Genomic DNA, 96,098 nt, shown 5'->3' on the forward strand with positions numbered 1-96,098 from the left:
CCAATCCAGCTGCCGGCAACCGTTGTCATACCACGCCAAACAGCATCTGGGCCGTGGCCGCCTACTAAATCAGGGCTAAATACGCTAACCACTAAAATAGATAAAGGTCCACCAATCACAATACCCAGCGTACCCACTAAAAACATAATTAGCGCTTTGGGACCTAAATTAATAATCGCTTTTAAATCAATACTAATAGTAAGTAAGATTAAACATGCTGGCAGCAAATAGCGCGAAGCAACATAGTAAACATTTGAACTATGTCCATCTACAATGCCAAACGTATTGAGTAAAGATGGTAAAAAGTAACACAGCAATAATGCTGGTACATATTTATAAAATGCTTTTAGTTTGGGGTTTTCGCTGCTAGAGGTTTTAAAAATGAACCCTAAAATTACAGCAAGCAAACCCAGTACAACAGCATCATTAGTAATTAATGCAGTGTGAGTATCAGCCATATTTGTTCCTATTCTTAATGGTGTGTTTTATTATTATCTTCAAGTTCTTCTAGTTGATGCTGAATAATTTCGATTGCCGGATCGTCCGGGCACTCATCAATAAAAAACTGTAAATCATCGCGTGCCATTTTAGGACAATCTAACTGATTGAGTAAGTAACCTCTGTCGCGTCTCTCGTACGGGTCATCGCCTAATAGCTCCATTAGCAACTCAACACATACCAGCGCGTGGCCAAATTTATTTTCGCTAATAAACGACCATTTTTGCTGCGCTAAAAACAATTTATAAACTTCATCGTTATAAATAAGTTCAAGTGGCTCTTGCTCTTGGCCATTTTCTTCATCCGCATTTTCAGGAATGATGTACCAGCTTTGTTGCCCACTGCTAGGCTCAATAATGTAGCCTTCTTCATCACTTATTGCGACATGCACGCTAATATCGCCCTGATTAATACACACACTGGCATCTAATTGCGCTTGCTCAAGCAAATGACTCAATAAAATACCTAATGTGGTTATAGAGCCGCTGCGCATAGTGAGTGTATAGCTTAAGCTATTTATTTTATGCTCTGGCACCTTTAGCCCAGAGGCGCTAAATAGCCATTTGCTATAAAAAATATCAAGAAGGGCTTCTAATCTATCGTGTGGGTCTTTTTGCTTTGCGCACATAGCAGTGATCTGCTGCTCAAAGTCAGTTAATACAGAAAAAGTTGGCGCTAAATCTATTTGAGGGTCCCATTTCGACTCTGCATTAATACACCGATAAAGTGGCGGTGGAGTAAATTCATCATATGCATCATCTAAATAAGATTCGTCGTGTTCGTCATACCCGAGGGTGGTCATCAATACTACAACATTTATTAAAAAACGAAGGCGTAGTTTACCTAATTTTACGGATAGTTACCAATACAGCGAAGCTCCCACCCATAATTATACCCCAGAGGTGTGCTTTATTGTAAAAGGAGTAGGCCAGCATGGCTGAAAAATGGTGAAGGCTATGAGACGTGCAGAGGTGTATTAACTTTTACTCAAGTTCCTTGGGGGTTTAAGTTTCTGACGTATTAGTTCCTTGCGTTTAAGCTCCTTACGTATAAGTCCCTTGCCTTTAAGTATCGTGCGTGTTTAAAAAGTATATACACGCACCGACACTTAACTTGCAACAGAGTAGGTATTATAAAAGTAGCGGCGATTTTGCCGTTGCCAAATACCCTATCGCTAAAATCACAAGCGTGTTAACTACCACATACATAATTTTTGGCAGCGTATTAGTTTGTTTAGCACTAATAATACCTATCGCAATATAAATCACTACAAGCACTATTTTTTCTAATAACCATAGTTGCTCAAAGGGGTTTATTTTTGCCATGAACACCAATGTTATTGCAGAAATAAGTAATAAAGTGTCAATGCTGTGACTGCCAATAAAAACCAGCTTATTTTTGGCAAGCTTGCCACTGCCCATACGCGAAAAAGAGCGGATGTAAAATAAGATAACGCTTAGCATAGCAATTGCCATGTGTGAGTGTTTTACTGCTAAATAATCCATAAGCCTCAGTACTTTTTGTTTTGTTAAATTTAGTTAAGTGCGTTTAATACCAATCCGCTTAATTAAGTGATCTATTTTGAGGATGGAAAAACGTGTTGATAGCTAGGCAAAAAATTTGCTATTTAGTTGTTCTAAATGAGAATTTTTTAACGCTGATAGCAACACGTTTAGCCCCCTCAAAATGATTAAGTATGATTGCTACTTGGTATAATACCAAGCCCTACGCACTGCTTTGGCTATTATGCCTCACAAACTAAAAAGCACATAGTCGCAAGGCTATGTGCTTTTTAAATTTATAGTAACGATTAACGTTGTTGTCGTTGCACGTTCTCAAATGCTAGTTGTACATTTTGCGAAAAAATCTCAATTAAATTACGTTGCGTATCGGTTATATTTTTAGGGATCCCCGATATAAATAACATCGAATTGTGATTGTACTCGCTACTACAATAAGCAAATAAGTAGTTATCTTTATAAATTATGCTTTTATCTTTAAGTGCTTGATGACACGCTTCTAGTTGCTCGTTTTGCAGCACCGCATCTAATTCTTTACCCTCGCTTTGCTCAAACTCACCGGTACCAGAGCGCACAATTAGCTTATCGTTACTATTTTCTTGCGTATTTTGCGCCACTAACGTAGTGGCATACACCGCTTGATCGGCAATGCCTAATAACGAGGTAAGTTGCTGCATCACCCCTTCAATAAACTGCTCTATTGAACGTGTGGCAAATATATCGCGCGAGGCAACAATAATTTTTTCAAGCCCTTCGCGAGATTGCTCTATAGAAATAATATCGCGATACGAGCGTAAGCTCGACATAATCACAGTAAACAGCTTTTGCGCTGTCAGCTCTGTTTTCGATTTATAGTCGTTAATATCGTAATTAATAATAACTTGGCGTTCAGGCGCCTGCCCAGGCTGACCGGTTCTTAAAATAATGCGAATATGATTATTATTAGCTTCTTCGCGAATAAATTTAGCAACCTGTAACCCGGCGTCATCTGTTTCCATTACCACATCTAGCAGTACAATAGCGGCATCTGGGTGCGCATTTATTAATTCTTTTGCTTCAGCGCCCGAGTATGCGCTTAAAAATTCTAAACGTTTGTTCTGAAATTCAAAATCACTCAACGCAAGCTTTGTAACAGCATGAACTTCAGGTTCGTCATCAACGATTAATACTTTCCAAGTGCCAAGCTCTACTTCACTTTCTAACTCATCTGGCTCATCTGAAAATAAAAAATCACCCATCATATTAAAGGTTCCTTAATGCATTTATAGAACACACAATCATGGCTGTTTATTATCAAATTAAGGCCACTGTGCGAGCGTTACACGATCGTTATTTCCCAAGTCTTTTACTGTTTTAATATTTATATACGCCATTTGCTTAAACAAATGCCGAACAGCTTCACCCTGTTCAAAACCATGTTCTATTAAAAGATAGCCACTAGGGAGCAAATAGTCACGTGATTGTGTAATTATTTGTTTTATATCAGCCATTCCTGCATCATCAGCCACTAACGCAGAAAGAGGCTCAAAGCGCACATCCCCTTCTTTTAAATGTTTATCGTCGTGTTCAATGTACGGTGGGTTGGTCACAATTAAATTAAACTGCTCATTTTTCAGCGCGCTAAACCAGTTACTTTGCTTAACTTGCACATTATTAATGGCTAAACGCTGCTGATTCCGAGTCGCTAAGGCCACCGCATCTGCTACTTTATCGACTGCTGTAATTTGCCATGTTGGCATTTCACTGCCAAGTGCAAGTGCAATAGCGCCGGTGCCAGTGCCTAAATCAAGCACTTTTGCTTGCTCAGGCACGGTAAGTGCTAAAGCTTGCTCAACGAGTGTTTCGGTATCAGGCCTAGGAATAAGCGTCGTGGCATTCACCTCGAGCGCTAAGCTCCAAAATTCGCGCTGGCCAATAATATGCGCTACGGGTTCACCATTTAAACGCCGTTCACAAAATTCATCATATTGGCGCTGTTCGTCGCTGCTAAGTAGGTTATCTGGCCAGGTAAATAAGTAACTGCGGGGTTTTTGAAGAATATGTAACAGCAGTACTTGTGCGTCTAATTTAGCGCTGTCGCTAGTTGGTGCAAGTTTAGTTGCACCAACCGCTATTGCCTGCTCAAGCGTGTGGCTCACAATTACTCATCGCCCATGGCGGCAAGTAAATCAGCCTGATGCTCTTGCATTAATGGATCGATAATTGCGCCTAAATCACCAGTTACCACTTCGTTTAAGCGATAAAGCGTTAAATTAATACGGTGATCGGTAATACGCCCTTGCGGGTAGTTGTAAGTACGAATACGCTCAGAGCGATCGCCGCTGCCCACTAAGTTACGACGCTCAGAGGCCTCAGCCGCATGACGTTTTTCATCTTCGGCTTGCTGTAAACGCGCGGCAAGTACCGACATCGCTTTAGCACGGTTTTTATGTTGCGAACGCTCATCCTGACACTCAACCACAACACCCGTTGGAATATGAGTAATACGAATTGCAGAGTCGGTTTTATTTACGTGCTGACCACCGGCGCCCGAGGCTCTAAAGGTATCTACTTTTATATCGGCGGTGTTTATTTCAATGGCTTCAGCTTCTGGAATTTCGGCCATTACTGCGACCGTACACGCAGAGGTATGTACACGCCCTTGCGATTCAGTCTCTGGTACACGTTGTACACGGTGAGCGCCCGATTCAAACTTAAGCTTACCGTACACACCTTCACCGCTAATGTTTGCGATAACTTCTTTGTAGCCGCCGTGTTCACCTTCGTTGGTGCTCACTACTTCAACTTTCCATTTTTGTGTTTCGGCGTAACGGCTGTACATTCTAAATAAATCGCCTGCAAAAATAGCCGCTTCGTCACCACCGGTACCCGCACGTACTTCTAAAAATACATTGTTGTTATCTTTAGGATCTTTAGGAAGCATAAGCACTTGCAGCTCATCTTCTAATGATAAAATTTGCGCTTTAGCTTCTTTGTATTCTTCTTGCGCCATTTCACGCATATCTGGGTCTGAATCTTTTAACATTTCTTCAGCAGTCGCTACATCGTCTTGCGCTTGTTGGTATGCTAAAAATGTTTTTACAATTTCTTCAAGCTCAGAGTATTCTTTTGAAAGAGCACGAAAGCGGTTTTGATCACTAATGACCGACGGATCGCTCAGTAGCGCTTGTACTTCTTCGTAGCGCTCTACTAAGGTTTCTAATTTACGATATACAGACTCTTTCATTTAACTGTTATTCCTGATCAATACCTAACATTTTTTTCAACTGAGTTAGTTGTGCCACTTCACCTTTTTTAGCCGCATCTTGAATTGCACGGGTAGGCGCGTGCATTAAGCGGTTGGTTAATTTATTGGCCAACTCTAATATAATTTTTTCTGCGTCTTTACCTGTATTTAGCTGACTAACCGCCCGCTCAACAAGTTCTGACTTAATGGTTTGTACGTCGTTTCGGTAGTGGCGAATTAAATCAACCGAATCGAGAGAGCGAACCCACATTTCAAATTCTTTTACGCGCTCGCTTATTATTAATTGTGCTTGTTCTGCCGCCTGTTCACGCGCGGCCATATTCTCGCTTACAATGGCTTGTAAGTCATCAACGGAATATAAATAGGCTGCGTCAAGCTCGCCTACTTGGCTTTCTATATCGCGCGGTACGGCAATATCAATAAACAGCATAGGTTTATGGCGGCGCTGTTTTAATGCTTGCTCCACCACCCCTTTACCTATTATTGGTAACGTACTGGCGGTTGAGCTAATAACAATATCGGCTTTGTGTAAACGCTCAGGTAGTTGTGCCAGCGCTATCACATCGGCCGACACTTCCTGCGCTAAACCGCGTGCACGCTCAATGGTTCTGTTGGCAACCGTAATTTGTTGCGGCTCATTTTGATATAAATGTTTAGCTACAAGCTCTATTGTTTCGCCGGCACCAATTAATAACACATTGGTTTTATCAAGCTTGCCATAAATATGTTTTGCTAAATTAACCGCAGCAAACGCCACCGACACAGCACTGGCACCAATATCGGTGTCGGTACGGACCTGCTTGGCTACCGAAAAGGTTTTTTGAAACAACCTGTCAAACTTAACGCCTACAGCATCGTGTGTTTTGGCGCTATGATAAGCTTGCTTAATTTGCCCTAAAATTTGCGGCTCGCCCAATACCAATGAATCTAAGCCGCACGCAACACGCATTAAATGATTAATGGCTGCATCACCTTGGTGGCAATATATATTTTTGCTCAGTTCGTGTTCATCCAAACCATGGAAACTGGCAAGCCAGGCTAGCAGTGCTTGGGAATTTGACTGCTCAAGGCTACAATAGATTTCGGTACGGTTACAGGTAGATACAATAACGGCTTCGTTAAAGTCGGCATGACCGCTTAATTGCTGGAGCGCCTCAGACATTTGCTCAGGCGAAAAAGCCACTTTTTCACGTAATTCTACGGATGCGGTTTTGTGATTTATACCAAGTGCTATGATGGTCATATTTGCCAAATATTGCTGCGCCCTACTTTAAAGGCGGCAATTTTACCAAAAATCAGCGGAATATGGAAAGTAAGGAACAACATTTGATTAGACATTATTTAATTTTATTCACTCTTTTTTTGTTTTTAGCGGGCTGCGCCCACCAAATTGATACAAAAACAACGCTTTACGATGATTGGAAACCACGCTTAGCAGCGCAAAAAACCTGGCAAGCACAAGGTAAATTAGCGTTTATAAGCCCTGATGAGCGCCAATCTGCAAACTTAAATTGGCAACAAGACGAAAAACAAAACAACTTAGTGCTCACTACGTTTATTGGTACTCGTATATTGTCGCTTAAACAAACCCGCACAGGTGCGGTACTTGATTACGACGATAAAACATACACAGATACTAACGCCGCGTTATTATTAAAACGCTTAACCGGTTTTGACCTGCCAGTTGATAACGCCGATAACTGGTTAAAAGGCACATTAACGTCGCAAACATTAAAAGTAGACGAACTTGGCCGTGCACAACAAGTTATTTGGTACGATAACAGCAATAAAAAGTGGCAAATAACGTATTCAAACTATAAACAACAAGGTGGCTTTTGGGTTCCTGGCAATGTCACGCTAAAACATCAGCAAATTAAAATCAAAATTCAACTCTACAATTGGCAATTTAATTAAGTATGAATACTAAAACAGCTTTTTCGGTCATTGCACCGGCAAAACTTAACTTATTTTTACACATCAATGCGCGCCGTGATGACGGTTATCACGAACTAGAAACCTTATTTACCTTTTTAAATTTTGGCGACACACTCGACTTTTCAGTTAACGAAGCGCCCACTATTTTAATAACGGGTGATACGAAAGGCATAGCAGATTGCGATAATCTCATCTATAAAGCCGCGTTATTGCTTAAAAATCACTGTGGCATTTCATCAGGTGTAAAAATAAATCTCACTAAACGTTTACCTATGGGTGGCGGCGTGGGAGGCGGTTCATCTGATGCAGCCACCACGTTACTTGCACTTAATAAAATGTGGAATACACAACTAAATATTGATGAATTAGCAAACTTAGGCTTGCAATTAGGCGCCGACGTGCCGGTATTTATTCGTGGTAAAAGCGCCATAGCACACGGTATTGGCGAACAATTGGTTAACGTAGAGCTTGAACAAAAATGGTATTGCGTTGTGCACCCTAATCAGCATGTCAGTACCGCTAAAATATTCACTCACCCAGATTTAAAACGCGATACACCAAAAATTTCAGGTGATTGGCGAACCCATAAATTAACCAACGATTGTGAGCCTTTAGTTAAAAAGCTCTGCCCCGAGGTTGAAAAAACCCTGCAGTGGTTGCTAAAATACGCCCCGTCGAAGATGACCGGAACAGGTTCATGTTGTTTTGTCGAATTTGCTAGCCAAGTTCAAGCACAAGATGTACTTGATAACCTCCCCCATACTTGGCAGGGTTTTGTTGCTTCTAGCGCAAATGTCTCACCTGCTCATACGGAGCTTGCCGCCATATTCGATCAATGAAGTAACGTACAAGTAATCATAAGTTAACGCGTAGTGGGTTTTACCTATTTACCCGTTAGTCCAAAAATTCAGTGCCTGAGGAACCCTACCGTGCCTGACATGAAGCTCTTCGCTGGTAACGCAACACCTGAGTTAGCTCAAAAAGTTGCAAAACGTTTGTATATTGAATTAGGCGATGCTGTTGTTGGCCGTTTTAGCGACGGTGAGATCAGTGTTCAAATAAATGAAAATGTTCGTGGCTCGGATGTTTTTATCTTGCAATCAACCTGTGCCCCTACTAACGATAACCTAATGGAACTTATCGTTATGGTTGATGCTCTACGTCGTGCATCAGCAGGTCGTATTACTGCCGTCATTCCTTATTTTGGTTATGCACGTCAAGACCGTCGAGTACGTTCTGCGCGCGTTCCAATTACCGCTAAAGTTGTTGCCGATTTCTTATCAAGTGTAGGTGTTGACCGCGTTCTTACGGTTGATTTACACGCTGAGCAAATACAAGGTTTCTTTGACGTACCAGTAGATAACGTATTTGGTAGCCCTGTATTACTTGAAGATATGGAAGAGCGTGAGTTTGAAGACGTTGTTGTAGTATCACCAGATATTGGTGGTGTAGTACGTGCCCGTGCTATTGCAAAACTACTTCACGACACAGACCTTGCTATTATTGATAAACGTCGCCCTCAAGCTAACGTTTCTCAAGTAATGCATATTATTGGTGATGTTGAAGGCCGCGACTGTATTATCGTAGATGATATGATTGATACCGGTGGTACTTTATGTAAAGCCGCAGAAGCACTTAAAGAACACGGTGCTAAACGCGTATTTGCCTATGCAACGCACCCTATTTTATCTGGCAAAGCTGCAGAGAACATTCGTAACTCAGTAATTGATGAAGTAATTGTAACTGACTCAATTCCGTTATCTGATGAATTAAAAGCGCTTGATAAAGTAAAAGTACTAACTCTTGCTGACATGTTAGCCGAAACAATTCGTCGCATCAGCAATGAAGAATCTATTTCAGCGATGTTTGAACACTAAAATCACACATTCGTTGGAACATATAAGCGCCTTTTGGCGCTTTTTTTGTATGTGTTGTTTATTTTATCGGGGGGCGGTGTTATGATAGCGCGCCTTTTGGGTAGGGACCTTGGTCGCAAAGGCCCTAACACTTTTAATTATTGGAGACATTATGTCTAACGAAACTTATACTTACAACGCTGAACTTCGCGTAGAAACTGGTACTGGTGCGAGCCGCCGCCTACGTCGCGAAGACAAAGTACCTGCTATCCTTTACGGTGCAGATAAAGAAGCGGTATCGCTTACTCTTGCTCATAAAGACATGATCAAAGCACAAGAAAGCGAAGGTTTTTACACGCACATTCTTACGCTAAATGTTGGCGGCGAGTCTGTTGAAGCTATCTTAAAAGATATTCAACGTCACCCATTCAAGCCAAAAATCACTCACCTTGATTTCCAACGTGTAGATGCAACTCACAAATTAGTAACTAAAGTTCCTCTTCACTTCATCGGTGAAGAAGCAGTTACTAAAGCTGGCGCAACTGTTGTTCACCAGTTAACTGAAGTTGAGATTTCTTGTCTTCCTAAAGCACTTCCAGAATTCGTTGAAGTTAACGTTTCTAATTTAGTAGTTGGTGATTCAGTTCACATTTCTGACCTTGAACTTCCTTCAGGTGTTCAGTCTGTTGAACTAGGTAAAGGCGAAGGCCACGACCTGTCAGTAGTTACAATCAAAGCTAACAAAGCAGCTCCTACTGAAGAAGAAGCTTCAGACGCTGCTGAATAATATTTAAGGTCTTGCACCTTGAATTCTATTCAAATGCTTGTGGGCCTGGCTAATCCAGGCCCCGAATACGCAAACACACGCCACAATGCAGGTGCTTGGTTCATTGAAGAACTCGCAGCACGCTACAACTGCACGCTCAAACACGATCCTAAATATCACGGCCTAACTGGCAAAGTGATCATCCAAGGCCAAGAATTCAAATTATTGATCCCCACCACCTACATGAACTTAAGTGGTAAAGCGGTCGGTAGTTTAGCCAATTTTTTCAAAATCCCCGTGGAAAACATACTTGTTGCCCATGACGAAATGGATTTAGACCCAGGCGTTGCCAAACTTAAAAAAGGTGGCGGTCATGGCGGTCATAATGGCTTAAAAGACATTATTGCAAAAATGGCAAACCAAAAAGATTTTATGCGTTTACGCATAGGTATCGGTCATCCAGGGCATCGTGAAATGGTTACCGGTTGGGTGCTTGGAAAAGCAGCCAAAGAAGACCAAGAAAAAATGGATGCAGCGGTTGATGAAGCAGTTCGTTGTATGGAAATACTTGCAAAAGATGGTGTGTTAAAAGCACAAAACAGACTACATTCTTTTAAACCATAATCGTTTAAACGAATCTTAACAAGGTATCTTACTATGGGTTTTAAATGTGGCATCGTTGGCTTGCCTAATGTTGGTAAATCAACGCTTTTTAATGCACTAACTAAAGCGGGTATTGAAGCCGCTAACTTTCCTTTTTGTACCATCGAACCTAACACAGGTGTAGTACCGGTACCCGATCCTCGCTTAGACGAGCTAGCAAAAATTGTAAATCCTCAACGTATTCTACCTACCAGTATGGAATTTGTTGATATTGCTGGTTTAGTAAAAGGCGCATCAAAAGGTGAAGGTTTAGGAAACCAATTTTTAGCAAACATTCGTGAAACGGATGCAATTGGCCATGTAGTTCGCTGTTTTGAAGACGAAAACGTAATTCACGTTGCAGGTACTATTGACCCTGCTGACGATATTGACGTTATCAATACCGAATTAGTACTTGCCGATATGGACAGCGCTGATAAAGCAATTTTCCGTAACGCTAAAAAAGCGAAAGGCGGCGATAAAGACGCTAAAGAGCAAAATGCAGTACTTGAAAAAGTTAAAGTACACTTAGACGAAGGGTTAACACTTCGCTCTTTAGAGCTTACTAAAGAAGAAAAAGCAGCAATTAGCTCAATTAACTTCTTAACTATTAAGCCTACTATGTACATTGCTAACGTAGCTGAAGATGGCTTTGAAAATAACCCACACCTTGACCGTGTACGTGCTATTGCAGAGTCTGAAGATGCTGTAGTAATCCCGGTGTGTGCTGCAATCGAATCTGAGCTTTCTGAACTAGATGAAGAAGACAAGCTTGAATTTATGGCAGACCTAGGTTTAGAAGAACCAGGCCTAAACCGTGTTATTCGCGGTGGTTACGAGCTATTGCATTTACAAACCTACTTCACAGCAGGTGTAAAAGAAGTACGCGCGTGGACTATTCCAGTAGGTGCAACTGCGCCGCAAGCGGCTGGTAAAATTCACACCGACTTTGAACGTGGCTTTATTCGCGCACAAACCATTGCTTATGACGACTACATTGCCTTTAATGGCGAAGGTGGCGCTAAAGAAGCCGGTAAAATGCGTCAAGAAGGTAAAGAGTACATTGTTAAAGATGGCGATGTAATGAACTTCTTGTTCAACGTATAATTACGCCTAAACAATCTGTTTATAAAAGCCCGCTTAATGCGGGTTTTTTTATGCCTTTATCTAAATAAGTTTTATCCCAAAAGACAAATGGCCTTAATTACTTTTGGCTTTTTATAGCAATTAGCATAATTAAGCGATCTATTTTGGGGATAGAAAAACCTGTTGATAGCTAGGAAAATTCGCTATTTAGTTGTTCTGAATGAGAATTTTTTAACACAGATAGCGACACGTTTAGTCCCTAAAAATGATATAAGTATTATTACGGATTGGTTTGATACTCACGAGCTAAGCTAAATACTTTATTTAACGTGAGAAATACGCATCAGTAATAAGCAAATTACCCTACCAACTACCCCCACGCGGTGATTAATATGTAATTTTTAACGCAACTAGCGCAAGTTATGCCTACTTAAAATGATTGCATAACCTGGTTATTAAGTATCATAGCTTCATTCAATAGCTAAAATACTCAATAAACTCGGTTTTAATACAACTTGATCACAAAGCGACTGCATAAATACTCAGCAGTTTTTATATTAACGGTTTTAAGTTGTTATTACTTAGTGTACTTTGACAGTTGATTTACAGTTAAAAAAACAGCAAATTTATTAAAATTTAGCCTCTTAGCTTAATTTTCCTGCAAACAAACCCTGTTAAGTGTTTTTTTGCAAAAAAGGTGTTGACGGATTTGGGTCATATCAGCATAATACGCCCCGCACTCAGCGATGAAGTGATAACAAAAGAGATGGCTAAGTAGCTCAGCTGGTTAGAGCACATCACTCATAATGATGGGGTCACAGGTTCAAATCCCGTCTTAGCCACCATTTTTCTTTTGTTGCTCAATGAAGAGTTTAAAATAACTACCTTCCTTTGATTATTCAAAGTGAAAATGCGGGAGTGGCGGAATTGGTAGACGCGCTGGATTTAGGTTCCAGTATCTTAGGATGTGAGAGTTCAAGTCTCTCCTTCCGCACCATGTTCTTATCTAGAACTAAAACTATTCCAAATTTAGCGTTGGGATATCGCCAAGCGGTAAGGCACCAGGTTTTGATCCTGGCATTCCCAGGTTCAAATCCTGGTATCCCAGCCAATTTCTATATTATCCTGTACTCTTCCTCATTTGCATATTTGTGTATAAACTCATTAATGTTTACTGGCTTGCTAAAATAATACCCTTGCAAATAATCACAATCCATTAGCGTTAATGTTTGTTTAAGATCGTTATCTTCTATTCCCTCTGCCACCACTTTACAATTAAGTCGCGTCGCTAAAAACAATGTCGATTCAACAATCGCGTAATCTGCTATTTGAGTCAGCATGTCTTTTATAAATGACTGATCTATTTTTATTTGGCTTATTGGTAATTCTCGCAGTAATACCAAAGAAGAAAAACCAGTACCAAAATCATCTACACTAAATTCAAACCCTCTGCTATTTAGTTTTTGCATCATCGTGCGGGCGGCTTCTAGGTTTGTCATCATGGCGCATTCGGTTATTTCAAAAATAATTGCGTCGCTTAGCGTTGGGTCATGCTTTACTAGTTCTTCAACAAACTCATAAAACTCCGGGCTTTCTAAATCTTTAGTAGAAAGGTTTACATGCAACGAACCTATAAACCCAGCTGCTTTTAACTCCTTTAAGTGCTTTATTGTTTCTAGTAGCACCCATTTAGAAATATTTAATATCAACCCACTTTGCTCAGCAATGCCAATAAATACCTCTGGACTAATAAATGAGCCATCACTTTGCGGCCAGCGTATTAATGCCTCTGCACCATGTACTTCATCGGCTCTGGCATCAAAAATAGGCTGTAAATAAAGCTCAAATTCGTGGTTTTTAATGGCGTGCTTAATACGTGAGGTCATATTTGAAAGCTCATTTGCTCGGGTGCTCAGCGCCTCAAAGTAATGTACATACAGTTGCTGTGTGTCTTTAGCCTCATGCAGTGCTAAGTCTGCTTGCTTTAATAACTCGTTAGCGTGCGACGAGTGATTCGCAAAGGTTGTTATTCCCACAGTCACGTGTACACGTAAGCTATGCTCGTAAATATGAAATGGGTGTTTAGTTGATTTTTTTATTGCTTCAATACATAAATTAATTGCCTCATTGGCTGAGCTATCAACAATAAGTGCAAATTCATCGCCGCCTAAACGGTACAGCTTGGCTATTCCCACAATATTATGGCTGAGTGTTTTTGAAAAAATGCTTAACAGCATATCCCCTACTTTATTGCCGTATGAGTCATTAATCGATTTAAAGCGGTTTAAATCTATAAGCATTAAATAAAACGAAGGCTCGTACTTAACTTGTTTGTTAAGCACCTGAAAAAACTTTTTTCGATTAGGGAGGCCGGTTAAGCTGTCGTTTTCGGCAAGGGTTCGTTGACGTTTTGCAAAGCGGTCTATTTTTAAAATACTTTTATAACTAAGCTGAATAACTAAATAAACAAAAGCGCCCCCGCCAAATAAAATTAGCGATACGCTCATAGCAATAAATCCGGCAATATCGTTATTTACAAAATAATAAAGTACATACCAATAACCCACTATAAAGCTAAAAATAAGCGCCAGTAGCAAAATCCACGAAACACGGTTAGTTTTTTTACAAATTTTTATTGTTGGCACAATGCTCAGCGTTAGTAGCAAAGCGCCGACAATGAGTATAAAAATAAAAAAATTATCCACAAACACACAACTTTTAATTGGTTAGTAGTTTGAGTATGGCAAAAAAACGCAATAACGGAATAAATTAATAGTGACAACTATGCAGGTGCCCAAGTGGCATAAGAAAGGGAGTGATTGGCCGTGCATTCATTAAATTAGCCAATCACTTAAGCGGATTTAATTAAGCTCCCCACTAATGGCGTACTTTAATACCCAGTTTTTTAAAGGGCCGGTATTGTTAGCCATTTTTAAAAACTGGCTGCGTGCCCATTTTAGTGGCGTAATTTGGTTAGAAAAACCAAAGTAACACGCATCCATCATGCTCATCATTAATAGGTTGGCTTTACGGCGGCTTCGCTCGTATTCTTTTAGTTTTAGCGGGCAACCAATATCATCAGCGTCTTCAAGTGCCTGTGCGAGTGCTACCACATCTTGAAAGCCTAAATTAACGCCCTGCCCAGCCAGTGGGTTAATTGTATGAGCCGCATCGCCCACTAACACCAAACGCCCATTAGAGTAATTATTTGCATGCTGACGGGTGAGCGGAAATACCGCATGGCTTTGTACCTCAAAATCCCCTGCAAGAAGCGGAAACTTATTTAAAACATGCGCTTTAATTTGCTCAGCCGTTAATCCTTTAAAGTTTTGTAAGGTATTGGCGCTGTCGTACCAAATTAAATTAGCGTATGGCGCCTGCATAGGTAAAAAGGCTAACGGGCCTGTAGGGGTAAATTGTTGCCACGTTTTTACTTGCTGCGGCGCATCTAGCTTTATTAGCACGCCCATGCAGTGCTGCTGATACTGCCACCCTGTTACACCAATATTTGCCTTTGCACGTAGCTGCGATTGCCCGCCATCGGCTGCAATAACTAAATCAGCAGTGTAACGGGTATGGCTATAAATGAGGGTGATTGACGTTGTGTCTTGCTCAATAGCGCTTAAAGGTGCTGATTGTTCAATAACCTCAATATTATAATGCGCAAACTGCTGCCAAAGGCTTGCTTGTATTAAATTGTTTTCAATTAAATGACCTAAGTGCGAAGTATTAATATCGGCGCAATCAAATAATAGGTTGTCGCCACCGCGCTCAAATGCTTCTAACTGCGTGTAAGGTGCTAATCGATTTTGCCTTAAAATAGGCATAGCCCCTAGCTCGTCCAGCAGGTTTTCTGAAAAACGGTTAATAGCCGATACCCGTATATCTACCTGATCACTTGCTAAAATGGCGTCGGCGTTAATCAGTTTTTTTTCTATTATTTGTACTGATTTTCCTTGCTGTGCAAGCTTTATGGCCATGGCCGCACCGACCATCCCTGCGCCTACAACAATCACTTTGTTTTGAGTCATGTTTTTCATCATTTGGTTAATACGTGAAACTGTTTTGATTGTACCGTAACTCGCCGCATTAGTGCGAGAGTATATAACTATCACGCTATTAAACTGCCTGTGTATTGATTTGAGATCACAAACATGAAAACTATACTTGGATCTGGGCGGGTATCCAGCTAAAATACGCGTCCTTTAAGTGAGCAACCTTGCTCCTTAATCCCGTTTTAAGCACATTTTTGTGCCACTACCGAATTGAACACGAGGCTATATTTCAATGAGCAAAAAGCTGCATATCAAAACTTGGGGTTGTCAGATGAACGAGTACGACTCTCAGAAGATGGCTGATCTTTTAGATGCAACCAACGGCTACCAGCTAACGGAAGAAGCAGCAGACGCCGACGTTATTTTACTTAACACCTGTTCAATTCGTGAAAAAGCGCAAGAAAAAGTATTTCACCAATTAGGTCGCTGGAAGTTATTAAAAGACGACAAGCCAGATTTAATTATTGGTGTAGGTGGTTGTGTTGCCTCACAAGAAGGTGACTCTATTCGCCAGCGCGCACCGTTTGTTGATGTTATTTTTGGCCCACAAACATTGCACCGTTTACCAGAAATGATTAAACAAGTGCAAGGCGACAAAGGCTCATCGGTGGTTGATATTTCGTTCCCAGAAATTGAAAAGTTTGACCGTTTACCAGAGCCAAAAGCAGAAGGCCCGTCTGCATTTGTATCAATAATGGAAGGTTGTTCTAAGTACTGTACTTTTTGTGTTGTACCTTATACCCGTGGTGAAGAAGTTAGCCGCCCATTAGATGACGTATTATTAGAAGTTGCGCAACTTGCCGAGCAAGGCGTACGTGAAGTAAACCTGCTTGGTCAAAACGTAAATGCATACCGCGGTGAAACACACGATGGCGAAATTTGTTACTTCTCAGATTTAATCCGTTATGTAGCAGCGATTGATGGCATTGACCGTATTCGTTACACCACCTCGCACCCGGTAGAGTTTACGCCAGATATTATTGATGCGTACGCTGATGTACCAGAGCTTGTTGATCACTTACACCTACCTGTGCAAAGTGGTTCAGACCGTATTCTTAATTTAATGAAACGCGGCCATACAGCGCTTGAGTACAAATCAACAATACGTAAGCTGCGTAAAATTCGCCCTAACTTAAGCATGTCGTCAGACTTCATTATTGGTTTCCCAGGTGAAAGCAAAACAGACTTTGAAGCCACAATGAACCTAATTAACGACATTGGCTTTGATATGAGCTTTAGCTTTATTTACAGTGCGCGTCCAGGTACGCCTGCCGCCGACTTACCTGATGACGTATCAGAGCAAGAGAAAAAAGAGCGCTTATACCTACTACAAAACCGTATTACGCAAATGGCACAACAAATTAGCCGCCAAATGTTTGATACAGAGCAACGTATTTTAGTTGAGGGGCCTTCTAAAAAGAACCCAATGGAATTACGTGGCCGCACCGAAAACAATCGTGTAGTTAACTTTGTTGGCCCACACACAGTGATCGGCCAGTTTGTTGATGTACGTATTACCGAAGCGTTACCAAACTCTTTACGTGGCGATTTAATTCGTACAGAATCAGAAATGAACTTACGTCGTGATATTGCTCCTTCAGCTATTTTAACAAAAGCTGCAAGCGTTGAGCCAAAAATCGATACAACCAACGAAATTGGCGTAGCTACTTTCGTACCGTAGTTGTATAAATTCATTGCGCCAGTAACCCTTACTGGCGCACCCGAATAGGAAGTAATTTTGAGTAATCAGTTAAAAACATTAGAGATTTATTTAGAACCTGCCGACAACAAACGCCTTTCTTCTTTATGTGGCCCGTTTGACGAAAACATCAAACAAATTGAACGCCGCCTAGGTGTTGAAATAATCCACCGCGACAACTTTTTTAAAGTAACAGGTAAACTGCACTCAAGTGCCGCGGCCGTAGAAATTTTAAAAAACCTTTATGTTGATACTCAACCTGTTCGTGGCGAAATTGGTGAAATAGAGCCCGACAACGTACATTTAGCCATTACCGAATCAAAAGCCCTAGAACAAGAAGTGCCGCAAAGTGCGTACGGCAAAGAAATGTTTATTAAAACCCGCCGTGGCGTAATTAAACCGCGTAACGACAACCAAGGTTTGTATGTTGCTAATATTTTGCATCACGACATTACCTTTGGTATTGGCCCTGCCGGTACAGGTAAAACATACCTAGCAGTTGCAGCCGCAGTAGATGCCCTAGAGCGCCAAGAAATACGTCGTATATTACTTACCCGCCCAGCGGTAGAAGCCGGTGAAAAACTGGGCTTTTTACCAGGCGATTTAAGCCAAAAGGTAGACCCATACCTGCGCCCTCTTTACGATGCGCTATTTGAAATGCTTGGCTTTGAAAAAGTAGAAAAACTTATTGAAAAACACATTATTGAAATTGCCCCACTTGCTTACATGCGTGGCCGTACACTAAATGATGCGTTTATTATTTTAGATGAAAGCCAAAATACCACCGCCGAGCAAATGAAAATGTTTTTAACCCGTATAGGCTTTAACTCTAAAGCAGTAATAACGGGCGATATAACACAAGTTGATTTACCACGCGGTGCGCGCTCAGGCCTTCGCCATGCAATAGAAGTACTTAGCGATGTTGAAGAAATTAGCTTTAACTTTTTCCAATCGCACGACATTGTTCGCCACCCTGTTGTTGGACGTATTGTCGAAGCCTACGAGCGCAATGACGAAAGCGAGCGACTAAAGCGGATAGAAAAACAAAAAGCCAAAGAGCAACTTGCCGCTCAACAGCCGCCTTCTACTAAAGAGTAATACCGTGAGCACCGAATTAGATTTACAAATAGCGTGTGAGTTTGACAACCTCCCAAGCGAAGAACAATTTGCACTGTGGGCCGATAAAGCCCTGAGCAAGTTTCGTGATGAGTCGGAGCTGAGCATCGTTATAAGCGATGAAGCCCAATCACAACAATTAAACAACGACTACCGTGGTAAGAATAAACCAACCAACGTGTTGTCGTTCGAATTTGAAGCACCGCCAGGCATTGATTTGCCATTAGTAGGTGATTTAATAATTTGCCCAGCCATTGTATTAGCTGAGGCAATCGAGCAAGAAAAGTCATTTCATGACCACTTTGCCCATATGGTTATTCATGGATGCTTGCATTTACTTGGATTTGACCATATAAAGAGTGAAGACGCTTTTGAGATGGAAAGCATAGAAAAGCAATTACTTGCAGAGCTAAACATAGCTGACCCATACCGGGACGAAATTTAAATTAACGGAGCATTTAGACGCAATGAGCGACGATAACTCGCAATCTAGCCAGGGTTCTTCTGGCAAAACGTGGATGGGCCGCATAGCCCAAATGTTGCAAGGGGAACCCCAGAATAGAGAAGAGCTGGTTGAAGTAATTGCCGACGCGCAAGAGCGTGACGTAATCGACCCAGAAACCAAAGAAATGATTGAAGGTGTGCTTGGTGTATCCAAGCTTAAAGTGCGCGATATAATGATCCCGCGCTCACAAATGGTCACACTTGAGGTCGACAGCCCCCTTGAAGATTTGATCCCCATGATGGTCGACTCCACCCACTCGCGTTTTCCGGTGGTGTGTGAAGACAAAGACCACGTTGAAGGTATTTTGCTCGCAAAAGACTTGCTGCCGCTTATTTTAAATAAAGATGAGCACCTACCCTCACTGCGCGAATATTTACGCCCAGCCATGGTAGTGCCAGAAAGCAAGCGCGTAGACACCCTACTAAATGAATTTCGTCAGCAACGCTACCACATGGCTATTGTCATTGACGAATACGGCGGTGTATCGGGACTTGTAACCATTGAAGATATTCTTGAAATAATTGTCGGCGAAATCGAAGATGAACACGACGAAGAAGAAGATCAACAAGATATTCGCCAACTTGCTAAGCATGTATACGTAGTACAAGCGCTCACTCCTGTAGATGACTTTAACGAGTACTTTAAAACAGGTTACAGCACCGATGAAGCCGATACCATTGGCGGCACGGTACTACACGCATTTGGCCATATGCCAAGTCGCGGCGAAACAATTGAAATAGACGACTATCAGTTTAAAGTAACTAATTCTGATAACCGTCGTATTTTACAACTGCAAGTCACCGTTCCTAAGGTTGATGAAAACGACAGTGAAGAAACTACTAACTAAACTCACCCTGTTAGTAAAAGATAAAAAAGCATGGCTCGCACTGGTTGCGGGCCTTATTTTAACTTTTGGCTACGCCCCTTACCAAATTTGGCCCATCGCATTTTTTAGCATTGCCGCCATTATTTTTTGTATTAACCCAAACAACACAGGTAAAACGCACGCAAAAAGCGCTGCTAAATATGGCTTTATATTTGGCTTAGGTTGGTTTGGCGCGGGTATTAGCTGGGTGCATGTATCTATTGCCACCTTTGGCGGCATGCCGCTTATAGCATCGCTCTCGTTAATGGCTTTACTGTGCTCATATTTAGCCCTGTTTCCGGCGCTGGCGTTTTGGGCTGCAACTCGCTTTGCAAGTGGCCCTAAAAGCATGGGGGCACTTCTAATTGCCACCATAGCCATTAGTGAATACTTACGTGGGCACTTACTGACCGGCTTTCCGTGGCTAAGTTTTGGCTATACACAAACAGATGGCCCGCTTAGGCTGCTTGCCCCTTATATTGGCGAATTTGGCTTAACGCTTACCTGTATTGCCATTGGTTTTGCCCTTTACAGGCTCACCCAAAAAGATTTTAAAACCCCATTAATAAGCGCAGCCGCTTTAGCGTTACTTGTTATTGGCGCATTAAATACCGGTAATAATCACTACTCAGGTAAAGAAATGTCGACCTTATTGGTACAAGGTAATATTAAACAACACCTGCGCTTTGAACCCAGTGAGTTTTGGACCACCATGAGCAAGTACCAAGACCTAACACGCCCACATTGGGATGCCGACCTAGTGGTATGGCCCGAAGCCGCCGTGCCCGAAATAGAAGCCCTTGCCGACACGTACTTAGCCAATTTAGACAGCGCAGCCTCGTTTAATAAAACCGCATTAGTTACCGGTATTGTTGACTACCAGCTCGACACCAAAACCATTTACAACACCCTTATTGTGGTAGGTAATAAAGAGCACAACGACGAGCACGGCCATTATCGCTACCTAGACAAAAACCGCTACCGTAAGCACCAGTTGTTACCTATCGGCGAATTTGTACCATTTCAGGATATACTGCGCCCTATAGCGCCATTGTTTGATTTACCTATGTCATCATTTACCCGTGGCGATAGAGTGCAAAACAACCTACGCGCCAATGGATTTAATCTGCTACCTGCCATTTGCTACGAAATAGTATTTGCCGATTTAGTACGCGGTAATTACCAAAGCGACTCTGACTTACTGTTTACCGTAAGTAACGATGCCTGGTTTGGTGACTCCATTGGGCCATTACAACACATGCAAATAGCCCGCATGCGCGCATTAGAGTTACAACGCCCGCTGGTACGTGTTACCAACAATGGCGTAAGCGCCGTATACGACCCAATAAGCCACACTCAACAAACCATGCCACAGTTTGAAGCCGCGACCATGAAAGCCGATATAAAGCTTATACAAGGCGACAGCGTGTACAGCCAATACGCAAACATCTTTGTGTGGGGGGTTGTGTTGCTGCTGGGAGTTGGTGGATTTGGGGTTAGGTTTAGAAGTTAAGCTCGCTATTGAAGATGTAGAGCCAACGTATTTAGCTCTACATTTTTAAATGTGTTTGATTGGCTTCTAGAGCTATTTCTTCTAAAGACAACCTTAGTAAGTAGCTACACCATTCCCTTAAATTTAGCAGACTAACTTGGTTATACTCTCTAGCGTTACTCATTGTATTACTATCTAATAGTGGTGTAGCACTGCCTGAGTATGAATTATCGACAAACCTAATTCCTTGGTGAAGGTATCTTGACCTTAAACCGTAATATGAATTAATTATTTTAGCTAATGGCTCATTAGTGTTATCTTTTTCCACATAACTCCTCACTCTCTCTGAGATTGAATATGCTTGTTGACCACAACTATCACACTTTTTACTCTTCGGCACTCCAATCAACGAAACGGTCTCTAGTGAAGACATATAATGTATCATTGCATCTTCACTTGATGATGGATGAAGTCTAGCTGCATTAGAGAACCTTAAATCGCTCTGAAAGTCGATAAAAACCTCATCACTTGCCTTTCCTACTCTCTGAGTTGGGTAATATGTATCTAGAGTAAATGAATCTAAAGCTCTGCCTGATGAAAAATGTGCATACGAATTCAAGAGTAATTGAATTTCATAAGAGTAAATATCATTATTCAGTATGTAATCAATAAGAAAGCAGGTTTTTTCTGAGATTTGAACTAAGCCATCAGCTAATGGTTTAACATCAATCCAACTTACATCTCTAGAGTATTTATTAATTTCAACACTAGAAAATGATGGGAAGTCCACATTGTCATTTTGTGTATCTCGAATAATCAAACAGTTTGTACTAACAGTTAAAATTTCAATAACCGTTTTAATTTTTTCTGATGCTTTAGCTTCTGCATCTTTCGCATCATAACCATCAATATCGACTATCAATTCAATTGAACTATTACCTGTTGGTTGTAAAACAAAGCTTTTACCTGAGTATGCGGCAATAGACCCCCTAATAACTTCTAGAGAAATACTAAAGCTAAATTTAGAAATCAGTTTTTTATAATCTAAACTATTTTTAACTAGTTCTTTAATAATTTTTGGTCGCTTTTAATTTCATCATCTTCGATATAATCAGAAAACATGACCGCGACTAAGTTTCCTTTTTGTCTATACCTGACCGAAACCTCAAAAGAACCTTTAGCTTTATAGTTCATACGTCCTAAAATTATTTTTTTAGAACCTAGCTTTTTATACGGTGAGTAATGCCAATCACACTTACCAAAGTGCTCCCTGATACTTGCCCATAAAGATCTCAAAAAATGATTACTTTCATTTTCATTATTTAATCCTTCAAGTAAAACTTCCAAATAGATATACCTATAGTTTTATTAAGTTATGATAATCAGTACTAATATTTTACTGCTTCTACAACGGTTTCAACATTCACAGGTTGATCCAAGTTGCCCTGAATAACCACAGTCGCTGATATTTTATCTTGAATAGCTTGCCTGTTTGGGTCCCAGTACACTTGTAAAAAGCCTAATAAACCTGTTGCAAAACCTGCGCCGTACCCGCCGTATCTGCCAAAACAATCAAGCATACCTAGTGGCTCGCCATTTAGTGAAACCACCCGAATATTACATACTTTTTTACCAGGGGTTTGCCCGCCCCATAATAACGAGAACAACGTAAAGTATACGGCCGCCCAACCAAAACCAAGGCCTAGGTCTTGAATAATGCCTTTACCCCACTGCAAAATGCTGGTGACAGGTTTGGTTTGCTCGCTTTTAGTTTCAGGTTTTTCAGTGATATTGCTTTTATGAGTTACTTCGCCCGAAATGCTTTCTAGCTCTGTCTCATTATTTTTAAAATCATCTGCCGCAACGGGCTCATCATCAGATATGGCCATTAAGTGCAATAATGTGCGCGTAACTTCAATCCCTCCTACGTTTTGCATTTCAGCAAGCGCTGGTAATTGGCCAACTAAATTAGCTCGTGCAACGCTTTGGCAAGCATCATCGCAGTTTTTATCGCCGTCTGTTTGTGTTAAATAAGTGCGTATTATTGCTTTATCATGCTCGCTTAGCTCATCGTTTTGCTGTGTTTTTTCTATTTGAGGTGTTTGTATAACGGTATCGCCTTCAAAAAAATCAATTGCTAACGAGAGTACGGTTAATGAACTTACAAATAAAAAACTCGCGGCAAAAAGCTTTAAGGCTCTGCGCCAAAACGACGACATTTTTGGAAGATATTGCTGCGCAGTGCCTTTATAAAAAGCCATGGCAGCCACAAAGGCAATTAAAGTGGCGCTTAACTTAGCGGCCATAAATATTAAAGTGACATCAATAGTCATCGCCAATGCACGTTTAATTGGACTCGCTAATGGAATACCTAATAACGCTTGGTCAATTTTAAAGGCATACGGAGTGATCACGTCTTTGGTTTCAGAGTCTGATAACGCGAGTTGCTCTATCTCTTTGGTTTTCATTTTTATTTTTATGTTTTTAAAATGGGTAAGCTATTTAACTTACGCGCTTTTTATTGTTATATCAATCCGCTTAATTAAGTGATCTATTTTGCGAATTGGTATTAGCTCAAGTTAAAGCTATTGATTTACCAGCATAAAAAAGGGCTGCATACATGCAGCCCTTAAAATACTTTATTTATAAATAATTAAGCGGTTGGGTAATCGGTATAGCCTTGCTCTGCACCACCAAATAAGGTGTCGGGGTTGTGGCTATTTAGCGGTTTACCTTGCTTTAAACGTGCCGGTAAATCTGGGTTAGACACAAACGGGCGACCAAAGCCAATCATGTCGGCCCAGCCTTGTGCTAGGGCTTCATCGGCACGCTCTTTAGTGTACTTACCTGCATAAATTAATACGCCGCTGTACGCTTTACGAATAGCCTGTTTAAACTCAACACTCATTAAAGGGGCATCATCCCAGTCGGCTTCAGCAATGTGCATGTAGCCCACGCCAGCGTCGTTTAGTGCTTGAGCAACGGCTAAATATGTTTGCTCTGGGTTATCATCAACCGTGCCGTTAAGCGTGGTAAGTGGCGCAAGTCTTACACCTACTTTTTGACTACCAATTTCATCGCTTACTGCATTTACGACCTCTGTTAAAAAACGCAAACGATTTTGCACACTGCCGCCATATTCATCAGTACGGGCATTTGATTGCGAGTCTAAAAATTGGTTAATTAAATACCCGTTAGCGGCGTGTAGCTCTATGCCGTCAAAGCCTGCGTCTAGTGCATTTTTAGCCGCTTGGCGAAATTCGGCTAGTACATTTTCAATATCTTGCTTGCTCATTTCACGCGGTAACTGAGTCTCAACAAAGCCAGGTTCGCCGTTAGTATCTACAAATACTTTTACGTCTTTTGCAGCAATGGCCGATGCGGATATAGGCTGCACACCGCCTGTGTTATCGCTGTGAGTTACGCGCCCTACATGCCAAAGCTGCGCAAACATAACGCCACCAGCATCGTGCACTTTGTTGGTCACCGTGCGCCAACCTGCGACTTGCTCGTTTGTGTAAATACCTGGTGTCCAGGCATAGCCTTTACCCAGCTCACTTATTTGTGTGCCTTCGCTTACTATTAACCCAGCACTTGCTCGCTGCGCGTAATAAGTGGCCATTAAATCATTGGCAATGTCGCCAGGCTGCGTTGAGCGCGAGCGAGTCATTGGTGGCATAACAATACGGTTTTTTAAAGTTTTACCTGCAAGTTCTATGGGTGAGAAAAGTAACGTCATAATGCCTCCTAAGTTTGATGGCGCTCATAATAGCGCAGCTATATAAATTCAAAAAATAGCAAAAAACACAAAATAGCTTTGTTGTATTTGCAAAAGTGTCTGCTTATTCTTCTGCTGAGCATTACATACAAACCATTTAAAAAGTCATGCTAGTGCTAGAAAACTCAATTGATACAATATAACATACCAACAAATACCTATTAGTAAGTAAAATTAAATGATCAATAAACTGCCCGTCACAGTGTTATCAGGCTTTTTAGGCTCAGGTAAAACAACCGTACTTAGCCATATTCTTAATAACCGACAAGGAAAAAAAGTGGTTGTTATAGTCAACGATATGAGCGAGATAAACATAGATGCAGCCACAATTAAAAACGATGTGTCGCTCAATCACAGCAACGAAAAACTCGTCGAAATGAGCAACGGCTGTATTTGCTGCACACTACGAGAAGATTTACTTGTTGAAGTGGGTAAACTTGCCAAAGATGGCCGTTTTGATTATCTCGTCATTGAATCAACAGGCATTTCAGAACCTCTACCGGTTGCCGAAACATTTACCTTTGCCGACGAAAACGGGGTTTCTCTTGTTGATGTTGCCACCCTCGATACCATGGTAACCGTGGTTGATGCGGTTAACTTTTTAACCGACTACGAACAAGCAAACGATTTACAAGATACTGGCGAATCGTTAGGAGAAGACGACGAGCGAAGCGTGGCCGACCTACTTGTTGATCAAGTTGAATTTGCCGACGTTATTTTAATTAGCAAAACTGATTTAGTCACCAATGAACAGCTCAATAAGCTTATTGCCATTTTAAATACGCTTAATACTCAAGCTAACATTATTCCTATATCAAACGGCAATATTAATATTAACGAAGTGCTAAACACGGGCTTATTTAATTTTGCACGCGCCCAACAAGCGCCGGGTTGGCTTAAAGAAATGCGTGGTGAACACATTCCCGAAACCGAAGAGTATGGTATTAGCAGCTTTAATTATACGGCGCGCCGCCCATTTAACCCTGAAAAGTTTTATCACTTTTTGCACAACACCGAGCAATTTGGCAAGCTCATTCGCTCTAAAGGGTATTTTTGGCTCGCAACGCGCCCTTTATTTTGCGCGCAGTGGAGCCAAGCCGGCGGTATAGCTCATTACGGGTTTGCTGGCATGTTTTATAAAGCAATTCCTAAAAAAGACTGGCCCACAGATCCCGAGCTACTTGCTGATATAAACAGTAAATGGGTAGAGCCCTTTGGTGATATGCGTCAAGAACTTGTATTTATTGGTCAGTCGTTAAATAAACAAGCCATGATTGAGGCGCTTGATGACTGCCTACTGCCAGAAGAAGCCGTGCTTAAAGGTAAAGTTTTTTGGAAAACCTATAACGACCCGTTTCCTATTTGGGAGGAAGTGTAATGAATGCCCTAGCTCCAATAACGGCGCAAATAAAACCCACTGAGCAACTCCACCGAAGAGCAGCTAAAGAACGTAACGCCAATATATTGCCACACATTTATGACCAAAACACTAACATCGTTATTTGGCAAAGAGACCTTGAACAAGCATTAACAAATGCCGTTAAAGCACTCATTAGCACTAATGCCATAAAACCACTTGAGCTTGCGGTATCACCCGATGATGCGTTTGATAAGTTAGTTACTGCACTTAAACCAGATGATAATAACCGCGATGAAACTCATGCGCTGTGTAAAGACATAGCATTATTAGTTGAAATGTTTTGCTGCCTATTTGATTTAAAACGCGCCGGTTTAAGACTAAAAATATTAGATAAACCTATGTGCCCGCGTTTTCATGTAGACAAAATTCCGTGCCGATTAGTGACAACTTACCAAGGCGTTGCAACGCAGTGGTTAAATCACAGCGATGTAGACCGCTCAAAGCTTGGAACTGGTAATTTAGGTAAGCCTGATGAAGAGTCTGGCTTATTTAAAAGCCTAATTAATATTAATCAACTCCAGCAAGGCGATGTTGCGCTACTTAAAGGCGAGTACTGGGATGAAAACGAAGGCGCAGGGCTTGTACATCGCTCGCCACCGGTGGCTGCAAACGAGCAACGCTTGTTGCTCACCCTCGATTTTATTTAAAGTTTGTTATGGTGATAAACGCTGCACTAATGGGCGTTTATCACCCTCGCGATTACTTCGTACAACCCTTGTGTATTTACAGGTTTAGAAACAAAATCATCCATGCCTACACTCAAACAGCGCTGCTTATCATCTTCATAGGCGTTTGCGGTAATAGCAACAATGGGCACATGTGCCTTTGTGTTTACCTCGTTAGCCCGTATTGTTTGGGTGCACTCATAGCCATCCATATTAGGCATTTGGCAATCCATTAAAATTAAATCAAAGCGATTACCTTCAAGTACTTTTAGCGCTTCTATGCCATCGGTTGCCATCACTAAGTTTACCTTTGTAGGCTCTAGCATTTTTGCAATTACTTGGCGGTTAATGGGGTTATCTTCAACCAGTAAAAGTGTTTTATCGCTTAAATTAGGCAACGACTTCGGCTGTTTAACGGGCTCTGGTTTGTTGGACTGTGCTTTAGGTGCACTTACGTAAAATTTAAGTACGCTGCCTTTGCCTGGTTCACTGTTGAGGGTAATTTCACCCTGCATTTTTTTAATTAACCCTTGGCTAATTGCTAAACCTAACCCTGTGCCACCATACTTACGTGCCACACCTACATCTGCTTGCGTAAACTCACTAAATAACAACGACTGCTGATCTTTTTCGATACCAATGCCGCTATCGGCTACGCTTATTAAAAGTTGCTCGTTTTCGTAATCAAACGATAAGCGCACAAAACCACGCTCGGTAAACTTATACGCATTAGAGAGCAAGTTAATAATGACTTGGTTTAAACGTAGGTCGTCTACTTTTACGCAATCTGGCAGCCTGTCGCTTTGACTAACAATAAACTCGACGTGATCAGAACTTACAATGGGAGAAAACAACGACTTTATATTGGCAATAAACGGCGCAAGGTTAGTCGCCCTAGGGCTAATCTCCATGGCGTTAGCTTCTATTTTAGAAAAATCTAAAATATCGTTTAAAATTTTCAGTAAATTTTGTGCGCTTTTTTGCTGCGTGTTTAATAGCTCCCGCTGCTCATCGGTTAATGAATTATCGCGCAATAAAACCTCTCCCATGCCTAAAATACCGTTCATAGGGGTGCGTAGCTCGTGGCTCATATTGGCTAAAAATTGCGACTTAGCAACATTGGCTAAATTAGCCCTATTTACCGCTTTTTTAAGCTCTGTGGTTTGTTCTGCTACTTTGCCCTCTAGCTGCTGATTAAATTCGCTCAGCTGGGTATTTAACCCTTGGTTTCTGATATTAGAGGCTTGTAGGTTTTCTATTGAACGCTGCAGCGCATTAGCTAGTAATTCAAATTGCTGTTGTAGTTGCAATACCTCATGCCAGCTTGAGTCTGTATTAAACTTATGTGTTTTGGTTTTACCAAAGCTTTGCATTAGCGTAGTTAGGCTAGTAATTGGCTGCACTAATAAATTAGCAAGTTGGTGTATAAAAATAACCACCATAAGCATCAATAGCGCACTTAACAAAATAGTGGGTAGCCAAGCTTTTGCCACCGCCATACTTAAATGCTTACGATTATAAAAGGTAATAACTTGCCAGTGGTTTTGTGGATCAATGTACCTAGAGCTGTGGTACACCTCGTTTTTGGTTGAACGAAATAGGTTTTTATCACCTAAATTACTGGTATTAAAGCCCTCACCGTTAAAATGGCTCAGTATTTTAAATTCATCAAGGGAGCTAAATACCACTTTTTGCTGTGCATCTAGCACCACTAAATCGCCCGTGTACTCAAATAAGTTAGGTATAAAGCGCTCTAAGCGGTCTAACTTTAACGAGCCCTCTACCACACCATAAAACGTATTGTTACGGTATATAGGTGCCGACAGCGCCACTATGGCTTCGTTACCTAGGCCGCGACCTTGAAACACGCCACTGGTATAGCCCAGAGGGAACTGCTGAGCTTGAGTAAAATATGCTCGGTCTTTAACACTACGCTGCGCAAGGCTAAGCCCCTCTATTAAATCGCTGGGCGAGCTAAGCTCTACAAAGCCATCTGGGTTTGCATACAAGCTGGTGGTAAAGCCTGGAAATAACGACATTAATCGTTTGAGCTGCACATCGCTTGCAGTGCCCACACTTATTGCGTCGCTACTCATAACAATGGCGTTTTTATGAAATGCTAAATAATCATTTAATTGCGTGCTAATAGACTCGGCTTTTTCTTTTAGTTGAGCGTTTACTTCATACTCTAAGCGCGCATGATGATCGTTTACTAAAATTACACTGGTTAGCAATACCACTAAAATAATAATGACACTAACCACATAGCTTAAAATTTTTGCCAGTGGCCTCCCCTGATACGCACGGCTAGCGTAAGGTACAAATACACTAACTAAATCAACCACCGCCAAGCTTATTAGCGCGTTAATTAAGTACTTTGATATCGCTACTATTAGCGTTAACCAGGCCAAGCCAATAACAAATTGGCCTATAACCCATACAAAGGGTAAACCAATACATAGCCAAAATACGCTACCCAGAGGAAGAATAGGTTTAGAGCGGCGTAAGCAAAAAGCATAAAGCCAACAAAGCTCGAGTAAATACACAATACTCGGCCAACAATGGCCCCACCTATAAAATAAAAAACCAGAAACAATGGCAAGGCTTAGGCACGCGTAACGCAACCCAGTAAATACTAAGCTGCATAAAACAAACAATTGCCCAAACAAAAATTCGGAGCTGTCGAAAAAATACAATGGCGAGAGATTTACTAACCCGCCTAATAACCCTAATAAAACAGCGAGTGTCCACTTACTTCTTTGCGGCATTAATCAACCTTGGGGCACTTTGTTAACACTTTATATGTTAAAATTAATGTAATTTTTACATTATTACGTACAAGGCAAGGGTTGTCTAGCAGCAATAAAACAGGAACAGATAAACAATCCCCCCTGTCAAAAAGCGAATAGCCGCAGGTAACTAATTAATTTAAAAAGAAAGGTGTGCAAATAGCCATCCACTTAGAAGGCAGGTTATAGGGCGTGCTAAACATTTGGCAATTTACACTTGTGAACGCCCTCAAAAAGCGTGTTATGTGTTTTTACTCTTTTTATGATTGCCACTTAAATTTAACTTAATATCCTTAAGCATAGGCTTAGCATTTGCGATAACTAAATAGGCATTAGCCAACGCTTCTGGAGCTGCGCAATAGTCTACATCGAGTATTACTGTTGAAACATTGAGTGACTGCAATTTTTTCCCAAGCTCAGTAGATGTGAGTTTTGCTTTGAAGTTGCTAATTAAGTAATTTGATTCTTTTACATAAATAGTGATTGTTTCATCTGCTAGTGCAGTAAACGACAATAATAAAAACAGTGTGAATGTAAAAATGAGGTAGAGCGGTAATAGTGGAAAATCGATACGCGTAATATTAAATATTTAACGGTGTCACTAAGGAATAATTTAAAAGGAATGTATTTTCACCCAAATGAGGAATTTGGGTGGCAGTCTTACCAGCCACATCTCGGCACACACGTCACAAACTGTGGCTGCTCCCTTCCGGGCCTGACCAGGTTCGCCTGCTAGTGTTGCGAGAGGACCAATAAGACTACCATTGAGGGCCTTGGTTGGCGCGGGAAGGATTATCTCTACTTTTGGTGTGTTATTCAAGGGATAATCAAAAAAGAAAGTGCGATTGCATACTTCATATACAATCGCAGCTAAAAACAGCCTTTAATGCCTATTAATTACGCTCTAACTCGGCTTTAATTTTACGCAGTGCTGCTTTTACTTTTTTCATGTTTTCTGGGCCCATACGTAACAGCTGCTTTTGTGCAGCCGGTAATTGCTCCCATTCAGAAAACGCATACTGATAAGTAACCGAGTCTCGCAGTAGCGGTAATTCGCCTTCTGGCTCCGGTGTATCAAGTAATAACTCAATAGCATCTTCTAGCGTTTGATTAAATTCATCATCGCCGTAACCAATTTCACTGTACGCGTTGTTAATTAATGGCTTGTATTGCTCGTACATACGCACAGCTTGGGCGGCGCTCATGCTCGTAAATACTTTTACATACGGTGTATAGCGCTCGTAGCTGTTAGGGTCAATTGTTAAAATGTCTCCTTCGTTTACGCTAAATTCTTCTTCGGGTTTAACCACTGGCGTATGCTTTTTAGCAATTTTGCCTTTGGCTATATTGTCTATAAATACGACGCCACGGCGAATTACATCGTCGGTTACCATTAGGCTCATTACCGAGTCGCTTAGGTATTCATCCATTTTGGCAACCACTACGGTGTCGCTTTCATCAAGCGTTGGTAATGGCTCTACAACCGGCTCTGGCTCAGCTGGGCGCTGAGCAGGCACGCTTAGCTCTGCTGGCTTTTCAGGCTTAACTGATGGCGCATCTACCACAGGGTCGTTTTCTGGCTTTAACTCCATCACTGGCTGTTCTTTTGGTGTTTGCTCTACCTCTGTGCGAGTTTCTGGCTCGTCAGTGGGCGATAGCAGGACGAACGCAGCGGCACACACTAAAATAATTAAAATAATAACGGCGAATAAAAAATTGTTTTTAGGCGGACGTTTTTGAACATCTGACGCTTCTGGTTTATCTGACATACAAACTCCATAAATTTAAATGCATATTACTCAGAGTACGCTGAGTGGAAAAAATTCACTATCGGTAATCACTACTACTTTAAATATAGGCTTTACAACATAAACCTACACTTACTAATTAGAACAACGAGCCATAGTAACTCAGTTATTCTTTGATTCTTCTAGCTTAAAGACTTAAAGTTGATAAATAAAGAAAAGACGTTAAGCAGTTCAAAAACCACTATGAAAATCCAGCAAGTTGACCCACATAAACCTAAAATAGCCCTATTACTGACAGGTGGTGGCGCTCGCGCTGCTTATCAAGTGGGCGTGCTTAAAGCGCTTGCTCATAGTATGCCCCGCACCGCGCCTTTGCCATTTAGAATTATTAACGGCACTTCTGCAGGCGCGATTAATTCTGCAGCTTTGGCCTGTTATGCCTCGTGTGCACATTTGGCCGTGCGTAAACTTGAGTCTGTTTGGAAAAACTTTTCAACGTCTATGGTCTACAAAAGCGACTTTTTAAGTGTGTTTGGCCATATTGCGCGCAATATTTTAACCAGTTTTCAGTCTGAGCACATAAACCACCCGCCAGGCAGTTTGCTAAATAACCGCCCTTTGCGCGGTTTATTAAACGAAATTTTAGACCTGCACCGCATTGAACGTAATTTACACCGTAATTATTTAGAAGCGATCTCTATTACCGCTTCAAGCTATACAACTGGTGACTCTGTTGCGTTTTTTCAGTCAAACACACAAACACCTTGGCAACGTGCCAAGCGCGAAGGTCGCCCTATGCGCATTAACGTTGAGCATTTAATGGCATCAAGCGCCATTCCTATGGTGTTTCCAAGTGTTAATGTATTTAACCACTATTTTGGCGATGGCTCCATTCACCAGCTTTCACCGCTTAGCCCGTCTATTCATTTAGGGGCCGAAAAAATATTTATTATAGGGGTAGACCAACCAAAAGAGTCGCATCCGGCGGGTTACTCGCCCCACTACCCTGGGCTTTCTGCGGTTGCTGGGCATTTACTCGACAGTGTATTTAGCGACACCATGCAAGCCGACCTTGAGCGCCTTGAGCGTGTAAATCGCACCTTAGGGCTGCTTCCGGCGCGCGACAAACATCAAGAGCTGAAACAAATAGAAACCTGTATTATTAATCCATCAAAAAACTTTAACGATATTGCCGCGCAATACTACAGCGATATGCCGTGGGCAATTAAGTTGCTGCTGCGCACAATTGGGGTAAAAAAACATTCGCAATCGAGTTTAACCAGCTATTTGTTGTTTGAAAAACGCTACACTCAGCACCTAATTCAAATTGGCTATGAAGATGGCATGAAAAAACTACCCGAAATACGCCAATTTTTAGAGCTCGACTAGCTAGTGTTGGCCTTAAAACCTGTTCTTTGGACTATTTAATCGCAGAGTAAGCTTTGAAACTAACTGAGCTGGATAACTACCTCTGCGTTATTTTAATAACTTGCATATATGTCAGTAAAAAACATCAAATGCATTTTTTATTCAAGCCCATCGAGTAGGTAATGCTCTACTCGCTCAACCCGCCTAGGCTTACCTTGCAATACCAGTACATCGTTTGCGCACAATGTGGTGCTGGTTGATGGGTCGTCTATTTCTTGCCCCTCTCGGCGCAAAGCTTTTACAGTCACGCGGCGTTTAGATAAGTTAAGCTCATCTATTGTTTTATCCACCGCATAGGCTTGATCTGGCAACGCAACTACGTGCAAATATTCTAAGCGCTCAGAGGAGGTTTCTTCGTTGTCTTTAAAGTAACCGGCGTAAAAACTTTGCATAAGCGGGTAGCGATTACGGCGCTCTTTACTAATACGGCGTACAATGCGTGTCATCGGTACGCCCGACATCGACAACACATGCGAAACCAACATTAAGCTTGCCTCTAACGACTCAGGCACCACCTCAGTAACCCCCAACTCTTTTAAGTTGTTTAATTGGCTGTCGTCGCGGGTTCTTATTAGTATTTTAACGTTGGGTGCAAGTTGCTTTATGGCGTCTATTACCACGTGTGCATGCTCAAGCTCTGTAAAGGTAATAATCACTAGGCGTGCTCGCTCTACCCCTGCGCACTTTAAAATATCTTTTTGTTTTACATAGCCAAATATTACTGGCTCACCTGCGGCTTTGCCCTCTTGTACTAAAATAGGGTTACTTTCTATGGCAACGTAATCTATGGCTTCGGGTTTTAAAAATCGCGCTATTGTTTGTCCTACGCGTGAAAAGCCACAAATAACCACGTGATCGTTATATAAGGTGCTACTTTTAGGCTCGCTCTCCCTCGCCATACTGGGGTGATCTAAAATACCTAATTGCTTTAAAATTAGTGGGGTTTTATCAATTAAAAACGGGGTTAGCGCCATCGAAAGCACCCCTAAGGCAATTAAAAACGACGCTTGCTCTGAATTGAGCAACTCATGCTGACTTGCCAAAGCAATAAGCACAAACCCAAATTCTCCCATTTGCCACAGCATAACGCCGCAGGCTAGCGAGTCTTGATTGCGCTCATGCATTAATCTGGCACTTAATGCCAGCACGGTAATTTTTAATATTAACAAGCCAAATAAAGCACCAATAATCACAAAACCATGCGAAAGCACAAATAAAATATCGAGCTGCATCCCCACAGTTACAAAAAACAGCCCCATTAATATATCGCGAAATGGCCTAATATCAGCCTCGAGTTGATGGCGGTAATGGCTCTCTCCTAGCATCATGCCGGCTAAAAATGCCCCAAGGGCCATTGATAAACCAAACATGTAAGTTAAAAAGCCGGCAAATAACGCCACCAAAATTGTGGTAAGCACAAACAGCTCATCGGTTCGTACCTGCGCTATTTCTTTAAATACTTTAGGCAGCACCCATTTACCAATCGCCCACAGTAATAAGCACACAAACGCGCCTTTTGTAAGCGCAAATGCCAGCGCCCAACTAATACTTTGCGAATCGCTTGAGGCAAACAATGGCAAAATAATAAGTAGGGGCACAACGGCAATATCTTGAAACAGTAATACGCCCACCGCCAGCTGCCCACGGCGCTGGTTTAGTTCGCCAGTTTCTTTTAATAGCTTAACCACCACCGCGGTTGAAGAAAGCGCCATAATTGTGCCAATGGTAAAGCTAGTGAGTAAGCTAAAATTTAAGCAATATAAAATAATAATGAAGAGCAAGCTGGTAACACCAACTTGTAACGAGCCCAGTCCAAACACAATATTGCGCATGGCCATTAGCCGCGATATAGAAAACTCGAGCCCTAAACTAAACAATAAAAATACGATGCCCAGCTCAGCAATAAACTCAATTTCGTGAGATTGAGCAAGCCAACCAATGCCATGGCTGCCCGCTAAAACGCCTGTTGCTAAATACGCCAAAATAGGCGGCAAGCCAATGCGCTTAAAAAACCATACAAAAAGCACCGCCGCCACTAACAAGCCAAAAATTTGAGCGTTTATACTTTGCAAATTCGGCCTCCAGCGTCAATTAAACTACGGAATGAACTTTAAATATAGCAACCATATGTTTATCAAGCAATTTTAAAATATGGCATAAAAATAGCTTAGTTATTGCAAAGTAACACCCTGGGGGAAGATTTTAATGGAAAATGTCCATATTTTGACACAACGCGTGTCTGGGCGCGGCGATTTTTTGCCGTTTTCGGCAGAGCAAACACACACAAACGAAACAGCGGCAACGCACGATTTAGTTACCGAGCTACAAACAAGCCTAGTAATAGAAGATGTATTGGCTATTTATGCAAAATTTGCCAAACAGCTACTTAACTTTTCAGGGCTGCAGTTTCAATCAACGCTCGGCACTGCACAAACCTCAGATAGCAACACGAACACTAGCCCGTACTCTTACGATTTAGCTATTGGTCGCGAGCACTTAGGACAGCTAATTTACTTTAGCCAATACCCTATTAGTAAAGCGATTGAAAACAAATTACGTGCCCTACACAGCGCCCTTGTGTACCCACTGCGTAACGCAATGATGTACAGCCGAGTGTTAAAACTTGCCACAAAAGATGCGCTCACTGGGTTAAATAACCGTAGCCAATTTAATGACATGTTATCGCAAAAGCTCGAAAACTGCCGCCGTTACCAGCGCCCTTTTAGTTTAATGCTGCTTGATTTAGATAACTTTAAGCAAGTAAACGACAACTATGGCCATAAAGTAGGTGACGATGTTTTAAAAGAATTTTCGCAGGTACTTTGTAGCAGTATACGCGGCACCGACTCCGTGTTTAGATTTGGTGGCGATGAGTTTTCGCTGATTATTGAAGACCCCGAATTTACAACAAACAAAGTGGTTGCTGAACGCATTATGCGCTTAGTCAGAAACTCAAGTTTAATGTCTAAATACAAAGTAACCACCAGCATTGGCTTTACCCTAGCCAATAGCCAAGATTGCGAAACAGAAATATTTGCAAGAGCCGATAAAGGCTTATATAAGGCAAAAGCCTCTGGGCGCAACTGTGCAAAAGCATATTAGTATTTGCTTAACTGTATTATTTATAAAAGCTTAGCTTCCCCCGCTAAGCTTTTTTATTACAAATTAATTATTTATTAGCCAGTAATTTATAAACAAACAAGGCCGCACAAAAGCCAAAAAAGAAGCCGCTCACTAAATTAAGCAATGCTGTTATGCTTGCAAGCGGGGTAAATAACACTAAAACCAATGGTAAACTAACGCCTAAAATAAAAAATAACCCGCCTTTACCTAACCAGTAGGCAAGCAGTAATACCGCCGATATCACCCCGCCCACAACGGCATAACCTAACGTAATAATATTAAGCTCTAGTAATACATTGGCAATAACAGCAACCAACGCTGTTATTAACATACCCATTGGCGCTTTGCTAACTAGCGATAAGCCTACATGTGGCTGATCTTTCATTTATTTACACTCCCAAAAAATGCCGTTTTCGTCTTGGTGTTTTTCACTTACAAAATAACCAACAACTTGCACAAGCTCGTCGTTATAAAATATTAAAGGCACACGCTCCCTTAGCCACGGGGCTACTTTTGCATCTTTAAACCAGTGTTTAAGCGTATTGCTGCCTGGCTTTTTTAACGGCTTTATACGCGCACTATTACAATTAAAGCGCACGGTGACTTGCTCGTTTGGTAAAGGGGCACGTAGGCCTTTACCTGATTGCTTTATTAATACGCGCCCATCATTAAGCGCAAGCTCATTGCTCGTTAGCGCTTCATCGGCTAATAGCGTGTGTGGTGTAACAAAATACAAATACCCTTGATGGCGTCGTATTTGCCCTTCGCTTAAATCAACTTGCATTTGCGCATCAGCCTGCGCATTTATGGCTTGGTTAATTATTTGCAAAAGTTGCTTTTGTGAGGGCATTACTTGGGTAAATAAGCTAAGCCACGCACGAACCACATTGGTTATGCGCACGTTGCTGTAGGTGGTTAGTGGGCTAACGCTCAGTGCTTGATGGGCGTTTACGCTTTGTTTTAAATCAAGTTCAGTGTACTCATCAAGTAGCGCTTGTTGTTGCTGTAGTAACTCAATGCTGCGCCCAGCACAGTGCTCAAAACCTTTAAAACGTTTTGCCAGTTCAGGCACTACACGTGCACGTAAAAAGTTACGATCAAAACGCTCATCGGTATTTGAGTCATCAGTAATGTGCGTAATATTAAACTCTGTGGCAAATTGCTCTATATCACTGCGCGTTATGTTTAAAAGCGGCCTGTAGCATATTCGCCCGCTTTGTAGTTCACGCATTTTTTGCATTGCGCCTAATCCTTTTAAGCCAGAGCCGCGCTTTAACCGCAGTAAAAATGTTTCTATTTGATCGTTTAAATGCTGACCCAGCAAAATAACACTGCCCGCGGGGCTTAGCTCATCAAGTGCTTTGTAACGCGCCTCACGTGCCTGCGCTTCAAGGCTTGTTCGTGTTTGCGGGTTTATTGTTACCTGCGCGGCATTAAACGGTACATTTAGCTCAGCGCACAAGTTTTGGCAAAAGCGCTGCCAGTCATTCGCGTATTGGCTTAAACCATGATTAACATAAATCGCGTTTACGTTTAGCTTTGGTTGTGCTTGTTTTAATAAGTGCATTACATGAAGCAATACCACCGAATCCACGCCCCCCGAAAGCGCCACCGTAAAGTTATATTGCTGGTGCTTAAAAAAGTGCTCAAGGGCGTGTTTAACGTGCTGATAAATAGGTGATGCTTGCATGGATACGCTATAAATTTAATGTTTGCAGTATTTTAAAACAAAAAAGCCGCATAAGCGGCCTTTTTTAACAATAAATGCGTTGGTTAGCTAATTAGCAGTAACCAAACGACATTAAACGTTTGTAGCGTTGATCAAGCATATCTTCAAGCGATAGTGCTTGTAAGTCAGCAAGGTCACGTTTTAAACGTGTTTTTAAGTTACGTGCCATTGCATCGTAATTGCGGTGTGCACCGCCTAAAGGCTCTTCAACTAAGTTATTAATTAAATCAAGCTCTTTAACGCGCTCAGCAGTTACACCCATTGCCTCTGCGGCAAGTGGTGCTTTATCGGCGCTTTTCCATAAAATTGAAGCACAGCCTTCTGGCGAAATTACTGAGTACGTGCTGTATTGCAACATGTTAACTCTGTCGCCAACACCAATGGCTAATGCACCACCAGAGCCGCCTTCGCCAATAACCGTACAAATTGTGGGTACTTTAAGTGCCGCCATTACCTTTAGGTTACGTGCAATTGCCTCAGACTGACCGCGCTCTTCAGCGCCCACACCTGGGTATGCCCCTGGGGTGTCGATAAAGGTCATAATTGGCATTTTAAAACGCTCGGCCATTTCCATTAAACGTAGCGCTTTGCGGTAGCCTTCTGGTTTTGGCATACCAAAGTTACGTTTAATTTTTTCAGCTGTATCGCGCCCTTTTTGCTGGCCAATCACCATTACTGGTTCGCCATCTAAACGTGCAACACCGCCTAAAATAGCCGGATCGTTAGCAAAAGTACGATCGCCTGCAAACTCGTCAAATTCCGTGAAAATGCGCTCGATATAATCTCGAGTGTAAGGACGCAACGGATGACGCGCTAACTGCGATACTTGCCAAGCGCCTAAATTTGAGAATATTTCCTCTTTTTGCTTAGCGCTTTTTTCTTTTAATTTGCTGACTTCCTCTTCTAACTCAAGGTCTAATTCGCCAGCGCGGCTTATGCTTTGTAATTCTTCAATTTTTGCTTCTAATTCTGCAATCGGAAGCTCAAAATCAAGATAATTGAGGCTCATGCTCTAAACTACCTAATCAGTTAAATTCTAGTTCTACATCTTGTGCCGCCATGAGTGATAACTTATGAATTAAGTCGTCGCTCGGCGTAACACACCATTCGATCCCTAGGGTTAATTGAGCCAACGCATCGGGGCGCTGGTAATAAACCTTGATCGGACACGTTCCCATTTTATAAGGTTCGAGTACTTTTTGTAATTTATCGAAGAAACCTGCCTCGATTTGCACCATGTTCAGCGTCATTTTAATCGCTTTAATGCGTTTTTCACGCGCTTGAGCAATGGTGTTTATTTCTCTGGCGGTCATTGTAATGCCACCGGAGAAGTTATCAAAGCTGACCTGTCCAGATATTACCAAGATATTGTTTACTTGAAGCATTTCTTGGTACATTTCGAACTGTTCAGGAAACAAGCGTACATCAATACGGGCGCTCTTGTCATCTAAAGTTATTAAGCCCCAACGATTTCCTTTTTTATTAATTAAGGTCCGCGCTGAAATAACTAAACCCGCCGCCGTAGAGAGTACATCACGATTTGTTGGCTGTAAATCCACCAGCTTGCCGCTTGTGTAATGTCTAAGTTCACGGCGATACTGATTTATCGGATGCCCTGTTAAATAAAGGCCTAGCGTGTCTTTTTCGCCATCAAGCCATTGGTTATCAGTAAGCGGTGTGGCTTTAATAAAGGCTTGCTCAACTTCATCAGGCTCGGTGGCCAGTAAGCCAAATAAATCGCTTTGCCCAAGTTGCTCAGCTTTGTTGTGCTGATCGGCAGCGCGCATGGCATCTTTTAAACTTGCCAGTAATGTTGCACGCCCTGCTTGGGTTTTCTCTGGCCCGAGTTGATCAAGTGCACCGGCGTAAATTAATTTTTCGGTTACACGTTTATTTAAGCGTTTTAAATCTACACGGGCACAAAAATCAAATAAATCTTTAAACGGGCCGCCTTTTGCGCGCGCTTCTAAAATGGCCTCTACCGGCGCTTCACCTACGCCTTTAATAGCACCAATACCGTAAACAATTTCACCTTGCAGGTTTACTGTAAATTTAAATTCTCCGGCGTTTACATCAGGCGGTAATAAGGTGAGCTTCATGTTTTCACATTCATCCACCAAGATTACTATTTTGTCGGTGTTATCCATATCGGCCGACATTACCGCAGCCATAAACTCTGCCGGATGGTGCGTTTTCATCCACAGCGTTTGGTACGAAACCAGTGCATACGCTGCCGAGTGAGATTTATTAAAACCATAACCTGCGAATTTTTCTACCAGGTCGAAAATTTTAATTGCCAGTTCGCCGTCTATACCATTATTGCGTGCACCTTCTTCAAAGGTTGAACGCTGCTTGGCCATTTCTTCGGGTTTTTTCTTACCCATTGCACGACGTAGCATGTCGGCGCCACCCAGCGTATAGCCTGCTAGTACTTGGGCAATTTGCATTACTTGTTCTTGGTACAAAATAATGCCGTAAGTAGGCTCAAGTATGGGCTTTAAGCTTTCGTGTTGGTATTGGGCATCTGGGTATGAAATTTCTTCTCGGCCAAGCTTACGGTCGATGAAGTTATCTACCATGCCTGATTGCAGTGGGCCTGGGCGGAACAAGGCTACCAATGCAATCATATCTTCAAAGCAATCGGGCTTTAATCGGCGTACGAGGTCTTTCATGCCGCGCGATTCGAGCTGGAATACCGCGGTTGTTTCGGCGCGCAGTAATAGCTCTATACTTTTTTTATCATCCAGTGGAATGGTGTTTATATCAACGGGCGCTTTGCCTTCGCGCTTCATGCGCTCGTTGGTCATATCCACAGCCCACTGCAAAATGGTCAAGGTACGTAAGCCCAAGAAATCAAACTTAACTAGGCCTGCGGTTTCTACGTCATTTTTATCAAACTGTGTTACCGGAAACTTACCTTCATCATCGCAATAAAGTGCAGCAAAGTCGGTAATGGTCGTCGGCGATATTACAACACCACCGGCGTGTTTACCGGCATTACGTGTACACCCTTCTAGGATGCGACACATATCGATTAAATCTTTTACCTCTGAGTCGCCATCATAGGCTTCTTGTAAACGCGGCTCTACCTCAAACGCTTTGGCAAGCGTCATCCCGGGATCCCCTGGGATCAGCTTAGAAATGCGATCAACAAAACCATAAGGGTGGCCAAGTACACGGCCTACATCGCGTATTACCGCTTTTGCAGCCATGGTACCAAAGGTAATAATTTGTGATACCGCGTCCCGCCCATACAATGCCGATACATGGTCAATTACCTCATCACGCCTGTCCATACAAAAATCGACATCGAAATCGGGCATTGATACACGTTCAGGGTTTAGAAATCGCTCAAAGAGTAGGTCAAATTCAAGCGGATCAAGGTCGGTAATTTTTAGGGCATATGCCACTAATGAACCCGCACCCGAACCACGCCCTGGCCCCACTGGAATATTGTTATCTTTACTCCACTGAATAAACTCCATTACGATTAAGAAGTAGCCTGGGAAACCCATTTGGTTAATTACACCAAGCTCTACTTTTAAGCGCTCGTCGTATTCGCCTCGTTTTTCTTGTCGCTCTTGTTCATCAGGGAATAAAAACTGCAGGCGCTCTTCAAGGCCATCTTCTGAAACCTTAACTAAAAAGTCTTCAATTTTTAACGAGCCGGTTGGGTAATCAGGCAAAAAGTAAGTGCCTAGTTGCACCGTTACGTTACAGCGTTTGGCTATTTCTACCGTATTTTGCAGCGCTTCAGGAATATCGCTAAATAGCTCTGCCATTTGCTCAGGCGTTTTTAGGTATTGCTCTTGTGAGAACCGTTTAGGGCGGCGTTTGTCATCAAGGGTGTAACCGTCAAAAATAGCCACACGAATTTCGTGCGCTTCAAAATTTTCAGGCTTTAAAAAAACCACTTCGTTTGTGGCAACAACGGGCAGCTGCTCTTTTGCTGCAAGCTCTACTGCCATATGCAGGTAGTCTTCTTCAAGCGGACGGTCGGTGCGAATAAGCTCTAAATAGTAATGATCGCTAAAATGCTGCTTATAAAAGCTCACTACAGATTCAATAACGCTTGGGTTATTTTTTAATAAGGCTTTACCTAAGTCACCGTCTTTTGCGCCTGAGAGAATAATAAGCCCCTCTTTGTGCTTAACTAGCCATTCTCGGTCAATCACCGGGCGATGAAATATATGCCCGCGTTGGTAAGCTTCAGATATTAATAAGGTAATATTTTTATAACCGTCGTTGTTTTTAGCTAGCAACGTAATACGGCTTGGCTCATCTGGAAACTCTGGGCTGCGCAACCAAAAATCGGCTCCCACTATGGGTTTAATACCGGCACTGTGGGTTGCGCCATAAAAACGCACTAAACCACAAAAGTTCATTTGATCGGTAATTGCCAGCGCTGGCATTTCAAGCTCTTGCGCTTTAGCAACAATAGGCTTGGTTTTAGCTAAGCCATCGACCATCGAAAAGTCTGAGTGAACCCGTAAATGTACAAAATCTGGAGCAGCCATTATTTATGCCTCGCCCTTTGCTTGCATTAGCACACGTTGTACCGGCTTAAAGCTTTTACGGTGCTCATCAATAGCGCCGTATTGCTCAAGCGCTGCAAAATGTGCTTTAGTTGGGTACCCTTTGTGCCCTGCAAACCCGTATTGCGGGTAGCGAGTATCAAGCTCAAGCATTTCATCATCACGCGCTACTTTGGCTAAAATAGAGGCTGCTGAAATTTCAGCCACTAAACTATCGCCTTTAACAACTGCTTGAGCCGGCATAGCTAATTTAGGTAAGCGGTTACCATCTACAAATACAAACTCTGGTTGCGTACTTAACCCCTCAACTGCACGTGTCATTGCAAGCATAGTTGCATGCAAAATGTTTAACTCGTCAATTTCTGATGGGCTACAACGACCAATGGCATAACACAGCGCTTTTTGTTTTATTTCTATAGCCAGTGCTTGGCGCTTTTTGTCGGTTAGCTTTTTAGAGTCAGCTAAACCTGCAATAGGATTCGCTGGGTCAAGTATTACCGCAGCGGTAACAACATCGCCAACAAGCGGGCCACGCCCTACTTCATCTACACCGGCAATTAAGGTTACGTTGGGTCGTTCAATTTGCATTTATTAACTCCGCCACAGCCTTGGCTGCTTGTTTGCTGGCATTTAATCTAATTTTTTCGTGGATGGCTAAAAAACGTGCTTTTAGTTCTTTATTATCGGTATTTAGCATAGGCGTAAGTGCGCCCGTTAAATTAGCCACGTTACATTCACTTTGTAAAAACTCCGGCACTAGCTCTTCATCGGCTAATAAGTTTGGCAGTGAAAAATATTTAATATTAAAGGTAAACAAGGTTTTAAAAATCCAATAGCTCATTGGCTTAATTTTATAACCCACCACCATAGGCTTTTTATACAACATGCCTTCGAGCGTTGCTGTGCCTGATGCCAGTAAAATGGCATCGGCTGCTTGCATGGCTAGTTTTGACTGGCCATCGAGTAGGTTTACATTTAAATTTGGTGCAGTGGCATTTAAAATTTCACTAAATTGCGCTTTGCGTTTTTCGTTAACCAGCGGCACCACTATTTTAAGATCTGGGTTTTGCGCTTGTAACTGCGCAGCTGTATTTATATAGGTTTCGCTGAGCAAGCCTACTTCTGAGCCTCGGCTACCTGGCAGTAAGGCCAGTACTTTGTCGTCGGTATTTAGGCCAAGTTCTTGGCGGGCTTGGCTATCGTCGTGCTCAAGCGCTATATCGTCAGCTAAGGTGTGCCCTACAAATGTACACGGTACTTGGTGCTTATCGTAAAATTCTTTTTCAAACGGCAGCAAAGCAAGCACTAAATTTGTGGCAGCACTAATGGTATGAATGCGTTTTTCGCGCCATGCCCAAACCGACGGGCTTACATATTGAATGGTTTTAATACCGGCATCTTTTAAAGGCTTTTCTACGCGTAGGTTAAAATCGGGCGCATCAATACCGATAAATACATCGGGTGGGTTATCTTTAAAGTGCTGCACCAGCTGCTTACGTATTTTAAGTAAACGCGGCAAACGCCCTAATACTTCAACCAGCCCCATTACCGAGAGCTCGTCCATGTCGTAAAGCGTTTTACAGCCTTGAGCCTGCATTTTTGGCCCTGCAATGCCTTCAAAAATAGCATCTGGGAAGTGCGTTTTAAGTGCTTTAATTAAGCCTTCGCCTAAAATATCGCCCGACAGCTCACCTGCCACAATACCAATACGTAGTTGTTTTTTCTCTTTATTCATTCGACTTTATTTATCAGGCGTTCATAGCGGTTAGTTTACCGTGTTTTAATGTTTGGTTAAACGCTTTAAATTAACGATTATTTGTAACTAATTTAGTACCAAACGATTGTTTGTATTTCATACTGATGTAGCATGGTGAATATATATTAACTTTTTCTAATATGTTTATTGACAAAAATTGTGCAAACGTAAATAATATCCAAAACTTTCAGTAATTACTGAAAGTTCATTAATTTTAACTTTGCCAATTATTAATTGCCTTGTTAACCCGTCACCCTCAAGGAGCCAAAAATGATAGATGAAACCTTTGTGGATCTATCGCGATTGCAGTTTGCTGTTACCGCACTCTTCCATTTCTTATTCGTGCCTTTAACCATAGGTATGACCTGGATTTTAGTTATTATGGAATCGGTTTATGTTATGACCGGTCGCGAAATTTATCGTGATATGACTAAGTTTTGGGGAAAATTGTTTGGTATTAACTTTGCTATTGGGGTGGCAACGGGCCTGACCATGGAGTTTGAGTTTGGTACTAACTGGTCTTATTACTCGCATTACGTAGGCGATGTATTTGGCGCCCCGCTCGCTATTGAAGGCTTAATGGCGTTCTTTTTAGAGTCGACCTTTGTGGGTATGTTCTTTTTAGGCTGGGATAGGTTAACTAAGCGCCAACATTTGGGCGCTACATTTTTAATGGCGCTAGGTACTAATATGTCGGCGCTGTGGATATTAATTGCTAACGGGTGGATGCAAAACCCTGTAGGGGCAGAGTTTAACTATCAAACCATGCGCATGGAAATGACCAGCTTTGCAGAGCTTGTATTTAACCCTGTAGCGCAGGTTAAGTTTATTCATACGGTATCGGCAGGTTACGTAGCCGCTTCTATGTTTGTACTGGGCATTAGTAGTTGGTACATATTAAAAGGTCGTGATTTAGCCTTTGCTAAGCGCTCGTTCTCGGTGGCATCGGGCTTTGGTTTAGCATCCATATTGTGTGTTATTTTATTAGGTGACGAATCAGGCTACGAAGTAGGCGAAGTTCAAAAAGTAAAACTAGCAACAATAGAAGCTGAGTGGCATACAGAAGAGGCCCCTGCTGCGTTTACCGCGCTTGGTTTTCCTGACTCAGATGAGCAGGTAACTCATGCAGCAGTAAAAATACCTTACGCACTGGGTATTATTGCTACCCGCTCTTTAGATGAGCAAGTTATTGGTATTTCTGATTTAGAGAAAAAACACGAGGTACGCATTCGTAACGGCATGATAGCGTACGAATACCTCCAAAAGCTAAGAAATGGCGATGACAGCGAAGAAAACATAGCTAAATTTGATTCTCTTAAAGCCGATTTAGGTTATGGCTTGCTGCTTAAGCGCTATACCCCCAATGTGGTAGATGCCACAGAGGAGCACATTCAAATGGCAGTTAAAGACTCGTTCCCTAAAGTGGGGCCTATGTTTTGGTCATTTAGGATTATGGTGGCCTGTGGTGTAGCTATGCTGGCCGTGTTTGTATTGGCATTTTATTACAACGCACACCGTATCATTGAGCAAAAACGTTGGCTACTGTGGGCTGCAGTATTAAGTATTCCACTACCATGGATTGCAATAGAATTTGGTTGGATCGTTGCTGAATATGGTCGCCAGCCTTGGGCTATATCAGAAATATTACCGACCTTTTTAGCCACCTCGTCACTGACGGTAAACGATATTTTAATTAGCTTAACTGGGTTTATTATTTTTTACACTGGCCTTGCCATTGTAGAAGGTTGGTTAATGGTGCGCTTTATTAAACAAGGCCCAAGCTCGTTACATACAGGTAAGTATCACTTTGAGTTACCAAACAAAGCAGATAAAGACGCAGGAGAGCAATTATGATTTTTGATTATGAAACATTAAAAATGCTGTGGTGGTTGCTCATTGGCGTACTGCTAATAGGCTTTGCAATTACCGATGGCATGGATATGGGCGTAGCGATGCTGCTTCGCCTAGTTGGTAAAACAGACTCAGAGCGCCGCACGGTAATCAACACCATTGGCGCCCACTGGGACGGTAACCAAGTATGGTTTATTACCGCAGGCGGCGCTTTATTTGCAGCGTGGCCTATGGTGTATGCCGCCGCATTTTCGGGCTTTTACTTTGCCATGATGCTGGTATTGTTTGCGTTATTTTTTAGACCTTTAGGTTTTGATTACCGCTCAAAAATAGACTCTAAACGCTGGCGTAATAACTGGGATTGGGGTTTGTTTGCAGGCAGCGCCATTCCGGCTTTAGTATTTGGTGTGGCATTTGGTAACCTATTTTTAGGTGTACCGTTTAATATTGATAACTTACTGCGTGTAAGTTACCAAGGCTCGTTTTTTGGCTTGCTCAACCCATTTGGCCTACTGGCAGGTTTAATTAGTATCACCATGTTAATTGCCCATGCTGGCATGTGGCTACAACTGCGCACAGCAGATGCCGTTGCAGAGCGCTCAGCGCAATATGGCCGCTACGCATTAGTGGTATTTATTGTACTGTTTGCGGCTGCGGGTTTTTGGGTAGCAAACATAAATGGCTACCAAATTGTTTCTATGCCAGATACGCAAAGTCATGCAGATCCGTTGGCAAAAGTTGTAAGCACAGCGCAAGGTGCGTGGCTTAATAATTATAGCGAGCGCCCATGGACAATGACTTTCCCTATTTTAGGCTTTGTTATGGCACTCAGTGCTTTACTGTTCTCTAAACTAAACAAGCCAGCGCTAGGGCTTATTTCAACCAGCATTATGTTAATTGGCGTTATTATGACGGCGGGTGTGTCGCTGTTCCCATTTATTATGCCATCTGTTAATAACCCAGATATTAGCTTAACTATTTGGGATGCGGTGTCGAGCCACAGAACGCTTAATATTATGTTTGTTGCTGTTGTTATATTTATTCCGTTAATTTTGGCCTACACCACCTGGTGTTACGTAAAAATGTGGCGCAGAGTAACGGTAGACGAAATTGAAAACAACACGCACGGTAGCTACTAAGGAGACTAAATTATGTGGTATTTCGCTTGGATTTTAGGTGTACTTTTAGCCTGTACCTTAGGTGTTATAAATGTAATGTGGTACGAGTTTCATCAAAATAAAAACAGCATAGCTGATGATGAACAACCGATGCACGATTTACTAAACGAAGCTAACAACACAAAAGATGACGACTAATCCCCGACCAAATCGCGCGCAGCAGCAATCTCTGCGCGCTTTTTTAAAGCGGCAAAGTAAGCCTGCGGGTGCATGGTTAAAGTTAAGTATTGCACTGGGCACATTTAACGCTATTTTAATGATTGCAGGCGCCTATTTACTGGCACAAACTATTCATAACGTAATGTTTGAAGGTGCAAGCCTTAGCCAAGTAACCCACTTTCTTTGGCCACTTGCGGGTATTATTTTACTCAGAGCCCTGTTTTTAGCTATCAGTGAAAGGCTCAGTGCTTATGCGGCACTTAAAATAAAGTCGGCTATGCGCCAAACCTTATTAACCAAATTAACGCAACTTGGCCCAAGTTATATTGAACAACACGGCCAAGGAGCAACGCTCAACACCGTGCACGATGGCGTTGAAGCACTGCACGACTACTACGCTAAATACTTGCCTGGCGTTGCTTATAGCGCGCTTATTCCACTGGCAATCTTGGTGGTTATTTTTCCAACCGACTATAAAGCAGGTTTAATATTTTTATTAACCGCCCCGCTTATTCCGTTTTTTATGATTTTGGTGGGCTCAAAGGCCGAGGCGTTAAATCAAAAAAGATGGCAGCAACTGGCCGTATTAGGTAATTACTTTTTTGACCGCGTACAAGGTTTAACACAACTTAAATTGTTTAACGCAACGCAAAAAGAGCTAAAACAAATAGCCAAAATTTCTGATGACTTTAGGCACGCTACACTCGGAGTTTTAAAAATTGCCTTTTTATCATCATTTGCGCTGGAATTTTTAGCCACAATTAGTGTGGCGCTGGTGGCGGTAATCATTGGTTTTAGACTGTTTTTTGGCACGCTTGATTTTGCAACCGGCTTTGTTGTTTTACTACTTGCCCCAGAATTTTACTTACCCCTGCGCCAATTAGGCAGCCACTACCATGCCCGCTTGCAAGGTATAAGCGCTGCGGCCGATATGGTCACTATTTTAAATGCCTCACTTCCTGAGCACTCACAGCAACATGAAACAAAGTTTGAGGAGCAGATAAGCTCAATAAACATAAACAACTTAAACTTTACCTACCCAAACAGTAACGAAGGCATAAAAAATATAAACCTTACGCTACCCGCTAAAGGGCTAGTGGCAGTAGTAGGTGCTAGTGGCTCAGGCAAAAGTACTTTATTTGATTGTTTATTAGGGTTTCATCCGCAGGTGATTGAACAAATAAGCATTAATAATAAACCACTTGATGCTACAAGCATAAGTACATTACAAAACGCAATTGCGTGGATCCCCCAAACCCCAACGCTTTTTTATCAAAGCATTAGCGATAACATAAAAATAGCCAAGCCAGCCGCTACGCAACTAGAGCTTGAGCAAGCCGCACACCAAGCGGGCGCCTTAGATTTTATAAACACATTAGAGAATGGGTTCGACACCCTAATAGGTGAGCAAGGTGAAGGGCTCTCTGGCGGCCAAAAGCAGCGTATAGCCCTTGCACGGGCGTTTTTAAAACAAGCGCCTATTTTAGTGCTTGACGAACCGACAGCCCACCTTGATAGCCAAACCGAGCAGCTTATTCAGCAGGCTATAAATAATTACGCTAAAAACCACTTAGTGTTGGTCATTGCCCACCGCCTAAATACGGTGAAAAACGCAAGCAATATCCTGGTTATGCAAAATGGCGAAATAGCACAGCAAGGTACTTACAGCCAACTTGAGCAGCAACAAGGCGCATTTAAATCACTCCTTAATTTACAAGCGCAAGGAGCAAACAATGACTAATTTTATTAGGCTATTAAAGCTTTGCCGCCCGCATTATAAAGCCATGCTACTGGGTACTTTTTTAGCAACGCTAACGGTACTTGCAAACGTGGGCTTATTAGCTATATCGGGGTGGTTTTTAGCCTCAATGGCGGCAGCGGGTATCGCAGGCGTACAAATGAATTATTTTACACCTGCAGGAACCATTCGATTTTTAGCGATTGTACGAACTGCATCACGCTATGGTGAGCGCTTAGTAACACATAACGCGACGTTTTTATTGCTTAGTGAAATACGCGTTAATATGTTTGCCACGCTAAGTAAGCTAAACAATGTAGATTTAGCAATGAGCCGCAGCGCCGATTTAGTTAACCGCTTACAAAATGATGTGGATGCGCTTGATAAGTTTTACTTAAACATATTACTGCCAATGCTGGTAGCGCTGTTGAGTGTGCCCATAATTATGGTGTTTATGGCGGCCTATAATGCAAACGTTGCACTTATTTGTTTTACTGGCATTTTATTAATTGGTATTGTTTTACCTGCGCTGTTAAGTGCTAAATTAAATAAAAATAGCCATAAAGAAACACAGCTCAGTGCACAACTTAGAGCAGAGCTTTCTGACACCCTAACCGGCCTTAGAGAGCTGAGTATTTATCAGGCACGTGCTGGGCAAATTTCAAAATGTAATGAACTAAACGAGCAATATAACCAACAACTTTATAGTCGCCATAAAGCACTCGCAAATAGCGACGGTTTAAGTTTGCTGGTTGTGCAGCTAGCTATGCTTGGCGCCATAGTCACTATTGTGCCTTTGGTTTACAGCGGCGCTATGGTAAATGTTGAGCTTGCTATGTTAAGCCTATTTGTATTGGCAAGCTTTGAAACTGTATTACTGTTGCCTAATGCATTTATAGAGCTGCCCACTGTACTCAAAGCCGCTGAGCGACTATTTACACTGGAAGGTAAAGTCACAGCGCAAGAAGCTAATAGCGCTGAGTTAGTTGAGATGCAGTTTGATAAAAACAATACAACTTTGGCGCTTAATAACATTGGCTATAAATATCAGGAGCACAGTGCTTTAACTAATATCAGCTTTACCCTTAAAGCACAGCAAAAAGTAGCGATTGTAGGCAGAAGCGGCAGTGGTAAAAGCACCTTAGTTAATTTACTTACCGGTTTATGGCCAGTGCAGCAAGGCAGTATTAGGCTAAGCGATGAAAATAACGCAGAAGAACTCCACGCACTAAGCAGCAACACCCGCGCAAGCGTTATTAATATACTCGCGCAGCAGCATCATATTTTTGATGGCACATTAAGTGAAAACTTACGCTATGCAAAGCCAAGCGCCACAAAAGAAGAAATGCTTGAAGCCATTAACCTTGCACAGCTAAAACCTTGGCTTAATGAGCTACAAGATGGTTTAAAAACTCGTTTAGGCACAGGGGGGAGAAGTGTTTCTCAGGGCCAATCAAGGCGCATAGCCATTGCGCAAGCTTTATTACAAAACCCAGCCATTTTAGTCCTTGATGAGCCTACTGAAGGGCTTGATAACCAATCTAAGCAAACGGTAATGAGCGCTATTATGCAGGTAATGAGTAACGCAAGCGTACTTACCATTACCCACGACCCTGCTCTTTTAGCGCAAATGGATAACATTATTTGGCTAGAAAATGGCAGCCTTGTAGCGCAAGGCACTCATAAAGAGCTTAGCGAAACATATACCGATTATGTTGCCTTAACGACTCGGTTTTAAATAACTTGAACTCTGGTTAAGAGATTTACTACCCAACTGAATATTAATGAAACTTAATCCTGCTTTTCTCTAGCTAGAAATTTTAAGTGGAAACAAGGCGAATTTACGCGTCGATAGCTAGCCTATTGCAAGAAAATTCAACGCAGTTAGCGCTAAAAATAGCTGCTTGAGATAGATATATTATCCAGAGATCAAGTTAATCATTTAAAACGCTGATTGATACATCTATAACGCCGACTTTAGGGTCGGCAATTTTTTTAAACATACCTAACGATAAATCAATAACCCGCCCTCTAACGTACGGGCCTCTATCGTTTATTCTCACGATCACCGATTTGTTATTTGCCAAGTTTGTAACCTTCACTTTTGTACCAAAGGGTAATTCTAAATGCGCAGCAGTGGATGCGTTTTGACTAAATGTTTCGCCGTTTGCTGTTGTGCGACCATGGTATTTATTAGCGTAATAAGAGGCTTTACCTAATTGCGTACGCTCGCCATTAGCAGAGGTGACTATAGGTTGGCTGCTACACGCAGCTAAAATTGATAAAAAACTGAGGGTAAAAATTAACTTAGTAAAAGACATAGATGCGCTTTAATTATAAAAATTCGCGCAAAGGTTAACCTTACGTGGCTGAGTGTGTACTGAATTAAAATATTTTATAGGCAATAAAAAACCACCGGCGATTACTCTTAGGTGGTTTTTTTTAAAAGCATAAGGCGCTTATCTTACGATACCGCGCTCAGAGCTTTTCACAAAATCAATCATGGTTTGTACTGCAGGATACTTAGCGGCATCTTCACTTAGTGAGGCAATTGCTTCGTCTACACTTAAGCTCTTACGATAAAACGCTTTATAAGCACGGCGTACGGCCATAATTTCGTCGCTTTCAAAGCCACGACGCTTCATACCTTCTTTATTGGTCGCAGCAGGACCTGCTGGCATACCAATGGTGGTTACAAATGGCGGTACGTCTTTATTAACACCTGAGTACATGCCAATAAATGCGTGATCACCAATTTTACAAAATTGATGCACACCTGAGTTACCACCTAAAATAACCCAATCGCCTACATGCACGTGGCCTGCAACGCTTGCGTTATTAGCAAATATAACGTTATTACCAATTACAGCATCGTGAGCAACGTGGGTATACGCCATAAATAAGTTATTGCTACCAATTTTAGTAACACCTTGGTCTTGAATAGTACCACGGTGAATAGTTGCACACTCACGTATAACGTTGTTATCGCCCATAATAAGAGTGGTTGGTTCGTTGTTATATTTTTTGTCTTGACAGGCTTCGCCTACTGACGCAAATTGAAAAATATGATTGCCAGAGCCAATAGTAGATGGCCCTTTAATAACAACGTGAGACTCAATAATACAGTCATCACCGATCACAACATCATTGCCAATATAGCTATATGGACCAACTGAGACATTGTTGCCTAGTTTAGCGCCAGGTTCGATTATTGCTGTAGAATGGATCACTATTAAAACTCTCTTCTCGCACACATAATTTCGGCACTACATACAACCTTGCCGTCGACTCTTGCTTCAGCGGCAAATTTCCATATATTGCGACGCTCTTTTAAAAACTCTACATGCAAATGCAGTGTATCGCCCGGTATAACTGGCTGTTTAAAACGTGCGTTATCGACTGCAGCAAATAAGTAAAGCTCGTTATCGCTACGGTTTTCTACTGTTTTAAATCCTAATAAACCGGTGGCTTGCGCCATGGCTTCTAATATTAGCACACCAGGGAAAATTGGCTGATTTGGAAAGTGGCCAGTAAAAATAGGCTCGTTAACCGATACATTTTTAATCGCATGCAGTGACTCGCCAGGCGTAAAGTCAATTACACGATCAATTAAAAGCATCGGGTAGCGGTGTGGTAATAAACTTAAAATTTCTTGAATATCAAGGCTATTTAATTCGTTTGCCAAAATAGCATCCTTATTAGTGTTCAACGTTATGACTTAGCCAATGCTTCAAGCGCTTTAAGACGTGATTTCATGTCTGAAAGATTACGCAAGTGGGCAATTGATTTACGCCATTCTTTATTTGTTGTATGGGGCATACCAGATGAGTAAATACCCGGCTCGGTGATCGATTTAGTCACCATACTCATGCCGGTAATTATAACACCATCACATACTGACATGTGACCATTAATTGCGGTCATGCCACCTATTTGGCAGTTTTTACCAATGGTTACACTACCTGCTAGTACAGTACAGCCTGCAATTGCAGTACCCGAGTTAACTTCAACGTTGTGTGCTATTTGACATTGGTTATCGATGATCACATTACTATGAATAATCGTGTTATCGAGTGCGCCACGGTCAATTGTAGTGCTTGCGCCCACTTCAACCTTGTCGCCGATAATCACAGAGCCTAGCTGAGGAATTTTAACCCACTGCCCGCGCTCGTTTGCATAGCCAAATCCGTCACTGCCAACCACACTGTTTGCTTGAAATAAACAATCAGCGCCAATTTCAACATCGTGATAAATAGTCACACTCGGCCAAAGCTTTGTGCCAGAACCTATTTTAACACGTTCACCGATGAAACTGTTCGGACCAATTTGTGCGTTATCACCAATCACAGCACCGGCTTCTATAACTACATTTGCGCCAATAGCAGCACTTGTGCTAACCGTTGCACTTGGGTGAATAGTCGCACTAGCGTGTATACCTTGCTGCGCCGCTTGCGGGGTTGTATCCATAAATTGTGCAAGCTTTGCGTAGCTCACATACGGATTTCCAACAATGATTTTTGCGCCACTAAAATACGGTGCATCGGCTTCACTAAGAATCACTGCGCTGGCTTGTGTGGTTTCAAGCTGCGTACGATATTTTGAGTTCGCTAAAAATGCAATATGCCCAGAACGGGCATTTGCAAGTGTAGCTATTTTTGTAATTTCTAAAGCGCCATCACCTTGAAGTTCGGCGCCTAGAAGTTCCGCAATGTGCGAAAGCGTATAATTTTGCATAGAGTGATTATTTCTTACTAACTGCTGATACAACTTTGCTTGAAAGATCAGTTACTTCTTTAGGGTTAAAGTAAATAGTAGTGTCTTTAACTTTAACTTCATCGAAGTCGCCATCTTTAGCAATTTCTTCAATTGTTTTAATAATTAAACCCTGAACTTTAGCAAGCTCTTGGTTTTGACGTGCTTTGATTTCTTGCTCTAAAGGACGACCTTTTTCAGCAAGGTTTTGTTGCATGCCTTGGATTTTATCACGTAGTGCATCTTTTTGAGCTTGGCTCATTGTAGTGCTTTCACGCTTAAATTTTTCTGCTTCAAAGCGAATGTCGCCTTGTAGTTTTTCAAGCTCTTGACGACGCTCAGCAAACTCAGTTTGTAAAGACTGCTCAATTTTAGCCATTTGAGGAATTTGCTTGTAGATCTCTTGCATATCAACAATGCCTACTTTGTGGGCAAATGCACTTGCAGAGGTGCCCATCATCAATGTTGCTAACACGGCTACTGCTGTTGATTTAAATAATTTTTTCACAAAAAACTCCTTTAGAAAGTGTTACTAATATTAAAGCTGATGGTCTTTGTATCGTCATCTTCTTCTTTTTGCAATGGATACGCAAAACTAATCAGCATTGGACCCATTGGAGAGATCCATTGTAAAGATAAACCGGTTGATACCCTAAAGCGCATTGGATCAGAGTAGTCATCTAACTTAGCACGCTCATCTGGCGCTAAGTTTTGGAAACGGTCAACGTTAAATTCAGTATCCCATACGTTGGCAGCATCTACAAAGAAACTGGTACGTACAGAACTGGTGTTTTCTTCATCTAAGAACGGCGTAGGTACAATTAGCTCCATACCTGCAACCGCTTTTGCATTACCACCAATACGCCCTTGTGGTACTAAGATATCAAACTCATCAGAGCCACCAATGCTACCTGTTGTAGTACCATCAGCACCTGGCGTACCAGGGATTGATAAAGGAACACGTGATACCGCACGCGGTAATATTGTATTACGGTCAAAGCCACGTAGTTCCATTTCTGTTATACGGAAGTACTCTTGGAATGGCAGTGTTTGCTCATAACCGTTTGTTGAGCCATAACCATTACCGTAACCTAGCGCTGCACGTGTTGAGAACACCCAACGGTGGTCATTCGATATTGGCCAGTAAAAACGCGAATCGTAGTTCAGTTTAAAATACTGAAGATCAGAGTTAGGCGTTGTGGCTGTTAAATTTAATGTTTGGCGCGAACCCGCTGTTGGGAATAAACCACGGTTAACTGTGATACGCGACCAACCAACACTTAGCTCATATTTAGTAAAGTCAAAGCCAGCATCTGGGTTTTCTTCATCTAAGAAGGTTTCGCGTAGTACGCGTGTTTGTTCGTACTCGGCAATCTCTGAAAGTTCTTCTTGAATCCAACGTACGCCAAAGTTAACACGGTTTACCGCATCAATTGGGAAACCAATATTGGTACCAATACCGTAACTTGTTGATTTATAATCTACTAAGCTAAATTTACTGGCATCGTAGTTGTTGTAAAAAATACTGCTGCCTTGCGATACACCATCTGGCGTAAAGTAAGGGTCGGTGTACGACAAGCTAATGCTTTCAGAACCAGTAGAGGTATTTAAGTTTAAGCCAATTTGATTACCCGTACCTAAAAAGTTAGATTCGGTCACACCAATATTAAACTGAAGCCCTGCGTATGAGCCATACGCTAAGCCCGCGTTAAAGCTACCGGCCGATTGCTCTTTTACTGTAAAGTCTACGTCTACTTGGTCATCTACACCCGGTACTGGTACTACGTTAAAATCAACAGTTTCCATGTACGGTAAACGTTGAATTTGCAGCTTTGAGCGCTCAAGGTTTTGATTAGATAACCATGCACCTTCAAGTTGTGTCATTTCGCGGCGAAGTACTTCATCAGCGGTATTTTGGTTACCACCAACGATGATACGACGTACGTACACACGCTTGCCCGGATTTACCGACAGCGTAAGTTGCACTTCTTGTTTTTCATCATCAATTTCTGGAATTGTGCGTACTTCGGCATTGGCATAACCAAAGCGCGCTAAGTAGCTTTTGATAAATTCTTCAGATGAGGTCACCACTGAGCCATTGTAAAGCTCGCCGGCGCGAAGCGGGATAACGCTTTTGATTAGCTCTTCTCGGCCAAGTAAATCACCGATAAAGTCAAAACCTTTAACTGTGTACTTAACACCTTCTGTTAAGTTAGCAGTTACATACACAGATTCGCGCTCAGGACTTACTGATACTTGCGTAGAGTCGATATTAAAACGTAAGTAACCGCGGTCTAAGTAAAAGCTGCGAATTTTTTCTAAATCGCCTTCAATGGTTTGTTTTTGGTAACGGTCGCTACCCATAAACTGCCACCACGGTAAATCTTGTTGCGATTCAGCAAGCTTTAAAAGCTCTTCGTTAGAGAATAATTCGTTACCCACTAAGTTGATTTGACGAATAGAGGCGGCTTCGCCTTCGTCAAATTCTAGCTTAAGCTTTACACGGTTACGTGGCAGCTTAGTTACGCTAATATCAACGGTGGCATTGTATTTACCAATACTGTGGAAAAACTCAACCAACCCTTTTTCGATATTATCGATAACGGTTTTATCAAGCGGTTCACCTTGGCGAATATCTTGCTGATCGAGTGATTCGTTAAGCTGCTCGTCTTTTATATCTTTATTGCCTTCAAACTCAATAAAGCTAATAGTAGGACGCTCAGTCACTTTAAAAATAACGTTATTACCATCGCGTAACGCTTTGATGTTGTCAAAGTGACCTGAGCGATAAAGTGACTTTATTGTTTTTGAAATCGTATAGTCATCAACGTTATCGCCCACATTGATAGGAACATGCGTTAGTGCTGCACCAAGTGCTACACGTTGCAAACCTTCAATTTTTAAATCTTCAACAATAAAGGAGTTTTGGCCCAGGGCTGCAAAACTTGCACCCAATAAACTTGAAACTGCCAAATGTTTTTTTATAGCCATTTTATTATCTTTATCCTTTACAACTGTATTACCGCTTAACATCAAAACTAATAATTAGTGATGCTTACAATCGTGTTCTAATTAGTAATTGTCACGCTGTAACTACAAACGCGATACATCATTGAACAAAGCGAAACATGTTAAAAATATGAGCAGCAAGGCGCCCACTTTAAAACCAAATTCTTGTGTCTTTTCAGAGACCGGCTTTTTACGGAAAAGTTCAATTATGTAATACATTAAGTGTCCACCATCAAGCACTGGCAGAGGTAATAAATTAAATACACCCAAGTTAACGCTTATTAGCGCTAAAAAGCTTAAAAAGGCGACTAGCCCGTAGCTTACGCTAGTTCCTGCACCAACTGCAATGCCCACAGGGCCACTTAAATTTTTAACCGAAACCTGACCTGTAATTAAATTACCAATCATGTCAAAGCTAAGCGTTATAAGGCGCCAGGTCTCTTGGGTACCACGAGCAATACTATCAAGCGGACCAAAGCTTCGGGTTTCAACATAGCCCTCAGGCCAAGGTTGAACAACCGGCGCAACACCTAAAAAACCTTGTTCAATACCGTGCTCATTAATGCGCGATTTAGGCGTTACTGTTACGCTATTTATACTATCTTGTCTTTTTACACTAAATTGTAAAGATTTGTTAGCCGATTGCGTAATAAGATTAACTAATTGCTGCCAATCGCTTATTGTTTCACCATTTACAGCGATAATCGTATCGTTAACCTGCAAATTAGCCAGTTCGGCTGCTGAATTTTTAGTAATAGCCGCAATGGTTAATGTGGCTTGCGGTCTAAACGGTACAATACCCAACGAACTCAGTGGCGGCACGTCTTGTTGATCGAGCTTCCAACCCTCTACGTTAAGCATTTTTGTTTGCTCTTGGTAGTTTTCGTTACGCACTACTACGGGCACGCTTTGCTCACCTAAGCTCGACATAAGTGCAAAGGTTGCATCTTGCCAGGTGGCAATTGTGTCATCACCAATTTTAATAATTTGTTCAGAGGGCATAATACCCGCCTGCTCTGCTCTGCTACCTTCGGTAATACTCCCCACTACAGGTTTTACCGATTGCACGCCCACCATGTACATAGCCGCCAGCGCTACAATAGCAAATAAAAAATTAGCCAGCGGGCCGGCTGCCACTATGGCTATACGGGCCTGAACCGATTTAGCGTTAAATGACAAATGGCGCTCATTCTCAGGCACTTCATCCACGCGTTCATCAAGCATTTTAACGTAGCCACCCAGCGGAATAGCGGCAATTACGTATTCTGTATTGTATTTATCGTGCCACTTTAAAAGCGGTTTACCAAAACCAATCGAAAAGCGCAGCACTTTAACACCCATTTTACGGGCCACCCAAAAGTGCCCATATTCATGAATAGCAACTAAAATGCCCAGCGCTAAAATAAACGAGCCAAGATTCCAAAAAAAATCTAACATATTAATGAGTCACTTTTGTTATTAGGTCCGCTGCACGTTGGCGGGCTTGTTGGTCACACGCTAATATTTCATCTAGGCTTTGTACGTTAGTGAATGTGGCCGCTTCAAGCGTTTGTGCATTAATTTTATAAATGTCAGTAAAGCCAATTTGGCCTTTTAAAAATGCCGCAACCGCTATTTCGTTTGCTGCATTTACCGTTGTGGTTGCGCCTTGCCCTGCGCTGCACGCATCAATAGCGAGTTGTAAATTTGGATAACGCGCAAAATCAGGCTTTGTGAACGAAAAATCACAAATATCCGAAAAGTTGAGTGGTTTTACACCGGCGCTAATTCGATCTGGATAAGCGAGTGCATGTGCAATAGGCGTGCGCATATCGGGGTTACCCATTTGCGCTAAAATGGAGCCATCGTGGTATTGCACCATAGAATGAATAATACTTTGCGGGTGGATCACCACATCAATATCGCTGGTGTCACAATTAAACAGCCATTTAGCTTCAATAAATTCAAGCCCTTTGTTCATCATGGTGGCTGAATCTACCGATATTTTTTGCCCCATAGACCAATTAGGGTGAGCGACGGCTTCACTAACCGTTACCTCTTTTAAGGTATTTATATCGCGCGTTAAAAATGGTCCACCAGAGCCGGTAAGCAATATTTTACTTACGCCATGCTCTTGTAAATTTTGATCTGCATTTGCGTTTTGAAGTGAATGAGGTAAGCACTGAAAAATAGCGTTATGCTCGCTATCAATAGGTAACAACGTGGCTTTATGCTGTTTTACTTTATCAATAAACAACTGCCCTGACATAACCAACGATTCTTTATTGGCAAGCAGTACTTTTTTACCTGCTTCAACGGCGCTTAGTGTGGGCAGTAAGCCGGCAGCGCCAACAATAGCTGACATGACTGTATCGACATCGGGATGCGCACATAAATCGCTCATAGCCTGCTGTGAATGCATTACTAAGGTTTGGCATGGCGTATTATTTAAATACGATGATAATTGCTCTGCAGCGCTTTGTGTGGCCATAACCGCATATAACGGTTCGTGCTCAATACATAGCTCAGCCATTTTTTTTGCATTGTGGCCTGCAGTGAGGGCAAACACGTTAAATAGCGCTTTATTTCGCGCTATAACATCTAATGTACTTAACCCAATTGAACCTGTAGCGCCTAAAATAACAAGTTGTTGCTGTTGGCTCATAAACTCAAGGTCCATGCATAGCACATTACAAACATAGGGGCTGCTGCGGTTAAGCTGTCAATTCTATCTAAAATACCGCCGTGGCCGGGTAAACAGCGACCACTGTCTTTTAGGCCGGCTTCACGCTTAAACATGCTTTCGAGTAAATCACCGACAGCCGAAAACAAGGCTATAAGGGCGGTCATTACGGCATAAATAGGCCATACAGCAAAATCCACACCGGTAAAGTGACAAAAAGCTAAAACAAATATAATTGATGCAACCACACCGCCAGCTAGGCCTTCGATGGTTTTATTTGGGCTCACCTTTGGCATAAGCTTGTGCTTACCAAAACTTTTGCCTGTAAAGTAAGCCCCTACATCGGCGCTCCACACAATACCAAGTACCACTAAAATCAGTACCGAGCCAAAGTGCGTAGATTCAGCGTATTGCGCGCTACGTAAGGTATTGAGTGCAAGCCAAAGTGGGATTAAAGTAAGCAGCCCGGCAATGCCGCGCATTACCAAGCCTTCGTTCCATGCTTTGGCCATGGCTGGGTAGCGCCAAATTAAATAACTGGCCACAATCCACCAAGCAAACGAGAGCGTAAATAAGTAATTTGCATCCCCGACCAGCTGGCCGTTTTGCCACAGTGATTCAATCGGCCAATGTAAATTTAGTAGCGCCAATAACGCGCCAATTAACACCACAAACGCACCACGTTTTAATTTTGTGCATAGGCCCATAAAAGCAGACCACTCCCACGCGCCAAGTAAAACAATAATACCGGCAAAATAACTAAACAATGTTAGTGGAGTATAAAAAACCAAGGCTAGCGCTAACGGCGCTAATACAACCGAGGTTAAAATTCGTTGTTTTAACAAAATAGTGACCCTTATTCTATTTTAGGTTTGAGCGAGTAATTGTTTTATTTGTTCGCCCGTACAACCAAAACGTCGCTCTCTGGCAACGTAACACGCAATAGCCTCAGCAAATGCTGCTTCATTAAAATCAGGCCAAAGTGTTTCGGTAAAGTAAAGTTCCGCATAAGCAGCTTGCCATAGTAAAAAGTTACTAATACGAACATCACCACCCGTGCGAATTAGTAAATCCGGCTCCGCTTGGTCTGCCATGCTCATATGCTGTGCTAAGCGCTCTTCTGTAACATCCTCTGCCTTGAGTTGTCCGTTTGCAACTTGTAGTGCTAGTTGCTTTGCTGCATTTGCCATATCCCATCTACCGCCATAATTAGCGGCCACGTTTAAATGCAAACCGGTGTTATCTGCTGTTAGCTCATGCGCAGCGTTTACTTTGCTACGTAAACTTTCAGAGAATCGTGATAAATCTCCAATAATGGTCAGTTTTACATTATTTTTATGAAGCTTTTTTACTTCCTTTGTTAAAACAAACAAAAAAAGCTCCATTAAAGTGTTTACTTCGTCTTCGGGGCGGCGCCAGTTTTCACTACTAAAAGCAAATAAGGTTAACGATTGTATCCCTAATTTAGTACAAAACTGAACAGATTGACGAACTGCGTCCACGCCTTTTTTATGCCCGAACACACGAGGTCTATTTCTAGCTTGCGCCCAACGCCCGTTACCATCCATGATGATGGCAACATGTTTAGGTAAACATTGCTGTGAAATTGTATCAGCGTCTAGAACCATAAATATTGAGTATTCCATAAAAAAACGCCGCCTAGTATACCCTAGACGGCGTTTCAAAACTAATATATTTCATAACCTGCATTGAGGTTATTTAGCTGTTTAGATTTCCATCAACTCAGCTTCTTTCGCTGTTAGTTGTGCATCCATTTCTTTGATAAATTTATCTGTAAGCTTTTGAATTGTATCTTCTGCTTGACGCGCTTCATCTTCAGAAATTTCTTTATCTTTTAATAAAGATTTTACATCGCCATTAGCATCACGACGAATGTTACGCACAGCCACACGGCCACTTTCTACTTCGCCACGTACAATTTTAATTAAATCTTTACGACGCTCTTCTGTAAGCGGAGGAAGTGGTACGCGAATTACTGTACCAGCAGACATAGGGTTTAAACCTAAGTCAGACGCCATAATTGCTTTTTCTACAGCTTGCGCTAAAGACTTGTCGAATACGCCTATAGCCAGCGTACGAGAGTCTTCAATCGTTACATTAGCCACTTGGTTAAGCGGTGTATCAGCACCGTAGTACGATACCATAATGCCGTCTAAAATTGCTGGGTGAGCACGACCTGTACGAATTTTTGATAGTTGACTACCTAGTGCTGCTACACTTTTTTGCATGCGCTCTTGCGCATCTTTTTGAATATCGTTAATCACGGTTTAATCCTAATTATTTGATTACTTCATCTGAGGCTTGTGAAGAGATAAGTGTGCCTTCTTCTTCACCCATAATTACGCGTTTTAAGGCGCCTGATTTATTCATGTTAAATACGCTCAGTGGCATATTATGATCGCGAGCGAGTGTAAACGCCGCTAAATCCATTACTTTTAGTTCTTTATCAATAATTTCATTGTAGCTTAAGTGACGGTAAAGCGTGGCTTCTGGGTTTTTAACCGGATCATCACTAAATACGCCATCAACCTTAGTCGCTTTAATTACAGTGTCGGCTTCAATTTCAATACCGCGTAAACACGCAGCAGAATCGGTAGTGAAGAACGGGTTACCCGTACCTGCTGCAAAAATAACAACGCGGCCAGATTTTAATAAGCTAATTGCCTCAGCCCAGTTGTATGCATCACATACACCGTTTAGAGGGATTGCCGACATTAAACGACAATTAACAAATGCACGGTGAAGTGCATCACGCATTGCAAGGCCGTTCATTACGGTTGCAAGCATACCCATGTGGTCACCAACTACGCGGTTCATGCCAGCTTCTGCTAGTGATCCGCCACGTAAAAAGTTACCACCGCCGATAACCAAACCCACTTCTACGTCGAGTTCTACCAGCTCTTTAATTTCTTGGGCCATACGATCTAGCACTTTTGGGTCGATGCCGAAGCCTTCGTCTCCCATTAAAGCTTCACCACTTAATTTGAGAAGAACACGTCTAAAAATAGGTTTACGATTGATAGTCATAGTATTGGGGCCAACTTTTTATTAAATTATGGGTAAAAAATAACCGCGCTTATGATAAACATAAAAGCGCGGTTATTTTAAAGAATTTCTAAGCGTGACGCAAAAGCAAATAGTACTTTAATGGCATCTAATTTCCTTATGCATCACAAATAGTTAATCTTACTCGCCTTTTGCAGCTGCAATTTGAGCAGCAACTTCAGCAGCAAAATCTTCTTCTTTCTTCTCGATACCTTCACCAACTTCTACACGTGCGAAGCTAGTAACTGTTGCGTTTTTCTCTTTAAGAATTTCGCCAACAGATTTTTTAGGCTCCATGATGAAAGCTTGACCAGTAAGAGAAACCTCACCAGTAAATTTCTTCATGCGGCCAACAACCATTTTTTCAGCGATTTCAGCAGGCTTGCCTTCGTTCATCGCGATGTCGATTTGAACTTGCTTTTCTTTTTCTACAACGTCAGCAGGTACATCTTCAGGCGTTAAGTACTCTGGGTTTGAAGCAGCAACGTGCATTGCAATGTGCTTAAGTGTTTCTTCATCAGCAACACCTGCAACAACAACACCAATACGCTCACCGTGACGGTATTCAACAAGTGTTTCACCAGTGATGTACTGAAGACGACGTACGTTAATGTTTTCACCAATTTTAGTTACTAGCTCAACACGGTCTTCTTCAAACTTAGCTTGTAAGTCTTCGATAGTGATTGTTTCAGCGATAGCAGCGTCAGCAACTTTGTTAGCAAACGCTAAGAAGCTTTCGTCTTTTGCTACGAAGTCAGTTTGACAGTTAACTTCTACTAGTACTGCAACACCATCGTTTTGCTTGATGATGATAGTACCTTCAGCAGCAATGTTACCTGCTTTCTTAGCAGCCTTTGCAGCACCGCTCTTACGCATGTTTTCAATCGCTAACTCGATGTCGCCATCAGTTTCAGTTAACGCTTTTTTACAATCCATCATGCCAGCGCCAGTACGCTCGCGTAATTCTTTAACTAGGGCAGTAGTTACAGCCATTAGTAAATCCTCAAATCTGAAATCAGGTATTAGATAAGCGGGTAAACCGCTCTACAAGAATAGCAAGTCTTCACCTTAAAAAGATGAAGACTTGATGACAGCTAATTACTCAGCTTCTACAAAGTCGTCTTTCTCAGCTTGAGCAACGATGTTGTTCTCACGACCTTCAGTGATAGCAGCTGCAACAGAGCTAGTGTAAAGGTTGATTGCACGGATAGCATCATCGTTACCAGGTACGATGTAATCAACACCGTCTGGGTTAGAGTTAGTATCAACGATTGCAACAACTGGAATACCTAGGTTGTTTGCTTCACGGATAGCAATGTGCTCGTGATCAGCATCGATAACGAAGATAGCGTCTGGAAGGCCACCCATGTTTTTGATACCGCCAAGGCTCTTTTCAAGCTTTTCCATTTCGCGAGTAAGCATTAACGCTTCTTTCTTAGTTAACTTCTCGAAAGTACCGTCTTGGCTTTGAGCTTCAAGGTCTTTAAGACGCTTGATTGACTGACGAACTGTTTTCCAGTTAGTTAACATACCACCTAACCAGCGGTGGTTAACGAAGAACTGGTCGCTTTGTAAAGCAGCTTCTTTAACTGCTTCGCTTGCTGCGCGCTTAGTACCAACGAAAAGAACTTTACCTTTGTTTGCAGCAGCACTTGATAAAAACTTAAGTGCGTCGTTGAACATTGGTACTGTTTGCTCAAGGTTGATGATATGTACACGGTTACGTGCGCCGAAGATGAAAGGCTTCATCTTAGGGTTCCAGTAACGTGCTTGGTGACCAAAGTGAACACCAGCTTGAAGCATATCGCGCATTGAAACGTTTGCCATTTTGTAAATCCTCTATGTAGTTTAGGGTTAGGCCTCCACATATCCCATAGCACCAACACCGAAGTATTTAAACTTCAAATGCACCCAAGTGTATGTGACGATACGTGTGTGTGTTAAAATAAAATTGTGTTTGCCTTAAATACAAAAAATCATTTAAGAATTTATTTGTAAAAAGACGGCGCGCTTTATACCATATTAAAATTAAATACTCAACGTCGCGTGCAAAATTTGTGCGACGATAAATGTTAAAAAACGCAACTTTGGAGCCTCAATGAGCGCTGTGATCAAGACCCCTGAAGAAATTGAAAAAATGCGTGTAGCCGGGCGTTTAGCGGCAGACGTACTTGAAATGATTGAACCACATGTAGTGCCAGGTGTGACTACTGATGAGCTAAATACAATTTGTCATGATTATATTGTAAATGTGCAAGATGCTATCCCTGCGCCACTAAATTACCACGGTTTTCCTAAGTCGGTATGTACCTCTGTAAATCATGTAATTTGCCACGGTATTCCAAATGACAAACCGCTAAAAGATGGCGATAGTGTCAACATTGATGTAACTGTAATTAAAGATGGTTACCACGGCGACACCTCAAAGATGTTTCATGTAGGTACGCCTAACATTCAAGGTAAACGCCTTGCACAAGTAACGCAAGAAAGCTTATACCTTGCCATTAAAATGGTAAAACCAGGTGTGCGTTTAGGCGATATTGGTGAAGCAATTCAAAAATACGCAGAGAGCTTTAACTACTCAATTGTACGTGAATACTGCGGCCACGGTATTGGTAGCGAATTTCATGAAGAGCCTCAAGTAATGCACTACGGTAAAGCGGGTACTGGCGAAACACTTAAAGCCGGTATGTGTTTAACAATAGAGCCAATGGTTAACGCAGGTAAGCGCCAGTGTAAACTTTTAAAAGATGAGTGGACTGTAGTTACACGCGACCGTAGTTTGTCTGCACAGTGGGAACACACCCTATTAGTGACTGAAAATGGTGTTGAAATTTTAACGCTGCGATCAGATGATACTATCGACAGGATTATCGAACACTAATAAAAACCGAGCCACTTGATAAAAGTATTTAACCTCTAATTGGGTTAATACATTTAATAACATACTGAATTATATGTAATATTTAATTTATTTTTCCCAAGCCGGGGATTTTCAGTGAAAACAAATCGAATTGACGCGCCAAATAGCGAGCCTATTTGCAAGTGGATTCAACACTGTTAACACTAAAAATAGCCGCTTGGGATAGACTTATTACTTCACGTTCAGGTTATTTATCAATGCTAACGGTTCAATAAGGAGCCAGCCCACGTGGCATTACCCAACAAAGTAAAAAAGTTACTTAGCGATGCTGAGCAACTGAGCGATTATCGCGATTGTTCTAGCTATTTTTATAAGTGGTTACATAACGAATTTTCTAAGCAACCAGTTGGTAATTTAATTAATGCCCGGGCTGAGTTTATAGACCGCCTGCTAATTAAACTGTTTCATGTTTACGATTTAGCTCACGAGCCTGATCTTGCCCTTATTGCCGTGGGCGGGTATGGCCGTGGCGAGCTACACCCCTACTCCGACATTGACTTTTTATTGCTTGTTACGCAGCCGCCTAGCGAGCAAATATGCGAAAAAATAGGCCAGTTTGTTACCATGCTATGGGATCTCAATTTAGAGATAGGCCACAGTGTGCGTACCATTGAACAAGCCATAGAGCAAAAACGTGAAGACGTTACCTTTGCCACCAGCTTGCTCGAAAGCAGGCTCATTTTTGGTAATCACATTGAGTTTGAAAAACTCAAAACGCATATTATAGAAACCCCCGTTTGGCGCTCAGGCGAATTTTTTGTAGCCAAAGTGCAAGAGCAAAACCTACGTCATAAAAAGTGCCACGGTACTGCTTACAACCTAGAGCCAAACATAAAAGAAAACCCCGGTGGCCTTCGCGATTTACAAACCATTATTTGGGTTGCTAAAAAGCACTTTAGAGCCGAAACCCTACAAGAGCTAATTAGCCACGGCTACTTAACGCATGAAGAGTTTCAGGAGCTTTCGGAGTGCCTAGAAAACCTTTGGAATATTCGCTTTGCACTGCATTTAGCCGCTGGGCGCTCAGAAAACCGTTTGTTGTTTGACCATCAACCACACACAGCTGAAATACTTGGCTTTGGTAGCGATGGTAAAGCCTCGGTTGAGCGTATGATGAAACGCTTATTTAGAATAATGAGCCGCGTACGCGAGCTTAACCAAATGCTGCTATCGTACTTTGAAGAAAGTATTATGCCAGAGAGCAGCGAAGCGCCAGTGATTGAGTTAGACAAAGACTTTGAACGCGTTGGGCACCAAATTAGGGTTAAAAACCCATCGGTATTTTTTAGACGCGATCAACTTTTTGTTTTGTTTGAGCATATTGCCGACAACCCCGAAATTACCCATATTTACCCAAGTACTATTCGTACCATTAGGCAAGTACGCAGGCGCCTATTAGGTGACTTACAGGATTACGCAGCGTGTCGCGAGGCATTTATGCGTATTGTAAAACACCCAAACGGCATGGGCCGCGCATTCACGCTCATGCACAAACACGGCATGTTGGCCGCGTATTTACCGCAGTGGCGTAATATATTTGGGCAAATGCAATTTGACTTATTTCATGCCTACACAGTAGATGAGCACACCCATAAATTAATCAATAATATTTACCAATATTTTGATAAATCTAAAGTGAGCGAGTTTCCTATTTGTAGTGAAATAGTAACTCGTATGGATAAGCCTGAGCTGCTTTATTTAGCGGGTATTTTTCATGATATTGCTAAAGGACGTGGCGGCGATCACTCAGAGCTAGGCTCAGTGGATGCCATTGCTTTTTCTAAATTACATGGCTTCCCATCATCTGATGGCAAGCTTATATCGTGGCTAGTTGGTAACCATTTACTTATGTCGGTTACTGCGCAGCGTAAAGACATAAATGACCCAGGTGTTATTAAAGACTTTGCCTCACGCGTAAAAACAGAGCGCCAACTCGATTACCTCTATTGTTTAACCGTTGCCGATATACGCGCAACCAACGACAACTTATGGAATGATTGGAAAAACACCCTACTACGCGAGTTATACTTGCATACTCAGCGCGCATTACGCCTAGGGCTTGAAAACCCAATGGATCAACGCGACCAAATACGCGATAAAAAACACCAAGCTAAACAGCGCTTACTTAATTTGGGCTACCTAGAAAACCAAATTGATTTAATTTGGAGCCGCTTTAAAGCCAATTACTTTACTGCCTTTAGCGAGCAGCAAATATCATGGCAAACCGAGCACTTATTAAAATGCGCAGACTTAAGCCTACCCAGTGTTATTGTTTCTGATAAAGCAATGCATGGTGGCACGCAAGTGTTTGCCTATAGCCCATATTCTGGGCCGTTATTCGCTCGCTTAGTTAGCGTAATTGGTTCTAAAAAGGCGCAAATACAACACGCTCAAGTGCTTACTACCAAAGACGGCTACGCCCTATTTAACTTTGTAATACTTGAAGTGAGCGGCGACCCTATTGCAAGTAGCCGTGCTCAGTCAATTAAACGTGGGCTTGAGCAAGCACTTAGCGAACCACGTAAAAAAATACGCTTTAAAAAGAATCGTTCACAACGATTTAAAGACTTTAATATTAAACCTAAAATAGTGCTGCGCCCTCATGCACGTAAAGATCGCAGCCTAATAGAAATTCAAGCTGTTGATATACCCGGTTTACTTACTAAAATTGCTGAAGTTTTCCAAGCGCATTTATTACACATTCACGCAGCCCGTATTACAACGGTAGGTGAACGTGCAGAGGATTTCTTTGTCGTATCAAATAACGAATACCAAGCGCTGACTGATGAAGAGCAAGCCAAAATTCATCAGGCATTACGTAAAAAATTCAACGCCGAAACAGAATAAGGACACACCATGTCAGATTTAAAAACTATGATAGAAAACGCCTGGGACAACCGCGATAGCATTAGCCCAAGCAGTGTATCTAGCGATGTAAAACAAGCGATTATTGACGCACTAGAGCTTCTTGATAGCGGCGCTGCACGCGTTGCTGAAAAAATATCAGGCGAATGGGTCGTACACCAATGGCTTAAAAAAGCCGTTTTACTATCATTTCGTATTCGCGATAACCAACCAATGAACGACGGCGTAAACCAGTTTTACGATAAAGTACCGCTTAAATTTAGCGACTACACACCGGAGCAGTTTCAACAAGGTGGCATGCGCGTAGTCCCTAACGCGGTAGCACGTAAAGGCAGCTTTGTAGGTAAAAACGTCGTACTTATGCCATCGTATGTGAACATAGGTGCATTTGTAGATGAAGGCACCATGGTTGATACATGGGCAACTGTTGGCTCGTGTGCGCAAATTGGTAAGAACGTACACTTATCTGGCGGCGTGGGCATAGGCGGCGTTTTAGAGCCACTACAAGCTAACCCAACCATCATTGAAGACAACTGCTTTATTGGCGCACGCTCTGAAATTGTTGAAGGTGTAGTAGTAGAGGAAGGCGCTGTAATTTCAATGGGCGTTTACATTAGCCAAAGCACTCGTATTTACGACCGTGAAACCGGCGAAATTCACTACGGCCGAGTACCAGCAGGCGCTGTAGTTGTGCCAGGTGCATTACCATCAAAAGATGGCACTCACAGCCTATACGCTGCAATTATCGTGAAAAAAGTAGATAAGCAAACACGCGAAAAAGTAGGCATCAACGCCCTACTACGCTCAATTGATGATTAACCGTAGGTTGGGTTGAGTGAAACGAAACCCAACGATACTTAAAAGTTAACTGCTAAAATTTAACTTTAATTAAATATAAAAAAGCTCTAGACCTTTGGTTTAGAGCTTTTATGTTTAGATACTATGTTCGTTAATTAATTGAATTATAACTTAATCACTTTATTTATCAGTTAAACTTTAAAGTAATCTAGCTTTGACTTTTGATCTTCAGCTAATTTAGACAATTCATGACTCGCTGCAGCGGCTTGAGTAATGCCCGTTACATTTTGGCTCACTAAATCATAAATATTTGTCAGATTCACATTTATATCTTTAGTGACTTGGCTTTGCTCTTCCGAGGCTGTTGCCACTTGCGTATTGGTATCCGTCAACGATTCTATAGCTTTAGTTATATCACTTAATGAGTCACTTAGCTGGCTAGATAATGCTTGGTTACCTTTGAGCATTTCAATACTTGTATGCATGCTATTGTTAGCCTGACCTGATTGAGTTTGTAACTCTTCTATTATTATTTGAATCTCTTTCGTTGACTCTTGGGTTCTGGCAGCTAGCATTCTCACTTCATCAGCAACAACAGCAAAACCACGCCCGCTCTCTCCAGCTCGAGCAGCTTCAATAGCAGCATTCAGCGCTAACAAATTAGTTTGATCTGATATTTCCTCAATGACCTGGATCACTTGCCCTATTTTATCAGATTGCTCTTTGAGTGAATTAACTACATTTGCAGCATCTTCTAACTGTATAAACATTTTCCCGCTTGCTTCACTACTTTGTTTAAACATAACCATACTTTGTGAAGCCAATTTATTTGCCTCTTGAGATGCACTATCAGCAACTACTGCATTATTAGCGACTTCCGCTGACGTCCCTTCAAGTTCATTTACTGCTGAGGCAACTTGCTCAACTTCATACTTTTCTTGATCTGAGTTACTACTTGACTGAGTCATCACCGTAGCAAGCTCAATTGCGGAAGACGAAACCTCAATACTTATTCTGCTAAGGGATTTTACCGTTTGATGCAACTGATGAACGGTTAAGTTTACATCGCGGGCTAGTGCCGAAATCTCATTCTTACCTTGCTCATCTGCATTAACTAGTAAGTTACCTTGTGCCACTTGCCTCATTGTTTCCTGTAGTGCTTGTATTGGCTTTACAATAAGGTTTGCAAGAACCCAACTAATATAAACAGCAGCAATTAAAATCACCAATAACCCAACTAAAGACCAGTTAAGGACGTAAGTATGGGCCGCTTCACTGTGCTGAATATTAGTTACTGTTACTGTGTTTAACTTCTCAGATAGTGCATCTATCGCAGATAGCATTTTTTGCCCCAGCTCACGATATTGACTACTTGCAGAATTATATTGTGATTGTTGAGCTGAGCTTAACACTTGGCTTAGCTTAGAGTTTAGAAGAGGAAACATTGTGCTTTGTGAAAACCCTACATATTGGTTAACTGCACTCTTTAAACTGTTGACTTCACTTTCTAGCCCCTCCATTTGATTAATAACGTCTAAGCTTTTATTAATATTAGATTTTTTTTGCTGCAAAACACTAACATAGGTTTTCAAATCATCCGCTGTAAACAAACTATAAATAGCTTTGATACGCATGTCATAAGTATTATTAACTATTTGATTTAAAGATGATTTATATGTAATGAGATCACTAGTTGCGCGGCTCACCTTAGAAAAAGCATTGCCTAACTGACTTGAGCTATAAAGTAAGCCTATTAAAATTAACGTAATACTGAATAATACCGGTACTAAAATTTGCATTTTTACCGACAAAGAATTAAAAAATCTGCGCATTAAACCACTCCTGAGTATTTGTCCGTTGTTTACAGAGCCTGCAAAGCTCAAATGATTAAAAAATAAGAAGATCAATAAAATAAGCGCAGGATTATCGATTACAAATGTTACAATTGCAAAAAAATAAACAAGCAAAATCTCACTAGGAAAGAAAAAAGTAGAGCAAAGAAGATTTGTCTTATATTAATAGTCATACAGTTCAATCAAGAACGCAGCATAATGAAGTTTTTTAGAGTTGCATTCTATGACATTACCCAAAATGGAAAATTGCATAATTTAGAATGAAATATTTTAAATATATCTGCTGAAATTTAAAAAAGCTGTTTTCACATGAATTAAAAGCATAAAGAACAAACACAACTCGATGTAAATGATCAAACGTTTTTATCGGTAATATCAATAACAACAATCAGCTCTTAAAATAATTGAAATAAAGAACGTTGTTACGCACGGCTGCTCGCCACAAACAGATATAACTCACGCAACGTTAAATAAAATAGCGACCACAGAAGAGGACGCTCCCTTTGTCTGTCAAAGAAATATACGTATACATAACAAACGACTGAATTAGCCAACACACCCAAGATATAATAAGGTAGTAAAGCATACTTGAAAGTTAGCAATTAATATTAAGGATTAATATGACAAAAACTGCTTTACGCTCAACTATTTTGCTACCGGTATTTTTGCCCGCGGTATTTATTATTCTGCTTTTGGTCATTGGTACAAGTAGCAACCCTGAACTGGCAGGGCAAGCATTCAGTGTCGCCCTCAAGTGGATAACAGAAACCTTTGGCTGGTTTTATATGTTATCAGTTGCCATCTTCTTAGTTTTCATCGTTTGTGTTGCCGCCTCCAGCTGGGGAAATATCAAGCTGGGCCCTGATCATGCGCAACCGCAATACAGCTTTGGCGAATGGTTCGCCATGCTATTTTCGGCCGGTTACGGAGTCGCATTACTTTATTTTGGTGTAGCAGAACCCGTGCTCCATTATGCATCTCCACCTGCGGGCGCTGCAGAAACCGTTGATGCCGCTAAGCAGGCTATGCAAATTGCATTTTTTCATTGGGGTTTTCATATATGGGCAATTTATGGGATTGTTGGTTTAGTACTTGCTTACTTTGCATTTCGCCACGGTCTTCCGCTGTCTATTCGCTCAGCCTTGTATCCACTTATTGGTGATAAAATATATGGCCCTATTGGGCACACTGTTGATGTGTTTGCCATATTAGGCACGCTATTTGGTATTGCCACAACGTTAGGGCTTTCGGTTACTCAAATTAATGCCGGGCTGCACTACTTATGGCCAAGCATCCCTATTAATACCACGGTACAAATTACCGCTATTGTTATTATTACCGCAGCGGCAACGTTTTCTGTGGTGGCAGGTATGGATAAAGGTGTGAAGCGTTTATCTATAATAAACATGACACTCGCCGTATCATTAATGGCCTTTGTGTTTTTTATTGGCCCGACTATTCATATTCTTGAATCGTTTTTACAAAATACCGGCAGCTACCTCAGCGGTATTGTTGAGCGTACTTTTAATTTACAAGCCTATAGCCGTAGTGATTGGATTGGTAACTGGACTCTATTTATATTTGGCTGGACTATAGCGTGGGCACCCTTTGTTGGTATGTTTATCGCTAAAATTAGCCGCGGCAGAACCATTAGGCAATTTGTTGTGGGCGTGATGCTAGTTCCGACTATTTTTACCTTTTTATGGTTTTCTGTATTTGGCGATACCGCGCTAAATTTAATAATGAATGAAGGGTTTAATACTTTAATAACCGATGTTCAAGCAAACCATGCCGTTGCGCTATTTCAATTATTTGAAGTGCTACCGTTATCGTTTATTATTTCGTTACTGACGGTTATTTTAATTATTACCTTTTTTGTAACTTCATCTGACTCGGGCTCGTTAGTTATTGACTCCCTCGCCTCTGGCGGGAGTATTGATACGCCGGCATGGCAACGGGTGTTTTGGGCTGTGCTTGAGGGCGCTGTGGCTGCTGTTTTACTAGTAGCAGGTGGGCTAAGTGCACTACAAACCATGACAATAGCCAGTGCCCTACCCTTTGCTATTATTATGCTTATTGCAACCGCGGGACTTTGGCGCGCACTTACCATTGAAGGCCATCGCGATACGAGCTTACAAGCACATGCGCTCAATAGCCGTAATGTTAACCTATCTCATTGGAAGCGCCGGTTAGCCGCTATGGTTAATTATCCGAATAAGGAAAAAGTGCATACCTTCATTAGTAGTGTGGTGGTAAAAGCAATGCAAGCTGTTCAAGCAGAATTAAAAGCGCGCCAGTGGCATGCCGAGGTAGATTTTGATACTGACTTAGGCCGCGCCCATTTAACCGTACTACGCCATGAACATGTTGATTTTGTGTATGACATTCGTCTTACTGAGCACCCAATGCCAAGCTTTGCCTACACTGAGCTAAAACCGGATGTTGATAACTCCGAGATGTATTACAAGGCAGATGTTTTCTTGCGCCGCGGTGGGTTATCTTACGATGTATATGGCTACAGTGAAGATGATATTGTGAAGGACATTCTTGATCAATTTGAGAATTACTTGCACTTTTTAGGTAACAGCCCAGGGGAACTTCCGTGGGATATGGCCGAACACGATGACATGTTAAATAGCGACAAACCTTAAATAAGCGCTTTATTTAACAGCGCAATTTTGATGCAATAAAAAAGGCACTTAAAAGTGCCTTTTTAGTCTGCTCAATTAATTTTTTAATTACAGCGCGTTAAATACGTCGTCTGTTTTAGCTGCGCAAATAAAATCGTTTTTGTGCAGGCCTTTAATTGAATGGCTCCACCACGTTACGGTTACTTTGCCCCACTCGGTTAATAAACCAGGGTGATGGCCTTCATCTTCTGCCATATCACCTACTTTATTAGTAAACGCCATAGCTTGTTTAAAGTTTTTAAACTTATAAACACGCTCAAGTTGCATAATGCCGTCGCGTACCTCTGGTACCCAGTCTGGAATTTTTGTAATAAGTTGGGCAAGCTCTTCCTCAGATACCTTTGGCGCATCTACGTGACAGGCTTCGCATTTTTGTTCACTTAATGAAGACATTTTAAATCCTTACTTTAGCGTTTCTTTTTAAATTAAAGTTAACCGGCTAATTTTTCTTTAGGTGGAAATTTTGGGTCGTGCAAACCAAGCGCTTTAGCTTGCTCAACCAAAGTCATAATATCCATTTGCGATATATCAAACAGATCATGAATCGAATTTATGGTGTAGTACTGTGGTTGCATAATATCAATGCGGTACGGCGTACGCAGCACATCAATTACGCTCATAGGCGATATCTCTGGTGTATCTGAATACACGTACTGGGTTTCACCTGGGCTTGATAATATACCACCGCCGTATATACGCAGGCCGTTTTCGGTTTGCATTAAACCAAATTCAACCGTAAACCAATACATACGTGCAAGGTATACACGATCTTTTTTCTGCGCTGCATACCCTAATTGGCCGTATTTGTGTGTGAATTCGGCAAAGTCAGGGTTTGTTAGCATAGCGCAGTGGCCAAATATTTCATGGAAAATGTCAGGCTCTTGCAGGTAGTCAAACTCTTCTCGGCTACGAATAAACGTCGCTACCGGAAATTGTTTGTTTGCCAATAATCTAAAAAATTCATCAAAATCGATAAGCGCAGGTACAGGCGCTACTTGCCAACCGGTGGTGGCAAGAAGCACTTCGTTAAGTTCGCTTAACTGCGGAATACGATCGTGTGGTAGGTTTATTTTTTTAAGCCCATCCATGTACTCATCACAAGCTTTGCCTTCTATGCACGCAAGTTGGCGCGTAACAAGCTCAGACCAAATTTTGTTTTCTTCTTCGCTCCAATGAATAACACCGTTTTCATCAGGTGTTTTAGAGGTGTATTTACTTGCTTTAGCCATAATAACCTTCTTGGGGTTAAGCCCTAAATGTGTGTCAGTGTGATACTCAAGATTAGTGAATATCTAATGCAGCCATACTATGCAAAAGTGAAGAAATGTTTAATAGTTAGGCGGATATCTACATTTAGCACGATCCCCTAAAGTGTATAGTTAAAATTACACCACCGGCATTAATATTATACAAACACTAAATTTAAGGCGTTAAGGCAAGCGCAACTGTACACAAATAAATACACCTAACAAATTAATGTAAAAGCTTGGTTTAAGTCGTCAATAATATCGTTAACATCTTCAAGCCCTACAGAGAGTCTTATTAAGCCATCACTTATGCCTGCGGCTGCTCGCTCCTCGGGTGTATAAGGGGAATGCGTCATTGATGCGGGGTGCTGAATAAGCGTTTCGGCATCACCTAAACTTACAGCAAGTGTGCAAAGCTTCATGCTATCTATAAACTGCACTCCTTGAGCAAGGGTGCCTTTAATTTCAAATGCAATAACGCCGCCTGCGGCTTTCATTTGCTTGCCTATATATTTGTTGCCAGGGTGCGATTTAAGTCCAGGGTAATAAACAATATTAACCTGTGGGTGCGCCTCTAAATATTCGGCAACCGTTTGCGCGCTTTGGCAATGGCGCTCCATGCGTATGGCTAAAGTTTTTAATCCGCGATTAATAAGCCATGCGTCGTGCGGGCTTATGGTGGCACCAATATCTTTAAGTACCGTCATTTTTATTAAGGTAATGTGCTCATGCGCTCCACACACAAGCCCAGCTACTACATCGCCATGGCCGTTTAAGTACTTAGTGGCACTGTGCACAATAATATCTATGCCGTACTGCTTAGGTGATTGCAGCAGTGGCGTTAAAAAGGTGTTGTCGACCACACTAATTAAATTATGTTGCTTAGCGAGCGCGCCAATTAAGGCTAAATCAATGACTGCCATTGTGGGGTTGATTGGCGTTTCTACAAATATCATTTTTGAATTAGGTTTTATAGCAGCGCGAAGCTCGCCCTCGTTGGTCATATCAACAAAAGTAACTTCTATTCCCCAGCGCGGTAACATGTGAGCAAAAAACGCAAAAGTACATCCATACAATGCACTTGATGCAATTAAATGATCGCCCTGCGATAAAAAGCTTAATACCGACGCCGATACAGCGCCCATACCTGTGGCGGTAGCAGCAGCAGCTTCGCAGCCCTCTAACTGTGCTACTTTTTGCTCAAGTTCGGTGGTGGTTGGGTTACCCAGGCGGGTGTAAATATAACCGGGCTCATCGCCTGCAAAACGCGCGGCACCTTGTGCTGCATTTTCAAAATGAAAGGTAGAGGTTTGATACAAAGGCGACGTGAGTGCGCCATGCGGATCGTTTGCTTTTTGCGGGCCATGAATACATTGGGTATTAATATGCTGCTTGCTCATTGTGTGCTCTCGTTTTTATTATGTGTGTCAATTACATAAATAAAACGCACCGCAGTTTAAATCACAAGCATGCCGGATGCTCAGATGGCTATTTGTGCAAAAACCGCTCAGCGCGGTTTTGTACACAAATATTGCCACTGCTACTTTAGGACGTTGGCTCGGCCTTTTTACGGTTCATAATTTTGCTGGCAATACTTTGCACTGTGCCTTTTAACAAGCTGCGTTTGTTTTCAAGCCGTGGTAATGGGCGGCTAAGCTCCATTGCTTTGTAACCAATACGTGCTGTAAAAATACCGGCGCTTACACCTTGTGCTGCACGCCCCGAAAGCTTACCTAAAAGCTCAGCACTGAGTGCTGTGGCTGCTAAATCAGATACAAGCTCAGCACTGCCTACAAACATCACTTGTTTTATTAGCATACGGTAGAGCTTAATGCGGCTTGCGTAACCAAAACCAATGCCATAAATTTTACCAATTTGCTCTATTAACTTAGTACCGCGCCAAAGCACCGCCATCATGTCCACCAGCGCAAGGGGGCTTAGGGCAACAAGCAGCGCTGACTCTGTCGCAAAGCGGTTTATAAGCTTTTTAGCTTGCGTGTCTTGCGTTATAAGCAAGCTATTTGCGTAAAGGGTCATTATTTCTTTATCGCTATGGTGGGTAGCCACTTGGTTTTTAAACGCATCGAAGTTGTCGAGCTGTTGGTGCTTATTTAGTTTTTCAAGCCAGGGTAATGCGCCGCCTACTTGCTCACTATTTAAGAGTCTGTCGGCTTCTTGGCGGTGTAACTGATTACGCTTTAAACTGCGCAGCATTCTGTATTCGCGCCATAGCATGCGCCCAATTAGCAACACACCGCTTACCACCGCCGTTAAATACACGCCGCCTAAAATGACCGACTGCTGAAACGCAAACACTAACGAATACGCAAATTCTAAAAGCACTAACACTAAAAAGCTTACAGCAAACACCCCTTTAAGCGTTTGCCATTTAGACTTTTTATATACCGGCTCTAGGTCTATTTCATCATCAAAAATTTCATCTTCAGGCTCTTCAATGTATTCACTTTGACCCTGGGTAATTATTTTTGCAGGAGCAAGCGTCGCCTCAACCTGCTCATCAGCTTGGCTATCAATTCGCCTACCTGCTTGAAAAGTTTGCTGTGTGTCGTTCATGATAATTTGTCTCCTAACAAGTACTGCATCACATGATCAAGGCGAATATGCTTAAGTTGCTTATCGGGGTTTGGCATAGGCGCAAACGATAAAAACTCAAAGCCCTGCGCTGGCCACTCATTTTTATTCAGCATGCGCTTTGGTGGCTGTGGGGGTAAATAAGTAAGCCAATCTTGCTCGTTTAATGGTTTACCATAAATACAATCAAGCGTTTGCCCTTTATCGGCCACTTGGCGCGGCTGCGTTGCTGCAATTGACGACATTGCCATGGTTTCTATTTGTACGCCATCAAACTTTAAGTGATTACTTTGCTCATGCACTAGCGAGTCAAGTAGTAGTGCTAAGTCTTTATGGTGCTTTGCACTTATGTGATCTGACTTATTTGCAGCAAACAGTATTTTATCTATGTTGGGTTTAAATAAACGCTTAAAAAAGCCCGACTCGCCATAATTAAAATGTGCGAGTAATTGGTTTATTACACTACTTTGCTCTTGGAGTGTTTCGTGGCCTTCGTTTAAAGCGCTGAGTACGTCTACCAACACAATTTGCCGGTCAAAGTGTTTAAAGTGCTCATTATAAAATGGCTTAACCACCTCTTTTACATAGGCGTTAAAGCGCTTAATTAAATGCGCTAAGTTAGAGCCTGGCACTACCTCATCACTTTTTATATGCTGCGCATTTACCGGAAAAAACAACAAAAGCGGCGCACCTTGTAAGTCACCAGGCATTAGCATGCGCCCAGGTTGTAACATGGCAAGCTTAGTATCTTTTTTAAGGCCCACCAGCATACTTTGATAAAGCGCTGCAATGTGTGCAAGTAAGCCTTCATCTACAGGGGCATTTAAATCAAGCTGTTCAAGCGCGTTTAAAAATTCAGTAGAGGTATTCACACGTGGGTGCTGTAGTAACAGCGGGTATTGTTGCTCGCACCACAAGCTATAGCTTTGCTCAAGCATAGGTAAATCAAGTAGCCATTCACCTGGGTAGTCGATAATGTCTAAATACAGCGTAGATTGCGGCGAAAAATGCCCACGTAAGCCTGAGGCACTTTGGTATTTAATAGCCAAACGCAGGGTGTTAATACGCTCGGTTGATGCAGGCCATGTAGGCTCCCCATCGCTTGGGAGTAATGCGTTAAGTGCTCGTGGGTAGTCAAACGTAGGCACCTTTAACGCCTCTTGCGGAACAACTTTAGTGGCAATGTGGCGGTGCTCTCGCATTACATCAAAAAAGGGTAAGTTTTTATCATCGCTTTGTGTTGTAAGGTGCTTAACAAGTGCGGTAATAAACGCGGTTTTACCACTGCCACTTAGACCGGTTACGGCCAATTTTACGTGTTGATCTAAACTGCGATGAAGGGCTTTTTGGGCTGAACCTTTAATACTTTTAAAGGTTTTTTTGGCAAATGAAGTGCTACTCATAATGGGCTAGCACTTCATTGATGCTGTTAATCACCGAACAAAGTGCTATTAAATCCTTTAAAGTTTGTTGATTTCACGGCTAACCGTAAACTCGCTTGAAGTAACATGGCGCTCCATATCTTGAAGACGCGTGTCTATACGCGTTAAACGCTCTTTTAAGTCTTGCAATGCACGGCGCGGTGGCTCGCCTTTTTGCCATACTTTAAATTTAACTTCTAGCGGATCGTCAGTTTTAGTTGAGCTACTAGTATGTATAGTTGTGGGGTCTTTTTTATCTAAAATAAACCACGCTGCAATATACGCTACCACAAATAATGGGCCACCCGTTAGCAGTACCGCACTAACAAAAATAATGCGAACTAACCATAACTCCATATTAAAGTAGTCACTTAATCCCGCACATACACCGGCGATTTTACCGCGCTGTGGGTCTCTTAATAATTCGCGTTTGGCACTCATACTTTGCGCCTCCATTGTGGTGACTCTTGATCGAGTAATGCTTCAAGGGTTTCTACTCTATCAGCCATTTTTTCGGCCTTGTGGGCAAGTTCCAATAACTGGCGATGTTCATGCTCACTTAACCCTTGGCTCACTTGCTTTTTGCTACGGTAGTGCAAAATTAACCACAGTGGCGCAACAAAAATCATGAACAAGATAAATGGTGCAATTAGTATCTCTGGATCAAACATAATCCTCTCCTGACAATCCGTAATCGATGTTTTAAGCAGTGGGGCACTTTAAGTACCCCTTTATAAGTTATTTATCAGCTAGCTTCTTTTTAAGTTCGGCAAGCTCATCATCTATCTTTTCATTTTTTTGTAGGTCGGCAATTTCATCTGCAAGCGACTTTTTACCTAAATCGTAAGACTCTATTTGAGATTCTAGTCCATCAATTTTAGTTTCGTAGCGCTCAAAGCGATTAAGTGCATCTTCTACTTTAGAGCTATCAAGGGCTTTTTTCACTTCAAGGCGCGACTCAGCCGAACGTTGACGTAAAATAATTGCCTTTTGACGTGCTTTCGCATCGGCTAGCTTTTCTTGTAGAGTAGTGACTTCTTGCTGAAGTTTCTCAATATGAGACTCGACATGCTCAAGCTCAGACTCTACTGCTGCAACTGCTTCTGCCGATTTTTGCTTTTCAAGTAACGCTGAACGCGCTAAATCGTCGCGGTCTTTACTTAATGCAAGCTCTGCTTTGTCTTGCCAATCGCTTACTTGTGCTTTTAGTGTGTCTACACGACGTACTAATTCTTTTTTCTCAGCTAGTGTTTTAGCTGACGTAGAGCGCACCTCTACCAATGTGTCTTCCATCTCTTGGATAATAAGACGAACCATTTTTTCTGGGTCTTCTGCTTTATCTAAAATGGCATTGATATTAGAATTAACAATGTCTGCAAAACGCGAAAAAATTCCCATAACATTTACCTCTGTAATATAAACTTAGTTGGTCTGCTGTAACTAGTATCAATATGCTTGCCAACTTTTTAAAATCTAAAATACACTTTATTTTCATTAAGTTAAACTAAATATACAAATTCCTTTAGTTATCCCTGATTATGAAATACACTAACTGTTAGCAAAAATGACCAAGAGTTAGGAAAAATGAGCCAATATCGCCAACAGGATAATTTACTCGGCCAATCTGATAGCTTTTTAGCTGTACTTGATCAGGTATCGCAGTTAGCTAATTTAGATAAGCCAGTGCTTATTATTGGCGAGCGAGGAACCGGTAAAGAGCTTATAGCCGCCCGTTTACACTTTTTATCAAAGCGTTGGGATCAAAACTACGTAAAGCTTAACTGTGCAGCCCTTAACGAAAACCTCCTCGAAAGCGAATTATTTGGTCATGAAAGCGGTGCTTTTACCGGGGCAAGTAAACGTCACGAAGGTCGCTTTGAGCGTGCTAACAGCGGTACCTTATTTTTAGATGAGCTGGCTAATACATCGGCCATGGTACAAGAAAAGCTTCTGCGCGTTATAGAATACGGTGAATTTGAGCGGGTTGGTGGTAAACACACCGTAAAGGTAGATACTCGTTTAGTGTGTGCCACCAACGAAGATTTACCCCACCTTGCTGAGCAGGGCGAATTTAGAAGTGACTTACTTGACCGCTTAGCCTTTGATGTAATTACCCTGCCACCACTGCGCGAACGTCAAGACGATATTATGCTACTCGCTGAGCAATTTGCCATGAATATGGCACGCGATTTAGAGTGGGAGTTATTTAGTGGCTTTACCCGCAGCGCCACCGAAACCCTGCTAAATTACGATTGGCCGGGTAATATACGCGAGCTTAAAAATGTAGTTGAGCGAAGTTTGTATCGTCATGGTAATGAACATATTCCCGTTCACCAGATTATTTTAGACCCATTTGAAAGCCGTTTTAGACCCAAAGCACGCATTAAAGCTCCTATTGCAACACCTGTTGCCCCAGCTGAGCCTACAACACTAGCCACACCTGTTAGCGAGCTTAGTAACGAGCTTAGCGCCCCAATTGAATTTCCGTGTAGCTTAAAAGAGCGCTCAAACGAATTTGAAATAAATATGATTAATAAAGCCCTTGAGCATAGCCAATTTAATCAAAAGAAAACTGCAGAAGTACTCGGTTTAACGTATCATCAATTACGTGGTTATCTTAAAAAATACAATTTATTAGAAGATAAATAGTTAGAGGTTATGCGAGTGCATAAAATACTACTTGTTTTACTAGCCAGCACCTTAACAGGCTGCTTTGATAGTAAAGAAGAAATTATAGAAGAGAAAAACCAAGGCCTCGTTTATTGCGCCGAAGCGAACCCTGTGTCGTTTAATCCGCAAGTAACAACCACTGGCTCAACTATTGATATTATTGCTAATCAGTTATTTGACCGTTTAATTAGTATTGACCCCGTTACTGCAGATTTTAAAAGTGAGCTGGCAACCGATTGGAAAATTAGCAACGATGGAAAGTCGGTTACCTTTACGCTGCGTAAAGGCGTGAAATTTCATTCTACCTCGTACTTTACCCCTACTCGCGATTTTAACGCTGATGATGTTATTTTTACCTTTAGCCGATTATTTGACGTGTACAACCCGTACCATTTTGTAGGCGATGCAAACTACCCGTATTTTCAAAGTGTGGGGCTCGATCAGCTTATTCGTAAAATTGTGCGCGTGTCTGACTATCAAGTGCGCTTTGAGCTATTTCACCCAGAAAGTAGTTTTTTAACGAACATGGCCACCGACTTTGCCGTGGTGCTGTCGCAAGAATACGCAATGCAATTAAAAGCGCGAGATCAAACTAATTTATTTGATCAGTACCCTATTGGCACAGGCCCCTACATTTATAAAGAGTACCGACGCGATCACTTAGTGCGCTTTTACCGCAACCCCCTTTATTGGAAGCACGATGTTGCCCTTGAACAGCTGGTTTACGACATTACGACAAACGGCACTACGCGCATAGCAAAAATGCTCACTAAAGAGTGCGATGTAACCGCGCACCCAAGTAGCGCACAACTGAGTATTTTAGCGCAACGTGACGATATTAACGTTGAAAAAGAAACCAATTTAAATATTGGTTATTGGGCCTTTAATACTGAGCGCGCCCCTTTTGATGACATTAAAGTGCGCAGAGCCCTTGCGCATGCAATTGATATAGACAAAATAATGCAAGCCGTTTATTACGGTAATGGTATACGCGCGCAATCTATTTTACCGCCGACCTCGTGGGGCTTTGAACCACAAGAAAACATGCCTATGTTTGACCCAGAGCTAGCTAAAAAACTACTCATAGAAGCGGGGTTACCGAATGGCTTTGATATGACCATTTGGGCAATGCCGGTGAGTCGAATATACAATCCTAATGCCCGTAAAATGGCTGAGCTGATGCAAAGCGATTTACGAAAAATAGGTGTTAACGTAAGTATTGTTGAGTACGAGTGGAATACTTTTATTCAGCGTATAGGTGAGCACCGCCACGATAGCGTATTACTCGGCTGGGCTGCCGATACCCCCGATCCAGATAACTTTTTTAGCCCATTGCTAAGCTGCACTGCCACTTTTAGCGGTAAAAACCCAGCCAATTGGTGTAACCCGCAGTTTGACTTATTGCTTACCCAAGCGCTCGACACCACCGATTTAAGCTTACGCAAACAGTATTACGATCAGGTTCAAGCGCTCATTGTAGATCAGCTTCCGTTAGTGCCTATTGCTCATGGTATGCGTTTTCAAGCAAATAGTGCCGATGTAGAAGGGATAACCCTTGGCCCATTTGGGGCTATTTCACTCGCAAATGCGAGGAAAAAATAATGATACTTGATTATATATTACGCCGCCTTGGCTTGTTTTTGTTCATGATTTTAATGCTAAGCATATTTACTTTTTCGCTTAGCTACTTGTTCCCAGGGGATCCGCTTAGCAACCTAAGTGGCATTCCTAGCGGTAATTTTTCTCAGCACAGTGAGCTTGAAGATAAATACATGTATGACAGCAACTACGTTATGCAGTATTTAGCGTTTTTAGGGCGTATATTTCAAGGTGACTGGGGCGTGTCGTTTGCCTCGGGAGATAACGTTTTTCAGCACATTTTAGATTTAATTCCAGCAACTTTAGAGCTGTGTGTTTATGCGCTTATTGTATCGGTTGTGGTAGGCGTACCAGCGGGCATTTTGGCCTCAGCATATACACGCCGTTGGCCAGATAAATTAATTAGCTCTACCACCATGATTGGTTACTCTATTCCGGTTTTTTGGTTAGCGCTGTTACTTATTATGATTTTTTCGCTCAAACTGGGCTGGTTTCCTATGTCGGGTAGAATGGGGTTACTATTTGAAATACCGCCTAATACCGGGTTTATATTAATCGATATTATGCTCGCAGGCTTCCCCTACAAAGGTGAAGCATTTATAGATGCACTGCATCACTTAACACTGCCAACCATAGTACTGGCCATGTTTCCTACCACTGTTTTAGTGCGCTTTACCCGCGACTCTATGCTTAAAGTAATGGATCAAAGCTTTATAAAAACGGCCAGGGCAAAAGGCCTTAATCGCCGCCAATTAATCATGCATCATGCGCTACGCAATGCGCTATTGCCGGTAATAAAACAAATAGGACTGCAATTTAGTACGCTTATTACGCTTGCCATGATAACCGAAGTTATTTTTTCTTGGCCGGGTATTGGCCGTTGGCTAATCGATAGTATTTACCAACGAGACTACCCTGCTATTCAAGGCGGTTTAATGGCGGTGTCTATGTTTGTTATTATTGCCACTATTGTTGCCGAGCTTACATATACTCTGTTCGACCCAATTTCGCGGAATCAGGCACATGGTAAAGTTTAAATTATTTTCTGAAGAGTCGAATAAATCGCCGCTGGCGCGTTTTTGGCGCAAATTTAAAAACAATCACCCCGCCTTGGTGGGATTATGGATTTTTATGGCGTTTGCGTTATTGGCCGCCAGTGCGCCCTTTTTAGCGCCGTATGGAGTTAACCAGCAACATAGCGATGCTTTACTTATACCGCCATCATGGCGAGAAATGGGCGATGTGCGCTTTATTTTAGGCACTGATGATTTAGGACGCGATGTACTCTCGCGCTTAATGAATGGCGCAACTTACACGTTTGGCTTATCGGTGGTGGCTGCATTAATTACCACCATTATTGGTGTGCTTGTTGGCACTTTTGCCGGCATTAGCCGCGGCCTGCGCTCAAGCTTTTTAAATCACTTGCTTGATATCACGCTCTCTATTCCGTCTTTGCTATTGGCGATTATTATTATTGCAGTGCTTGGGCCGGGCTTAATGAATACAGTGTGGGCCATTATACTGGCGTTATTACCGCAATTTATTCACTCTATTCGTAATTTAATTGTTGATGAGCTAAGCAAAGACTACATTACCGCTTTTAGGCTTGATGGTGCCTCTAACTGGCATATTTTGTCGCGGGGTATTTTTCCTAATATTTATGAACACATTGTGGTTATTTTTACCACCGCGCTTTCTACTGCTATTTTAGATATTGCCGCCTTAGGCTTTTTAAAACTAGGTGCACAGCCCCCTACTACCGAATGGGGCGCCATACTGGCTGAGAATTTAGGCCTTATATATTTAGCACCTTGGACCGTTGCGCTACCGGGTGTATTATTATTTTTAGCGGTTTTGTCTACCAATTTAGTAGGTGATGGCCTACGAAAAGTGCTTAAAGCACGTAAGGCTGATTAAATGCAATTACTCGACGTTAGAAATTTAACCATAGAGCTGCGTACCTCAGAAACGGTAATTCGCGCTGTAGACAGAGTCAGCTTTAGCCTAAAAGAAGGCGAAGTACATGGCTTGGTGGGTGAGTCGGGCTCTGGTAAAAGCTTAATAGCCAAAGCCATTGTTGGGGTACTTAACGAACGCTGGCATATAACAGCCGATAGAATGCATTGGCGCGGTGTTGATTTAATGCGCTTAACCCCAGAGCAACGCAGAAAAACAGTCAGCCAAGACATTGCGATGATTTACCAAGACCCTAGCCGTTGCCTTGACCCAACCGCTAAAATATTTGACCAAATAGCCGAAACACTGCCTGAAACATCCACTAAAGGCTTTTTTTTAAAGCGCAATAGAGAACGTAAAGACCGCGTAAAAGCACTTATCCATAAAGTGGGTATTAAAAACCACGACGCTGTGCTTGATAGTTACCCGCACGAGCTCTCAGAAGGCGTGTGCCAAAAGGTCATGATTGCCATGGCCATAGCTCGGACTCCTAAGCTACTAATTGCTGATGAGCCGACTACAGCGCTTGAAAGCACCACCCGTGCACAGGTATTTAGGTTGCTAAAAAGCTTAAATCAATTAAAAAACATGTCTATTTTGATGATTTCTCATGAGCTTGAAGAAATAGCCGACTGGTCGCACGGTATTCATGTTTTATATTGTGGGCAAATGGTTGAAGCCGGCCCAACGCAACGTATTTTTCGCCAACCTCGCCACCCTTACACGCAAGCGTTATTAAAAAGCTTACCCAATTATGAGCAAGGCTTAGCACACAAAGAACCCTTTTATGCACTTAAAGGCACTATCCCTACTTTGCAACATTTACCTATCGGTTGCCGATTAGGCCCACGCTGCCCTCAAGCACAAAAAGAATGTGTAATTACCCCTGCACTTACTAAGCACCATGGGCACAGCTATGCGTGTCATTTTCCGCTTATTAAGGAGATGAAGTAATGCAACCGGTATTAAAAGTACAAGCGCTTTGTAAAACCTTTAACATACGTGCCGGTTTATTTAGCCGCAAAAAATTTGAGGTACTAAAAAATATCTCTTTTTGTGTGGGCAAAGGCGAAACAATCGCAGTAATCGGTGAAACCGGTGCGGGTAAAAGTACACTCGCTAAATTACTCGCAGGGGCAGATAGCGCTGACAGTGGGCAAATTTTATTAGAAAGTAACATTATTGAAGATGACGGCGTGCGCGATGATCAATGTCGACATATCCGCATGATATTCCAAGACTCCGCTGCCTCGCTCAATCCGGGTCTCACCATAGGTGATATGCTAGATGATTGCTTGCAGTATAATACAGATTCAGACCAACTGGCTCGCCAAGAAAAAATAGATGCCACGCTTTCTAAAGTGGGGCTGCTAATCGATCATCAACATTATTACCCTCACATGTTTAGTGTAGGCCAATTGCAGCGTGTAGCGTTGGCGCGGGCGCTCATTTTAGACCCTAAAGTGGTGGTGCTTGATGAAGCGCTGTCGGCTTTAGATCCCTCCGTTCGTGCGCAAACAGTTAACTTATTACTTAAGCTGCAAAAAGAAACCGGTTTAACTTATGTACTCATTACGCACCATTTAAGTTTAGTACGCCATATCAGCGATCAGCTAGTGGTGCTTGAAAAAGGTGAGGTAGTAGAATATGGGCGTACCGAAGAGGTGTTTCAAAATCCGCAATCAAAAGTAACACAGCGCTTAATTTGCTGTTAATACTAAGCTTATATTTATAAAACAATACTGCCTAATCATTTTACTAAGCACATTGAAGTTATAAAAAAGGCGCGTTACTTATAAAGTAACGCGCCTTTTTTAATGCGTCGCGATTATTCTGCTGCTTGCTCTACCACGGGTAGGTTTAGCTCAGCTTTAGCCTTTAAAGACTCAATAAACGCTAAATAGTTTTTGTTAGCTTGCGCCATAGTAATGTTTTGCTGTACTTGCGGGTCGATATTTGCGGTTACTTGCGCATCGCTTACCGATTTAAGTGCAACAATTGCCGCATCACCGTTGTTTAAATCAACTACGTCTGTGCTTGGTGTATCATTAGGACGAGGCATTTTAAACGCTTGCGTTACAATAGCAGGCGAAACCGTGTAGCTTTGACGCGTTAAGCTCGCTTCTTCACGTACCGTTAGGTTTTGCTCACTCGCCACATCGCTTAGCGTTTTACCCGCTTGAACTTGTGCAAATAACTCACGTGCTTTTTCTTTAGCAAGTGTTGATGCTTTTTCATTAACTAAACGTGTTTTGATTTGCTCACTCACTTGCGCAAGCGGTTTAGTTGCAGATGGCTCGTATTTATTTACACGTACTACAATAACGTGCTCATCACCTAGCTCAATCACTTCTGAGTTTACTTTATCTTCAAGTAATTCTACTGAGAACAACTGAGAAATTACCGCAGGTGTATTAAGTGGCTCTGGCAATGCATTACGTGCAACAAGTGGCGTGGTTTTAACTTCAACATCTGCCACTTCTGCAGCATCGTCTAAACGGTCAGAAATTTCAAATGCTAAGGCACCCATTTCAGTTTGCTTTTCGTAAAACGCATCTACTTTTTCAGTTTGCTCAAGCTCTGCACGCAAGTCGGCTTTTACGTCGTCATACGCTTTTACTTGCTCTGGCTGTAAGTCAGTAAGTTTAATGATGTGATAACCAAACTCTGATGCTACAACCTCTGAAATATCACCTTTGTTTTGAAGCGCAAATGCAGCATCTTCAAAAGCTGGGTCCATTACATCGCGCTCAATCCACTCTAGGTCGCCGCCCATTTCGCCACTCACAACATCATCAGATGATGACTCCGCAAGCTGTGCAAAATCAGCACCTTGCTCTAACTGCTCATGTAATGCGTTGGCTTTTTCAAGCGCGGCATCATCATCTTCGCTGTTATCAATTAAAATGTGCGATACACGGCGTTTTTCAGGCTCGATGTATTGTGCTTTATTTTGCTCATAATACGCTTTTACGTCGTCTTCTGTTACCGACTCTACGGTGATATCTTGTGCTTTAAGCTCAATGTAATCAACCGATACACGCTCTGGCGATAAAAATTGTGATGCGTTTAGCTCGTAGTAATCAGCAATTTCTTGCTCAGATACGTCTACGTTTGCTTGTAACGCTTCTTTGCTTAACACAAGGTAGTCTATGCTACGCGTTTGCTGCTGCAGGGCTGCAGCGCGTTTAAGCTCGTTTTCAAGTGCAAACTCAGTACCAGCAACCGCAGACACTAATTGGCTGCGTGTCATGTCTTTACGTAAGTACTCACGAAAAGCATCTGGTTGAAAGTTCATTTGACGAATTACTTGTAGGTAACGGTCGTTATTAAATTTTTCACCAATTTGAAAGTACGGTAGTTCTAAAATTGTTTTACGTACGCTGTCGTCGCTTACGCGAAGGCCTAAATCTGCCGCTAATTGTGATTGCAATTCTTGTTGTACTAAGCGGTCAATTACACCTTGACGAATTTGCGCCATGTAATTTGGATCTGCACTGATTTGTGCAAAGTATTCGCCAAATTGTTGCTCTAAACGGCTACGTTCGTTTTGATAAGCACGATTAAATTCGGTTTGGCTAATTTTAATTCCATTTACTTCAGCAACGGGTTGTTCTGGGGTTTGACCTAAGTAACTACCGATCCCTGCTAAGGCAAAAGATAAAATCACCGCGCCTAAAATTATTTTGGCTACAGGACCCTGTGAGCCCTCTCTGATTTTCTCAAGCATTTGTTTATCTCTTATTGATCAAGGTATTTTACCTTGTCATATGTAAAAAAAGCGTATCTTACCAGATACGCTTTTTCACTTGAAGTAACTGGCGGTGAAGTTACTTAATTCATCGATTAGGATAATTAAGTTTATATACACTCGCCATAACTAATCTGTATTTAAACAGTGATTAGTTTACTGCGTCTTTCAGCGCTTTACCGGCTTTGAAAGAAGGAATATTTGCCGCAGCGATTTGGATAGTTTCACCAGTTTGTGGGTTACGGCCTGAACGAGCAGCACGCTCGCGTACTGAGAAAGTACCAAAACCTACAAGTGCAACTGAATCGCCATCTTTAAGCGCTCCAGATACAGACTCGATGAATGAATCTAGTGCACGACCTGCAGCCGCTTTAGAAATGTCAGCGTCAGCTGCGATTTGATCGATTAATTGAGATTTATTCACAATATCATCCTCTTTCATTGTTATTATCAAGAGCGATTGTTTTTTAAACTAACATCACTTTTTTGAAAATTTTAGAGCAAACTTTTAATGCTCACATGATTATATTTTTCTTAAGCCTAGGCCCCATAAGGGCTAGGCTCGAAAACCAGTGCTTAACTTATCATACCGATTAGATTTGAAAAGCCCTTTAAAGCACTTTTTTTGGGTTTTTTATTGGTTTTTCGGTGTTTCGACTGAAAAACTCTCAACAGGATGCACTAAAGCTAACTTTAATACTTCATCAATCCATGTAACTGGGTGAACATCTAAGCCTGCCAGTACGTTATCTGGGATCTCTTTTAAGTCACGTTCGTTAATTTTAGGAATGATGACTGTTTTAATTCCACCACGGTGTGCAGCAAGTAGTTTCTCTTTTAAACCACCAATAGGCAGTACTTCACCGCGCAGTGTTATTTCACCTGTCATTGCTACATCGGCTTTAACGGGGTTACCTGTTAAGCTCGATACTAAACCCGTTACCATTGCTGCACCGGCACTTGGGCCATCTTTAGGGGTCGCACCCTCTGGTACATGCACATGAATGTCGCGTTTTTCGTAAAAATCGTTATTAATACGGAACGTATCAGCACGATTACGAACCACCGTCATGGCCGCTTGTATTGACTCTTGCATTACATCGCCCAGTGAGCCTGTGTAGCTTAATTTGCCTTTACCTGGCACAGCCGCACATTCAATGGTCAGTAAATCGCCGCCTACTTCGGTCCACGCTAAGCCTGTTACCTGGCCAATGCGATCGCCGTCTTCGGCTTTACCGTAGTCGTAGCGCTGTACCCCTAAAAACTCTTCTAGGTTATCTTGATTGACAGTGACTGTTTTAGTCTCTTTATCAAGTAAGATATTTTTAACGGCTTTACGACATAGTTTAGATACTTCGCGCTCTAAATTACGTACGCCCGCTTCACGCGTGTAGTAACGAATAATGCCAATAATAGCACTGTCTTCTATTACTAGCTCAGAAGGTTTTAAACCATTGCGTTTAACTTGCTTAGTAATTAAGTGCTCTTTTGCAATGTTTAGCTTTTCATCTTCGGTGTAACCCGATAAGCGAATAACTTCCATTCTGTCCAATAATGGACCAGGAATATTAAAGCTGTTTGATGTTGCTACAAACATTACATCCGATAAATCGTAATCAACTTCTAAGTAGTGATCAGCAAAGTGGCTGTTTTGCTCCGGATCGAGCACCTCTAATAATGCTGATGCTGGGTCGCCGCGCATATCTGATGACATTTTGTCGATTTCATCTAACAAGAATAATGGGTTTTTAACGCCCACTTTTGTCATGTTTTGAATCAGCTTGCCTGGCATAGAGCCAATGTAAGTACGACGATGGCCACGAATTTCAGCTTCGTCACGTACACCACCTAAAGCCATACGAACATATTTACGACCCGTAGAGCGTGCAATAGACTGCCCTAGTGATGTTTTACCAACACCCGGTGGTCCTACTAAACATAAAATAGGCCCTTTAAGCTTATTAGTACGTTGTTGCACCGCGAGGTATTCAATTATGCGTTCTTTAACTTTATCTAAGCCGTGGTGATCGCTATCAAGAATTTTTTGCGCGCCTGCTAAGTCCTTTTTCACTTTAGAGCGTTTTTTCCATGGTACGTTAATTAACGTATCAATGTATGAACGCACTACAGTGGCCTCTGCAGACATTGGCGACATCATTTTAAGTTTATTAAGCTCAGCTGATGCTTTTTCTTTCGCTTCTTCTGGCATACCTGATTCTTCAATACGCTTTTTAAGCGCTTCAAATTCGTCAGGTACATCATCAAGCTCACCAAGTTCTTTTTGAATGGCTTTCATTTGCTCGTTGAGGTAGTACTCGCGCTGAGACTTTTCCATCTGCTTTTTCACGCGGGTACGAATTTTTTTCTCAACTTGCAATAAGTCTATTTCACCTTCCATCAGTGCCATTAAGTATTCTAAGCGCTCTGTAACACTTGAAATTTCTAACACTTTTTGTTTTTCAGGCACTTTTAATGGCATATGCGCTGCCATTGTATCGGCAAGGCGTGCTGGCTCATCAATACCTGAAACAGAGGTTAATACCTCAGGTGGAATTTTTTTATTAAGTTTTACATAGCCTTCAAACTGGCTAACAGCGCTGCGGATGAAAATATCTTGCTCTTGCTCATCCACTGAATCAGATTCGATGAACTGAGCATTCGCTACAAAAAACTCATCGTTATCTACAAATTCTTCAATTTGTGCGCGCTGCGTACCTTCAACTAAAACTTTAACTGTACCGTCTGGTAACTTTAATAACTGAAGTACAGTAGCAATAGTACCGATACGGTAAATATCATCTTGCTCAGGTTCGTCTACAGTTGCATCTTTTTGTGCAACCAAGAAAATTTGTTTGTCTTTATCCATTGCCGCTTCGAGGCATTTTATTGATTTTTCACGGCCTACAAAAAGCGGGATCACCATGTGCGGATATACCACAACATCGCGCAGTGCTAACACTGGGATTTCGACTCGATCGGTTCTCTCAAGCGTCATTATAGTTTCTCTTCGCACTTCATTTATTTAAAAGATTACTCAAGTATATGGGGATAATCTAATTAAAGTTCAACAATTTTCCCCAACTCGTTCAAATTAATTATAAAAAAAGGAGCCTAAGGCTCCTTTTTTATACAAATAGCTTAAAAACTACTCTGATGCAGCTTTATCTTGATTATTGTTTTCATAAATCAAGATTGGGTCAGATTCACCTTTAATCACGGTTTCATCTATAACCACTTTGCTTACATCATCCATTGATGGCAGCTCATACATAGTATCAAGCAGTACGCCTTCAACAATTGAGCGAAGTCCGCGAGCACCTGTTTTACGCTCCATTGCTTTGTGAGCAATAGCGCTTAGTGCATCATCACGGAACTCTAATTCAACGTCTTCCATACCAAACAATACAGAGAACTGTTTAGTAATGGCGTTTTTAGGTTCACTTAGTATTTGTACAAGTGCCGCTTCATCAAGCTCAGTTAATGTAGCAACAACAGGTAAACGACCAATAAACTCTGGAATTAAGCCGTACTTAACTAAATCTTCTGGCTCTACGTCTTTAAATGTTTCGCTTAAAGAGCGGCTCGACGCTGACTCTTTAACGTTAACACCAAAGCCAATTCCGGTATTTTTATGGCTACGCTGTTCGATTACTTTATCTAGGCCTGCAAAGGCACCACCACAGATAAATAAAATCTTAGAGGTATCAACCTGTAAAAACTCTTGCTGCGGGTGCTTACGACCACCTTGTGGTGGTACTGAGGCAACCGTGCCTTCAATTAGTTTAAGCAGCGCTTGTTGTACGCCCTCACCCGACACGTCACGTGTAATAGATGGGTTATCTGATTTACGCGAAATTTTGTCAATTTCATCAATGTAAACAATACCACGTTGCGCTTTTTCTACGTCGTAGTCACATTTTTGTAGCAGTTTTTGAATGATGTTTTCTACATCTTCACCTACATAACCGGCTTCGGTTAGTGTAGTTGCATCTGCCATAGTAAACGGTACATCAAGTAAACGCGCAAGTGTTTCTGCCAGTAATGTTTTACCACTACCTGTAGGGCCAATAAGCAAAATGTTACTTTTACCTAGTTCTACTTCTTGCTTTGTAGATTGGTTACGTAGGCGCTTGTAGTGATTGTATACCGCTACAGACAATACTTTTTTAGCATGGTCTTGACCAATTACGTAGTCATCTAAGTGATTACGAATTTCTTTTGGCACAGGTAGTTTATCAGACGAATTATGCTTAGGAGCAATGTCTTTGATTTCTTCCCTGATAATATCGTTACACAGCTCTACACATTCATCACAAATGTATACTGAAGGACCTGCAATTAATTTACGCACTTCGTGTTGGCTTTTGCCACAAAAAGAGCAGTATAACAATTTATTACTTTTGTCGCCGTCTGTAGGAGTGTCAGACATTCAGCTACCTCTTTTATACGTTGGCTGCCAAATAAGGTTGGCAACTATTTCAAATTCGCTTTTAACTATACCAAAATTTACTGGTTTTCGCATAGTAACTCAAAGTGGCAAGCAATTATTTGCTTGCCTACACGCTTACTTGCTTTCGCGACTTGTAAACACTGAGTCAACCAGGCCGTAATCTACAGCTTGTGATGCACTCATAAAGTTATCACGGTCAGTATCGCGTGAAATAACATCTAATGGCTGGCCTGTATGCTCTGCCATTAAGCGGTTAAGTTTGTCTTTAATAGACAGAATTTCTTTTGCGTGTATTTCAAAGTCAGATGCTTGACCTTGGAAACCACCTAACGGTTGGTGAATCATTACACGTGAGTTTGGTAAACAAAAACGCTTACCTTTAGCGCCAGCAGTAAGCAAAAATGCGCCCATGCTTGCCGCTTGGCCAACACAAATTGTACTTACATCTGGTTTGATGAAGTTCATTGTATCGTAAATTGCCATACCAGCGGTTACCGAACCACCTGGTGAATTAATATATAAAAAGATATCTTTTTCAGGGTTCTCTGATTCTAAAAATAGCATTTGCGCTAAAATTAGGTTTGCCATGTTGTCTTCAACTTGGCCCGTTAAAAAGATAATTCGCTCTTTTAATAGACGCGAATAAATGTCATACGAGCGCTCACCTTTAGCTGTTTGTTCAACAACCATAGGGACTAATGCATTTAGGGGATCTGTCATACCAGTGTTCATACTTTTTTAATTCCTTATGCGCTTATGCTTTTTCTTACTAAAGGAAGCATAGTTATCATTTTTCGCAAATTATGGGGCACAAACTAAAATGGCCCGGGCACACTGCATAAACAGAGTAACACGAGCCATTTAATCGTTAGCGAGCGCTTAAGTCAATGACTTATTAAGCACCTTGCTGAGGATTCATGATGTCATCAAATGCTTTTTCAACGTCAGACACGTTTGCTTTAGCTAAAATAGCTTCAACAGCTTGCTCTTCCATTGCAACATTACGCATTTGCTGCATAAGTTGATCATTTGCTTTGTAGTATTCTACTACTTCAGTTGGATCTTCGTAAGCAGATGCAACTGTAGCAATTAATGCTTCAACTTTTTCATCATCAACTTTGATATCGTTTGCTTTGATCACTTCACCTAGTAATAGGCCAGTTTTAACGCGAGTTACAGCTTGCTCGTGGAACAATTCAGCTGGAAGCTCAGGCATGTTTTTAGCGTCGCCACCAAAACGTTGAGCTGCTTGCTGACGTAATGCGTCAACTTCTTGATCAATAAGTGCTTTAGGCACTTCGATTTCGTTGTTTTCTAAAAGACCTTTAATCGCTTGGTCTTTCACGTTAGCTTTAACCGCTTGGTCTAGCTCACGTGTCATGTTCTTTTTAACTTCTTCTTTAAGCGCGTCTACGCCGCCTTCGGTAACACCGAACTTAGTTGCAAACTCTTCGCTTAATTCAGGTAGCTCTTGTGCTTCAACTTTTTTCACTGTGATAGTGAATTGAGCCGCTTTACCTTTCAGGTTTTCAGCGTGGTAATCTTCAGGGAAAGTTACATCAGCAACTACTTCTTCGCCTGCTTTTTTACCAACGATGTTGTCTTCAAAACCTGGGATCATACGACCTTGGCCAAGCTCAAGTGGGAAGTCTTCAGCTTTGCCGCCTTCAAACTCTTCACCGTCGATAGTACCTACGAAATCAACTGTTACACGGTCGTTTTCGCCAGCAGCTGCGTCAACATCAGCCCAAGAAGCGTGTTGCTTACGAAGTGTTTCTAGCATGTTTGCTAAATCTTCGTCAGTTACTGTTACTGCTGGTTTTTCTACTGCAATTTTGTCTAAACCTTGAACTTCAACTTCAGGGTATACTTCAAACGTTGCTGTAAACTCTAAATCTTTACCTGCTTCAAGTGATTTAGGTGCAAATGATGGTGCGCCAGCAGGGTTAATTTTTTCAGCAACAATTGCTTCAATGTAGTTACGCTGCATTACTTCGCCAGCTACTTCTTGACGAACCGCAGGTCCAAAACGCTTGTTAATTACTGAAACTGGTACTTTACCAGCACGGAAGCCATCGATACGCTGCGTTTTTGACAGTTGTTGTAAGCGTTTTTTTACTTCGGTCTCAACGTTCTCTGCAGGAACGGTGATGGTCAGACGGCGCTCAAGGCCTTGAGTCGTCTCAACAGAAACTTGCATGATTTACCTCAATATTCAATTTTGGCGACTGTTCGCCTTCCTTACAAACAAAGTAATCTTCATGAGTCTTGATAAATTTTAAAGCGATTTTTCACTAAAAAGCATCCGTCACTACCATGAGATCCCATTGCTGCTCTGCCCTTCGGGCACTATGTTAAACAATAGACGCGGCATTATAACCTAATAATTATGATAGTCGAGTGTAGGGGGCAATTATTTGGACTAGTTTAGCTACGATCGAGACCAACTGCGTAAAAAACAGACTAACTGGTACGTTAAAGCGATATTTTAGTAGGAAGTAAATAGAAGTTATTGCTGAGTGATTACTCGTTTACTTTCTTTAAGGTTAAGAAAGTGGTCGGCGATGCAGGATTTGAACCTGCGACCCCTTGGACCCAAACCAAGGCGGCGACCA

81 protein-coding genes, 4 tRNA genes, 1 other RNA gene and 1 pseudogene (2 of these 87 cut by a window edge) are annotated in these 96,098 nt (G+C 41.8%); 33 read left to right on the plus strand and 54 right to left on the minus strand.

All coding sequences use genetic code 11. The features are described from left to right. The 7 genes and pseudogenes from AN390_RS04680 to hemA form a co-directional block, all read right to left on the minus strand. Positions 1-458, minus strand: partial view of a DUF819 domain-containing protein gene (locus tag AN390_RS04680; RefSeq protein WP_004588841.1) — the 5' portion only. The gene continues 796 nt to the left of window position 1, outside the view; 458 of the gene's 1,254 nt are visible here — the first part of the coding sequence; the start codon lies at positions 456-458; its stop codon lies off the left edge, out of view. A gap of 14 nt (positions 459-472) precedes the next feature. Beyond that, positions 473-1,300, minus strand: coding sequence for a tetratricopeptide repeat protein (locus AN390_RS04685; RefSeq protein ID WP_004588840.1), 828 nt, complete (start codon positions 1,298-1,300; stop codon positions 473-475). Between the two features lie 328 nt (positions 1,301-1,628). Next, entirely contained in the window at positions 1,629-2,003 is a 375-nt protein-coding gene (locus AN390_RS04690; RefSeq protein WP_055253085.1) for a SirB2 family protein, read from the minus strand. Between the two features lie 314 nt (positions 2,004-2,317). Further along, positions 2,318-3,259: pseudogene (locus tag AN390_RS04695) on the minus strand (DUF3369 domain-containing protein); the annotation flags it as partial. 57 nt (positions 3,260-3,316) lie between these two features. After that, positions 3,317-4,156, minus strand: a complete 840-nt coding sequence (prmC, locus tag AN390_RS04700) for a peptide chain release factor N(5)-glutamine methyltransferase (RefSeq protein ID WP_055253086.1) — start codon at positions 4,154-4,156, stop codon at positions 3,317-3,319. A gap of 2 nt (positions 4,157-4,158) precedes the next feature. After that, a complete protein-coding gene (gene prfA / locus AN390_RS04705; RefSeq protein WP_004588836.1) occupies positions 4,159-5,244 on the minus strand; it encodes a peptide chain release factor 1 in 1,086 nt (361 codons plus the stop codon). A gap of 7 nt (positions 5,245-5,251) precedes the next feature. Continuing rightward, complete coding sequence (hemA, locus tag AN390_RS04710) at positions 5,252-6,508, minus strand: glutamyl-tRNA reductase (RefSeq protein ID WP_004588835.1); 1,257 nt, start codon at positions 6,506-6,508, stop codon at positions 5,252-5,254. An 83-nt stretch (positions 6,509-6,591) separates the two neighbouring features. Between hemA and lolB the strand changes: the two genes are divergently transcribed. The 9 genes from lolB (at position 6,592) to AN390_RS04755 (ending at position 12,661) form a co-directional block, all read left to right on the plus strand. Further along, positions 6,592-7,179, plus strand: coding sequence for a lipoprotein insertase outer membrane protein LolB (gene lolB / locus AN390_RS04715; protein WP_004588834.1), 588 nt, complete (start codon positions 6,592-6,594; stop codon positions 7,177-7,179). 2 nt (positions 7,180-7,181) lie between these two features. Further along, complete coding sequence (ispE, locus tag AN390_RS04720; RefSeq protein WP_055253087.1) at positions 7,182-8,039, plus strand: 4-(cytidine 5'-diphospho)-2-C-methyl-D-erythritol kinase; 858 nt, start codon at positions 7,182-7,184, stop codon at positions 8,037-8,039. Between the two features lie 90 nt (positions 8,040-8,129). Then, the gene (locus AN390_RS04725) at positions 8,130-9,077 is read left to right on the plus strand and encodes a ribose-phosphate pyrophosphokinase (RefSeq protein ID WP_004588832.1); all 948 of its coding nucleotides are present in this window, start codon (positions 8,130-8,132) and stop codon (positions 9,075-9,077) included. A gap of 151 nt (positions 9,078-9,228) precedes the next feature. Further along, complete coding sequence (locus AN390_RS04730) at positions 9,229-9,843, plus strand: 50S ribosomal protein L25/general stress protein Ctc (RefSeq protein WP_004588831.1); 615 nt, start codon at positions 9,229-9,231, stop codon at positions 9,841-9,843. Between the two features lie 18 nt (positions 9,844-9,861). Beyond that, positions 9,862-10,446 (plus strand): aminoacyl-tRNA hydrolase, encoded by a 585-nt coding sequence (gene pth, locus AN390_RS04735; protein ID WP_024033868.1) that lies wholly within the window; start codon positions 9,862-9,864, stop codon positions 10,444-10,446. A 33-nt stretch (positions 10,447-10,479) separates the two neighbouring features. Continuing rightward, positions 10,480-11,571 (plus strand): redox-regulated ATPase YchF, encoded by a 1,092-nt coding sequence (gene ychF, locus AN390_RS04740; protein WP_004588829.1) that lies wholly within the window; start codon positions 10,480-10,482, stop codon positions 11,569-11,571. A gap of 747 nt (positions 11,572-12,318) precedes the next feature. Beyond that, positions 12,319-12,395 (plus strand) — tRNA-Met (locus AN390_RS04745). A 67-nt stretch (positions 12,396-12,462) separates the two neighbouring features. Next, a tRNA-Leu gene (locus tag AN390_RS04750) sits at positions 12,463-12,547 on the plus strand. Between the two features lie 39 nt (positions 12,548-12,586). Then, a tRNA-Gln gene (locus tag AN390_RS04755) sits at positions 12,587-12,661 on the plus strand. Positions 12,662-12,665: 4 nt separating this feature from the next. On the opposite strand, the gene AN390_RS04760 is transcribed toward AN390_RS04755, so the two are convergent. Next, on the minus strand, positions 12,666-14,255 hold the full coding sequence (locus AN390_RS04760) for a bifunctional diguanylate cyclase/phosphodiesterase (RefSeq protein ID WP_055253088.1): 1,590 nt from the start codon (positions 14,253-14,255) through the stop codon (positions 12,666-12,668). A 156-nt stretch (positions 14,256-14,411) separates the two neighbouring features. Then, positions 14,412-15,581, minus strand: coding sequence for an FAD-dependent monooxygenase (locus tag AN390_RS04765; protein WP_236695076.1), 1,170 nt, complete (start codon positions 15,579-15,581; stop codon positions 14,412-14,414). Positions 15,582-15,837: 256 nt separating this feature from the next. Here AN390_RS04765 and miaB point away from each other — a divergent pair, with 256 nt between their 5' ends. The 5 genes from miaB to lnt are packed head-to-tail and all read left to right on the plus strand — an operon-like array spanning position 15,838 to position 21,303. Next, complete coding sequence (miaB, locus tag AN390_RS04770) at positions 15,838-17,286, plus strand: tRNA (N6-isopentenyl adenosine(37)-C2)-methylthiotransferase MiaB (RefSeq protein ID WP_029774570.1); 1,449 nt, start codon at positions 15,838-15,840, stop codon at positions 17,284-17,286. A gap of 57 nt (positions 17,287-17,343) precedes the next feature. After that, the gene (locus AN390_RS04775; protein WP_055253090.1) at positions 17,344-18,402 is read left to right on the plus strand and encodes a PhoH family protein; all 1,059 of its coding nucleotides are present in this window, start codon (positions 17,344-17,346) and stop codon (positions 18,400-18,402) included. A gap of 4 nt (positions 18,403-18,406) precedes the next feature. Then, complete coding sequence (ybeY, locus tag AN390_RS04780; protein ID WP_024033864.1) at positions 18,407-18,865, plus strand: rRNA maturation RNase YbeY; 459 nt, start codon at positions 18,407-18,409, stop codon at positions 18,863-18,865. A 22-nt stretch (positions 18,866-18,887) separates the two neighbouring features. Beyond that, entirely contained in the window at positions 18,888-19,772 is an 885-nt protein-coding gene (corC, locus tag AN390_RS04785; protein WP_004589463.1) for a CNNM family magnesium/cobalt transport protein CorC, read from the plus strand. Then, positions 19,753-21,303, plus strand: a complete 1,551-nt coding sequence (gene lnt / locus AN390_RS04790; RefSeq protein WP_173644026.1) for an apolipoprotein N-acyltransferase — start codon at positions 19,753-19,755, stop codon at positions 21,301-21,303. Before corC ends, lnt begins: the two co-directional genes overlap by 20 nt. A gap of 37 nt (positions 21,304-21,340) precedes the next feature. On the opposite strand, the gene AN390_RS04795 is transcribed toward lnt, so the two are convergent. From AN390_RS04795 to AN390_RS04810, 4 genes are all read right to left on the minus strand, one after another. After that, positions 21,341-22,204 carry a hypothetical protein gene (locus AN390_RS04795; protein ID WP_055253092.1) on the minus strand — a complete coding sequence of 288 codons (864 nt, stop codon included), beginning with the start codon at positions 22,202-22,204 and terminating at the stop codon, positions 21,341-21,343. A 137-nt stretch (positions 22,205-22,341) separates the two neighbouring features. Next, positions 22,342-22,629 (minus strand): hypothetical protein, encoded by a 288-nt coding sequence (locus AN390_RS04800; RefSeq protein ID WP_055253093.1) that lies wholly within the window; start codon positions 22,627-22,629, stop codon positions 22,342-22,344. Positions 22,630-22,670: 41 nt separating this feature from the next. Next, entirely contained in the window at positions 22,671-23,750 is a 1,080-nt protein-coding gene (locus tag AN390_RS04805) for an RDD family protein (protein WP_055253094.1), read from the minus strand. A 185-nt stretch (positions 23,751-23,935) separates the two neighbouring features. After that, complete coding sequence (locus AN390_RS04810; RefSeq protein ID WP_055253095.1) at positions 23,936-25,021, minus strand: alkene reductase; 1,086 nt, start codon at positions 25,019-25,021, stop codon at positions 23,936-23,938. A 217-nt stretch (positions 25,022-25,238) separates the two neighbouring features. Here AN390_RS04810 and zigA point away from each other — a divergent pair, with 217 nt between their 5' ends. Further along, positions 25,239-26,438 carry a zinc metallochaperone GTPase ZigA gene (gene zigA / locus AN390_RS04815; protein WP_055253096.1) on the plus strand — a complete coding sequence of 400 codons (1,200 nt, stop codon included), beginning with the start codon at positions 25,239-25,241 and terminating at the stop codon, positions 26,436-26,438. Then, the gene (locus AN390_RS04820; protein ID WP_055253097.1) at positions 26,438-27,127 is read left to right on the plus strand and encodes a DUF1826 domain-containing protein; all 690 of its coding nucleotides are present in this window, start codon (positions 26,438-26,440) and stop codon (positions 27,125-27,127) included. Before zigA ends, AN390_RS04820 begins: the two co-directional genes overlap by 1 nt. Positions 27,128-27,153: 26 nt before the next feature. Here the strand turns inward: AN390_RS04820 and AN390_RS04825 are convergent, their stop codons facing one another. The 4 genes from AN390_RS04825 to AN390_RS04840 form a co-directional block, all read right to left on the minus strand. Then, the gene (locus AN390_RS04825; RefSeq protein ID WP_055253098.1) at positions 27,154-29,913 is read right to left on the minus strand and encodes a response regulator; all 2,760 of its coding nucleotides are present in this window, start codon (positions 29,911-29,913) and stop codon (positions 27,154-27,156) included. 262 nt (positions 29,914-30,175) lie between these two features. Further along, on the minus strand, positions 30,176-30,448 hold the full coding sequence (locus tag AN390_RS04830) for a hypothetical protein (RefSeq protein ID WP_236695077.1): 273 nt from the start codon (positions 30,446-30,448) through the stop codon (positions 30,176-30,178). A gap of 144 nt (positions 30,449-30,592) precedes the next feature. Then, positions 30,593-30,689, minus strand: an RNA gene (gene ffs, locus AN390_RS19585) — signal recognition particle sRNA small type. Positions 30,690-30,827: 138 nt separating this feature from the next. Further along, a complete protein-coding gene (locus AN390_RS04840; protein WP_004586946.1) occupies positions 30,828-31,703 on the minus strand; it encodes a DUF3014 domain-containing protein in 876 nt (291 codons plus the stop codon). A 222-nt stretch (positions 31,704-31,925) separates the two neighbouring features. Between AN390_RS04840 and AN390_RS04845 the strand changes: the two genes are divergently transcribed. Beyond that, positions 31,926-33,071 (plus strand): patatin-like phospholipase family protein, encoded by a 1,146-nt coding sequence (locus tag AN390_RS04845; protein WP_004586945.1) that lies wholly within the window; start codon positions 31,926-31,928, stop codon positions 33,069-33,071. A 137-nt stretch (positions 33,072-33,208) separates the two neighbouring features. Here the strand turns inward: AN390_RS04845 and AN390_RS04850 are convergent, their stop codons facing one another. Next, positions 33,209-35,182 carry a monovalent cation:proton antiporter-2 (CPA2) family protein gene (locus AN390_RS04850; RefSeq protein ID WP_055253100.1) on the minus strand — a complete coding sequence of 658 codons (1,974 nt, stop codon included), beginning with the start codon at positions 35,180-35,182 and terminating at the stop codon, positions 33,209-33,211. A gap of 133 nt (positions 35,183-35,315) precedes the next feature. Between AN390_RS04850 and AN390_RS04855 the strand changes: the two genes are divergently transcribed. Continuing rightward, the gene (locus AN390_RS04855) at positions 35,316-36,212 is read left to right on the plus strand and encodes a GGDEF domain-containing protein (protein WP_055253101.1); all 897 of its coding nucleotides are present in this window, start codon (positions 35,316-35,318) and stop codon (positions 36,210-36,212) included. A 67-nt stretch (positions 36,213-36,279) separates the two neighbouring features. Here AN390_RS04855 and AN390_RS04860 read toward each other — a convergent pair whose 3' ends face one another. The 6 genes from AN390_RS04860 to lpxB form a co-directional block, all read right to left on the minus strand. Further along, positions 36,280-36,618, minus strand: coding sequence for a hypothetical protein (locus AN390_RS04860; protein WP_055253102.1), 339 nt, complete (start codon positions 36,616-36,618; stop codon positions 36,280-36,282). Continuing rightward, entirely contained in the window at positions 36,619-37,923 is a 1,305-nt protein-coding gene (gene tilS / locus AN390_RS04865; protein ID WP_055253103.1) for a tRNA lysidine(34) synthetase TilS, read from the minus strand. A 91-nt stretch (positions 37,924-38,014) separates the two neighbouring features. Further along, entirely contained in the window at positions 38,015-38,971 is a 957-nt protein-coding gene (gene accA, locus AN390_RS04870; RefSeq protein ID WP_004586940.1) for an acetyl-CoA carboxylase carboxyl transferase subunit alpha, read from the minus strand. Positions 38,972-38,987: 16 nt separating this feature from the next. Next, on the minus strand, positions 38,988-42,479 hold the full coding sequence (dnaE, locus tag AN390_RS04875; protein ID WP_055253104.1) for a DNA polymerase III subunit alpha: 3,492 nt from the start codon (positions 42,477-42,479) through the stop codon (positions 38,988-38,990). A 3-nt stretch (positions 42,480-42,482) separates the two neighbouring features. Continuing rightward, positions 42,483-43,085 carry a ribonuclease HII gene (rnhB, locus tag AN390_RS04880; protein WP_004586938.1) on the minus strand — a complete coding sequence of 201 codons (603 nt, stop codon included), beginning with the start codon at positions 43,083-43,085 and terminating at the stop codon, positions 42,483-42,485. Next, complete coding sequence (gene lpxB / locus AN390_RS04885; RefSeq protein ID WP_024033822.1) at positions 43,075-44,232, minus strand: lipid-A-disaccharide synthase; 1,158 nt, start codon at positions 44,230-44,232, stop codon at positions 43,075-43,077. The genes rnhB and lpxB overlap by 11 nt, the downstream gene beginning before the upstream one ends. A gap of 291 nt (positions 44,233-44,523) precedes the next feature. Between lpxB and AN390_RS04890 the strand changes: the two genes are divergently transcribed. From AN390_RS04890 to cydC, 5 genes are read left to right on the plus strand one after another with little or no spacing between them, the layout of a single operon-like run. After that, complete coding sequence (locus AN390_RS04890; RefSeq protein ID WP_004586936.1) at positions 44,524-46,107, plus strand: cytochrome ubiquinol oxidase subunit I; 1,584 nt, start codon at positions 44,524-44,526, stop codon at positions 46,105-46,107. After that, positions 46,104-47,243: a cytochrome d ubiquinol oxidase subunit II gene (gene cydB, locus AN390_RS04895; protein ID WP_024033821.1), complete on the plus strand. Its 1,140-nt coding sequence runs from the start codon at positions 46,104-46,106 to the stop codon at positions 47,241-47,243. Before AN390_RS04890 ends, cydB begins: the two co-directional genes overlap by 4 nt. Positions 47,244-47,255: 12 nt before the next feature. Next, positions 47,256-47,420, plus strand: a complete 165-nt coding sequence (gene cydX, locus AN390_RS04900; protein ID WP_004586934.1) for a cytochrome bd-I oxidase subunit CydX — start codon at positions 47,256-47,258, stop codon at positions 47,418-47,420. Next, complete coding sequence (cydD, locus tag AN390_RS04905) at positions 47,410-49,182, plus strand: thiol reductant ABC exporter subunit CydD (protein ID WP_055253105.1); 1,773 nt, start codon at positions 47,410-47,412, stop codon at positions 49,180-49,182. Before cydX ends, cydD begins: the two co-directional genes overlap by 11 nt. Next, positions 49,175-50,917 carry a thiol reductant ABC exporter subunit CydC gene (gene cydC, locus AN390_RS04910; RefSeq protein WP_055253106.1) on the plus strand — a complete coding sequence of 581 codons (1,743 nt, stop codon included), beginning with the start codon at positions 49,175-49,177 and terminating at the stop codon, positions 50,915-50,917. Before cydD ends, cydC begins: the two co-directional genes overlap by 8 nt. Positions 50,918-51,113: 196 nt before the next feature. On the opposite strand, the gene AN390_RS04915 is transcribed toward cydC, so the two are convergent. The 14 genes from AN390_RS04915 to rpsB all read right to left on the minus strand — a co-directional run bounded on the left by AN390_RS04915 (position 51,114) and on the right by rpsB (position 64,495). Then, on the minus strand, positions 51,114-51,500 hold the full coding sequence (locus tag AN390_RS04915; protein WP_024033818.1) for a septal ring lytic transglycosylase RlpA family protein: 387 nt from the start codon (positions 51,498-51,500) through the stop codon (positions 51,114-51,116). A gap of 138 nt (positions 51,501-51,638) precedes the next feature. Next, positions 51,639-52,409: an acyl-ACP--UDP-N-acetylglucosamine O-acyltransferase gene (gene lpxA, locus AN390_RS04920; RefSeq protein WP_029773689.1), complete on the minus strand. Its 771-nt coding sequence runs from the start codon at positions 52,407-52,409 to the stop codon at positions 51,639-51,641. Between the two features lie 2 nt (positions 52,410-52,411). Then, positions 52,412-52,864 carry a 3-hydroxyacyl-ACP dehydratase FabZ gene (gene fabZ, locus AN390_RS04925; protein ID WP_055253107.1) on the minus strand — a complete coding sequence of 151 codons (453 nt, stop codon included), beginning with the start codon at positions 52,862-52,864 and terminating at the stop codon, positions 52,412-52,414. 26 nt (positions 52,865-52,890) lie between these two features. Beyond that, entirely contained in the window at positions 52,891-53,913 is a 1,023-nt protein-coding gene (gene lpxD, locus AN390_RS04930; RefSeq protein ID WP_024033816.1) for a UDP-3-O-(3-hydroxymyristoyl)glucosamine N-acyltransferase, read from the minus strand. Between the two features lie 7 nt (positions 53,914-53,920). Continuing rightward, positions 53,921-54,439: an OmpH family outer membrane protein gene (locus AN390_RS04935; protein ID WP_004586927.1), complete on the minus strand. Its 519-nt coding sequence runs from the start codon at positions 54,437-54,439 to the stop codon at positions 53,921-53,923. An 11-nt stretch (positions 54,440-54,450) separates the two neighbouring features. Next, entirely contained in the window at positions 54,451-56,922 is a 2,472-nt protein-coding gene (bamA, locus tag AN390_RS04940) for an outer membrane protein assembly factor BamA (RefSeq protein WP_054983479.1), read from the minus strand. A 102-nt stretch (positions 56,923-57,024) separates the two neighbouring features. Then, positions 57,025-58,377, minus strand: coding sequence for a sigma E protease regulator RseP (gene rseP / locus AN390_RS04945; protein WP_004586925.1), 1,353 nt, complete (start codon positions 58,375-58,377; stop codon positions 57,025-57,027). A gap of 1 nt (position 58,378) precedes the next feature. After that, complete coding sequence (ispC, locus tag AN390_RS04950; protein ID WP_055253196.1) at positions 58,379-59,584, minus strand: 1-deoxy-D-xylulose-5-phosphate reductoisomerase; 1,206 nt, start codon at positions 59,582-59,584, stop codon at positions 58,379-58,381. Next, positions 59,581-60,447 (minus strand): phosphatidate cytidylyltransferase, encoded by an 867-nt coding sequence (locus tag AN390_RS04955; protein ID WP_055253108.1) that lies wholly within the window; start codon positions 60,445-60,447, stop codon positions 59,581-59,583. The genes ispC and AN390_RS04955 overlap by 4 nt, the downstream gene beginning before the upstream one ends. Positions 60,448-60,468: 21 nt before the next feature. After that, positions 60,469-61,248, minus strand: a complete 780-nt coding sequence (locus tag AN390_RS04960) for an isoprenyl transferase (RefSeq protein ID WP_004586922.1) — start codon at positions 61,246-61,248, stop codon at positions 60,469-60,471. An 81-nt stretch (positions 61,249-61,329) separates the two neighbouring features. After that, positions 61,330-61,887, minus strand: a complete 558-nt coding sequence (gene frr / locus AN390_RS04965; protein ID WP_004586921.1) for a ribosome recycling factor — start codon at positions 61,885-61,887, stop codon at positions 61,330-61,332. A gap of 13 nt (positions 61,888-61,900) precedes the next feature. After that, a complete protein-coding gene (pyrH, locus tag AN390_RS04970) occupies positions 61,901-62,650 on the minus strand; it encodes a UMP kinase (protein WP_039972186.1) in 750 nt (249 codons plus the stop codon). A 159-nt stretch (positions 62,651-62,809) separates the two neighbouring features. After that, positions 62,810-63,661: a translation elongation factor Ts gene (gene tsf, locus AN390_RS04975; RefSeq protein ID WP_004586919.1), complete on the minus strand. Its 852-nt coding sequence runs from the start codon at positions 63,659-63,661 to the stop codon at positions 62,810-62,812. A 105-nt stretch (positions 63,662-63,766) separates the two neighbouring features. After that, positions 63,767-64,495 (minus strand): 30S ribosomal protein S2, encoded by a 729-nt coding sequence (rpsB, locus tag AN390_RS04980; protein WP_004586918.1) that lies wholly within the window; start codon positions 64,493-64,495, stop codon positions 63,767-63,769. A gap of 238 nt (positions 64,496-64,733) precedes the next feature. Between rpsB and map the strand changes: the two genes are divergently transcribed. The 3 genes from map (at position 64,734) to dapD (ending at position 69,275) form a co-directional block, all read left to right on the plus strand. Continuing rightward, the gene (gene map / locus AN390_RS04985; protein ID WP_223230592.1) at positions 64,734-65,552 is read left to right on the plus strand and encodes a type I methionyl aminopeptidase; all 819 of its coding nucleotides are present in this window, start codon (positions 64,734-64,736) and stop codon (positions 65,550-65,552) included. A gap of 267 nt (positions 65,553-65,819) precedes the next feature. Continuing rightward, positions 65,820-68,438, plus strand: a complete 2,619-nt coding sequence (glnD, locus tag AN390_RS04990) for a [protein-PII] uridylyltransferase (protein ID WP_024033810.1) — start codon at positions 65,820-65,822, stop codon at positions 68,436-68,438. A gap of 9 nt (positions 68,439-68,447) precedes the next feature. Then, complete coding sequence (dapD, locus tag AN390_RS04995) at positions 68,448-69,275, plus strand: 2,3,4,5-tetrahydropyridine-2,6-dicarboxylate N-succinyltransferase (RefSeq protein ID WP_055253109.1); 828 nt, start codon at positions 68,448-68,450, stop codon at positions 69,273-69,275. A 170-nt stretch (positions 69,276-69,445) separates the two neighbouring features. On the opposite strand, the gene AN390_RS05000 is transcribed toward dapD, so the two are convergent. Then, a complete protein-coding gene (locus AN390_RS05000; protein ID WP_055253110.1) occupies positions 69,446-71,086 on the minus strand; it encodes a methyl-accepting chemotaxis protein in 1,641 nt (546 codons plus the stop codon). 641 nt (positions 71,087-71,727) lie between these two features. On the opposite strand from AN390_RS05000, the gene AN390_RS05005 reads away from it, so the two are divergent. Next, complete coding sequence (locus AN390_RS05005; RefSeq protein ID WP_055253111.1) at positions 71,728-73,758, plus strand: BCCT family transporter; 2,031 nt, start codon at positions 71,728-71,730, stop codon at positions 73,756-73,758. A gap of 87 nt (positions 73,759-73,845) precedes the next feature. Here the strand turns inward: AN390_RS05005 and AN390_RS05010 are convergent, their stop codons facing one another. From AN390_RS05010 to pspA, 8 genes are all read right to left on the minus strand, one after another. After that, positions 73,846-74,190 (minus strand): 4a-hydroxytetrahydrobiopterin dehydratase, encoded by a 345-nt coding sequence (locus AN390_RS05010; protein ID WP_004586913.1) that lies wholly within the window; start codon positions 74,188-74,190, stop codon positions 73,846-73,848. Positions 74,191-74,228: 38 nt separating this feature from the next. Next, on the minus strand, positions 74,229-75,026 hold the full coding sequence (gene phhA / locus AN390_RS05015; RefSeq protein ID WP_055253112.1) for a phenylalanine 4-monooxygenase: 798 nt from the start codon (positions 75,024-75,026) through the stop codon (positions 74,229-74,231). Positions 75,027-75,262: 236 nt separating this feature from the next. Continuing rightward, positions 75,263-76,444, minus strand: a complete 1,182-nt coding sequence (gene megL / locus AN390_RS05020) for a methionine gamma-lyase (RefSeq protein WP_055253113.1) — start codon at positions 76,442-76,444, stop codon at positions 75,263-75,265. 145 nt (positions 76,445-76,589) lie between these two features. Continuing rightward, a complete protein-coding gene (locus tag AN390_RS05025) occupies positions 76,590-77,618 on the minus strand; it encodes a TIGR01620 family protein (protein WP_055253114.1) in 1,029 nt (342 codons plus the stop codon). Further along, the gene (locus AN390_RS05030) at positions 77,615-79,039 is read right to left on the minus strand and encodes a YcjX family protein (protein WP_055253115.1); all 1,425 of its coding nucleotides are present in this window, start codon (positions 79,037-79,039) and stop codon (positions 77,615-77,617) included. The genes AN390_RS05025 and AN390_RS05030 overlap by 4 nt, the downstream gene beginning before the upstream one ends. Positions 79,040-79,096: 57 nt before the next feature. Next, complete coding sequence (gene pspC, locus AN390_RS05035; protein ID WP_004586908.1) at positions 79,097-79,498, minus strand: envelope stress response membrane protein PspC; 402 nt, start codon at positions 79,496-79,498, stop codon at positions 79,097-79,099. Beyond that, positions 79,495-79,728, minus strand: coding sequence for an envelope stress response membrane protein PspB (gene pspB / locus AN390_RS05040; RefSeq protein WP_004586907.1), 234 nt, complete (start codon positions 79,726-79,728; stop codon positions 79,495-79,497). Before pspB ends, pspC begins: the two co-directional genes overlap by 4 nt. A 67-nt stretch (positions 79,729-79,795) precedes the next feature. Further along, positions 79,796-80,455, minus strand: a complete 660-nt coding sequence (pspA, locus tag AN390_RS05045) for a phage shock protein PspA (protein ID WP_004586906.1) — start codon at positions 80,453-80,455, stop codon at positions 79,796-79,798. A gap of 186 nt (positions 80,456-80,641) precedes the next feature. Here pspA and pspF point away from each other — a divergent pair, with 186 nt between their 5' ends. Genes pspF through AN390_RS05075 form a run of 6 tightly spaced genes read left to right on the plus strand, consistent with a single transcriptional unit; the run spans position 80,642 to position 86,997 of the window. Next, positions 80,642-81,706, plus strand: coding sequence for a phage shock protein operon transcriptional activator (gene pspF, locus AN390_RS05050; RefSeq protein WP_055253116.1), 1,065 nt, complete (start codon positions 80,642-80,644; stop codon positions 81,704-81,706). Between the two features lie 15 nt (positions 81,707-81,721). Further along, complete coding sequence (locus AN390_RS05055; protein WP_055253117.1) at positions 81,722-83,329, plus strand: ABC transporter substrate-binding protein; 1,608 nt, start codon at positions 81,722-81,724, stop codon at positions 83,327-83,329. Next, entirely contained in the window at positions 83,329-84,363 is a 1,035-nt protein-coding gene (locus tag AN390_RS05060; protein ID WP_004586903.1) for an ABC transporter permease subunit, read from the plus strand. Before AN390_RS05055 ends, AN390_RS05060 begins: the two co-directional genes overlap by 1 nt. Beyond that, positions 84,350-85,243 carry an ABC transporter permease subunit gene (locus tag AN390_RS05065; RefSeq protein ID WP_055253118.1) on the plus strand — a complete coding sequence of 298 codons (894 nt, stop codon included), beginning with the start codon at positions 84,350-84,352 and terminating at the stop codon, positions 85,241-85,243. The genes AN390_RS05060 and AN390_RS05065 overlap by 14 nt, the downstream gene beginning before the upstream one ends. Continuing rightward, positions 85,244-86,236: an oligopeptide/dipeptide ABC transporter ATP-binding protein gene (locus AN390_RS05070; RefSeq protein WP_004586901.1), complete on the plus strand. Its 993-nt coding sequence runs from the start codon at positions 85,244-85,246 to the stop codon at positions 86,234-86,236. Further along, a complete protein-coding gene (locus AN390_RS05075) occupies positions 86,236-86,997 on the plus strand; it encodes an ATP-binding cassette domain-containing protein (protein ID WP_004586900.1) in 762 nt (253 codons plus the stop codon). The genes AN390_RS05070 and AN390_RS05075 overlap by 1 nt, the downstream gene beginning before the upstream one ends. A 113-nt stretch (positions 86,998-87,110) precedes the next feature. Here AN390_RS05075 and AN390_RS05080 read toward each other — a convergent pair whose 3' ends face one another. The 7 genes from AN390_RS05080 to AN390_RS05110 form a co-directional block, all read right to left on the minus strand. Then, complete coding sequence (locus AN390_RS05080) at positions 87,111-89,012, minus strand: SurA N-terminal domain-containing protein (RefSeq protein WP_024033800.1); 1,902 nt, start codon at positions 89,010-89,012, stop codon at positions 87,111-87,113. Between the two features lie 172 nt (positions 89,013-89,184). Further along, a complete protein-coding gene (locus tag AN390_RS05085) occupies positions 89,185-89,484 on the minus strand; it encodes an HU family DNA-binding protein (RefSeq protein WP_286247754.1) in 300 nt (99 codons plus the stop codon). 183 nt (positions 89,485-89,667) lie between these two features. After that, positions 89,668-92,028 (minus strand): endopeptidase La, encoded by a 2,361-nt coding sequence (gene lon / locus AN390_RS05090; protein WP_029772555.1) that lies wholly within the window; start codon positions 92,026-92,028, stop codon positions 89,668-89,670. Between the two features lie 150 nt (positions 92,029-92,178). Further along, the gene (gene clpX / locus AN390_RS05095) at positions 92,179-93,462 is read right to left on the minus strand and encodes an ATP-dependent protease ATP-binding subunit ClpX (protein ID WP_004586896.1); all 1,284 of its coding nucleotides are present in this window, start codon (positions 93,460-93,462) and stop codon (positions 92,179-92,181) included. A gap of 135 nt (positions 93,463-93,597) precedes the next feature. Continuing rightward, complete coding sequence (clpP, locus tag AN390_RS05100; RefSeq protein ID WP_055253119.1) at positions 93,598-94,215, minus strand: ATP-dependent Clp endopeptidase proteolytic subunit ClpP; 618 nt, start codon at positions 94,213-94,215, stop codon at positions 93,598-93,600. A 163-nt stretch (positions 94,216-94,378) separates the two neighbouring features. Further along, complete coding sequence (gene tig / locus AN390_RS05105; RefSeq protein ID WP_004586894.1) at positions 94,379-95,683, minus strand: trigger factor; 1,305 nt, start codon at positions 95,681-95,683, stop codon at positions 94,379-94,381. A gap of 355 nt (positions 95,684-96,038) precedes the next feature. Next, positions 96,039-96,098, minus strand: a tRNA-OTHER gene (locus AN390_RS05110); it runs 55 nt beyond the window's last position.

Origin of the sequence: Pseudoalteromonas sp. P1-11, from assembly GCF_001399995.1 — a bacterium.
GTDB classification, from domain to species: Bacteria; Pseudomonadota; Gammaproteobacteria; order Enterobacterales; family Alteromonadaceae; genus Pseudoalteromonas; species Pseudoalteromonas atlantica.

Coding starts and splice junctions, on each gene's coding strand:
- AN390_RS04685 (WP_004588840.1), bottom strand. CDS start 1,300: ATGACCACCCTCGGGTATGACGAACACGACGAATCTTATTTAGATGAT.
- AN390_RS04690 (WP_055253085.1), bottom strand. CDS start 2,003: ATGGATTATTTAGCAGTAAAACACTCACACATGGCAATTGCTATGCTA.
- prfA (WP_004588836.1), bottom strand. CDS start 5,244: ATGAAAGAGTCTGTATATCGTAAATTAGAAACCTTAGTAGAGCGCTAC.
- hemA (WP_004588835.1), bottom strand. CDS start 6,508: ATGACCATCATAGCACTTGGTATAAATCACAAAACCGCATCCGTAGAA.
- ispE (WP_055253087.1), top strand. CDS start 7,182: ATGAATACTAAAACAGCTTTTTCGGTCATTGCACCGGCAAAACTTAAC.
- AN390_RS04730 (WP_004588831.1), top strand. CDS start 9,229: ATGTCTAACGAAACTTATACTTACAACGCTGAACTTCGCGTAGAAACT.
- ychF (WP_004588829.1), top strand. CDS start 10,480: ATGGGTTTTAAATGTGGCATCGTTGGCTTGCCTAATGTTGGTAAATCA.
- AN390_RS04765 (WP_236695076.1), bottom strand. CDS start 15,581: ATGACTCAAAACAAAGTGATTGTTGTAGGCGCAGGGATGGTCGGTGCG.
- miaB (WP_029774570.1), top strand. CDS start 15,838: ATGAGCAAAAAGCTGCATATCAAAACTTGGGGTTGTCAGATGAACGAG.
- corC (WP_004589463.1), top strand. CDS start 18,888: ATGAGCGACGATAACTCGCAATCTAGCCAGGGTTCTTCTGGCAAAACG.
- AN390_RS04805 (WP_055253094.1), bottom strand. CDS start 23,750: ATGAAAACCAAAGAGATAGAGCAACTCGCGTTATCAGACTCTGAAACC.
- AN390_RS04810 (WP_055253095.1), bottom strand. CDS start 25,021: ATGACGTTACTTTTCTCACCCATAGAACTTGCAGGTAAAACTTTAAAA.
- zigA (WP_055253096.1), top strand. CDS start 25,239: ATGATCAATAAACTGCCCGTCACAGTGTTATCAGGCTTTTTAGGCTCA.
- AN390_RS04820 (WP_055253097.1), top strand. CDS start 26,438: ATGAATGCCCTAGCTCCAATAACGGCGCAAATAAAACCCACTGAGCAA.
- AN390_RS04825 (WP_055253098.1), bottom strand. CDS start 29,913: ATGCCGCAAAGAAGTAAGTGGACACTCGCTGTTTTATTAGGGTTATTA.
- AN390_RS04840 (WP_004586946.1), bottom strand. CDS start 31,703: ATGTCAGATAAACCAGAAGCGTCAGATGTTCAAAAACGTCCGCCTAAA.
- AN390_RS04845 (WP_004586945.1), top strand. CDS start 31,926: ATGAAAATCCAGCAAGTTGACCCACATAAACCTAAAATAGCCCTATTA.
- AN390_RS04855 (WP_055253101.1), top strand. CDS start 35,316: ATGGAAAATGTCCATATTTTGACACAACGCGTGTCTGGGCGCGGCGAT.
- AN390_RS04860 (WP_055253102.1), bottom strand. CDS start 36,618: ATGAAAGATCAGCCACATGTAGGCTTATCGCTAGTTAGCAAAGCGCCA.
- tilS (WP_055253103.1), bottom strand. CDS start 37,923: ATGCAAGCATCACCTATTTATCAGCACGTTAAACACGCCCTTGAGCAC.
- accA (WP_004586940.1), bottom strand. CDS start 38,971: ATGAGCCTCAATTATCTTGATTTTGAGCTTCCGATTGCAGAATTAGAA.
- dnaE (WP_055253104.1), bottom strand. CDS start 42,479: ATGGCTGCTCCAGATTTTGTACATTTACGGGTTCACTCAGACTTTTCG.
- rnhB (WP_004586938.1), bottom strand. CDS start 43,085: ATGCAAATTGAACGACCCAACGTAACCTTAATTGCCGGTGTAGATGAA.
- lpxB (WP_024033822.1), bottom strand. CDS start 44,232: ATGAATAAAGAGAAAAAACAACTACGTATTGGTATTGTGGCAGGTGAG.
- AN390_RS04890 (WP_004586936.1), top strand. CDS start 44,524: ATGATAGATGAAACCTTTGTGGATCTATCGCGATTGCAGTTTGCTGTT.
- cydB (WP_024033821.1), top strand. CDS start 46,104: ATGATTTTTGATTATGAAACATTAAAAATGCTGTGGTGGTTGCTCATT.
- cydX (WP_004586934.1), top strand. CDS start 47,256: ATGTGGTATTTCGCTTGGATTTTAGGTGTACTTTTAGCCTGTACCTTA.
- cydD (WP_055253105.1), top strand. CDS start 47,410: ATGACGACTAATCCCCGACCAAATCGCGCGCAGCAGCAATCTCTGCGC.
- cydC (WP_055253106.1), top strand. CDS start 49,175: ATGACTAATTTTATTAGGCTATTAAAGCTTTGCCGCCCGCATTATAAA.
- AN390_RS04915 (WP_024033818.1), bottom strand. CDS start 51,500: ATGTCTTTTACTAAGTTAATTTTTACCCTCAGTTTTTTATCAATTTTA.
- lpxD (WP_024033816.1), bottom strand. CDS start 53,913: ATGCAAAATTATACGCTTTCGCACATTGCGGAACTTCTAGGCGCCGAA.
- bamA (WP_054983479.1), bottom strand. CDS start 56,922: ATGGCTATAAAAAAACATTTGGCAGTTTCAAGTTTATTGGGTGCAAGT.
- rseP (WP_004586925.1), bottom strand. CDS start 58,377: ATGTTAGATTTTTTTTGGAATCTTGGCTCGTTTATTTTAGCGCTGGGC.
- ispC (WP_055253196.1), bottom strand. CDS start 59,584: ATGAGCCAACAGCAACAACTTGTTATTTTAGGCGCTACAGGTTCAATT.
- AN390_RS04960 (WP_004586922.1), bottom strand. CDS start 61,248: ATGGAATACTCAATATTTATGGTTCTAGACGCTGATACAATTTCACAG.
- pyrH (WP_039972186.1), bottom strand. CDS start 62,650: ATGACTATCAATCGTAAACCTATTTTTAGACGTGTTCTTCTCAAATTA.
- tsf (WP_004586919.1), bottom strand. CDS start 63,661: ATGGCTGTAACTACTGCCCTAGTTAAAGAATTACGCGAGCGTACTGGC.
- rpsB (WP_004586918.1), bottom strand. CDS start 64,495: ATGGCAAACGTTTCAATGCGCGATATGCTTCAAGCTGGTGTTCACTTT.
- dapD (WP_055253109.1), top strand. CDS start 68,448: ATGTCAGATTTAAAAACTATGATAGAAAACGCCTGGGACAACCGCGAT.
- AN390_RS05000 (WP_055253110.1), bottom strand. CDS start 71,086: ATGCGCAGATTTTTTAATTCTTTGTCGGTAAAAATGCAAATTTTAGTA.
- AN390_RS05005 (WP_055253111.1), top strand. CDS start 71,728: ATGACAAAAACTGCTTTACGCTCAACTATTTTGCTACCGGTATTTTTG.
- AN390_RS05010 (WP_004586913.1), bottom strand. CDS start 74,190: ATGTCTTCATTAAGTGAACAAAAATGCGAAGCCTGTCACGTAGATGCG.
- phhA (WP_055253112.1), bottom strand. CDS start 75,026: ATGGCTAAAGCAAGTAAATACACCTCTAAAACACCTGATGAAAACGGT.
- megL (WP_055253113.1), bottom strand. CDS start 76,444: ATGAGCAAGCAGCATATTAATACCCAATGTATTCATGGCCCGCAAAAA.
- AN390_RS05025 (WP_055253114.1), bottom strand. CDS start 77,618: ATGAACGACACACAGCAAACTTTTCAAGCAGGTAGGCGAATTGATAGC.
- AN390_RS05030 (WP_055253115.1), bottom strand. CDS start 79,039: ATGAGTAGCACTTCATTTGCCAAAAAAACCTTTAAAAGTATTAAAGGT.
- pspC (WP_004586908.1), bottom strand. CDS start 79,498: ATGAGTGCCAAACGCGAATTATTAAGAGACCCACAGCGCGGTAAAATC.
- pspB (WP_004586907.1), bottom strand. CDS start 79,728: ATGTTTGATCCAGAGATACTAATTGCACCATTTATCTTGTTCATGATT.
- pspA (WP_004586906.1), bottom strand. CDS start 80,455: ATGGGAATTTTTTCGCGTTTTGCAGACATTGTTAATTCTAATATCAAT.
- pspF (WP_055253116.1), top strand. CDS start 80,642: ATGAGCCAATATCGCCAACAGGATAATTTACTCGGCCAATCTGATAGC.
- AN390_RS05060 (WP_004586903.1), top strand. CDS start 83,329: ATGATACTTGATTATATATTACGCCGCCTTGGCTTGTTTTTGTTCATG.
- AN390_RS05065 (WP_055253118.1), top strand. CDS start 84,350: ATGGTAAAGTTTAAATTATTTTCTGAAGAGTCGAATAAATCGCCGCTG.
- AN390_RS05070 (WP_004586901.1), top strand. CDS start 85,244: ATGCAATTACTCGACGTTAGAAATTTAACCATAGAGCTGCGTACCTCA.
- AN390_RS05075 (WP_004586900.1), top strand. CDS start 86,236: ATGCAACCGGTATTAAAAGTACAAGCGCTTTGTAAAACCTTTAACATA.
- AN390_RS05080 (WP_024033800.1), bottom strand. CDS start 89,012: ATGCTTGAGAAAATCAGAGAGGGCTCACAGGGTCCTGTAGCCAAAATA.
- lon (WP_029772555.1), bottom strand. CDS start 92,028: ATGACGCTTGAGAGAACCGATCGAGTCGAAATCCCAGTGTTAGCACTG.
- clpX (WP_004586896.1), bottom strand. CDS start 93,462: ATGTCTGACACTCCTACAGACGGCGACAAAAGTAATAAATTGTTATAC.
- clpP (WP_055253119.1), bottom strand. CDS start 94,215: ATGAACACTGGTATGACAGATCCCCTAAATGCATTAGTCCCTATGGTT.
- tig (WP_004586894.1), bottom strand. CDS start 95,683: ATGCAAGTTTCTGTTGAGACGACTCAAGGCCTTGAGCGCCGTCTGACC.